At 43.6% G+C, this 115,343-nt stretch carries 91 protein-coding genes and 1 tRNA gene; 42 read left to right on the plus strand and 50 right to left on the minus strand.

The features are described from left to right. Positions 1–55: 55 nt before the first annotated feature. From ACWNM1_RS06505 to ACWNM1_RS06515, 3 genes are all read right to left on the minus strand, one after another. Positions 56–1,072: an AI-2E family transporter gene (locus tag ACWNM1_RS06505; protein WP_449600381.1), complete on the minus strand. Its 1,017-nt coding sequence runs from the start codon at positions 1,070–1,072 to the stop codon at positions 56–58. A 168-nt stretch (positions 1,073–1,240) separates the two neighbouring features. Beyond that, a complete protein-coding gene (locus ACWNM1_RS06510; RefSeq protein WP_449600382.1) occupies positions 1,241–2,425 on the minus strand; it encodes a polysaccharide deacetylase family protein in 1,185 nt (394 codons plus the stop codon). A gap of 221 nt (positions 2,426–2,646) precedes the next feature. Further along, positions 2,647–3,192 (minus strand): GbsR/MarR family transcriptional regulator, encoded by a 546-nt coding sequence (locus tag ACWNM1_RS06515; RefSeq protein WP_449600383.1) that lies wholly within the window; start codon positions 3,190–3,192, stop codon positions 2,647–2,649. A 219-nt stretch (positions 3,193–3,411) separates the two neighbouring features. Here ACWNM1_RS06515 and ACWNM1_RS06520 point away from each other — a divergent pair, with 219 nt between their 5' ends. From ACWNM1_RS06520 to ACWNM1_RS06545, 6 genes are read left to right on the plus strand one after another with little or no spacing between them, the layout of a single operon-like run. Further along, positions 3,412–4,293: a carbohydrate ABC transporter permease gene (locus tag ACWNM1_RS06520; RefSeq protein ID WP_449600384.1), complete on the plus strand. Its 882-nt coding sequence runs from the start codon at positions 3,412–3,414 to the stop codon at positions 4,291–4,293. Positions 4,294–4,316: 23 nt separating this feature from the next. Further along, positions 4,317–5,162 (plus strand): carbohydrate ABC transporter permease, encoded by an 846-nt coding sequence (locus tag ACWNM1_RS06525; RefSeq protein WP_449600385.1) that lies wholly within the window; start codon positions 4,317–4,319, stop codon positions 5,160–5,162. A 34-nt stretch (positions 5,163–5,196) separates the two neighbouring features. After that, entirely contained in the window at positions 5,197–6,543 is a 1,347-nt protein-coding gene (locus ACWNM1_RS06530; protein ID WP_449600451.1) for an ABC transporter substrate-binding protein, read from the plus strand. A gap of 14 nt (positions 6,544–6,557) precedes the next feature. Continuing rightward, the gene (locus ACWNM1_RS06535; protein ID WP_449600386.1) at positions 6,558–7,346 is read left to right on the plus strand and encodes an HAD family hydrolase; all 789 of its coding nucleotides are present in this window, start codon (positions 6,558–6,560) and stop codon (positions 7,344–7,346) included. Beyond that, positions 7,343–7,684 (plus strand): DMT family transporter, encoded by a 342-nt coding sequence (locus ACWNM1_RS06540; protein ID WP_449600387.1) that lies wholly within the window; start codon positions 7,343–7,345, stop codon positions 7,682–7,684. The genes ACWNM1_RS06535 and ACWNM1_RS06540 overlap by 4 nt, the downstream gene beginning before the upstream one ends. A 52-nt stretch (positions 7,685–7,736) precedes the next feature. Beyond that, complete coding sequence (locus ACWNM1_RS06545) at positions 7,737–8,603, plus strand: metallophosphoesterase family protein (RefSeq protein ID WP_449600388.1); 867 nt, start codon at positions 7,737–7,739, stop codon at positions 8,601–8,603. 82 nt (positions 8,604–8,685) lie between these two features. Here the strand turns inward: ACWNM1_RS06545 and ACWNM1_RS06550 are convergent, their stop codons facing one another. Then, positions 8,686–9,282: a TetR/AcrR family transcriptional regulator gene (locus ACWNM1_RS06550; RefSeq protein WP_449600389.1), complete on the minus strand. Its 597-nt coding sequence runs from the start codon at positions 9,280–9,282 to the stop codon at positions 8,686–8,688. Between the two features lie 224 nt (positions 9,283–9,506). On the opposite strand from ACWNM1_RS06550, the gene ACWNM1_RS06555 reads away from it, so the two are divergent. Continuing rightward, positions 9,507–10,340, plus strand: coding sequence for a hypothetical protein (locus tag ACWNM1_RS06555; RefSeq protein ID WP_042184178.1), 834 nt, complete (start codon positions 9,507–9,509; stop codon positions 10,338–10,340). Positions 10,341–10,414: 74 nt separating this feature from the next. Here ACWNM1_RS06555 and ACWNM1_RS06560 read toward each other — a convergent pair whose 3' ends face one another. The 6 genes from ACWNM1_RS06560 to ACWNM1_RS06585 form a co-directional block, all read right to left on the minus strand. Further along, positions 10,415–10,870, minus strand: coding sequence for a hypothetical protein (locus ACWNM1_RS06560; protein ID WP_449600390.1), 456 nt, complete (start codon positions 10,868–10,870; stop codon positions 10,415–10,417). A gap of 34 nt (positions 10,871–10,904) precedes the next feature. Then, entirely contained in the window at positions 10,905–11,825 is a 921-nt protein-coding gene (locus ACWNM1_RS06565; RefSeq protein WP_143759515.1) for an ABC transporter ATP-binding protein, read from the minus strand. Then, a complete protein-coding gene (locus tag ACWNM1_RS06570; RefSeq protein WP_076299926.1) occupies positions 11,815–12,834 on the minus strand; it encodes an ABC transporter ATP-binding protein in 1,020 nt (339 codons plus the stop codon). Before ACWNM1_RS06570 ends, ACWNM1_RS06565 begins: the two co-directional genes overlap by 11 nt. 15 nt (positions 12,835–12,849) lie before the next feature. Then, positions 12,850–13,695, minus strand: coding sequence for an ABC transporter permease (locus tag ACWNM1_RS06575; protein ID WP_042184173.1), 846 nt, complete (start codon positions 13,693–13,695; stop codon positions 12,850–12,852). A gap of 4 nt (positions 13,696–13,699) precedes the next feature. Further along, on the minus strand, positions 13,700–14,650 hold the full coding sequence (locus ACWNM1_RS06580) for an ABC transporter permease (RefSeq protein ID WP_042123467.1): 951 nt from the start codon (positions 14,648–14,650) through the stop codon (positions 13,700–13,702). 69 nt (positions 14,651–14,719) lie between these two features. Continuing rightward, a complete protein-coding gene (locus ACWNM1_RS06585) occupies positions 14,720–16,336 on the minus strand; it encodes an ABC transporter substrate-binding protein (RefSeq protein ID WP_449600391.1) in 1,617 nt (538 codons plus the stop codon). A 334-nt stretch (positions 16,337–16,670) separates the two neighbouring features. Between ACWNM1_RS06585 and ACWNM1_RS06590 the strand changes: the two genes are divergently transcribed. Beyond that, positions 16,671–18,311 carry a glycosyltransferase family 2 protein gene (locus ACWNM1_RS06590; RefSeq protein WP_449600392.1) on the plus strand — a complete coding sequence of 547 codons (1,641 nt, stop codon included), beginning with the start codon at positions 16,671–16,673 and terminating at the stop codon, positions 18,309–18,311. A 91-nt stretch (positions 18,312–18,402) separates the two neighbouring features. Here ACWNM1_RS06590 and clpB read toward each other — a convergent pair whose 3' ends face one another. The 3 genes from clpB to ACWNM1_RS06605 all read right to left on the minus strand — a co-directional run bounded on the left by clpB (position 18,403) and on the right by ACWNM1_RS06605 (position 23,318). Beyond that, a complete protein-coding gene (gene clpB, locus ACWNM1_RS06595) occupies positions 18,403–21,045 on the minus strand; it encodes an ATP-dependent chaperone ClpB (RefSeq protein WP_449600393.1) in 2,643 nt (880 codons plus the stop codon). 622 nt (positions 21,046–21,667) lie between these two features. Then, positions 21,668–22,675, minus strand: coding sequence for a DnaJ C-terminal domain-containing protein (locus ACWNM1_RS06600; protein ID WP_449600394.1), 1,008 nt, complete (start codon positions 22,673–22,675; stop codon positions 21,668–21,670). 175 nt (positions 22,676–22,850) lie between these two features. Continuing rightward, entirely contained in the window at positions 22,851–23,318 is a 468-nt protein-coding gene (locus ACWNM1_RS06605; protein WP_449600395.1) for an Hsp20/alpha crystallin family protein, read from the minus strand. 342 nt (positions 23,319–23,660) lie between these two features. Between ACWNM1_RS06605 and ACWNM1_RS06610 the strand changes: the two genes are divergently transcribed. Continuing rightward, on the plus strand, positions 23,661–25,304 hold the full coding sequence (locus tag ACWNM1_RS06610; protein ID WP_449600396.1) for an SWIM zinc finger family protein: 1,644 nt from the start codon (positions 23,661–23,663) through the stop codon (positions 25,302–25,304). Then, positions 25,301–28,321, plus strand: coding sequence for a DEAD/DEAH box helicase (locus tag ACWNM1_RS06615; protein WP_449600397.1), 3,021 nt, complete (start codon positions 25,301–25,303; stop codon positions 28,319–28,321). The genes ACWNM1_RS06610 and ACWNM1_RS06615 overlap by 4 nt, the downstream gene beginning before the upstream one ends. A 101-nt stretch (positions 28,322–28,422) precedes the next feature. Here the strand turns inward: ACWNM1_RS06615 and ACWNM1_RS06620 are convergent, their stop codons facing one another. Then, positions 28,423–29,226, minus strand: coding sequence for a hypothetical protein (locus ACWNM1_RS06620; RefSeq protein WP_449600398.1), 804 nt, complete (start codon positions 29,224–29,226; stop codon positions 28,423–28,425). A gap of 492 nt (positions 29,227–29,718) precedes the next feature. Here ACWNM1_RS06620 and hflX point away from each other — a divergent pair, with 492 nt between their 5' ends. Continuing rightward, the gene (gene hflX / locus ACWNM1_RS06625; protein ID WP_042184155.1) at positions 29,719–30,984 is read left to right on the plus strand and encodes a GTPase HflX; all 1,266 of its coding nucleotides are present in this window, start codon (positions 29,719–29,721) and stop codon (positions 30,982–30,984) included. A gap of 112 nt (positions 30,985–31,096) precedes the next feature. Here the strand turns inward: hflX and ACWNM1_RS06630 are convergent, their stop codons facing one another. The 3 genes from ACWNM1_RS06630 to ACWNM1_RS06640 form a co-directional block, all read right to left on the minus strand. After that, a complete protein-coding gene (locus ACWNM1_RS06630; RefSeq protein ID WP_449600399.1) occupies positions 31,097–34,873 on the minus strand; it encodes an S-layer homology domain-containing protein in 3,777 nt (1,258 codons plus the stop codon). A gap of 433 nt (positions 34,874–35,306) precedes the next feature. Next, a complete protein-coding gene (locus tag ACWNM1_RS06635) occupies positions 35,307–36,035 on the minus strand; it encodes a protein-glutamine gamma-glutamyltransferase (RefSeq protein ID WP_449600400.1) in 729 nt (242 codons plus the stop codon). Between the two features lie 78 nt (positions 36,036–36,113). Further along, positions 36,114–37,373, minus strand: a complete 1,260-nt coding sequence (locus ACWNM1_RS06640; protein ID WP_449600401.1) for a PucR family transcriptional regulator — start codon at positions 37,371–37,373, stop codon at positions 36,114–36,116. A 105-nt stretch (positions 37,374–37,478) separates the two neighbouring features. On the opposite strand from ACWNM1_RS06640, the gene ACWNM1_RS06645 reads away from it, so the two are divergent. Then, positions 37,479–37,643, plus strand: a complete 165-nt coding sequence (locus ACWNM1_RS06645; protein ID WP_449600402.1) for a hypothetical protein — start codon at positions 37,479–37,481, stop codon at positions 37,641–37,643. Positions 37,644–38,376: 733 nt separating this feature from the next. Here ACWNM1_RS06645 and ald read toward each other — a convergent pair. Next, entirely contained in the window at positions 38,377–39,510 is a 1,134-nt protein-coding gene (gene ald / locus ACWNM1_RS06650) for an alanine dehydrogenase (RefSeq protein WP_449600452.1), read from the minus strand. A gap of 281 nt (positions 39,511–39,791) precedes the next feature. Then, positions 39,792–41,018: an allantoate amidohydrolase gene (locus ACWNM1_RS06655; protein WP_449600453.1), complete on the minus strand. Its 1,227-nt coding sequence runs from the start codon at positions 41,016–41,018 to the stop codon at positions 39,792–39,794. A 227-nt stretch (positions 41,019–41,245) separates the two neighbouring features. Here ACWNM1_RS06655 and ACWNM1_RS06660 point away from each other — a divergent pair, with 227 nt between their 5' ends. The 4 genes from ACWNM1_RS06660 to ACWNM1_RS06675 are packed head-to-tail and all read left to right on the plus strand — an operon-like array spanning position 41,246 to position 46,259. Next, a complete protein-coding gene (locus ACWNM1_RS06660; protein ID WP_449600403.1) occupies positions 41,246–42,277 on the plus strand; it encodes a glycosyltransferase family 2 protein in 1,032 nt (343 codons plus the stop codon). Next, positions 42,274–43,401, plus strand: a complete 1,128-nt coding sequence (locus tag ACWNM1_RS06665; RefSeq protein WP_449600404.1) for a polysaccharide pyruvyl transferase family protein — start codon at positions 42,274–42,276, stop codon at positions 43,399–43,401. The genes ACWNM1_RS06660 and ACWNM1_RS06665 overlap by 4 nt, the downstream gene beginning before the upstream one ends. After that, positions 43,376–44,923 (plus strand): sugar isomerase, encoded by a 1,548-nt coding sequence (locus ACWNM1_RS06670; RefSeq protein ID WP_449600405.1) that lies wholly within the window; start codon positions 43,376–43,378, stop codon positions 44,921–44,923. Before ACWNM1_RS06665 ends, ACWNM1_RS06670 begins: the two co-directional genes overlap by 26 nt. Before the next feature lie 19 nt (positions 44,924–44,942). Continuing rightward, positions 44,943–46,259, plus strand: coding sequence for a glycosyltransferase family A protein (locus tag ACWNM1_RS06675; protein WP_449600406.1), 1,317 nt, complete (start codon positions 44,943–44,945; stop codon positions 46,257–46,259). Here ACWNM1_RS06675 and ACWNM1_RS06680 read toward each other — a convergent pair. After that, positions 46,233–47,345: a threonine aldolase family protein gene (locus tag ACWNM1_RS06680; protein ID WP_449600407.1), complete on the minus strand. Its 1,113-nt coding sequence runs from the start codon at positions 47,343–47,345 to the stop codon at positions 46,233–46,235. The genes ACWNM1_RS06675 and ACWNM1_RS06680 overlap by 27 nt on opposite strands. A gap of 157 nt (positions 47,346–47,502) precedes the next feature. On the opposite strand from ACWNM1_RS06680, the gene udk reads away from it, so the two are divergent. From udk to ACWNM1_RS06710, 6 genes are all read left to right on the plus strand, one after another. After that, entirely contained in the window at positions 47,503–48,129 is a 627-nt protein-coding gene (gene udk, locus ACWNM1_RS06685; RefSeq protein ID WP_449600454.1) for a uridine kinase, read from the plus strand. Between the two features lie 162 nt (positions 48,130–48,291). Further along, positions 48,292–49,884, plus strand: a complete 1,593-nt coding sequence (locus ACWNM1_RS06690; RefSeq protein ID WP_449600408.1) for a spore germination protein — start codon at positions 48,292–48,294, stop codon at positions 49,882–49,884. Positions 49,885–50,045: 161 nt separating this feature from the next. Then, a complete protein-coding gene (locus tag ACWNM1_RS06695; protein WP_449600409.1) occupies positions 50,046–50,390 on the plus strand; it encodes a GerAB/ArcD/ProY family transporter in 345 nt (114 codons plus the stop codon). 24 nt (positions 50,391–50,414) lie between these two features. Then, positions 50,415–50,645 (plus strand): hypothetical protein, encoded by a 231-nt coding sequence (locus ACWNM1_RS06700; protein WP_449600410.1) that lies wholly within the window; start codon positions 50,415–50,417, stop codon positions 50,643–50,645. Between the two features lie 44 nt (positions 50,646–50,689). Beyond that, the gene (locus ACWNM1_RS06705; protein ID WP_449600411.1) at positions 50,690–51,895 is read left to right on the plus strand and encodes a Ger(x)C family spore germination protein; all 1,206 of its coding nucleotides are present in this window, start codon (positions 50,690–50,692) and stop codon (positions 51,893–51,895) included. A gap of 21 nt (positions 51,896–51,916) precedes the next feature. Then, entirely contained in the window at positions 51,917–53,029 is a 1,113-nt protein-coding gene (locus tag ACWNM1_RS06710; protein ID WP_449600412.1) for a GerAB/ArcD/ProY family transporter, read from the plus strand. 163 nt (positions 53,030–53,192) lie between these two features. Here ACWNM1_RS06710 and ACWNM1_RS06715 read toward each other — a convergent pair whose 3' ends face one another. The 4 genes from ACWNM1_RS06715 to ACWNM1_RS06730 form a co-directional block, all read right to left on the minus strand. Then, the gene (locus ACWNM1_RS06715; RefSeq protein ID WP_449600413.1) at positions 53,193–54,224 is read right to left on the minus strand and encodes a LacI family DNA-binding transcriptional regulator; all 1,032 of its coding nucleotides are present in this window, start codon (positions 54,222–54,224) and stop codon (positions 53,193–53,195) included. A gap of 100 nt (positions 54,225–54,324) precedes the next feature. After that, a complete protein-coding gene (locus ACWNM1_RS06720; RefSeq protein ID WP_042184128.1) occupies positions 54,325–55,158 on the minus strand; it encodes a carbohydrate ABC transporter permease in 834 nt (277 codons plus the stop codon). Continuing rightward, entirely contained in the window at positions 55,158–56,000 is an 843-nt protein-coding gene (locus ACWNM1_RS06725; protein WP_060626540.1) for a carbohydrate ABC transporter permease, read from the minus strand. Before ACWNM1_RS06725 ends, ACWNM1_RS06720 begins: the two co-directional genes overlap by 1 nt. A gap of 154 nt (positions 56,001–56,154) precedes the next feature. Further along, positions 56,155–57,537, minus strand: coding sequence for an ABC transporter substrate-binding protein (locus ACWNM1_RS06730; protein WP_449600414.1), 1,383 nt, complete (start codon positions 57,535–57,537; stop codon positions 56,155–56,157). Between the two features lie 286 nt (positions 57,538–57,823). Here ACWNM1_RS06730 and ACWNM1_RS06735 point away from each other — a divergent pair, with 286 nt between their 5' ends. The 3 genes from ACWNM1_RS06735 (at position 57,824) to ACWNM1_RS06745 (ending at position 60,946) form a co-directional block, all read left to right on the plus strand. Then, entirely contained in the window at positions 57,824–58,474 is a 651-nt protein-coding gene (locus tag ACWNM1_RS06735) for a hypothetical protein (RefSeq protein ID WP_449600415.1), read from the plus strand. A gap of 67 nt (positions 58,475–58,541) precedes the next feature. Further along, on the plus strand, positions 58,542–59,588 hold the full coding sequence (locus ACWNM1_RS06740) for a hypothetical protein (RefSeq protein ID WP_449600416.1): 1,047 nt from the start codon (positions 58,542–58,544) through the stop codon (positions 59,586–59,588). 14 nt (positions 59,589–59,602) lie between these two features. Beyond that, on the plus strand, positions 59,603–60,946 hold the full coding sequence (locus ACWNM1_RS06745; protein WP_449600417.1) for a bifunctional folylpolyglutamate synthase/dihydrofolate synthase: 1,344 nt from the start codon (positions 59,603–59,605) through the stop codon (positions 60,944–60,946). On the opposite strand, the gene ACWNM1_RS06750 is transcribed toward ACWNM1_RS06745, so the two are convergent. Continuing rightward, positions 60,941–61,738 (minus strand): ATP-grasp domain-containing protein, encoded by a 798-nt coding sequence (locus ACWNM1_RS06750; RefSeq protein ID WP_449600418.1) that lies wholly within the window; start codon positions 61,736–61,738, stop codon positions 60,941–60,943. The two genes, ACWNM1_RS06745 and ACWNM1_RS06750, sit on opposite strands and share 6 nt — an antisense overlap. A 360-nt stretch (positions 61,739–62,098) precedes the next feature. On the opposite strand from ACWNM1_RS06750, the gene ACWNM1_RS06755 reads away from it, so the two are divergent. From ACWNM1_RS06755 to ACWNM1_RS06785, 7 genes are all read left to right on the plus strand, one after another. Then, on the plus strand, positions 62,099–62,992 hold the full coding sequence (locus tag ACWNM1_RS06755; RefSeq protein WP_042184117.1) for a carbohydrate ABC transporter permease: 894 nt from the start codon (positions 62,099–62,101) through the stop codon (positions 62,990–62,992). Continuing rightward, positions 62,989–63,867, plus strand: coding sequence for a carbohydrate ABC transporter permease (locus ACWNM1_RS06760; RefSeq protein ID WP_042184115.1), 879 nt, complete (start codon positions 62,989–62,991; stop codon positions 63,865–63,867). The genes ACWNM1_RS06755 and ACWNM1_RS06760 overlap by 4 nt, the downstream gene beginning before the upstream one ends. Before the next feature lie 53 nt (positions 63,868–63,920). After that, a complete protein-coding gene (locus tag ACWNM1_RS06765) occupies positions 63,921–65,306 on the plus strand; it encodes an ABC transporter substrate-binding protein (protein ID WP_339244322.1) in 1,386 nt (461 codons plus the stop codon). 133 nt (positions 65,307–65,439) lie between these two features. Continuing rightward, complete coding sequence (locus tag ACWNM1_RS06770; RefSeq protein ID WP_042184112.1) at positions 65,440–66,429, plus strand: LacI family DNA-binding transcriptional regulator; 990 nt, start codon at positions 65,440–65,442, stop codon at positions 66,427–66,429. A 30-nt stretch (positions 66,430–66,459) separates the two neighbouring features. Further along, positions 66,460–67,473 carry an N-acetylglucosamine kinase gene (locus ACWNM1_RS06775; protein ID WP_449600419.1) on the plus strand — a complete coding sequence of 338 codons (1,014 nt, stop codon included), beginning with the start codon at positions 66,460–66,462 and terminating at the stop codon, positions 67,471–67,473. Beyond that, positions 67,463–68,767 (plus strand): 6-phospho-beta-glucosidase, encoded by a 1,305-nt coding sequence (locus ACWNM1_RS06780; protein ID WP_371915750.1) that lies wholly within the window; start codon positions 67,463–67,465, stop codon positions 68,765–68,767. The genes ACWNM1_RS06775 and ACWNM1_RS06780 overlap by 11 nt, the downstream gene beginning before the upstream one ends. Before the next feature lie 21 nt (positions 68,768–68,788). Next, positions 68,789–69,886 carry a polysaccharide deacetylase family protein gene (locus ACWNM1_RS06785; protein WP_449600420.1) on the plus strand — a complete coding sequence of 366 codons (1,098 nt, stop codon included), beginning with the start codon at positions 68,789–68,791 and terminating at the stop codon, positions 69,884–69,886. 86 nt (positions 69,887–69,972) lie between these two features. On the opposite strand, the gene ACWNM1_RS06790 is transcribed toward ACWNM1_RS06785, so the two are convergent. After that, entirely contained in the window at positions 69,973–71,316 is a 1,344-nt protein-coding gene (locus ACWNM1_RS06790) for an aminotransferase-like domain-containing protein (protein ID WP_449600455.1), read from the minus strand. 140 nt (positions 71,317–71,456) lie between these two features. Between ACWNM1_RS06790 and ACWNM1_RS06795 the strand changes: the two genes are divergently transcribed. After that, the gene (locus ACWNM1_RS06795; protein WP_449600421.1) at positions 71,457–72,395 is read left to right on the plus strand and encodes a DMT family transporter; all 939 of its coding nucleotides are present in this window, start codon (positions 71,457–71,459) and stop codon (positions 72,393–72,395) included. Positions 72,396–72,489: 94 nt separating this feature from the next. On the opposite strand, the gene ACWNM1_RS06800 is transcribed toward ACWNM1_RS06795, so the two are convergent. Next, positions 72,490–73,149, minus strand: a complete 660-nt coding sequence (locus tag ACWNM1_RS06800) for a hypothetical protein (RefSeq protein ID WP_449600422.1) — start codon at positions 73,147–73,149, stop codon at positions 72,490–72,492. A gap of 158 nt (positions 73,150–73,307) precedes the next feature. Here ACWNM1_RS06800 and ACWNM1_RS06805 point away from each other — a divergent pair, with 158 nt between their 5' ends. The 3 genes from ACWNM1_RS06805 (at position 73,308) to ACWNM1_RS06815 (ending at position 77,037) form a co-directional block, all read left to right on the plus strand. After that, positions 73,308–74,048, plus strand: coding sequence for a response regulator transcription factor (locus tag ACWNM1_RS06805; protein WP_449600423.1), 741 nt, complete (start codon positions 73,308–73,310; stop codon positions 74,046–74,048). Then, a complete protein-coding gene (locus tag ACWNM1_RS06810) occupies positions 74,026–75,393 on the plus strand; it encodes a sensor histidine kinase (protein WP_449600424.1) in 1,368 nt (455 codons plus the stop codon). Before ACWNM1_RS06805 ends, ACWNM1_RS06810 begins: the two co-directional genes overlap by 23 nt. Positions 75,394–75,696: 303 nt before the next feature. Continuing rightward, positions 75,697–77,037 carry an FAD-dependent oxidoreductase gene (locus ACWNM1_RS06815; protein ID WP_449600425.1) on the plus strand — a complete coding sequence of 447 codons (1,341 nt, stop codon included), beginning with the start codon at positions 75,697–75,699 and terminating at the stop codon, positions 77,035–77,037. Positions 77,038–77,091: 54 nt separating this feature from the next. Here ACWNM1_RS06815 and ACWNM1_RS06820 read toward each other — a convergent pair whose 3' ends face one another. From ACWNM1_RS06820 to ACWNM1_RS06835, 4 genes are all read right to left on the minus strand, one after another. Then, a complete protein-coding gene (locus tag ACWNM1_RS06820; RefSeq protein ID WP_042184093.1) occupies positions 77,092–78,486 on the minus strand; it encodes an MATE family efflux transporter in 1,395 nt (464 codons plus the stop codon). Between the two features lie 120 nt (positions 78,487–78,606). After that, positions 78,607–78,690, minus strand: a tRNA-Leu gene (locus tag ACWNM1_RS06825). 138 nt (positions 78,691–78,828) lie between these two features. After that, a complete protein-coding gene (locus tag ACWNM1_RS06830; RefSeq protein WP_449600426.1) occupies positions 78,829–83,172 on the minus strand; it encodes a bifunctional 2',3'-cyclic-nucleotide 2'-phosphodiesterase/3'-nucleotidase in 4,344 nt (1,447 codons plus the stop codon). A 263-nt stretch (positions 83,173–83,435) separates the two neighbouring features. Then, positions 83,436–83,813, minus strand: coding sequence for a hypothetical protein (locus tag ACWNM1_RS06835; protein ID WP_449600427.1), 378 nt, complete (start codon positions 83,811–83,813; stop codon positions 83,436–83,438). A 228-nt stretch (positions 83,814–84,041) separates the two neighbouring features. On the opposite strand from ACWNM1_RS06835, the gene ACWNM1_RS06840 reads away from it, so the two are divergent. After that, on the plus strand, positions 84,042–84,461 hold the full coding sequence (locus ACWNM1_RS06840) for an LSm family protein (protein ID WP_076286675.1): 420 nt from the start codon (positions 84,042–84,044) through the stop codon (positions 84,459–84,461). Positions 84,462–84,497: 36 nt separating this feature from the next. On the opposite strand, the gene ACWNM1_RS06845 is transcribed toward ACWNM1_RS06840, so the two are convergent. From ACWNM1_RS06845 to ACWNM1_RS06865, 5 genes are all read right to left on the minus strand, one after another. Then, positions 84,498–85,412, minus strand: coding sequence for a polysaccharide deacetylase family protein (locus tag ACWNM1_RS06845; protein WP_449600428.1), 915 nt, complete (start codon positions 85,410–85,412; stop codon positions 84,498–84,500). Further along, on the minus strand, positions 85,384–86,706 hold the full coding sequence (locus ACWNM1_RS06850; RefSeq protein WP_449600429.1) for an MFS transporter: 1,323 nt from the start codon (positions 86,704–86,706) through the stop codon (positions 85,384–85,386). The genes ACWNM1_RS06845 and ACWNM1_RS06850 overlap by 29 nt, the downstream gene beginning before the upstream one ends. A 184-nt stretch (positions 86,707–86,890) precedes the next feature. After that, the gene (locus ACWNM1_RS06855) at positions 86,891–87,436 is read right to left on the minus strand and encodes a DUF1854 domain-containing protein (RefSeq protein WP_339244302.1); all 546 of its coding nucleotides are present in this window, start codon (positions 87,434–87,436) and stop codon (positions 86,891–86,893) included. Beyond that, entirely contained in the window at positions 87,429–89,624 is a 2,196-nt protein-coding gene (locus ACWNM1_RS06860) for an ABC transporter ATP-binding protein (protein ID WP_449600430.1), read from the minus strand. Before ACWNM1_RS06860 ends, ACWNM1_RS06855 begins: the two co-directional genes overlap by 8 nt. A gap of 276 nt (positions 89,625–89,900) precedes the next feature. Continuing rightward, positions 89,901–90,089 (minus strand): hypothetical protein, encoded by a 189-nt coding sequence (locus ACWNM1_RS06865; RefSeq protein WP_449600431.1) that lies wholly within the window; start codon positions 90,087–90,089, stop codon positions 89,901–89,903. Between the two features lie 234 nt (positions 90,090–90,323). On the opposite strand from ACWNM1_RS06865, the gene guaD reads away from it, so the two are divergent. Then, positions 90,324–91,688, plus strand: a complete 1,365-nt coding sequence (gene guaD / locus ACWNM1_RS06870; protein WP_076286681.1) for a guanine deaminase — start codon at positions 90,324–90,326, stop codon at positions 91,686–91,688. A gap of 38 nt (positions 91,689–91,726) precedes the next feature. Beyond that, complete coding sequence (locus ACWNM1_RS06875; RefSeq protein ID WP_449600432.1) at positions 91,727–93,079, plus strand: uracil-xanthine permease family protein; 1,353 nt, start codon at positions 91,727–91,729, stop codon at positions 93,077–93,079. Between the two features lie 52 nt (positions 93,080–93,131). Here the strand turns inward: ACWNM1_RS06875 and ACWNM1_RS06880 are convergent, their stop codons facing one another. Then, positions 93,132–93,473, minus strand: a complete 342-nt coding sequence (locus ACWNM1_RS06880) for a nitrous oxide-stimulated promoter family protein (RefSeq protein WP_449600433.1) — start codon at positions 93,471–93,473, stop codon at positions 93,132–93,134. A gap of 196 nt (positions 93,474–93,669) precedes the next feature. Here ACWNM1_RS06880 and ACWNM1_RS06885 point away from each other — a divergent pair, with 196 nt between their 5' ends. Together ACWNM1_RS06885 and ACWNM1_RS06890 are read left to right on the plus strand one after the other, a co-directional pair. Continuing rightward, positions 93,670–94,152, plus strand: a complete 483-nt coding sequence (locus tag ACWNM1_RS06885; RefSeq protein ID WP_449600434.1) for an RNA polymerase sigma factor — start codon at positions 93,670–93,672, stop codon at positions 94,150–94,152. Next, positions 94,149–94,757 carry a zf-HC2 domain-containing protein gene (locus ACWNM1_RS06890; protein WP_449600435.1) on the plus strand — a complete coding sequence of 203 codons (609 nt, stop codon included), beginning with the start codon at positions 94,149–94,151 and terminating at the stop codon, positions 94,755–94,757. The genes ACWNM1_RS06885 and ACWNM1_RS06890 overlap by 4 nt, the downstream gene beginning before the upstream one ends. Positions 94,758–94,840: 83 nt before the next feature. On the opposite strand, the gene ACWNM1_RS06895 is transcribed toward ACWNM1_RS06890, so the two are convergent. From ACWNM1_RS06895 to ACWNM1_RS06945, 11 genes are all read right to left on the minus strand, one after another. Continuing rightward, the gene (locus tag ACWNM1_RS06895) at positions 94,841–95,497 is read right to left on the minus strand and encodes a 2OG-Fe(II) oxygenase (RefSeq protein ID WP_449600456.1); all 657 of its coding nucleotides are present in this window, start codon (positions 95,495–95,497) and stop codon (positions 94,841–94,843) included. A gap of 207 nt (positions 95,498–95,704) precedes the next feature. Beyond that, complete coding sequence (locus ACWNM1_RS06900) at positions 95,705–99,904, minus strand: S-layer homology domain-containing protein (RefSeq protein ID WP_449600436.1); 4,200 nt, start codon at positions 99,902–99,904, stop codon at positions 95,705–95,707. Positions 99,905–100,537: 633 nt separating this feature from the next. Continuing rightward, positions 100,538–102,358: a cyclic nucleotide-binding domain-containing protein gene (locus ACWNM1_RS06905; RefSeq protein WP_449600437.1), complete on the minus strand. Its 1,821-nt coding sequence runs from the start codon at positions 102,356–102,358 to the stop codon at positions 100,538–100,540. 12 nt (positions 102,359–102,370) lie between these two features. Continuing rightward, entirely contained in the window at positions 102,371–102,997 is a 627-nt protein-coding gene (locus ACWNM1_RS06910) for a hypothetical protein (RefSeq protein WP_449600438.1), read from the minus strand. A 114-nt stretch (positions 102,998–103,111) separates the two neighbouring features. Beyond that, the gene (locus tag ACWNM1_RS06915; protein ID WP_449600439.1) at positions 103,112–103,795 is read right to left on the minus strand and encodes a Crp/Fnr family transcriptional regulator; all 684 of its coding nucleotides are present in this window, start codon (positions 103,793–103,795) and stop codon (positions 103,112–103,114) included. A gap of 350 nt (positions 103,796–104,145) precedes the next feature. Then, on the minus strand, positions 104,146–105,687 hold the full coding sequence (locus ACWNM1_RS06920) for a glycosyltransferase family 39 protein (RefSeq protein WP_449600440.1): 1,542 nt from the start codon (positions 105,685–105,687) through the stop codon (positions 104,146–104,148). Between the two features lie 29 nt (positions 105,688–105,716). Continuing rightward, positions 105,717–107,777 carry a glycosyltransferase family 2 protein gene (locus ACWNM1_RS06925; RefSeq protein ID WP_449600441.1) on the minus strand — a complete coding sequence of 687 codons (2,061 nt, stop codon included), beginning with the start codon at positions 107,775–107,777 and terminating at the stop codon, positions 105,717–105,719. Then, a complete protein-coding gene (locus ACWNM1_RS06930; protein WP_449600442.1) occupies positions 107,774–109,162 on the minus strand; it encodes a sugar phosphate nucleotidyltransferase in 1,389 nt (462 codons plus the stop codon). The genes ACWNM1_RS06925 and ACWNM1_RS06930 overlap by 4 nt, the downstream gene beginning before the upstream one ends. A gap of 426 nt (positions 109,163–109,588) precedes the next feature. Then, a complete protein-coding gene (locus ACWNM1_RS06935) occupies positions 109,589–109,759 on the minus strand; it encodes a hypothetical protein (protein ID WP_449600443.1) in 171 nt (56 codons plus the stop codon). 5 nt (positions 109,760–109,764) lie between these two features. Further along, positions 109,765–110,031: a hypothetical protein gene (locus ACWNM1_RS06940; RefSeq protein ID WP_449600444.1), complete on the minus strand. Its 267-nt coding sequence runs from the start codon at positions 110,029–110,031 to the stop codon at positions 109,765–109,767. 236 nt (positions 110,032–110,267) lie between these two features. After that, positions 110,268–112,409, minus strand: coding sequence for a pectate lyase family protein (locus ACWNM1_RS06945; RefSeq protein WP_449600445.1), 2,142 nt, complete (start codon positions 112,407–112,409; stop codon positions 110,268–110,270). A gap of 335 nt (positions 112,410–112,744) precedes the next feature. Between ACWNM1_RS06945 and ACWNM1_RS06950 the strand changes: the two genes are divergently transcribed. Continuing rightward, entirely contained in the window at positions 112,745–112,945 is a 201-nt protein-coding gene (locus ACWNM1_RS06950; RefSeq protein ID WP_449600446.1) for a hypothetical protein, read from the plus strand. Positions 112,946–113,086: 141 nt separating this feature from the next. On the opposite strand, the gene ACWNM1_RS06955 is transcribed toward ACWNM1_RS06950, so the two are convergent. Together ACWNM1_RS06955 and ACWNM1_RS06960 are read right to left on the minus strand one after the other, a co-directional pair. Beyond that, positions 113,087–114,340, minus strand: a complete 1,254-nt coding sequence (locus ACWNM1_RS06955) for a mechanosensitive ion channel family protein (RefSeq protein ID WP_449600457.1) — start codon at positions 114,338–114,340, stop codon at positions 113,087–113,089. Between the two features lie 87 nt (positions 114,341–114,427). Then, positions 114,428–115,285 (minus strand): LysR family transcriptional regulator, encoded by an 858-nt coding sequence (locus ACWNM1_RS06960; protein ID WP_449600447.1) that lies wholly within the window; start codon positions 115,283–115,285, stop codon positions 114,428–114,430. Positions 115,286–115,343 lie beyond the last annotated feature (58 nt).

Below are 115,343 nucleotides of genomic sequence, written 5' to 3' on the forward strand. Positions count from 1 at the left end.
TTCAATGGCTATCGGATCACCCTCTTCGTATATTCAACGCTATTTAACTGAATTCCTAAGTCTCTATCTTGTTATCTCTATTGATCTCCAGTATATCCAGAAAAAATACAAAAATTGGAATGCCGAGAATTAGACCCCATACGCCCATATAGTGCTCAGAGAAGAGAAGTACGATAAAGGTGTAGAACATAGGCAGGTTCATTTTGGATGACATCAGTTTTGGATTTAAGAAATAACCCTCAACAAAATGTAGTATGGCGATCATAACCAAAACATATATCGTCATTGCTATACCACCAATGTTGTAACCAATAATACAAAGTGGTATTAAGGAGATCACAAAGCCTACAACTGGAATCAAACTAAGCAGGAAGATCATAATCGATAAGGCGAATAGATACGGAAAACCTAAGATCCAGAGTCCAATCACCGTAAAACATGTATTAAACAGCGCGATCAGAATTTGCGCTTCGATCACTTTACCAAACGATGAGATGAATTTTCTACCGAAATACTCAAGCTCAACATAGAACCAAGAAATCTTGCTCTCTTTAAGACGGGCAGTGAAACTGACAATTCTGTTCTTCTCAAGGATAAAGACAAAGCTCAGAATGGTGGATAATACGAAGCTTGTGCCCCAATTACTTATTTTCAGGACGTATTCAAGACCATCTTTCACATAAGACTGGTAGTTCAAATCCTTAAGCTGGGCAAATAAATACTGCACGATTTCGTTCTGCGGAATGTTTGCAGGGGTTAAACTGGTCAGAAAATTAGTTAACTGCTTTATCTGTGTAAAGACCTTCGGTAAATAATTCACTAAGGTGACTACAATCAGAGCAATTAGTGCTAAATACAAAATAATAATAATGACCTTACTGTTGACCGCAACATATTTATTGATCCGCTTCGTGAGCAGCACTTGAAAGCTGTTCATTACATAAGCAATCAGAAATGTTAACAGTACTAAATTGAGCATATCTCTAATACTGAATAGCAGCAGGGCAACCAGCCCCAAAATAAAAAAACGCCGGACCGTTAAATTCGCGTAATAACGCTTAAATACTTCCATCTGTTCTCTCCATTCGCCTACCAATTAGTACTCTATTTATAGTCTACAGTAAGGAATTCACTTATAGCAACTAGTGATTCGCCCAAATTGGCGAAATTTCTCACTTTTTGTAATCTCCTAAGGAACATAGGGAAAGCTGATATCCATTCCATACATTTCCTTAGCCTTCTACGGGCCATCCGTTGTGTGCATTAACTTAACGATTCGACTCTTCTGATCGTAGTTGAGATCAATATGTAGATCTTTGCATAATTGTATAAACGGAACCATTAAGGTCCCTTTCCTCATTTCGGGTGCACTTCCTATTAGAGCTACTCTTTGGTTATTCAGGGTTAATTCCATAGGCGAATCTATATGTTTAACCTGCTCAAGAGTTTGGACTGCAGTTAGACTCTGACTTCCCCCGTTGATCCGGGAGGCATTCCGGTCCGTTCTCGCATTGATCCCATCCTGGATTTTAAATGTTAGCGAAATTCCGAGTGAATCACATGCCGATAGTAATCGGTCATTGTATGATCCATAAGGAAAGGCAATCGCTGAATCGGTATTCCCCAGCTCTTCCTTCAGTCTTTGCTCCGCCTTGGCTAAATCACGAGTAACTCTGCTGTAGTACTCCGTATTCATTTCGTTTCTGTTCTCATCGTCAATATATAACAAAGCACTGGCGGCTGGTCGCTCCCCACCCTCAGCATCCACGATACCATAATGGTGTAGATCGTACGTGTGACTATAGAATCCCATCCCGTCCCGCTTCATTTCCCGCATCTGCTCCCAATTGAGTTTCGGCACACTATTCGGATCTGGGTGATCAATGGTAGATACGATAACAAAATTCACTGCCGTATAGCCATATTTTTTGAGAATAGGAAAAGCCAACTCATAAAAGCTCTCATATCCATCATCAAAAGTCAGCAGCACCGCATTATCTGGAACCGTGCCACCATTCAGCATAAATTCACGATATTGTTCCATCGTAATCACATGAAACCCTTCTTGCTTCAGCAGGTTCATTTGATCATCAAACCGATCGGCAGATAAGATCCAAGGAAACTGCGGCATTGGCTTCTCTGAAAGATGATGGTACATCAGCACAGCTACATGATCTCTATAGTAAATACCTTTCGGAAGTGGTCCCTGCTTCTGCCAGCCGATATGCATATTAAGGGCCTGTTCGGCAGCAGCCTTGGGAATCATTAGCTCATCAAGCGAGCCCGGATATGTAGCTATTGTCTTAATGATTTGACCGTTCACATCTATAGTAACTGCAGAAGACTCACGTTGATTGTTAAAAATAGCAGCAAGACTTATTAGCAGAACGATGACTAAAAGTATCATATATTTTTTCGTATGCAAGCTCTGAATCTCCTTAAAAGATCTTTTATTCACTATGTAACTACATATTCGGTGACAGTTCCACCTACTTTTGGTTACATTTTCTTCTTTTTTGTTTCTTATAATAAAAATAGGAGGCGATCCCTAAGCCTGAACTGACTTAAGGAACACCTCCCTCACATGGAGATCTATATATAATTATGTACATCTATGTGTAATTGTAGACGGTCTAGAACCTACTCTTATCTGCGAAAGTAATTCTCTTCACCAAGCTCGTCCACAAACTGCTGCAGCCAATTATAATATTGAACGGCATGCTCCAGCTTCTCCAGATCCTTCAGACAGAAGTGCCGCTCCTCTTCAGGCGTATCCACGGCTTGAACCAATCCCTCCAGCTCAGGAATAACAACATCCAAGGCTTGTCTCATGACATCAATCTCCCGCTGCAGCTTCATCCCAAAAAAGTTCTTGAAGGTCTGAAAGAAATCCGTTTCCACTGCATACAGATCCTTTCGCTCCCGCTTCTCCTCCAGCTTGGTCACCATCTTGGAAGCCATCAAAGAACGAACCCCATAGCTCATATTACTCTTGCTCATATTCATCACATTCTTCATCTCTTCAAGCGTCATCGGCCGGTCTTCAAAGAACATAATTCCATACAGCTGCCCGAATGAGTAATTGGCACCATATAAGTCCATCGTCTGAGCAATTGCATCAATCATCGGACGCAGCAGCTGCTCGCGTGGAGATAAGTCTCTATTCTCTTCACCAAAGGCTACCTGTTTCATAGCTGCACCTTCATTCTACTTAGAATCTACCCTTCTATTTTACACAAAATAGCAACTACTTTCGCTAATCTCTTAAATTTTTACATAATCTAGCATCGTTCTTTACGTCCGCTTGACCACGCAGCTGCTCGATGAGTGTACAATTTTTTTTGAACGGAGGAGCTTTCCTCAGAATTATACCGCAAAAAACAGAAGATGGAATGGGGTATCGACAGAATAATGAAACGCTCGAGATTTATAGGGGAGTTGAAACCGGTGCTCTTCACCTTGCCGGCAATGATTCCATTCATGGTATTTTGGCTCGCGCCATTACTTTATGTATTTTATCTCAGCTTTACCGAATGGGACTTCATGAGCCCCGAGAAAACCTTTGTCGGACTAACCAACTATCTGGATCTGTTCAGCAATCCCGCCTTCTATAAAGCACTAAGAGTAACCTTGTTATTCTGTGCGGGAAGTGTACTGCCTGTTATTCTGATCGGACTTGGACTAGCACTCCTGATGAATGGGAAACTGAAAGGCTCCACTCTATATCAGGTACTTCTTTTCTCCCCTTGGGTCACGCCGACCGTGGCGGTATCGATTGTCTGGTCCTGGATTTACGAACCTGAAATCGGCCTTGCCAATACTGTACTTGATCTATTCGGTCTAGAAAAAATCGGTTGGCTTCAAGATCCTAAATGGGCACTGCTCGGCGTTTTGCTCGTGACGATATGGAAATCGGTAGGCTGGGCGATGATTTTTTACTTGGTGGCACTACGCAATGTCCCTACCGATCTGTTGGAAGCCGCTGAACTGGATGGAGCAAATGCTGTTCAAAAATTCAGCCGTATTACTTTACCGCTAATCTCGCCAACGACACTGTTTCTGTTCATCGTACAGATCATCGGTGCGTTACAGGCATACGACCAGATTAACGTACTCACACAAGGAGGACCGTCGGGATCAACACGTACCTTGCTCTATATGTATTATCAGTCTGCCTTTGAAGCCTTTCAGATTGGAGAAGCCTCTAGTGTCGCAATGATTCTGGTATTTATATGTATGCTGCTCTCCGTAATCTCACTAGAGGTTAGTAAACGGACAACCCATTATCAATAACTTGCTGTAAAGGAGAACGACTGATGAATGCAACGACAGTACGAGTGGGCAAACTGGCCCGCCATCTATTTTTTGCAGCTATTGCACTGATCATGGCCTTCCCCTTCTATTGGATGGTCACCAGCGCCTTAAAAACCAATGATGAAATCTGGCAGTCTCCGCCGACGATCTGGCCGAAAGAGCCGCTGTGGAGTAACTTTTCAGCCGCCTGGCACGAAGCCCCTTTCTTTAGATATATGGGCAATAGCGTATTTGTCGCCGTCTCTATTGTTATTTTGCAGGTGATAAATTCCGGGATGATGGCCTATGCGCTTACGCATATGAAATTCCGCTTCAGAGGGCTGTTCGCAGGTGTCATTCTTTTCGGCTATATGGTCCCTGCCACCGCCGTTTATCTTCCCGGATATCTGGTATTGTCCCAGCTTCATCTACTGGATTCATATGCTGGGTTGATTCTATCTAACTGTGTAAGTGTCTTCTCCATCTTTCTAATTCGGCAAGCCTTCCTTCAGGTTCCCCATGAGCTGGTAGAGGCTGGAGAAGTGGATGGTTCCTCGCATATGCGAATTCTCTGGACCGTTCTTGTCCCCATTACACGGTCTTCCTTTGCTGTGCTAGCCCTGATCACCTTCATTGATCAGTACAATAACTATTTCTGGCCCATGCTCATCACCAAAGACCCTAATCTACAACTGGTCTCGGCCGGTCTGCGTAGTTTCTTCACTCAAGGAGGTGCTTACGGATTGAAATGGCCGCTGATCATGGCCGCTAGCGCATTCACCATCGCCCCGTTGCTGCTAGTATTTCTACTAGCTCAGAAAACGATCATGCAAAGCGTCAACATGACCGCTGGTTCCAGCAAAGGATAAGCTAACTATTCTATTTAATAAGAGGAGAATGATGATGAACGTATTGAAGAGACTGTCCGCCCTATCTTTGGTTGCCGGATTTACAATGTTAACAGCTTGTGGAGGAAATGCGAGTACAGGTAATGTTACAGCGGCTAATGGAGCTTCTTCCTCCCCCTCCGCAGAGGCTGCGCCTACACAAAATGCACCGGTAACGATTGAGTTCTGGTATGGTCTCGGCGGTAAGCTTGGTGAGAATATGGAGGCACTGATTCAGAAATTTAACGCCTCTCAGCAAGAGGTCATTGTCAAAGGTATCGCGCAGGCAGACTACACTGAAACCGAGCAGAAGCTGCAAGCGGCGATTGCTACAGGAAAAGTGCCTGCTGCTGCTCTCTCCTCAAACGTAGATTGGGCCCGCAAAGGATATTTTGCTCCGATAGATGAGCTTATGGCATTGCAGCCAGATTTTAATAAAGAGGATTTTGTCCAAACCTTTCTAAATCAGGGCCAGGTTGATGGCAAGCAATACTTCCTGCCGATGTATGGAACAACACAGGTTATGTACTATCGCAAAGATGCTTTTGAGAAGAACGGAATTGATGCGAGCACATTGAAGACTTGGGAAGACCTAGCTGCCGCAGCTGCGAAAATGACCGTGAAAGACGGCGGCAAAACCACCTTCTTTGGTTGGGAGCCTATGTGGGGTTCAGGGAACATGATTGATGCCGTGCTCAGCAAAGGAGGCACTATTCTTAGCGAGGATGAGAAACAAGTCATGATCGACTCTAAAGAGTGGATCGAAACCTGGGATTTGTTCCGCAAATGGATCCACGAGGATAAAATCATGCGGATTCATTCAGGGGGTCAAGGCTGGGAATATTGGTACAAAACAATTGATGATGTAATGAAGAATCAATCCGCAGGCTACACCGGCTCCAGTGGCGATCAAGGTGACCTCGACTTTAGCATTGTTTCTGCTATGGAGCAGCCAGGATGGGCAGGGATTGGCGAGGGCAAACCCGTAGCCCAAGCACTGATGGCCGGCATTCTATCTAAAGCTAGCGACAGTGAGAAACAAGCGGCTATGAAATGGCTAACCTACTTCACAAATGCCGAGAATACTGCCTCTTGGTCGATTAATACAGGATATATTTCGGTACGCCAATCCGCATTGCAAGACCCGGCGTTTGTGTCATTCAGCGAAAGCAATCCACAGATTAAGGTTCCATTGATGCAAGCATCTCACGGTTCTGCACCATTCCAAGATCCAACTGGCGGCAAAATCAACGATGCGCTGAAAATCGCCGCTGATAAGGTGCAAATTGAGAATATTCCTGCAGCACAGGCACTTAAGGAAGCACAGGAAACAGCGCAAGCAGCGCTTGATAAATTAAAATAAAGGCGGTGGAGTTCATGTCTGAGCTCATCACGCCACAAGGCAGATACGCTGTAGCAGCTATTCTATTCGACAAGGATGGTACGCTGCTCCAGTTCGTATCCCTCTGGGGCAGCTGGGGCGAATGTTTTTTAGAGCGGTTCACGAAGGATATGAAGCAAAGAGGACTACAGATTCCAGAAGAACAGCTCCCTGCATTAATGGGAACTATACACAATGCCCAAGGAAGTATTACCGATTATGATCGCAACGGACCGCTGGCCATGGGGACTATGAGTGATCTTTATGCCATTCTGTCATGGCAGGGTTATCTGCAAGGTTTATCGTGGGCGGAGTCCATGGAGCTTGTTCATCAGTGCCGTCTGGAAGCGGATGTTATGTTGGAAGAGAAACGCCCAGTTCACTCGCTGCCGGGTATTCATCGTTTTCTCGATGAGTGTGCGAGTGCTGGTATCCCTCTCGCCGTGGTGACCGCAGATGAAACAGATGCTGCAGAGAAACATCTCCAATGGCTCGGCATACGGCACTATTTCTCCGAGGTAATTGGAACAGACCTTGTGGATCAGGGTAAACCTTTCCCCGACATGGTGCAGCTTGCCTGCGAAAGGTTGGCCGTTGAACCCGCGCACACAGCAGTTATCGGTGATACTAATGGGGATATGCGAATGGCTAAAGCAGCGGGTGTGCAGGTAGCTATAGGAATCACTGAAAATGAAGACATTAGTGCTTCCTCGCATCTTCTCCCGGATGCAGATCTCATTGTGCAATCTTACACTGAACTCAGCATCGAGGTTACTTCCCTGTGAAAATAGAAGGAATATGGGCATGGATGTTTCTGATGCTAGCTATTGTGTTCGAACTCTCAGGGACCATCTCAATGAAAATATCTCAGGGGTTCACTCAGCTCTGGCCTTCCGTGCTCATGTTTCTGTTCTATGGAGCCAGCTTCACCTCCCTGAATTATGCCCTCACCTCTATTAAGGTAGGCGTTGCTTATGCGATATGGTCAGGGGCGGGAATCATCCTTATTTCTTTCATAGGAGCCCTATTTTTCGAAGAAAAGCTAACCCCGTCCTCCCTACTATGGATAGCCGTTATCCTAACCGGGATCATAGGACTGAACATTAGCGGGAAGACGCATTAGTGAACAGCCACAGCATTTCATAGATTCATAAGATGAAGGGGGATGCCTAAACATGAGCGCGAACACATTACCTGAAGAGAAGCCTGTTATTACCTTTCAGATCATCACGGATACGCATGTCACCGCTGACCGAAATCATGAGTACAATCTTAACTTTGAGCTGGCGCTCCGTGATATAGCCGCACATGGAAAAGGTAGCAGTGGGATTATGCATATCGGTGATGTCACAAACCATGGTTTTTCTGCTGAATATAAAGAAATGCTTCGTATCATTAATCAACATAAGGCTGACTTGCCCGACATTACTTTCACTTTAGGTAATCATGATGTAGGCCTCGGGATTTGGAAGTCTCGCTTAGGGATGTATACGTCACAGACTGGAATGTCTGGACCCTTTCATGATCACTGGATTAATGGCTATCATTTTATTTTTCTAGGTACAGAAAAAGGATTACCTAAATTCTGTCATCTTTCCTCTAAGCAGCTTGATTGGCTGGAGCATAAGCTTGGGGAGCAAGCTTTACCGGATCAGCCTATCTTTCTTTTCCTGCATCAACCGCTTAAAGATACAGTAGCTGGATCGTTAGAATCACAAGATTGGTATGGTGTCACTCAAGATAAGGAATTAAAAGAGATTCTTTCGAGACACCCCCAGACCTTGTTATTCACTGGTCACACCCATTGGGAGCTAGAGGTAGACAACACTATGCACCCTGGTCATGGAGAGATGGCAACGATGTTTAATGCTGCTTCTGTCGCCTACCTTTGGACAAACGAAGATAAGCATAAGACAGGCAGCCAAGGCTTCTATGTGGAAGTGTATAGAGATAAAGTGCTTGTCCGGGGCAGAGACTTTAAGACAGGAACCTGGATTGAAGCTGCACAATATGAGGTTGCTTATACAGCAGTAAACGTATAATGAAACTCCCCGCAGCTTGCTGCGGGGAGTTTCATTTTGTGAATTACGCGCAGAAGGATTAGCCGTACCGCCATGCTCTGCGTTATTCATCCCATGCTTCTAACAGCTTCGGAATGCCTTCTACAAGAAGCTTGTGGTATACCTCGCAAATATCTTCAATATCATCCGTATTCGCCACACCCAGTAGCGTCTGCATAACGATCCCGTCAATAGCTCCAATCAGCAATGAGGCAATGGCTTTATTGAATTTCCCGGGTTGTTTTTCGTACAAGCGTTGTAACAGCTCCTCGGTATGACCAATCCATTTCTTATACTTAACTTTCAATTGATTGGAGATTTCCTCGTTCCCGAGTATCGCTTCCTGGGCAAGATAGAACTGCATTCGATTGTCATCTATTTTGTTAAAACGATCTTTCACATTCTCGCTGATTTGCTCAATAACTTCCCCGCGGCTATACTTCCCTTGCTGTACCTCCTCAGCAATTCTCGTAGATACGGATAGACTGCGATCCATCGCATCATAAAGAATCTCTTCTTTACTATTGTAATGATGATACAACGCCCCCGTGCTAAGCCCGGCTTCATCGGCAATTCTCCGCATTGTCGTACCCGCAATACCCATTCGATAGATAACACGATTCGTCGCCTCAATAATATGTAATTTTCTATCCTCAGACATAAACTCCCCGCCCAACTGAATCGCTTATTGCGATTTATTTTTATATGAAAAGAGTACTGAATCTACTTTGTTTTTTGTGTGTTAATTAGCACAGACAGAACCAATTAATTCCTAATACAATAAAACCGAACAGTTGTTATGTTTATGAATTAACCAAGCATTGTAGGGTTTAAGCTCAGTACCGGCAAAAATTGATTACGCTTTCACAAAAAAGGAGGTTTATCATGGATATTCCTGCATGGCAGTACGGCGTTAGTATGATCGGCTACATAGTTCTGCTTCTTATTGTTGTCAGTATCATGCGCAAGCATTATAAGTTTGCCCACTGGTTCTGGATTGCTTCTTTACTAACCTTTCCCTTATGGCTTATGGGCGGTGTCGAAGGCTGGTTTCGGTGGGCCAAGATTTTAAGTGTAATTCTTCCTACGATATTTGTTGGATTCATTCGTATTGCTAACTACGAGAAACGAAAAGGACCGTTCTGGAATGGGTTACAGAAGGATTGGGTATTGTGGTTCGTATATGGCGTTCTATTCCTTAATATTATGGAAGCGACCATTAAAGACTTTACGATGGGGAATACGTTCAATGCGCTTACCGGCCTCCTATTATGTATAACCATCCCTTTTGCGCCAAAATATTGGAAGATTTCTACAGAATCACACGGTGATCTCATTGCATATACGACAATCGGCTGGAACTTCCTCTATACAACTTGGAATGCAGCCTTCGTCTATGCCGAGAGTCCGAAGTTCTTTGCAAGCTCGCTATGCATTCTTCTCGCAGCCGAGCTCTATCCCATCATCAAACGCCGCCCAGAACTCTACATCATTGCGCGGGTCTATACATTAGCGGCACATTTACTTCTACGCGCCTGCTTCGTTAGCCTGTTCCCGACACTAATGGATGCTTCATCGTGGTACAATGCAGACGTCATGAACTATTGGGGAATCATCAACTTTATTATGATTGTTCCGTTTGTATTCTGGCATATGTGGCAGCTGCACACCGGCAAAGCAGAAATCAGCTTCCGGCGTGGCCGGATTGAAGTGAACTAACCAAGAACGCCCTTATCCTTTCCATGAGGAAAAGGTAAGGGCGTTCTTTCTTTATTTCTTCTCTCTCGGAGAGGTTATCGTTGAATCGGCTCGATCCGGTAGCTTGCGTTAGCGCTGGCATCGTCTTCCACGCCGGCTCCACCGTGAATCTGCCAGCCGAATGACAGCACAGATTCCAGCCGGTTCTTCTCGACTGTCGTCAATACTATTTCTATGGCTTCTTTACCCTCTTCAAGCTCCAACTCTGCCTCTTTACCAAGAACAACCCATATCCAGCTACGAATGCCACGAATCGTGTTGTACTTGATCTGATAGCCTGTCTTCACCGCTCGCTCGAACAATTCTGGCTGCTCCGCTTGTAAAGTGGTCAACTGCTTATAATCAAATTCGTATTCACTCTCGTCAACGGGCAAATCGCCCTCCGCCACTTTACGAAGAATATCCTCATTGGACCAGCCCAAAGCGCGAAGTGATTCTACCAGTAAAGCATCCCACTGGGATAACTTTACTCGGTTCAAATTGTCTGACATCCTGATTCCCCCCATACCTGTATATAGATTCTACTTATTCCGTGAAATCATAAGCAACATAATGACCCGGACTAACTTCCTGCAATGTAGAGGTCTCAGCCCTGCCGTACTCTGCCGAATATCCATCTAAAATAATTCTCTGATTAGCCCGCTTAGGGTCCGTCTCCAAAATCGAAGATAGCAGCGCCTTCGTATAAGGATGAATAGGGTTCTCGTATAGTTCGTCACTTTCGGCTACTTCTACGAGACGACCGCCATACATCACGCCAATCCGGTCCGAAATATGCCGTACCATCGACAGATCGTGCGCAACAAAGAGGTAGGTCAACCCAAATTCCGACTGCAAATCCTCCAGCATATTCACTACCTGAGCCTGAACAGATACATCCAGCGCTGAGATTGGTTCATCGCACACTACGAATTCAGGTTTCACAGATAATGCTCGAGCGATCGAAATCCGTTGGCGTTGCCCGCCACTGAATTCATGAGGAAAGCGATAAAGATGCTCTCTTTTTAAACCCACCTTATCCAGCAGTGCCGCAACAGCCTCTATACGCTCGTCGCCTTCGTGGATCCCGTGGATTTTCATTGGCTCACTGATCAGATCAAGCACATTCAGGCTTGGATTCAACGAGGAATATGGATCTTGAAAGATCGATTGAATCCGTCTGCGAAAAGGCTTAAGCTGCTTCTCTCCAAGCTTGCTCAGCGGCTGCCCGTCAAAAGACACTTCACCATCTGTATAGTCATACAATCGCAGCAAGCAGCGTCCAACCGTGGACTTGCCGCTCCCCGACTCTCCGACCAGTCCAAAGGTCTCTCCCTGACGAATCTGAAAGCTTACACCATCTACCGCCTTAAGTACAGATGTATTACGTCCCCATATATCCTTGCCTTTGGAGAAATGTTTCTTCAGATTATTTACGTCCACTAGAATCTTATTATCACTCAACAGAACCGCTCCCTTCAACACCAGCTACGGCTGGAGTCTCCTGCACACCGTCTGCCAGCCAGCACATTGAACGATGGCCAGGCGATAATTCGATGACTGGAGGACGTTCGCTGCAACGGGCAAAAGCATTAGGGCAACGTTCCATAAATGGACAGCCCGAAGGAGGATTCAGCAAATCCGGAGGTGTGCCTTCGATAGGGACAAGGCGTTCCCGCGACTTGCCGTCACGTTTTGGAATCGAGCGAAGCAGACCTTTCGTGTAAGGATGCTGTGGGCGATAAAAGATATCCTCTACCGTGCCCTCCTCCATCACAAGTCCACCATACATTACGATAACCCGTGTACATACCTGTGCTACCACACCCAAGTCATGGGTAATGAGCGCTACAGCTGTACTGGTATTATTTTTCAACTCTTTAAAAAGATCGAGAATTTGCGCCTGTATTGTTACATCGAGCGCAGTTGTCGGCTCATCCGCAATCAATAGCTCTGGCTTACAGGAAAGAGCCATGGCGATCATGACCCGCTGGCGCATCCCGCCGCTGAATTCATGCGGATATTGCTGCAGCCGCTGTTCAGGATTATTAATACCTACCTGACGCAAGATGCTTGCTGCCTCTTTAAGCGCTTCTTGCTTATTTAAACCCCGATGCCGACGGATGACTTCCGTAAGCTGCTGGCCGATTTTTTTTACAGGATTAAGAGAGGTCATGGGGTCCTGAAACACCATTGCTATACGATTGCCGCGTAGCTTTCTCCACTCTTTTTCCGAAAGGTTCGATAAATTCTCACCACGAAAATTAATATTTCCACCGATAATTTTACCCGGAGGTGTAATTAACGACATAATCGCCTTGGCAGTTACACTCTTCCCACTACCAGATTCTCCGACGATTCCTACCGTCTCACCAGCATCTATATGAAAGCTAACGCCGCGAACTGCTTGATTCTCTCCGTCCCTTGTATGGAACGAAACCTTCAAATCCTCGACAGACAATAGCCGTTCCGTCATGATGTCTTCACACTCCTATCTTCGGATCAGCTTCGGTTCAAAGCCTACCCGCAAAATATCACCCAAAACATTAAAGCTCAGTACCGTTAATAGTATCAATAATCCAGGGAATAAAGCCAGATATGGCGCTTGAGCGATATATCCCTGCGCATTGTTAAGCATACTGCCCCAAGTCGCATTCGGAGGCTGTACCCCGAACCCGAGGAAGCTTAGGGACGACTCCATCATTATCGCCGAAGCGATATTATTCGTCGCACCTACAATGACAACAGGCACTAGCCCCGGAAGAATATGACGCCAAATAATTCCGAAATTGCTCTGTCCGGAGGCTTTTGCATAGAGTACATATTCGCGTTCCTTAATTGTCATCGTCTCTGCCCGAATGACACGGGCGATATTCATCCACATTAATAGAGCAATAATAATGATGATATTCCCAACACTCGGCTTCAGAAATACGCTAAGCAGCAGCAGAACTAAGAAAGAAGGAATGGACAGCACTACATCAAGCATCCGCATGAGAAGATTATCAACCCATCCGCCAAAGAATCCACTGATTACGCCTACCGTCACACCTATGCCTGTAGCAATGATCATTGATGCAAAGCCAACTAGCAGTGATACCCGGCCACCATATAATGCGCGGGCAAAATAATCCCGGCCATAGTCATCCGTCCCGAACCAGTGATCGGCTCCCGGCGATTTCAGACGTGCCAGAACATCCATCGCATTCGGATCATGTCCAGATAAAAAAGCAAATATAGAGCCCAGTGAGAAGATGATTAAAGTAATGAGGGCTGCGACGCCCAATTTATTCGTAAATAGCTCATCTCCAACACTTTTCCATTTACTGCGATTCATGAGGTCACCTCGTTAATTTAATTCGTGGGTCCACGAAGCTATATAGAATATCCGCGACCAGATTACCGATGATCAGCATTAAAGAGGAGAATAGAGTAATTCCCATAATCACGGGGTAATCCATCCCTTTAACTGCAGTCATCCCCAAAGAGCCAATACCTGGCCATGAAAATACTGTTTCTGTAACAATTGCGCCTGCCACCAGATCACCCATAGACATCCCAAGCAATGTAATTACAGGAAGCAACACATGCTTCATTACATGACGGAACAGAATCGTTGTCTTGTTAGATCCAAAAGCATATTGAATCTGCACGTACTCTTCTTTTAGCTGTCCAATGGTACTAGAGCGAATGTATCGCACATAACCAGCCAAGAATCCAAAAGCAAGCACGGTGCAAGGCAGGATACCATGCTTGAATACATCAAACGCCGATTCCACACCAATCGTTCGCATCCCCATAATAGGAAGCAGATGCAGCTTAATCGCGAATAAGTACATTAGTAAGATGGCAAGCCAAAACAAAGGCACGGATATTCCAACATAGGATAAGAAATTAATCAGCTTATCTACCCAGCGGTTCCGGTTTGCTCCAGCAATAAGACCGAGTGGAATCGCCAGCAAAACAGCGAGACCGATCGCAGAACCCATCAAACCTGCCGTTGCAGGCAGGCGTTCTAGAATTTGATCCAATACTGGCTGATGATTCACTAGGGAATAACCGAAATTCCCCTGCAATATTTCTTTAATCCAGATTAAATATTGAATGTAGGCTGGCTTATCCAGCCCAAGGTTATGCCGGATGCGCTCAATATCATCTGCGTGCATATTCGGCGTAACGAAGGATAATACCGGATCCCCCGGAGCCAGCTTAATCATCGCAAAGCACACAACCGAAACAAAAAACAACATCGGCAGGGTTTGCAGTAATCTTCGGACGATAAGTTGTCTCATACGTTTATTCTCCCAGTTCTGTATCGGTAAAAAAGTAAGCTGGATAATCCAGCTTACTTTTTCCCGTTTTTATTTAAGGTAGATTTTCGATAAATCTTCAAAAATAACGACAGGCTTCAAGACTGCTTCTTCCAGACCGCCGTAGTTCTTGGAGACAGCTACAATAGTCTTAGTATTAGCAATTGGATAAATCGGTGCATCGTCAGCAATGATCTCTTGGATCTTCTTATAGATCTCACCACGTTTAGTCACATCTGCTTCTCCTGCACCATCATTAAACAACTTATCGACTTCAGCATTATTATAATGCGAGTAGTTAGAGTCAGCAGTAGAAGTATACAAAATTCTGTAAGCATCAGGATCGTAACCCATAATGTAACCTGCAATCGCAAGTTCAAAATCTGTTGAATTCATATCACTGAACTTCTGACCATATGCCGAAGCATCCATATTTTGCAGTTCAACTTCAGCGCCAATGGCCTTTAGCTTTTGCTGCACGTATAGTGAAATGGCTTCCTGAGCTTTATTACCGCTCGATACAATCAATCTCAATTTCAGATCGCTAACCCCAGCAGACTTCAGAAGCTCCTTCGCTTTTTCCACATCATTATCGAAAGAAGGTACGTCATTAGTATAGAACAATGCATCCGGAGTCAAGAATGACTTCGCCGGGTCAGCATATTCGCTAGAGGAATAAGCAGCCTGAATGATTTCATCACGGCTTAGTGCTAGAGACAAGGCTTGACGAACTTCTTTTTTAGCAAGAGCACCTCTATCGCTGTTCGCGTTGAACAACAGGTACGACAATCGGCCTTCACTATAAGGAAGAATTTCGAAATTGTTCGAAGCTTCAATCGTTCCAACATCCTGTGGATCTAGATATTTAATGTTGATCTCTCCACTCTGAAGTGCGAGATTCGCAGCATTCGTATCTTTAGCAATCCGGTACGTTACAGAATCAAGATGTGGCTTGCCGCCGAAGTAGTTATCAAATCTCTCGAGTGTAACATATTCGCCCGCTTTATATTCTTTAAATTTAAATGGTCCAGATCCAATAGGATTAGCATTCTTCGTGCTTTTCTCTAGATCCGTCTCATTCTCAAAAATATGCTTTGGAATCGGAAATACTTGCACTAGTGTCGCTTCAAAAGCTGGGCTGACCTGCGGAAGCTTGAACTCTACTGTCAGATCATCCACCTTAACGGCCTTAACGGGTTTATCACCGATGAATAAGTTTGCTCTCAACATGCTGTTTTGCTTCTCATCGAGGATGCTATCAATCGTGAACACGACATCGTCAGCCGTAAGCTTTTCTCCGTCATGCCATGTAAGACCATCTTTAAGCTTCAAAGTATAAGTCAGGTTATCTTCTGACAGTGTCAGGCTGTCTGCCAAGTAGAAGGTCTTCTTACCATCATTTACTTGGAACAGTGGAGCATAGAGCGCTTGGTCAATTGTAAGACTGACACGGTCACCCGCATAGTTCGGATTTAGAATAACAGGATCAGCAGCGACTCCAATAATCAAGTTACCGCCATCTTTTGGTTCAGTGCTTGCCGTCGTTCCTTCAGTAGCCGTAGGCGTCTGATTTGTATTTGTGGAAGCAGCGTTATTCCCTCCGGAGCACGCGCTAATCAAAAATGTTAACAAAACCAAAGTAATAACTCCAGATAATCCTTTACGCATAAGTTTCTCCCCCGTATTCTATGTTCTGTGTGGCTTGTGTTTTTTATATTGTATATCGGAATACTAGGAATTACAATGGATAGCATTTCACATTAATGTAATATTGAGGGAATCGATCGGTGATTTATCCATAGCGCTCATCCTTTGCTGTTCATTTGGTCATCTATATCTAATTATTCGGTTATTGTACAGCAGATCGTTACGAATTAATATATCTAACATTCATTTACTTTACAGAACTTTGAAAAATAAGGATTATTGCCGCTCTCCTGTAAATATATTAAGAACATAAGGATCATCCAAGGAAAGAGGGGCGTTCCCCAAGGAGGCGGCAATGACAGAAAACAAGATTCGCGTATTGATTGGCAGTCCAATCCACCAGAAGCCTATGGTTTTAAAAGAATTTCTAAATTCCCTGCTTCGTCTGAATATTGCCGATATTGAGCTGGATTTCCATCTAGTTGATGATAATGATGATGAGGAGTCAAGTCGGCTGCTCCAGGAATTCAAAAGCATGGGTGATCATATTTATCTTCAGAGCTCCGGCCTTCACGATGCGTATATTCGCAATGATACTACCCACTTTTGGAATACCAACTTAGTCTGGAAAGTAGCCAATTTTAAGAATCTCATGATCAACCGCGCCCAAACCTTGAACTATGATTATTTATTCCTTATTGACTCTGATCTCATTCTCCATCCTGATACCCTCAGACATCTAATAGGTACGAACAAGGATATTATTTCAGAGGTATTCTGGACGCAGTGGCAGCCCGAGACTATGTTTCAGCCGCAGGTATGGATGCACGACGAATACAATCAGTGGGAGCTACTGCCCGGTGAAAAACTGCAACCAGAGGAGATTAATCGCAGATTTCATGAATTCATAGCAAAGATGCGGATTCCCGGAATCTATGAGGTGGGCGGACTCGGGGCTTGTACATTAATTAGTCAGCATGCAATAAAATCCGGAGTTAGCTATAATCAAATTCGCAACATTTCATACTGGGGAGAAGACCGTCATTTTTGCATTCGTGCCGCAGCCCTTGGCATCCCCTTGTTCGTCGATACCCATTATCCGGCGCTACACTTGTATAGAGACAGTGATTTGAGTAAAGTAGAGGATTTCATCAAAGAAACTACGGAGACCAAAGCTGAAGCCACTGATACTGAGAACAGTTCATCTACGGACGAAGTACCTGCATCAGTAATGCCGACACCCACCACAGACAACCCAGACAACGAAAGCTCCAAGGAGACAGTCCCCCCAGCCAGAAAGCGGCCCAAGCTAACCCTCACCATGGTTGTGAAAAATGAAAGCGGACGTTTTCTGCGGCAGGTTCTGGAAGAGCATCGCAAATACATCGACGAGGCCGTCATTATCGATGATGGCAGCACCGATAATTCAGCAGCGATCTGCCTGGAGGTACTTGAAGGCATCCCCGTTCATCTCGTGCACAATACCATATCCAAATTCAGCAATGAAATCGAGCTGCGAAAGCAGCAATGGGAAGAGGTTCTGAAGACGAAGCCCGAGTGGATTCTAAGTCTGGATGCAGACGAAATCTTTGAAGCGAGCTTCGCGGCAAATATCGAGCCCTTACTGTACGCTGACGAGGTCGATCTATTCTGTTTCCGTCTCTACGATTTATGGAACGCCACTCATTACAGAGAAGATATTTACTGGCGCTCTCATATGAACTACCGTCCTTTTCTGCTTCGTTATAAAGAAGACTTCAACTATGTATGGAATGAATCTCCACAGCATTGTGGGAGATTCCCGGAGAATGTCTTCGAGCTTCCCCACCAGCTAAGCAACTTGCGACTCAAGCATCTCGGTTGGTCGAAGGCAGAGTTCCGCTTAGAAAAATATCTGCGTTACATGCTCCTTGATCCCGATGGCCAATACGGCTGGAAGGAGCAATACCTGTCCATTCTGGATGAACACCCTCATTTAATATCTTGGGTGGAGTGAGTGTAATCATAAAAAGGACGTCCACAAAACCCTAATGGCTTTATGGACGCCTTTTATTTTCCATAGTACGATCCGTTTTGCTAACTTCTTCTTATTCAGTACGCTGTGGTTCATCGAGATCTGGTTTCGTAATGCTCACCGTCAGGCCGCCACCGGATTCGTCTACTTGAATCACCGTACCTTCTGCGGCTTCACCAGCAATGATCGCACGTGCTACACGGGTCTCCAAACTACGCTGGATGAAGCGTTTCAGCGGTCTCGCCCCATACACTGGATCAAAACCTTCCTTAGCGATAAAACGTACCGCCGGCTCAGTTAACTCAAGACCAATCTCCCGTTCAGCAAGACGTAAACGTAATCCGTCCACCAGTTTGTCCACGATTTTCTCGATCTCGCCCAGGGTCAACGGCTTGAACATCACAATATCGTCAACCCGGTTCAGGAACTCTGGACGGAAATGACCAGTTAGTTCCTTCATTACGCTATCCTTGGCAGCCTCCGTAAGCTGACCCTTCTCATCGGTGCCTTGAATCAGATGTGGCGAACCGATATTTGAGGTCATGATAATAATCGTGTTCTTGAAGTCGACCATCCGGCCTTGTGAATCGGTCAGCCGTCCATCATCAAGCAGCTGCAGTAAAATATTAAATACATCAGGATGCGCCTTCTCCACTTCATCGAGCAGCACTACTGTATAAGGCTGACGCCGTACAGCTTCTGTAAGTTGGCCGCCCTCCTCATATCCAACGTATCCCGGAGGTGCACCGACTAGGCGAGAAACACTGTGCTTCTCCATATACTCCGACATATCGATACGGATCATGCCATCTTCGCGATCAAAGAGAGAGACCGCGAGCGATTTAGCCAACTCCGTCTTCCCTACCCCAGTCGGACCGAGGAACAGGAAGGAACCGATCGGCCGATTCGGATCTTTGATCCCGGCTCTTGCCCGAAGCACGGCATCGGCCACCAAGCTGACAGCTTCATCTTGGCCCACAACTCGTTCATGCAGCGTTTCTTCCAGACGCAGCAGCTTATCCCGTTCGCCTTCAACCAGTCTGCTAACTGGAACGCCCGTCCAACGCGACACAATATCTGCGATTTCCTCCTCGGTTACAGCTTCACGCAATAATCTTGTATCCTGATCCTGCTGTGCCGCTTCTTCCGCTGCTTTCAATTGCCGCTCTAGATCAGGAATGATGCCATAGCTCAATTCGGCTGATTTATTAAGATCGTATTCCTCCTGTGCATCGACCAAATCCTTACGGGCTTGCTCCAGCCGCTTTTTGAGGTCGCGGATGCCTTGAATCGCTGACTTTTCCTTCTCCCAACGCGCCGTCATCCCAAGCTGCTTCTCCTTGAGATCGGCTAGTTCACGTTGTAAGATTTCCAGACGGCGTTTGCTGGCGTCATCCGTTTCTTTTTTTAGCGCTGCTTCCTCAATCTCCATCTGCATCAGACGGCGGGTCACTTCATCCATCTCACCCGGCATGGAATCAATCTCTGTACGGATCATGGCACAAGCTTCATCCACTAAGTCGATCGCTTTATCCGGCAAAAAACGATCCGTAATGTAGCGGTTAGACAGAACACCTGCAGCGACGAGGGCGCTGTCATGGATTTTGACTCCATGATGGACTTCGAACCGCTCCTTCAGACCGCGTAGAATGGAGATCGTGTCCTCTACATCCGGTTCGCTGACTAGCACCTGTTGGAAACGACGCTCCAGCGCAGGGTCCTTCTCAATATACTTGCGATATTCATCGAGCGTTGTGGCACCAATACAGTGCAGTTCGCCGCGAGCCAGCATCGGCTTCAGCATATTGCCCGCATCCATCGAGCCTTCGGTTTTGCCTGCGCCTACAATCGTGTGCAGCTCATCAATAAAAAGAATAATACGGCCGTTACTTTCACGAACTTCCCTAAGTACCGCCTGCAAGCGTTCCTCGAATTCACCTCGGAACTTCGCGCCTGCTACAAGGGAACTCATATCCAGCGAGAAAATCGTCTTGTCCTTCAGCCCCTCCGGCACGTCTTTGCGTACAATCCGGTGAGCCAAGCCTTCCACAATCGCTGTTTTACCTACACCTGGCTCACCGATCAGCACAGGGTTATTCTTCGTTTTACGGGACAGAATTCGGATCACACGACGTATCTCAGCGTCACGTCCGATGACTGGATCGATCTTACCCGCACGAACCTCTGCTACAAGATCACGTCCGTATTTCTCCAGCACCTCATAAGTAGCCTCCGGCTCCCGACTCGTTACACGCTGATGTCCACGAATCTCAGCAAGTATAGACATCAGCTTCTCGCGTGTTAATCCACGACTGACAAAAAGATCACGCAGCTCACGATTGTCCCTGCTCGAATCCGGCACCATGGCCAGCACGGCATGTTCTACCGAAACAAACTCATCTTGCATCTTCGCTGCTTCTTTCTCCGCCTGTTCCAGCAGATGAATCAGCGATTGCGAGGCATAACGCCGTACTGTGCTTGCTCCTGATCCGCTTATGCTCGGCTTGCGCCCAAGCAGTTCATCCGTGCTGCGCAGCAGCTCAGCTACGGGGACGTTCATCTTTTGCAGCAATCTTGGCAGCAAGCCTTCTTGCTGCTGGAGTAATGCCTTTAAAAGATGGAGATTATCGATCTCCTGATGTCCGCTTTCTGAAGCCAGCGACTGCGCCGCAGCCACTGCTTCCTGCAGCTTTTGAGTATGTTTATTGAAATCCATAGCTCTCTCACCTTTCTATTAGAAATGATATATGGGATCGGCCGTTTTGGCCGGTATAGATTAATTTAGCGGGATTAATACCGCTGAATTGTGGCGGATGAGCCGCATTTGGTGCAGTCTGGGGCATTTTTACCCCTCTTTTCACTCATCTAGCCGAAATCAACGCAGTCTGGGGTACTTTTACCCCTCTTTTCACTCATCGAGCTCAATACGACTCATTCTGGGGTATTTTTACCCCTCTTTTCACTCATCGAGCCGAAATCGGCGCAGTCTGGGGCATTTTTACCCCTCTTTTCGCTCATCTAGCCCAATACGACTCATTCTGGGGTATTTTTACCCCTCTTTTCGCTCATCGAGCCCAATACGACTCATTCTGGGGTATTTTCACCTCTCTTTTCGCTCATCGAGCCGAAATCGGCACCTTTAAAACACTTTTACCCTTCCTTTTCCCGACACTTCTCACAGGTCTCTACTATAGTTAGTTTCTAATCAAGTTACTTTTCTACAATCAGCATTCCATTTCCCCTATTCACCAGCCAGAGTTGACCTCGAACACGCGAAAGCACCTTTACTTCTACTTCTACTTCTACTTCTACTTCTACTTCTACCTCTACCTACCTAATTAATTACCCACTTTTGCCTTCGGGCGCTGCGCACTAGCGCTTTGACGTTTAGCTCTAGCCTCGAAATGGTTGGATTCAGCCAGTTTACGGTACAAATTCTTCTCCGCTTCGCTGGTTGGCTCAGGGACAACAATCTCAATACCAAATAAAATATCACCGTTCGCACCATTCTCACGCTTCAAACCTTTGCCTGGGATGCGCAGCGTTTTACCACTTTGAATTCCTGCAGGAATCTTCAATTTTACAGCACCGCCACCCGGTAATGGAACCTTCACCTCACCGCCCAATACCGCTTGCCATGGAGCAACTTCAACTACACCGTATAAATCGCCACCTCGAAGCTCGTATATATCATGAGGAAGAATATGAAGTGCCAGCAGTACATCGCCACCTGGTGCTATGCCACTCTGAGTGGTTCCTGCGATTTTTAAAATTGTGCCTTCACTAGATCCCGGCGGAACTTGAACGTCCACAGTTTTATCACCGATCTGCACTCTTACAGTTGCTCCCTTATAGGCCTGCTCCAACGTAATATCCAGCTGCGCCTGCGCCCTACTGCTCGCCTCACCCCATGGATTGCCGTTCGACCGCCCACTACCACTGCTAGAAAAGAAATCAAAGCCAGCGCGATCCGCCGATCCCCGATTCCCAAAAAACATTCCGAACAAATCTTCCTCCGAAATGCCAGAACCTCCTGCAGAATAAGTTCCGCCGCCCCAGCTTCCACCAAAGTTTGAATCCCATGTAGAGGCTCCGCTCGACGCACCTCCACCAGCTCTACCACGCTGTGCCCCATAAAGCAGCTCCTCATCGTAAAGCTTGCGCTTCTCCTCATTGCCCAGCACTTCATAGGCTTCAGCCGCTTCTTTGAATTTCGCCTCTGACTCAGGGGCTTTGTTCACATCGGGGTGCCACTTCTTGGCCAGCTTTTGATAAGCCTTTTTTATTTCCTGTTTAGTTGCTGTTTTGCTCACGCCTAAAGCATCATAATAGCTTTTGTTAGCCACTCAGATTCCTCCTTTCAACGCTTTATTAAATACAAATCATCGTACGATTCCGAGAAAAGACGCACCATAGCCGGAATCCTCCACTACAATGCGCCTTTTATTCAAAACACTATATTAAAAGCTCGCTGCCTATCTCTAAGATGCTGAGCGGAAACTATTACCGCCTAAATTATGCTTATTCAGACTGCGATGCGCTAGAATCTCCATCTTGAATCTCAATGCGTTTCCCTTGCGGTTTTTGCTGTTTTGGAACTTCCAGCATCAGCAATCCGTCTTTCAAAGACGCGCGAATCTCTTCCACTGCAATATCCTGAACATAGAATCTGCGAACATATTCACCATATCGACGTTCTCTGCGTACAATTTGATGATCCTTGTTCTCCTCCGCATTCTCTTCCTTCCGCACCGCTTTAATCGTCAAGTAAGGGCTGGCATAATCAATGTCGATTTCTTCTTTTTTAAAGCCAGGAAGTTCAGCTTCAATCAGGTAAGCCTGCTCACTCTCGCGAATATCCGTTCTGAAGGACATCGTGGAGCTCTTGATCGGTGCAAAAAAATCATCATTAAAAACATCATTCAAAGACTTAGCAAGCATACCAAAAGCATCATCTCTACGTTTACCAAAAGGAACCAAATCAAACATTATCCATTCTCCTCTCATTGACTTTGACTTTATTTGACCTATGACCTTATTATAGTCCCCTATCAGAGGAATAACAAAACCGATTTAAGCCAATTTTCGGTCAAATTCAGGCAAATCAGCTGATTTAATGCTACAAATTTTAATGTTTTTAATGTTTTGACCTTTTTTGACCTTTGTTTGATCTATACTTCAAATTTCAGCACGATTAGTATATGTTTAGGCCCCACGTTCCATACAAGCCAGCAATTTCGCTTTCATTACAACGTCAAAACATCCTACTCAAAAAGAAATGATATAATGAAGGTCAAATAACGACCATTTTTCTTACGGGAGACCAATTGTATGCAACCAACCTATACTATGGATGATACGCAGTGGAGTAAGCTCATCCAGAATGTCGCCTATTATTTCGATGACCTCACCCTCAAACGAGGGTTCCAATATTATAAGCAAAGCCGTATTCGTTCGTTCACTATGACCGAGTCATCTAAGATCAATGCCCTTGTTGAAGGTAGAGAGGATTACCGCGTTACTATTGATCTGGACAGCTTCACTCGGTGCCATTGCAACTGCCCTGTTTCAGGTCATTGCAAGCATATGGCCGCTGTGCTGCTCAGTTTTGCTGAACAACAGAATAGGTCTGTACAAGTTCTAGCTAACGCCAAAGCCGCATCTTTTCTCCCAAAAACATCAAGTAGTTCACCTGTCGGAACCGATGGAAAGCACCAGCAGCAGCTAAAAGAACATGCCAGCCGGATCGCTGACGGAGGCATCACGGAGTGGCGCGAGTATTTTTCGTTCTGCATCACGCCTCTGGCACATACCACTCGGAATCCTGAATATGTGGATCGGGCATTATCTTCCATTACTAAATTTAAGCCGAAGTTATCACCGGAAATGGACAAGCTATTTACCCTGCATGCCCATCTTTTTCTTCTAGAAAAGCTGGCTAAGCCTTCCGCCAATCTACCCGGTCAGGTCGCCTTCACCTCATCACTCGGCTATTACACGCAAGTAGCGGTCTCTGAGCTACAGGAAGCAATCACACGTCTGTTAAAAAGCACACTCCCGCTGTCTCCCGAGCAAGAGCAGGAATACGATCTGTGGCCGCATATCGTCGAGACCCTCACCTACTTGCGGCGTGAGATGTTGACGGAGTCGCGCGATCGCTTGCGGGATCAGCCCTCTTTTTCACTGTGCTATGACCTGCTGTGGAGAAACTGGATTTATCCGAATACCGGTGGAACTAAGCTTTATCTGGATGAAATCAAACAGCTTCAGCAGGCAGAAAGTGAATTAGGCGCTTCCCTGTCACGCCATGCGTGGCTGTTAGCCCAGAGCCGCATGTATTTTTATCTGAAGGATGACCCAAAGGCATGGGAATTACTGAATAAGGCTGCCGAGCGCCCAGGTCTCCATCCTGATGAGCTTATGAGCTTCACCTCCCCGCTTCTGGATGCAGGTGAATGGTCACGCTTGGTGGGCTGGCTTGCTCAGATCGGTCCACTGCTGAGCAGCAGACTCTATAATCTGAATAACTATTCGAACAGATGGGAAGAGGCCGTTCGCCACCTTCCTGAAGCTGAGCCGCAGATGTGGAATACATTAGCCACCATGTTACCTATCTCTGGAGAAGTATACGAAGAGAAGTTAATTACCTATGAAAAATGGCAGACATGGATGGATTATCAACTGTCCATCGGTAAGCTGCCTTCCGAATTTCGTGTTACAGACCTCCAGCCTATGGAGAAAAACGCACCCGAAGTTCTACTCCCCTTCTACCATCAGGCCGTCGAAAGATTTGTGCTGGATAAGAATAGACATAGCTACAAGGCGGCTGTGAAACTATTGAAGCGATTATCCAAGCTGTATAAAAAAATGAAACAAGAAGAACGATGGGAAGAGTTCCTCATTGCCTTCACCACAAAGCACAGCAGACTCCGTGCGCTGCAAGAGGAGCTTCGGAAAGGAAAGCTAATACCATGAACATGCATTTGCGCACGCTGACCATCCGGCTTGCATTAAGCCAGTATGGCGACGCTTTAATATACGGAATGAATGAAAGAGAAGATCTCGTGCCCGGTTTGCAGCTTAAACAGCGGTTATTCGCCTGGCATGAGGCGTCTTTTTATGGAACGGAGTTAACGGTTCAACCAGCTGGCGAAGGTGTAGAGCTAGTGATTCTACCTGCGGAGCAGGTCATCCCTTTCTTTGCAGAGCAGAAGCTGCTGGCGCATATCGAATGGAACTGGGAGGGCGATGCGGCTCACCTGACTGAACTGGCGCCACTTCTGACTATATGTCTGGAGAACAAACAGTATATTCCTGATATCTCCGCTTATCGCGCTGGGAGGTTGCAATGGACCTGGGATGAGGGTGCTTTTGCGCAGGTGGCAGTGGAGAATGACACTGCCAAAGGGGCTCTTGAGGCGCTAAATGGCGGCAGCGAATTTAGCCGTGGGTTACGCGCGGCGTTCTCCGCCGCCGTATCGCAGAGGTATTACAGCACGGAGACCGAGGCAGGTGACCTCCGGAGCGAATTCCCGCTTCTATTCGATAGAAGCGGGGCCCTTGCAGCGGGCATGGATACCGCTGCATGGCTTATCGCCATTGGCTGGAAGGCGGATACCGCGCCTTTCCGGCCTGCCCTTCAGCTGCTGGAGCCGGAAGGGGATGAATCCCCTTGGCGGCTGCAGCTGATCCTTCAGGACAAGCGCGATGAATCCGCGCTTGTTCCCATCAGGCTCGCCGACGACGGCGAGCCGCACGGCTTGTGGCCGACAGCATGGTCGGCCCACGTGCACGAACGCGCCGCGGGATGGCTGGAGCGCCTCCGCGGCAGTCTGCCGCCCGAGCGCTTCGCGGCGGGCGGCGACGTGCTGGCCGAACCGCTCAGCGATGCCATCGCTTGGCGGTTCTTGACGGCCGAGAGCCAGCGGCTGCTGGAAGCAGGCTGGCAAGTGCTGTTGCCGGCGTGGTGGGAAGCCGCCAGCCGGAAAAAACCGCGCCTGCGCGCCAAGATCAGCTCCGGCGAGGACAAACGCAGCGGCGGCGAGTCGCTGTTCGGGCTCGATTCGATCATCGATTTCGATTGGCGAATCTCCATCGGCGACGTCGACCTCACCGAAGCTGAATTTGCCGAGCTGGTCGCAAGAGGAGAACGACTCGTCCGCTTCAAGGGCAAATGGGTCTCTCTCGATCCCGCGCTGCTAGCGCAAATCCAAAGAGCCATGGCAGGTATGGACAAGTCTCAGGGCTTGTCTTTCCAAGATGTGCTTCAGCTTCATTTGCTACAAGCGAGTGAGGAAGCTGAGGCCGAGGCTACAGAAGAGCAGCTTCAAGAGGATGCGGCGCGCCTGCGGCTCGAGGTAGAGCTAAACGAGCATTTGATCAGCCTCATTGGTCAGCTCGGCCAGCGCTCACAATGGCCGAAGCCTCCAGTGCCCGCAGGACTCCAGGCAGAGCTACGCACCTATCAGCATGAAGGATATGCTTGGCTGACTTTCCTGCGTCAATTCGGTTTGGGGGCTTGTCTAGCCGATGATATGGGGCTTGGAAAGACCGTCCAACTCATCGCATATTTACTTCATATCAAAGAAAATACCGATCCAAGCGCTTCCCGTCGCCAGACCGACCCTCCGGGTTGGCCTGCTCTGATCATCTGTCCTACCTCTGTGCTGGGCAACTGGCAGAAGGAATTGCAGCGCTTCGCGCCTTCTTTGAATGTGATGCTGCACTACGGGAGTAACCGTCTGGACGCAGGATTCTTCTATGGTGCTGCTTCGCAAGCTGACGTAGTACTCACCTCTTATGCGACTGCGGCGCTTGATCAGGAGTTGCTGAAGGAATTCACTTGGGCGGCGATTTGCCTGGACGAAGCACAGAACATCAAAAATGCTCAAACGAAGCAGTCGGTAGCTGTGCGCAGCTTCCCGGCTTTACACCGGATTGCTCTGACAGGAACGCCTATAGAGAACAGATTATCCGAGCTGTGGTCCATTTATGATTTTATAACCCCAGGTTATCTGGGTAGCGCAAAATCCTTTAACGATCGATTCAGCAATGCCATTGAGAAGGAACGCGACGAGAAGCGTACAGCGGACCTACAGAATCTCGTGAAGCCGTTCATGCTACGCCGTAAGAAAAAGGATCCCAACATTCAGCTCGATCTTCCAGATAAAAATGAGATGAAGACCTATGTCCATCTGACAGCTGAACAAGCTGCGCTCTATGACCAGACCGTAAACGGACTGCTCGACCGTATGCAGAAGTTGGAAGGTATTGAGCGTAAGGGCGCCATTCTTGGGGCTTTGACCGGACTTAAGCAGCTATGTGATCACCCGATGCTTGTGACTAAGGAGGCCCTCCCTGAAACGGATTCGGACAACAAACTGGATACCAGTCTACTCATTAACCGTTCCTCTAAACTTGAAAGACTGCTGGATATGGTTAAGGAGCTGCGTGCAGAGGATGAGCGCTGTCTCATCTTTACGCAATATGTCGGGATGGGAAAAATGCTTCAGGCTGTTCTACAGCAGGAGCTTGGGGAGCCTGTCCTTTATTTGAACGGAAGTACCTCCAAACAGGCGCGTGACCGAATGATTGAGCGATTCCAGACGCCTGCACCTTCCGCGGACGAAGGGTCCAGACGTCCAGATGCACCACCGTCTGATCAGCCGAATGTATTTATCCTTTCTCTCAAAGCCGGAGGTGTCGGTCTGAACTTAACCGCCGCCAATCACGTATTCCACTTCGATCGCTGGTGGAATCCGGCTGTTGAGAATCAGGCGACGGACCGCGCCTATCGAATGGGCCAGACGCGTGATGTACAGGTGCATAAGTTCATCGCTCTCGGGACGCTCGAAGAAAAGATTGATGAGATGCTGGAGAGTAAGCAGCAGCTAAGTGATAATGTCATCTCCAGCTCCGAAGGCTGGATTACCGAGCTGTCTACTGAGGCTTTGAAAGACCTGTTTACATTACGGCGAGGCTTAACAGACTAATCCTACCGCTTACAAGGATCATCAAAAGGAACATGCGCATCTATGCAGATGTTCCTTTTTCAATCACCCGAATTTATCTTCGGAACTGGATTGAAGAACGCTCACCATTGCTCAGACATCTTAAAGGTGACTGCGAGATCATCATCACCTGATAGTGAGTTAACCACCAAAGTAACCGGCTCATTCTCTAGCTCGTAAGAGAGTCGCTCGTTAAGCAAATTAACAGCCAAATTCGCATAAGCACCGGAGATTCCCGATCCTGTACCTTGCATAATCACCTTTCCACCCGTGACCGTAGTGCAGGTGTAATTCACCAGCAGTGCTGTGTCCGTGACAGGAATATCCGTAGTTGGCGTTGGGAAATTTTCGAATGTCCCATCCAGAGTGCCACCTGCGACGACCATATACCGCACAGGTCTTTTGGATAGAATATCTAAAGCCGCCGGTCTAATCTCAGCCGCAAGACCTTGTGGAATAGTAAAGGCAGGGCTCCTCATAAAGCTAATCGCCGCGAAGTCAGTCGATGTAACCGATACATTATCACGGATTTCCGAGGTTATACGGCTTACTTGAAACACTTCCAGATTAACAGCCGTCCAGACACCGTTCACATCCACAAGAAAAACCTGAATCTTCAATTGTTCCTGTGAATACACAAAATTAAATTGGAATAAATCCTCTACAATAGTGTAGGTTTTGCTTGACGTTTCCCGATATTGCAGCTCAAATAATTCTTCAATAAAGACTGTCTGAGGACTTGCACTATTGGCTAAACCCGTTATATAACAAGCCGCGTCAGCTAATCCATTGTTAACCACTTTGATCACAACTTGATCTATTGGACGAATACCGTCGACAGGTAAATTAATGATGGTGTTTGTAGAGAGGACAGGCAATGTCTTCACACCTCCTATTCATATCAAATTATATATATATGGTATGCAATCATTTTTTAGAATTCTTGGATTGATATTAAAATAGAGATGTGCTTCACCGAGCATAAAATACAGATTTGCCACCAAATAAAGGATGTGGTAAACTCGACTTAACTTTTTATGAACGGAGGGTTACGTGTGATAGACTTTATCCGAGTTAGAACTTTGCGCGGCTAATTGAATAGCGCTAAAGCTCTGCCCATGTGCAGAGGACTCAGGATAGGTCTACCCATTTAACTCCATAGAAGCCAATAAACCAACTGCTGCTCGTAAGGGATTAGGTTATCATTTCCCTACGCCCCAGCCGTTGTTTAATTCGATATATCTATGGAAGACCCTAATGTCGTAATGGAGATTTCTCCTTACACATTTGTTCTGACGTCCTCTATCGAACCGTAAGCACAGGCAGATGTCCTGTGTTTTTTTGCGTTTACTATTTACTATTGGAGGATGAATAAATATATGGAACAACTACGAGAAAAAGCTATTATAGTCGGTGTTCAGCTACAAAACGAAACAAACTTCGATTATTCGATGGAAGAACTCACTAATCTGGCAGCTGCCTGTGACCTAGAAGTTGTCGGAGAACTTAGTCAGAAGGCAAGCCGGATCAACCCTTCCCACTATATCGGCACAGGCAAAATCCAAGAACTATCTGCGCTCTTAGAAGCGCATGATGCTCCTATTGTTATTTTTAATGATGAGCTGTCTCCTTCACAGATTCGCAATTTGGAGTCTTCTCTAGGCCGTCAGGTCATTGATCGAACGATTCTGATCTTGAATATTTTCGCAGAACGAGCGAAGACCAAAGAAGCACAGCTGCAAGTAGAAGTAGCCAAGCTGCAGTATATGCTGCCCCGCCTGACAGGTCTCCGAGAATCCCTCGGAAGACAAGGCGGTGGTGCTGGGCTGAAGAACAGAGGCGCTGGTGAAACGAAGCTGGAGCTGGATCGCAGAAGAATTGAAGAACGTATTTCAGCGTTACAAGTTGAGCTTCAACAGCAAGTAGCAAGGCGCCAAATTCAGCGGAAGCAGCGGCATAAGAATGAGGTTCCGGTCGTCTGTCTCGTCGGCTATACGAATACCGGCAAGTCCAGCTTAATGAATGTGATCGTGGAGACGTATCATCCCGGCTCTAATAAGCAAGTGTTCGCCAAGGATATGTTATTCGCTACGCTGGAGACATCCGTTCGGAGCATTGAGCTACCAGATCACAAAACCTTTTTATTAACAGATACCGTCGGATTCGTCAGCCAGCTTCCCCATCATCTGGTCAAAGCCTTCCGCTCCACGCTCGAAGAGGTGACCGAAGCTGACTTATTGATTCACGTAGTCGATATTTCCGATCCGCAGCATCAGCAGCATATGGCCGTTACCGATGAGACGTTAAAAGCCCTCGGCGCGGACCAAATTCCAACGGTTTATGCTTACAACAAAGCTGACCTAACTGACTTGCCTTACCCTCACCTTGAGGGTGACAATGTCTATCTCTCTGCCAAACAAAATAGCGGGATAGCTGAACTTACAGATCTGATTCGCAGCCATGTGTTTACGGATTATGTACAGTGTGAAATTCTGATTCCATTTGATCGCGGCAATGTGGTCTCCTATTTCAACGAGCATGCCCATGTTCAATCCACTAGCTATGAAGAAACAGGCACACGGCTTGCGCTGGAATGTAGAAAATCTGATTTCGAGAAATTCCGCAACGATTTTGTTGAGCTTTAGGCTATTAGACACAGCAAAGGGGCTGTCCCATAAGTCATAAATGACTCAGGGACAGCCCCTTCTTTTTCTTGTTGGTGGAGGTAAATCCAGTTAACTATCCGAAACATTTCACTTATTGTGCAAGTAATTTATCCAACAAACGAATGATCATCGTAACTGACTCCGCACGGGATGCAGCATCATTCGGTTTGAACAATTCGTTGCCTTTACCAGTTACTATGCCAGCAGTTGCAAAAGCATTGATTTGTTCAGAAGCCCAGTTCGTAGCTACATCCAAAAATAGAATGGATGCGTTAGGAACATAGTTTGTCAGACGAGCAAGCATTGCAACGATCTCAGCGCGGGAAATTTCTTGATTCGGATGGAAAGAACCATCACTATAACCCGTGATTACCCCTTTAGCTTGTAATGCTGCAATCGATTCTGAAGCCCAATGTCCTTGTGTGTCAGAGAAGGATGAACCGTTTGAATTCGGTAGACCAAATGCTTTTGCTACCATTGTGGCGAACTCGGCGCGGGTTACCTTTTGATTCGGATGGTAAGAACCATCACTATAACCCGTTACAATCGCCATCTTAGCTGCCCGCTCCACTACAGAGGCACTCCATGATGATGCCGGAACATCCGTAAAGTTTATAGCGGGAGCAGACTTCTCTTTTTCCACGATAGCTTTAACTGCATCTACATTTACCTTGTCGTTGAACACCAACTTCGACGCTGTTGGCTTCGATGTTGGTGTCGATGTTGGCGGTGTTGGCATCGCTGTTGGCTTCGATGTTGGTGTTGGTGGTGTTAGCGTTGCTGTTGGCTTTGGTGTCGATGTTGGTGGCGTTGGCGTTGGTGTCGATGTTGGTGGCGTTGGCGTTGGTGTCGATGTTGGTGGCGTTGGCGTTGGTGTCGGTATTGGTGTTGGTGTCGGCATTGGTGTCTCAGTTACAGTTGTTTTCTTGACAGAAAACTCATCAATTAATGTACCCGCACTTGTACGTGCCTCCACATGAATCGCATCCTCAGTAATTTTAATAGCAGAGTATACAGGAACGTCTTCATCAAAAATATAATTCAAATAATTATATTGGGTGCCATCATAGAATTTCCAGCCTGAAGCACCACCATCAAGGTATACAGTACCCTCATTGGTAGCTTTATTTGGCTTTCCATCCATCATTGGATAGGTGCGGGCATATACATGATCATGACCAACCAGAACCAAATCGACCTTTTTCTTTTCTAATATGGGGGCAAAATAGGTTTGGGTATACTCAACAAGGGATTCTCGACCATTCTCTGTATGATAAGCTGGACGGTGGAACATAACGACAGTCCATTTTTTATCATTCTGTTCCAAATCGTCCTTTAACCATGCTGCTTGATCAACCATCTGTTCCTCTGTGCCTTCTGAGTTCAATACGACAAAATGAGTATCATCGACTTCATAAGAGTAAGCATATTGCAGTTGGGATTCTGGTCCGTTTTCCGGAAAATTCGCACCTTTGGTGAACACATCCTTCCCTTCACTCTTCACATCATGGTTGCCCAGTGTTAGTGCAGCCGGGAGTTTTGTTGCATATACAGAAGAGGCTAGCCAGAACTTTTGCCATTCTTCGAATGCGCCGCCCACATCAACCATATCTCCACCATGCATAATAAACTGTGTTGATGGATATTGTGTCAAAGCGTTAGTCATTAGCTCTTGGTAGATTTGTAATCCTGGTAGTTGATTCGTATGGGAATCCGTAATAAACAAGAATGAGGTTGGTGTTGATTTATCCTGATCGACAGTAGAATATTCATGCCACTCCGACCATTGGTCTTCATAGCCTACACGATATTTGTAAGTGGTATCTGCTTTCAAGCCCTTAACCAGGACATTATGAAACCGGATTTCCCCCTTCGTTCCATTTCCCTTCATACTAAGCACCTGTAGCTCACTCTCAGCTTGCTGCTGCTTTACATTATTGTTGTCTGGGCTTGCACCTGCTCCCCATTCACCAGCTTCGATGTATTGAATATACGTAGAGGTTTGATCTGGTTTTGTTTGCCAGGCAGCACTCAGTTGTGAAGACATATCCTCTGCGACATAGGTTTGAATATATTGCGGTTCATTCATACCATACTGCTCTACAACTTCATAATTGACAACCTTACTGTTCTGATCACCGATGACTGCTTGTACCTGATAGGTTCCAAGTGCCAATGTAGTGAGGTCTGTTATTAACTGTCCTTTGGCATCTGTTTTACCAAGGCTGCCGCTCAATAACTGACTACTAACATCAGCTTCAGAGATATAACCTGTTGTTTGTCCGTCTGCGAGAATAACCTCGTAAAATCCATTCTTAGCTGCTGTTGAAGCATAGTAACGCTCACCAGCATTTGCAACCATGATTACATTAGAAGATGTATCATCATCCTCATATACACTAGACGTAACAGTGTTAACTGTAACGACTGAGCTTTGCTTTAATAATCCAGTGAAAACAATATCCGCACCTTCATACGGCTTGCCTCCATGGTCTAACACTGTAAAGGTAGAAGGTGTACCCAAACCAACTCCCGTCATTTTCAGCTGATAAGGGAAACCGATTGTATAATGAATGGGCGCAGCTAATGGTGTACTCGTCTGAACGCCGCCAGCAGTAAGACTCGCATTACTCATTGTTATGGTTTTGTACGCTTCACCACGTTCTAAGACGGCATGAGAGCTCACTCTGAAGTTAACAGTAACGACATTTTGAGCTGCTGCTATTACGTTATCAAGTGCTACTTGAACCATGCCGTGCTCATTATCAATATCTGAGGTTAGGGAGACTCCAGCCGCCTGAGTAATGCTTTCAACTTGAAGGGTGCTTGCATCATAATTTAAGCTGAATTTTGCCTGCTCTGCTTTCAAGTAATCTTTGATATTAATATGAACAGGATAGATTTCATTACTTATTGCTTCTTCATCTGCAGTCATGAACAAACGCTCTCCTGCATTTATTGTGAAGGTGAGTTTTTGGGCTGCCGGGTTACCATTCTTGTCCTTCACTTCAATCACAAGCTCATGATAACCGCCATCTACATATTCTCCTGGGTAGGTTAATACATTTGTATCTGGAGAATAGTGCACTTCATCCGTAATATCCGTTCCATCTAACTGAACAGATAAGGTACCCAAATCCAGACCTGATCCGTTATCGGTCAGCTCAACCTTCAATTCATCAAGTGGAGTGTTTAAGACTTCATTTTCAACAGGGGCTATAGGTTTAATGGCAGGAACGTCCTTATCCTCATCAACTTCATCATAGATAAAGGTAATATCATCTACCCAAATAGAGCCCTTGTTTTTCTTGCTCATATTCGATTGTTTCAATTGGAAAAACAATTCAAGAACAATCGGACCCGGTTTACCCTGCGGAATATCTGCCTCGATATATTTCCAGCCGGACCAGTTGATACCCACTTGATTTACATCATAAAATTCTGCCTGGAAAGAAGATCCGCCTATATCTCTAAATTTTGTCGTCAGCAAATGTCCTTCATTGTTTGCATAAACCCACATGCCTACTTTAGTAGGGTAACCTGTAACTGGGATATTCCCCGTTTTATACCCGACTTCAATTTGAGAGGGGTTATCTACTATGCCGATCATATCGTAATCAATTCTAGCCGAATATTGCCCATTTCTTACAAGCTTCTTGTTATCTTCCAAATGCAGCGTAGCATTATACATACGTTTAGGATTAAATTTCACATCATTGATTCCATCTTCAAAATCTTCGACCAGGATGGATGGCGTAGTATCATCTGCTGCGTAGACATAATTATTTTGACTAAAGCCTGTATTAAACCCTCCTCCTAGCAACGTTATCGCTGATGCAATCACTATTGTCTTACGTAATGTATTCATTGCGCTTATCCTTCCCCCCGTGAGTAAAGTATTGATCAAGGAGTACTATAACAGCTCAATGTAAAATTAAACCTTGGCTACTATTAAAGATTAAAATTGTATGCACTGAAATTTCTTTCTTGGCACATAAATAGCTAGTATATTTATGACGTAAGATGCAAGAGTCACAAAGAGGTGGCATTCCAGCTACTCAAGCTTCAATGGCTACGAACTAGAACTATTGAATCCACACGAAAAAAAGACACCCTAGATGGTGTCTTTACTGAAACTACGTATGACGGACAAACGGATGGTGAAGTGATCCCAGAACACCACCTCGTTCGAGTTATGGACAACAGAAGAATAACCGGGGCTGTTTCTTTTGTAGAACATCTACTTATGAGACAGCCCCTTTTTTTCAGGAAGATTACTCTTCTTGGTACCCTCTTAGCTGTTAAATCTTATAAATGTAACTTCTAGTCCCAATTCTTGAAAACACAGTGCACTCAGAGCCTCTATTTTCCGCTCCGGTTAAGACAGAACCTGAAGATAATCTCTGTAAATAGTTAAAATCTGGATGAATGGATTCATTCGTAAGAAACGCTGAAATGTTACTTCCAGGCACTCTTTCCCCATTAAGAGAGTCTATAATGATTTCTCCAGTGGTTATCCCAATACCATGGCCATAGAATAGGTCTTCTTCAAGCTTAACAGCGTTCTCACCCTGCCATTCTGGCTTGCTAGGCGCATGATCTGGATTCCTGAAATACACAATATCTCCCCGCAGCATCTGATCCTTATTATAGTTCGTAACTAAGCGTAGGTTCTCGTCGTAGTTCCAATCCCATAAGAACAAATCCTTAAAATACCTATTAAAGGCTTCTTCACCTATAGCTTCAATTGTCGCCCTGTACATAACAATGACCATCGCTGTCGCGCATTCGAAGGCATATAAATGTCCGTTCTGAAAAATGTCTTTAACCCCAACCGAAGGTGCCACACCAGCGTTCAGCTGAAGTCCTCCGATATCTGTACGCGTCCAAAATTGCGGATTACCGCGTGACTCATCAAATGTTGCAAAATCCGCTCCACTATTATTTAAACCTTCGGCCGAATCCACGATGCTTTCTCTCATTTTCCGTTCAAAGTCAAGGGCATCGGGTGAACGAACTTCCTTCACCATGCTTAGTCCCTCCAATGTTATAGGTTCTAAATATAGGTTATTGTACGTGTTCGCTGCCCAGTTGGTGCTTAATTCATTTTATTCCCTTGACTCAACAAACCACTGATTGAGCTGCCTGGTCTCTTCCGTCAAAATATCCAAATATATAGAAGTGCGGTATCCCGTATCCTTTAAGCTTTTGCCCGTGATTTCTGCAATTCGATTTAATCTGTACAGCAATGTGTTGGTATGAATATGTAAAAAAGCGGCGGATTCCTTCAGGTTTCCACTGAGTGATAAATAAACGGCGATCGTTTTTAGAAAATCACTTTTATGCTCGCGATCATGCTCTTTTAGCGGATACAGCAGAGGACTTTTACGGGTTCGACTGCGCTTTTGCTCCATAATAGCCGGAATATACGCCCAAAATCCAATATCCTCATACAATAGTAACTCCCGGCCATGAAAAGGCAGCAGCTTCTTGATCTCCAGAATGGACCCCGCTTCCCAGTACGCAATAGCTGCCGACATATATTCGGTGTAATCCAGGCTACAGCCAGCAGCCAGCATACAGCTCTCACTCTTACGCATATCCTCGATAATTTTGTGCATGAACGAAGACAGGCCACTATTCCCTTCCATGTGAAAGCTGAACGAAAACAATATAATTAACCGATTGTGCTCTGCCGTCAGAAACAATAATTTCAGCCCCGGATAGGAGGTCATAGTTTGACGAAACCGAAGTACGAAGTGGTCATTGATGACCTTGTCACTCTCAAACACGCTAATATAATATTTGTCCGGCAAAAGAATCGACCAAACTTCCGCATCCTGCTTGATATTCGCTTCATTGTCGTAATGGGAGGTGAGCAGCTTCCAGAAAAAATCCTCCTGCGTTTTCTCCTGCTTCGTCTTCCAACCCCGTTGCTTCAATATATAACGACCAACGATGGCCGCCGCTTTCTCTACAATATTCTCTGCGTGTCCTTCAACTAGATTGCCTGCATCCACTACCCATATGTACCCGAGAATTTCCTTCTGATGTTTGATGCAAATAGCGAGTCGGGGGCCAAGACCTACCTCCATGACCGCAGGAATCCGAATCGGACGTGTAGCGCTCTCAAGCTGCTGCATAATCCCCTTCTTGCGCAAGCCAATAATGACAGCGTTAGGCACGCGCTTTCCAATAATGGTCGAAATTCTCGCGGAATCACTCTCAAATTGATGGGAGCTGTATCCGATCACATGGTGATTACTGTCCTCAATCGTAACTTGGGATTGAAGAGATTCACTAATCGCATCCGCCAACGATTCCATACTATCGAAGAAACGATCAAACAATGGATCCTTTTCCGTCACTAGCCCCACCCCTGCCTGAAAAATAGCCGAACCTTGTACTCTAGAGTGATTTTATTATAGTATGCGTGCTCCTAGCTGACTATAAGATATTGGGATGGGGGCGAGATGGCGGGCCTTGAGATCGCCGGGTGGAGGAGTTACGAGGTTATAGAGTTGCGTGGGGGCGTATTTGCTGAGTACAGGTTACGTTGGTTGCGGAATGGCGGGGTTATGGAGTGGCGTGGGATGGATTTACACAATACGTTGATGCGGCTTACGGGAGCGAGGTGACGGAGTGGCGCGACAACACTTAAACCACTACTTGAGAGAGTTCCCTTATAGTTTTTAGGGAATTCCTCCCTGTAATTGTGTCTCTTTAGCTTTACCTGCTACTAATCAGGGAAAACCTCCCTATAATTACTCCAATTGAGGCACAATCAGGGATATTCTTCATATTTATAGGGAGAAATTCCCTAAAAATAGCTATTTAAGCTATATTGGCGTAATTTATAGGGGGGATTTCCCTATAAATCATCTCCAACAAAACTATCACCGTCTTAAAATCCAAGAAAACTAACAAATGCTAGTTAGAACTAGCCAAATCAGGTTGCACATAGTTGGAACTAGCTACTTTTGATCGAATTTAAACCAACTTCTACGTAGTGTCTATCCACATTTAGCGTCGCACTGGCGACATCAACAGTACCTAACCATACCAAATACAACTTAGCTACTTTTAACAATACACCAACAAACATCCACCCGATCCAACGATCTTCATAACGCAGTCCTACAAACCTTTAACACCGAATTAGTAGATTTCTGCTGGATCTAGGCACACTGAAGCCACTCCTAGCTACCTCCTAGATCAAACTAGCAGACTTCTACCGGATCCTCCCCACACCGAACTAAGCTGAAATATTACTCCCAGAAACAACAAACAGCAAACTCCCTTAGCGGGAATTCGCTGTCTATTGGTCTCCAAATATTATAAATCATTTGGAACACATCTATTTAGCTCTAATTAGCTCATCGTGAACGTCTGCTCCATAGCTTGTTCTACCGTAAAATGTTTCTCGCCAAGTGCTTCAGCCACGGCTTGGCAGGTGATTTTACCATTGGCGACATTTACGCCGCTTCTTAGGCCCGCATTCTCCTGAATCGCCTTGATCACGCCTTTATTGGCAATTTGCAGGGCGTATGGAACGGTGACATTGGTTAAAGCGATCGTCGAAGTTTTCGCCACAGCGCCCGGCATATTAGCAACAGAATAATGCAACACGCCGTGCTTAATAAATACAGGATTATCATGTGTTGTCACTCTGTCGATCGTCTCTACGATACCACCTTGGTCAATGGCCACATCAACAATCACCGATCCCGGCTTCATGGTCTTGACCATTTCTTCTGTAACCAGCTTCGGTGCTTTCGCACCAGGAATCAACACCGCACCTACCAACAGGTCTGCCTCAGCTACCACTTTGGCAATATTGTAAGGGTTAGAGATGAGCGTATTGATCTGTGCCCCAAAAATATCATCTAATTGACGCAATCTTTCAGCACTGAGGTCAACAATTGTAACATCAGCACCCAAACCAATAGCCATTTTTGCAGCGTTTGTACCCACTACTCCACCGCCGATGATGCTAACTTTGCCACGACTAACCCCGGGAACACCGGAGAGAAGAATCCCTTGTCCGCCATAGTTTTTTTGTAAAAACTGAGCGCCAAGCTGCACAGACATCCGGCCCGCTACTTCACTCATCGGTGTTAATAACGGCAAGGTACGTTCATGAACAACCGTCTCATACCCGATGGCAAAGACACCCTTGTCTTTGAGCGCAGCTGCCAGAGAAGGTTCAGGCGCAAGATGCAGATACGTGAACAAGATAAGGCCTGGACGGAAATAAGGGTACTCGCTTTCCAGCGGTTCTTTCACTTTCATCACCATTTCGGCAGAGCTCCAGACCGTAGCTGCGTCCTGAATCAGCTTCGCTCCGGCAGAAGCATACTCTTCGTTCGGAAATCCACTTCCCACACCAGCCCCAGCTTCCACCAGCACTTGATGTCCTTCTTTAATAAGGCTAACTACACCCGCAGGCGTTATGGCTACACGATTCTCATTATTTTTATTTTCTTTAGGCACTCCGATAATCATCATTCATCTCTCCCGTCTAATGTAGATCCCTTATGTAAAGAATGATAACATACGTTTAGTATTCCCAATTTGGTAAAAAATTAAAATATTATCTATCATCATTGTGTTTTTACACAAAGGATTCGACTTAAACCGCCCAGTAACTTTATGACATTTGGTACCCAACACAACCCTAATCATTATCTCATAAAAAAAGACACTGCTTAAAGTGTCTTTTTGACGATTTTGTATGAAATTAAAGCACTACTTCCATATTAGAATGTTATATTTAGTGACGCGTATTACTTTGACAGTAATAATAACACCGTTTCTAGGATTACATTTACCCCTTTTTCACAGTCTTCATAGGAGGTAAGCTCCTCTTCACAATGACTTTTTCCCTTCACACTAGGTACAAACACCATCGCGGATGGCAGAAAGCTGGCTACGAACTGAGCATCATGCCCTGCGCCACTTGCGATCTTCCGTTTAGAATAACCCAAGGCTTGTGCCGCTTGCTCCACTAAATCACATATCCCCCGGTCAAACCAAACAGTCTCTCTACCCCAAAGCTTGGTCTTACTTGCTCCGCAGTCCAGTAACATCTCCGGCAAGCTATGAATAATAGCTTCCACCTCACGGACAATCTCCATATCTTTATGTCTAGCCTCAATGGTGAAGATCACTTTATTGGGAATGACGGTATGAATATTAGGAAACACATTCATTCTGCCCATGGTATACACCAGTTCAGAATCGAGCGCACTAAGCTTGCTTCTAAGCTCCGTAATCAAATCCGTGGCAGCGAACAAGGCATCCTTGCGCATTGCCATAGGCGTGGTGCCCGCATGATCCGATTCCCCCATCACCTCAATCTCATAGCAGGCCATGCCAACTACACAGTCCACCAGACCAATCGACAGTTCTTCTTGTTCTAGCACGGGACCTTGCTCGATGTGAAGCTCCAAATAAGCAGTGGCTTCGGTAATTCGATTGCTCGCTTCCCCCTTATATCCGCTCTCCTCCAGTGCTTCGCCAAAGGTAATGCCTTCGGGATCTTTTTTATTCAACATTTCTGCCTTATCGAACTTACCGGCCAGCACACCAGAAGCCATCATCGAAGGCTCAAAGCGAGCCCCTTCTTCATTTGTGAAATTCATAATGGTCACCGATAGCTTCGGTTTTATCCCGTGATCCACGAGTGTGCGAACTACCTCTAGTCCAGCGATTACCCCAAGGATACCATCGAATCTGCCGCCTTTTTTCACAGTATCCATATGCGAACCAATCACAATAGGAGGCCCAGACTCTACACCCGCAAGCGTAGCGTACATCGTGCCCATATCATCCACCTTCACAGACATCCCCAATTCTTCACAACAGGATCGAAAATAATCCCGAACCTTAAGATCCTCTTCCGTCAGCGATAACCGGGTCACGCCGTTATTATCTGTACGCCCATAATCCGCAAATGCCTCAATCGTATTCTTTAATCTCTCACCGTTCACGAATATTTTTTGCAGCTGCATCATAGTCCCTCCGCTTCGAGAATTCATGATTTTATAGACTTTCTATATATGTTATACCAATCGATATGATTGTCATTTTACATACTGTAATAATTATTATTCACGCGATGTTACAACGAATTAGAGGTAGCAATAAGTAAACTAAAGTAGTATATACAATCTTTTGATACGAAGGGTAAGCTTAAGATAGCTATTTATCCAGTTCTACCAAGGAAAGGAGCCAGCACATGAATCTAAGCATTGTGGTCCCTGTATACAATATTGAACATTATATAACCCCTATGTTTGATTCACTCCTTAACCAAAGTGAACCACATTTCGAGGTCATTATCGTGGACGACGGATCTACAGATAACACCTACAACGTGATAGCAAATATTCTCGCACTTCACCCCGATCTTTCTTGCAAAGTCATTCGAACAGAGAATCAGGGAGTTAGTGCGGCTAGAAATAGAGGCTTAACAGAAGCTACAGGGAAATATGTGCTGTTTCTGGATGGTGATGATTATATCTCTACAGACTTAGTACGAACCATTCATACCTATACTCAACCATCTGACCCCGAGATTATTTGCTGGGGATATAGCCATGTCACAGAGGATGGAGTCACTACTTTGAGCTACACCTCCGCTTATAGCAACATAACAGGCAGTGAAGCACTGACGCATATTTTCGTGAACAAAAGCTTGCGGATATGGACAGGGAGCATTGCATACAAACGGGAATTATTACTCCAACATAGGCTCCAATATACGGAACGCTGTGTGAATGGAGAAGATCAGGAATTTATCTACAAAGCCTTATCCAGAGCCGCTACTGTCATCACATTGCCGGATATATTATCATTTTATTTACAAAGAAACACGTCGATTTCCAACAGCTATAATGTAAAAAAATTTGATGTCGTTGGTGTATTCAAACGGGTAGATGCTTATTTCGAGGCCCATCCCTTTGAGAAGCTGGATATGATATCTCCTTATATAAGAAATCGCGAATTGATCGAGAATTACTTTTTCAACCTAAAAACCTGTCTAAATGGGACAGAAGGCGTAAGCATTCATAAGTTACTTCGCGACATCGATCATACCTATCCGGAACTAAACCAAGAAATGTATGAACTCATAAGACGTTATAGAGGGAATGATCGAAGATTAGCCCTTTATATCCGAGCATTCTTAATCTCCCCGCTTCTATATCACAGATTCATTTCTGTGGAGAGAAGCTTATCCAGGTTCAAGCGAAAGGAATCTAGAATATGAAGAAGATGCTGATCTATGCCTATACCGAATTTAATTTGGGCGATGATTTATTCATAAAGGTACTATGTGAAAGGTATCCGGATACCGAATTCAGAATCTGTGCTCCACGCCTATACAAGCTATGCTTCAAAGAGATCAGGAACCTCAAAGTGTATCCTTCCGATTCCATTTTCTTAAGAGGCATTGCCTTTATTTGCAGAAGGTTAAAGATACATAATCTGGCGCAAAAATTTATGGCAAATCACTCCGATGGTGTTGTTCATATCGGCGGCTCGATCTTTATGCAGGCAGAGCATTGGGAGAAGCATTTTAAGAACGCAGAAGCCATCCGGAATAAGAACAAGCCTTACTATTTATTAGGATCGAATTTCGGCCCTTATACAGATAAAGAATATTATGAGGAACATAGGCGGATTTTTAAGAACTATACAGACATCTGCTTTAGAGAAAAGTACTCTTATGATTTATTTGAGGATCTGAATAATGTCCGTTTAGCACCCGATATTATTTTTCAGCTTAACCCGTCAGATCTTCACACCGAACCGGAGGATTATATCGTCTTATCCGTCATTAAGCCTTCTGCTAAAGGTCTGAACGGTTTTGACAACCTCTATTATGAAAAAATGAAAGAACTCGCAATTTATTTCATTGAAAAAGGCTACGCTGTTCATTTCATGTCATTTTGTGAACACGAAGGTGATCAGCTGGCGATTGAGGAAATCCGGAGTCTTATGGGTCCCTCCTATGAGGATGCCACCCAAGTGCATTTATATAAAACGAATATGGAAGAGGTCTTGGCCGTTCTAGCCCATTCCAGCTTTATCGTAGCTTCAAGATTCCATGCGATGATCCTCGGGTGGGTATTGGGTAAACCAGTGTTTCCCGTCGCTTACAGCAAAAAAATGATCAATGTAATGGAAGATGCCCAGTTCAAAGGGTTATATACCGATTTCACTACACTGGAGCAGCTCCAGCCTGCACAGGTTTTTGAAAGTATGACTACTCACTATATGGATGTCACACCGCAAGCCAAACATGCCGAAAGGCATTTCGAGCATCTGGATACGTATTTATCGCTTTACGAAAGGAGGATGCGTTATGAGAGCCAAGCGGAGCATTCTTAACTTATCTTTTGGACTCGGGAGTCAACTCATCACGATCATCCTCGGTTTTTTTATCCCCCGACTGATTATGGTCAACTATGGCTCAGAGGCCAATGGTTTAATCGCTTCTATTGTACAAATTATTAGTTATTTGGCACTGCTGGAAGCCGGCGTAGGCGCCGCTTCGATCCAAGCCCTATACAAGCCAGTAGCTTCGGATGATAAGAACCACATCAACTCTATTTTGGCCGCCACCTCTAGCTATTATAAAAAAACAGGCATTTATTATTTCTTCGCCGTCCTTCTAATCGCCACCGTGTATCCATTAGTGATCACTTCTGACATCGATCGATTATCGATTATGCTCATTATTTTGCTTACAGGGATGGGCGGAGCGATCAATTATTATTTTCAAGGGAAATTCAAAGTGCTTCTCGCTGCAGAGGGAAAAAGCTATGTAGAGACTTCTATAGTCACCGTAGCTAATATTCTGAACAATGTAATTCGGATTCTGTTATTACTTCAAGGCGTTAACATCATTGCTGTGCAAGCTTCCTACTTCATACTGACCATACTTCAAATCGTCGTCTTCTATATTTATATTAATAAGCATTACAAATGGATCAACCTAAATCTTAAACCAGACTATGAAGCCATTGGTCAAAAAAATTCCGTCTTAGTCCATGAGATCTCCTACTTAGTGTTTAGAAATACTGACGTGCTAATCCTGACTATATTTACGAACTTAAAGATCGTCAGCATTTATGTCATGTACAACATGATTTTTACGATTGTAGATAACATCGTCCAAACCATAAACGGAAGCGTGAAGGCTGCTCTCGGTCAGAGCTTTCATGAGAGTAAAGAAGCCTTTATTAAATTTTATGATGCTTACGAAGTGTATTTTATGGGGCTCATTTTCTCGATTCTAACGGTAGCCTACATTCTAATTCTACCTTTTATGAAACTGTATACCGCTGGGGTAAATGACGTGAATTATATCGATATGTGGCTGCCGATCCTGTTCGTAGTCATCAAATTATTAACCAATGCCAGAGCTTCCTCCAATAATGTGATTACGATCGCCGGACATTTCAAGAACACACAGAACCGTTCCATTCTAGAATCCGCTATCAATCTAGTCGCTTCTATTGTCTTCGTTATCTTTATGGGGATTTACGGTGTATTGATGGGGACGATAGCCGCTCTCTTGTATCGCTCCATAGATATCGTGGTCTATGCTAGCAGACATCTGCTGGAGCGGAGCCCTTGGGTCACTTTTAGAAGATGGCTTACGAATGCAGTCGTTTTTGTTGGCATTATTCTAATCTCCAGCACCATCGACATCCCTATCCATTCCTATGCAGGAATTATGTTGTGGGGTGTACTGTTAGGGCTTGTGACCCTGCCCGTATATTTCGTAATTGCCTCCTTAATGGAACGGGAAGTATTCCTGTATACATGGGGACATCTCAAAACGTATCGATATAAACTCAAAAGTAAAATTGCAGCTAGACCTAAGGTAAGTGGTTTATCCAAATAACACAGCAGGAGGCCCCCAAATGGATCATAGCGAGGTTTTGCAGCAAGCCTGTTACGTCTTTCTAAATGACCTTAATCATGAAATCAACCATTCACCATCCATTTCAATGGACGATAAAGAACTATTCCAAAGATGCCGCCTGATCATAGATAAAGAACAAAATCCGCAAATTAGAACCTTTCTGGAAACCTTATCTGAGGTGATCCGTGCTTATCTCACAGGGAGAGCTTCAGAAGATGCATTAAGGTTCTATCTGTCAGAGCAATTCAGTATTGTGAACGAAGAAATTGACGGGTTAATCCATGGGATCGTTGCAATCAAACATCACTCCTCCCATACGGATACTTCACACTCAGCACTCCTTTCCTTTGCCGATTATCCCAAGGTTAGTGTCATTATCACTACTTACAATAGAAAGGCATTTCTATATCAAGCGATCCAAAGCATCTTAAAGCAAGACTATCCTTATATAGAGATCACAGTTATTGATGATTGCTCTACAGATGGCACGGATGAGTTAATGCATCAAAGCTTCGGAAGCGAGTCACGGGTAATCTATATGCGGAACGAAAAAAATAGCGGGCCGGGAAATAATCGCCGTAAGGCTTTTGCTGCTCATGGTGATGGGAAGTACGTTCTTTTTCTCGATGATGATGACTATCTGATTGATATGAATTATTTAAGTAAGGCTGTACACTTTCACAATCACCATCCCGAAATATCATTTGTGGCTGCTAATGTGTTTCTCGAATTTTCAAAGGCCAAACACCTGAAGATCAGTAGCCTACAGCTAAGCAGGATTATTAAGAAGCAGGATTATTTCATGAATTTCGAGAAAAAAGGATATCCGAAGCCCTCCTCCACCTTAACAACTGTCTTTAAGCGTGAGGCTTTAATGGCTATGGATATCCTGAATATGAACATGGTTAACGATGCTTCTATTTATCTGCGTTCCTTGCTCATCGGTGATGCTGGCTTCATAGATACCCTTGCCGGTGTGTACAGATTACACGGAGACAATATTACTTTTAATTTGAGTCAGCGATTCTTAATTGAGAATCTGGAGGAGAAGCTATTAATTAAGAATATCGCCATTCAGAAATATGGCTATCACGAGCAGGAAATGACGGAATGGTTTAACCATAATGCATATGATACGATCTCATACTATTTATTAAATTCTGCGAAAGACGCCACAGACTTTAAATTCATGTATCATTGGGCCCTTAACCATTGCCCGCCGATCTACAATCAATTAAGAAATGAATTCCGTACAAAGCTTATTAAAAAACAATTATTACGGATCTCGTTACTTCGAACGCTGCTCGGAAGATGATTCACGCATTAGCTTATCGAGCAGCAGTAAGAATCCTCTTAACTCTTCTTTAGGGATGTCTGCGTACTTGTCTCCAATACTGATCTCACAATAAGAACTATGTTCTCCCGTTGGTCTTATCGCTGCGCTTAAACCGATTCCTGTTGCCTCATATACAGAAGACAGGATCGGTTCAATGCTCTCCCTAGACATTTGAAAATGCATATGAAACATGTTGGAGACAGGCTCAGCAGGTAACGTAGTCACCGCATGACATTGATTAACTAAAGCAGCAAGCTCTTTAGCCCCTTCAAAATACTGCTGCATCTTATCTACTCTTTGCTGGTAGTAATAATCAGAGGAAATAATGTATGGATACAGACTGATTAGGTCGCCACCATGCCGCCGTTTCCATATCTTCGATTGCTTCGTAAACTCCTCAGCGCCTGCAAGAATCGCGCCTGCAATTCCTCCGATTCCTTTATACAGGGAGATATAGACACTATCAAAGAGGGCGCAGATCTCAGCAGCTGTCTTTCCATAATAGGGAAGCGTCTCAAGCAATCTTGCGCCATCCAAATGCAGCTTAATTCCCCGAGCACGGCAATATGCAGAAATCGCTTCAAGCTCCTGATACTCCGGTAACTGTCCGCCAATCTCACGCTGTGGCAATTCAAGCAGCAGACAAGCAATATCCTCCTTCATTTGTAATACATCATCCAAGGTAATGAGTCTATTCTTATCCGCAAGTAGGACAGGCTCGATATGATGCAATTCCTTCAACCCATCCTGCTCATGGATCTCTAAATGACATAAAGGGTGATAGGCGACGCTCTTGAGTCCTTTTTCATCACACCATATTCTTAAGGCGATTTGCTGTGCCATCGTTCCACTCGGAAAGAAAACTGCTGTTTCTTTTCCCAAGAGCTTCGCCATTTCCGACTGAAAATCCTCAATCACCTTTCCCGATCCATAAATATCAGATGGTGTACTATTCTCTACAGCTTCAAAGGCTTCCTTCAAGACTTGAACATCTCGATTCCCATGTCCTACCATTCGATAAGTCGTTTCATTAAAGGCCTCTTGCACTGATTTTTTTCCGTTCATTGGTAGAATTGCCCCTTCCGTATTTGCCTTGTCCCTAATATAGACGAATTTCAAAAAATCCCATCTTAATTTTACCCGATCTAAGGTGAAAAAACATGAGCGCTGTGCTACAATATTGGAATTGCAACGGCAATCTTAGGGAGGGTTATTGAATCACATGCTCATCATTGGTATCGCCGGCGGCACCGGCTCGGGAAAAACAACCGTAGCCCGCTCCGTCATTGACCGTCTTGGAACGGGAAAGGTAACTTTCATATCTCAAGATAACTACTATAAAGATCATTCACACCTCAGCTTCGCTGAACGTGAATCCATCAATTACGATCATCCTTTCGCTTTCGACAACGAGCTGCTTATTGAGCATCTTAAATGTCTGCGAGAAGATAGGACCGCATATGCACCGGTGTATGACTTCACAGTTCATGCCCGCTCCACTACGGAGACTGTAGAACTGAAACCCAACAATATTGTAATCATCGAGGGACTCCATGTTCTATCCGACGAGAACCTCCGCGATATGCTTGATATCAAAGTCTTTGTTGATGCTGATCCTGATGTACGCATCCTCCGCCGGGTACTCCGTGATATCGAGGAACGCGGTCGGAGCATTCAATCGATCCATCACCAATATTTGAGCACGGTTAAACCGATGCACGAAGCTTTTATTGAGCCATCCAAAAAATACGCCGATTTGATCATCCCTGAAGGTGGCCATAATGAGGTCGGTATCCAGTTGTTGTCCATCTTAACTGAGAAACATTTATATAACGATTGGACGTCCTAAAGTTCTTAAATATCTAGTTCTAACCCTAGCTGTCGAGATTCTCTCGACGGCTTTTTTTTGCATGCTCATCCCCAAATCTGCAGTAGACTATTCAAAGAATAATCCCACCGCATTTTGGTAATAGCTAATTTCACAGCAGCTTGCGGAAGAGGGATAACAACTATGGGATTTCTAAACAGAACAATCACTAAAATATTCAAAAACCCTTCATTAGGGCAGCCCAGCCCCACTAAAGAATTACCTAAAGAACCTCTCAAGGAAAACCTTCAAGATAATATTGAACATATAAAAACAGCACTCGGCAATAGCACAGACCTTGTGGTCAGAGATTTCTTCATTGGCTCCAAGCATCAAATGAAAGCCGCTATTTTCTACACGGATGGACTGGCTGACAGTAAAGCTATTCAGGATTTCATTCTGGAATCTCTAATCTTGGAACTCCCAGATCCTGACCTCGAAGTGCAGAATGACAACTATTTCTTATTAAAAAATCACATGCTTACCGTAGGTGAAATCAAAGATACGAAGGAATTCAATTCTTTATTTACTTCCTTATTATCTGGAGATGTGATTCTCTTACTCGATGGATACGCCAAGGGTTTCACGATTGGCATGCGTGGTTGGAAAGACCGTGGTGTCACGGAAAGTGCTACAGAAACGGTGATCCGTGGTCCCAAGGAAGCTTTCACAGAAAGCATGCGTACCAACACTGCATTAATCCGGCGTAAAATAAAAGACCCTAACTTATGGTTAGAAACACAACCCATTGGGCGTGTCACCCAAACAGATGTAGCCATTATGTATATTAAAGGGATTGTAGATGACGGGGTGGTGCAAGAAGTACATACACGTTTAGACCGGATCGACATCGATGGCATCTTGGAGAGTGGTTATATCGAGGAATTAATCGAGGATGAAACTTATACTCCATTTCCAACCATTCATCATACCGAACGTCCTGATGTTATTGCAGCTGCGCTAATGGAAGGAAAAGTAGCTATTTTAGTAGATGGAACACCTATAGTCATGACGGTTCCTACTACATTCGTTTCCTTCATGCAGACTGCTGAGGATTACTACCAACGTGCAGATGTTGGTACCTTAGTTCGGATGCTCCGTTATTTCTGTATATTCATTTCTCTTCTAGCCCCATCCTTATATGTAGCTATTACTACTTTCCATCAAGAGATGTTGCCTACAACCCTTCTTATTAGCTTAGCTGCTCAACGGGAAGGCGTACCGCTTCCAGCATTTATTGAAGCCCTCTTAATGGAGCTTGCCTTTGAGATTCTGAGGGAAGCCAGTGTACGAATGCCCCAAACCATAGCCCAATCAGTCTCTATAGTAGGAACACTAGTCATTGGAACGGCTGCAGTCGATGCCGGCATTGTTTCTGCCGCCATGCTCATTGTCGTTGCTGTTACAGCGATCTCCAGCTTTGTACTACCAGCCTTTGATCTCGCCTTGACAGTCAGAATGCTTCGTTTCCCAATGATGTTTCTTGCTGCTTCCTTTGGATTGTTCGGAATCATCATTGGTGTTATCGCAATAGTTCTTCATATGTGCAGCTTACGCTCCTTTGGAGTTCCTTATATGAGCCCGTTAGCTCCGTTTAATCTTGTTGATCAAAAGGACACCCTTTTCCGAATGCCTCGTTGGGCTATGTTTACCCGCCCTAAGCTAATCAATCAAAAGAATATGGTTCGGGTGAAGAGTACACCACCGGAAAAACCGGGAGATTTGGTGGAGGAATAACCATGAAACGAAAGGCGCCTCTGATTTTTATACTTATTCTGATGCAAATATTCCTAACAAGTGCTCAAGCATTCGTTAACCTTTATAAAGCAACCGATAGAACTACAAATGAAGCACTTTCTTTGTAAGAAATGGAGTAATCATTAGGAGTGAACGAAACCATGTTAGAAAAGGGAAAACTAAGTGCCCGTCAGCTAACTATTCTTGTCATGCTCCTTACTATTGGCGATTCTATCCTTATAATTCCCTCTTCCACTACAGAATACGCCAGACAAAATGCCTGGATTTCCACTTTAATTGGGATGGCAGCAGGTTTATTAGCAGTTTATATGTACAGCAAGTTCGCAAAGTCATATCCCAATTTAACGCTTATTCAAGTGATTCAAAAGGTTTTTGGAAAATGGATAGGAACTATTATATCCCTTACATTTTTAATGTATTTTCTTATGGTTTCCGTTGGAAGTATGCGAGAAGCACTCAGCAAAGACTTAACATCTCGAAACTAAAGATTGTTTGGGAGGTTGTGAACATTGGGTATAGTAGTGATCCTCATCATTGTAGCCGTTATTATAGCCACCGAAGTGCCTCTTATGCTGAGGAAAAATTTAATCAAGGAATTTTGGTTTTTTTTATTTCTTCTGTTGCTGGGAACTTTTTTTAGTCTGATTTACGTCATGAATCTCTCGATCTCAGACCCGTTAGCCTGGATGGTGTTCATCTATAAACCTGTAGCCGACATGGTAAATGCCTGGTTATCTTAAAAATAATGGGACTAAACCCGAGAGATCTAACGGAGGAATACACCATGAAACGAAGATCACTTCTACTTTGTCTTCTTGTTCTCATACAAATTGGGTTAACTGGTTGCTGGAGTCGACAGGAAATGAATGATCTCGCAATTGCCGTAGGGATCGGCATCGATAAGATCGGAGATCAATATCAAGTTTCTGCACAAGTGGTTTTACCCAGTCAAATCGCTGGCTCAAAAGGGGGAAGTCCTCAATCACCCGTTAACCTTTACAAAGAGACAGGAAATACTGTATATGAAGCCCTTAGGAAAATCACAACCGTAAGTCCACGTAAAATCTATATCTCTCATCTGCGGATCTTAGTCCTTAGCGAGGCTCTGGCTAAAGAGGGAATCAATGACGTTCTTGATTTCATGTCAAGAGATACCGAAGCGCGAAATGATTACTTTATTGTGGTGGCAAAGGATGCCCGGGCAGAAGATACTTTGAAAATATTAACTAGCCTCGAAAAGATTCCTGCTGTGCGATTGTTTTCCAGCCTAGAAACATCGGAGAAAAAATGGGCACCTACATCTACTGTGACATTAGGAACACTGATTACAGAACTTGTGAGTAAGGGTAAGAATCCAGTCTTAACAGGGGTTGTCATCAATGGAAATGTAGATACAGGGGAAACTACGAAGAATGTAGAAACCGTAGATTCTCCAACACAATTGAAATACTCTGGATTGGCCGTATTCAAAGAGGACAAATTGATCGGTTGGCTAAACCAAGAGGAATCAAAAGTGTATAACTATTTAACGAATAAGGTAAAGAGTACGATTTCCTTCATTAATTGTCCCCAAGATAAAGATAAAAAGATATCTCTTGATATATTTAAGGCCGAATCAAAAGTAAAAGGCAGCATGAATGGCAACAATCCAGAAATCAGTATCGAGCAACATATAGAAACAGATGTAGGAGAGGTTCAATGTAGAAATCTAGACCTCACCAATCCAAAGACCATCACCGAATTAGAACAAATCGCTAACGTGAAAGTAGAGCATTTATTCCAGACTACGATTAAAAAAGTGCAACAAGAATACAAATCCGATATTTTTGGATTTGGCGAGGTCATCCATCGCTCTAACCCACAGGCGTGGAAAAAACTGAAGGATAATTGGGATCAAACCTTTGTTAAATTACCAGTAAACGTAAAGATGAACATAGAGATTCGCCAGTTAGGGAAAGTAACTAACTCTTTCTTGGAAGAGACGAAGTGATAAATTGGAGGAAACAAAGCCATGCTCGAAAAGAGTAAATTAAGTATTCGTCAACTTACCATTCTTGTTATACTTCTTACCATTGGGGATTCCATTCTTGTGATCCCCCCTTCCACTACACACTACGCCAAACAAAATGCCTGGATTTCCTCCTTAATTGGAATGATCGTAGGTTTAATAGCCATTTTTTTGTACAGCAAATTCGCAAAGTTATACCCCAACCTAACGCTTATCCAAGTGATTCAAAAGGTTTTTGGAAAATGGATAGGGACTATTATATCTCTTTTGACCTTAATGTATTTTCTCATCGTTACCGTAGGAAGTATGCGGGAAGTCGCTGATTTCGTGACCTCGGAAATGTTGCCCGGAACCCCTATTCCGGCCATTCTAATCTTATTTATACTGATTGTCATTATGGCAACACGACTCGGTATTGAGGTTATCGGACGAACGGGTGAGATCTTTATTCCCATGGTTGTAGTCCTATTTCTAATCCTAACGGTCGCCACTATTCCTCAGATGGAAATAGTCAGAATGCTGCCCATATTGGAGGACGGAATAAAGCCAGTGCTAAGAGGGTCTATCTCCATTTCGGCTTACACCTTCTTAGAACCCGTTGTCTTTCTAATGTTCCTCCCTTATGTAAATCAACAAAAAAAAATAACAAAAGCCTTATTACAGGGCTGTTTCCTAGGTGGGATTATCATCTTCCTGACAGTCACTGTTTCCGTATTAGTACTAGGTCCGGATTTAACGACCAGAGATATATATCCCAGTTATAACATAGCAAGACGCATATCGGTTGGTGGGTTCTTTGAGCGGGTTGAAGCCATGATAGCTCTAATGTGGATGTTAACCTTGTTTATAGAAGTAACATTATACTTCTATGCTTTCGTTCTGGGATTATCCCAATTATTAAACTTAAAAGAGTTCCGGGTGCTAACTCTGCCTACAGGGATGATCCTAATCGCACTAGCACCTCTCATTGCTCCGAATTACACCTATTACAACGCGGTGTTTGATAATTATTGGGTGTACTACATTATAACCTTCGGGCTATTTCTACCCTTGGTATTGTTAAGTGTGGGGATGTTTCGAAGTGCACTGAGCAAAGACTTGAAATTCCGGAGTTAAATAGGAGCGGCCTTTATTACCTAATATCAATCCGAATCCGAGTAGGGTCACCGAATGGGGCGAGAAACCGTGTGATGTTGCTGATTCATTAAGTTCAATCTCTTGCGGCTCTATCTCCCTACCCCGATTCGTAAATAAACATAAACCTATAATTTTTTTGATACTACAATAAAGATCTCGTAGATTCTCTAACGATTAATTCTGCAGGGAAAATCTGATGCGCATGATTGACCTTTTTATTAATGAGATCAAACAAAATCTTAATCGACGCTTCCGCAATTTCTACTACTGGCTGTTTGATGGTAGTGATAGAAGGATTATAATAGAAAGAAATATCCAGTCCGTCATAACCAGCTACAGAGTAATCTTCAGGAACTCGCTTGCCTGCTTCAAATATTGCTTTACAGGCGCCGATGGCCATACTATCTGATAAGGTGAAAATAGCGGTAAACTCTTCCCCTGACTCTAGCAACTCTTTTGTAACCACATACCCATTTTCCATACTATAGCTATCAATATCTTCTTTCATCCGCCGTACTAGCCGTTCATTATAAGCTATTCCATGATCAGAAAGAGCCTTTTTATATCCTTCATATCTTAATTTACCGATACTTACATCATCTTCAGGCGCGGTAATGACTGCGATTTTCTCATGTCCCAGATTACATAAATAGTCTACAATTTTATAGCTCTCATTAAAGTCATCTACAGATACAGAAGAATAGTTACTTAGATCAAACTCTTCCGTCATCCCAATCGTGCTGAGGACAAATGGAACCGTTAATTGCTGTAATTTTTCTTGAGAGTGTGAGAATAATCCCCCAAGGAACACAATTCCCTTCAGACGCTTTTCTTTCTCCAGCTCAATCGCCACTTCGATCTCATCTTGATTCTCATCGACTCGCTGTAGGATAAAGGAATACTTCTTTCGCTGGATCTCTTTTTCAAACACTTTAATCATCGGGCTGAAAAATGGATTTGATATTCCTTTGATCAATACTGCAATCGTTTTCGAATCGGAACGTTTTAAATTTCTGGCACTGTTATTCGGTACATAATGGTTTTCTTTGATGACTTTCATAACCATCGCTTTTGTTTCTTCATTAATATCCGGATGATTATTTATAGCTCTAGATACTGTAGTCACGCCAACCCCACATAATTTGGCGATATCTATGATAGTCAATCTCTCCATTTCTACCTTTCCTTTACACGTTAAATAAGAAAGTAGGGTATTCTTGAAGAGAAGACTCCACAAGAAAAGCACCCTACTCGCTTCTACATACATATTCTATTTAACCCTTAACGGCTCCTGCAACGACACCTTCGATAATATATTTTTGGCAGGTGAGGTAGAAAATGATGATGGGTACAATAGCTAGAACTAGCATCGCCATCATAGCTCCCATATCAATCGAACCGTAGCCACCTTTTAGGTACTGTATCGCAATAGGAATGGTTTTATATTCAGTACCGATCAACAGGTCCGGCAACAGGAAGTCGTTCCATACCCACATTACATTAAGGATAGCCACAGTTACAGCTATAGGCTTAAGGATGGGCAATACCACTTTGAAGAAGGCTTGCGGTGGATTACATCCATCAATCATAACCGCCTCTTCAACCTCCAGTGGGATGGACTTCACAAATCCACTAAACATAAATACCGATAGCCCTGAACCAAATCCCAGATAGATCAAGATAATCCCAATCGGATTGTCGAGATGCAGCACATTGGCTGTCTTAGTCATTGTGAACATCACCATCTGGAAAGGTACGATCATTGAGAACACAAATGCGTAATACATCAAGTTCGTGAATTTTGATTTCACCCGAGTAATATACCATGCGGTCATGGAAGTGAATAACACGATTACAGCAACCGAACACACCGTGATAAACAAGGACATTCCAAAAGCACTGAAGAAATCAATCTTCGCTATACCGCTAGTATAGTTCTTCAGACCAACAAAAGTTGTTCCATTAGGGAATAAGAAAGGTGTATCACTAATGTAGAACTTCCCTTTGAAGGAGTTCATCAGAACAATAAAGATCGGAGATAAGAACGCAATGGCCAAGACCAACAAAATAGTGAATATGGAATAGTCTTTTGCTCTAGTCTGTTGCATTAGTTCTCAACCTCCTTTCTTCTAGTAATGACAAGTTGTACTAAGGCGATTAAGGCAACCAGTGCAAAGAACACGACGGCTTTCGCTTGACCGACACCTTCCCATCCTGTTTTTCCGTAGAAGGTATTGTAGATATCCAGTGCTAACATCGAGGTCTGCTTAGAAGGAGCACCAGCGGTTAACGCTAAGTTCTGGTCAAACAATTTGAATGAATTCGATAACGTTAAGAATAAACAAATGGTAATAGACGGCATTACGAGTGGGATCGTCACATTACGTAAAATCTTAGAACGTGAAGCTCCATCAATTCTTGCGGCTTCTACTATATCCTTAGGCACATTTTGAATACCTGCAACATAGATAATCATCATGTAACCTATCAATTGCCAATTCATAAGGATGATTAATCCCCAAAATCCATAAGTTGCGTCAGAGGTCAAAGTAACTCCAAATTTATACAGGATTCCGTTAAAGATCAGCTGCCAGATGTACCCTAATACGATACCGCCTATCAAGTTAGGCATGAAAAAAATAGTTCTAAATACGTTAGTCCCTTTTAGCTTTCTAGTTAACAACATCGCCAGTATGAAGGCGAATACATTAATCGTAAGAACAGATAGAACTGTAAACTTAACTGTAAAGCCTAGTGCATTTAGAAATTCTTGATTTGAAAATGCTTTAGCGTAATTGCCAAACCCTATCCATGTTGCATCATTGACGGTAGTAAACTCTGTAAAGGATAAATATATACCTAGCAGAAAAGGTACAACAAATGCGATCCCAAAGGCTATTATGGTCGGTAATGCAAAAAGAGCAAAATATTTTCTTATCGATTTTTCCATGGAGTCTTCTCCTATCTCAGTATGGAAAATGATGAAATCGATGAATTCACTCGATTGTTGCTTAGTGCCACTGAAATTCCGAAGGAATCCAGTGGCACTAAGCTTTTATCTTTATGACAACTGAGAGTTATTCAATCATTTATCCATGCATTTATTATTTTGCCTTTTCAGCCTTCCAAGTGTCCTTAAAGATGGTTACAACTTCATCCCAGGTTTTATTGCCTTGAGCGTATTGCAAGAGCGCATCACCAAAGACATTTTTGAACTCTTCACTTGGGAATGCCGCAAATGTCCAAGCTACGGAAGTCAGATCTTTTTCCATCCAAGCGGATACTTCTTTAGCAAGTGGATCTGCTGGTTTTTCGCTGTCTTCAAACGTATTGAATGGAGCGATGAAACCTAAGTCGTTCGTTACATAAGCTTTACCTTTTTCACTGGAGAACAACCATTCCAAAAATGCGATAGAAGCTTGTTGGTTCTCAGCAGAGACTTTGCTGTTGATTGCCAAATAGTTTTCTGTACCTACAGCCAGACCTTGTTTTTCTTCGCCTTTCATACCTGTGTAGATAGGCAAGAATTTGATGTCCTCAGCTTTAACTACGTTACCATCTACATCATTGATTTGTGACCAAGCCCAGTTACCGTTTTGAACCATTGCTGCGTTACCCAGTGCGAATTCAGCCATGGAGTCCGCTACAGATTTACTACCCAAAAGGGATTCTTTAGTCACAGAGTTTTTGATGTAAAGATCAAAGATGTTTTTGAATTTATCGTTATATTTGAATTCAACTTCCTTAGAAGCTAGACCGGCAAGAACTGTGTTATCAAACTCAGTGTTGTCTTTGAATTCATAGTACAGTGGCAAGTTAGCCAAGTGAGTCTGCCATCTCCATTGTTCTCCAGCAGCAAGGGAAGTCGAGGCGAATACACCTTTGATGCCCAGTTGATCTTTTTTAGCGGTCATATCTTCTACTACTGCTTTCAAAGTCTCGAAATTATTGATTTCAGTTGTGGAAGAGATCGAAACAGCTTTGTCAGCTAAAGCAAAGTATTTCTTCATAATGGCGTCGTTGTAGATAATACCGTATCCTTCAACTACGTAAGGGATACCATACACGCCTTCGCCTTCAGTTACAGCCAAGCTTTTGTCGGACAAGTAGCTGTATAGCTTAGTATCTTTCAGATCCAAAGTGTAATCTTTCCACGCTTGGAAACCAACAGGTCCATTAATTTGGAAGATCGTAGGTGCATCGGACTTAGAAATTTCGGATTTCAATTTGGTTTCGTAAGTACCTGCTGCAGCTGTTACGACTTTTACTTTAACGCCTGTCTCCGCTTCGTAATCCTTAGCGATTTTTTCATATATTTCTGCAATTTCAGGCTTGAAGTTTAAAAAGTAAACCGATCCATTTTTGCCAGATGAAGCGTTTCCACCATTGGTTGCTGTATTGTTCTCTTTATTCCCACACCCTGCTGCCAAGACTACAACCATAGACATTACCAACATGAGCCCTAGATATTTTTTGATATTCTTCATTTTTCTTCCCCCTCAAACTTTTTAATTAAATTACTTCTCTTAAAGACGTCTCCGAGCTTGCTTACGGAGAATAATGTCAGCGTTTTCATTTCGCTTAAATATTCTCTGCTTTTTTCCGGTATCCTTATCGGTAACGTTTTCAATTGAAATATTAGCACACCGTTTGGAACATTTCAATAACCATTTTATTGCAGAAACTCGCCATTACAAATCTTCAAACGTTATAATAGACAAGTATAAACGCCTTCGACTTTATTATATTTTTAAAATAAATATGAATAGGTGATTGCATATCTTATCTCTGATCGAAAAGTATGAGTTACAATTCTCTAATAATAATTATTTTGGCGATATCGGGGTAGAGCCCTCTTACTGCATTGTAAAAGGTACTCTCCCTGTCCTTGTGTCCGCTCCGCATACCATTAACCACTTTAGAGAGCATGCAGTAAAACCTGCGGACATGTATACAGGTTCTCTTGCGCTGCTGTTACAAAAGCTCACCAATTGCCACTGCATCTATTCCAATAGCTTCTCCAAAGAAGACCCCAATTACATCCTTGGGGGAGAATATAAAGCTGCACTTGGAACAATTGTCAAAGAACATCAAATTAACTTTGTGATAGACTTGCATGGTGCCTCTAAGGATAGGGAATTTGATATTGATTTAGGTACATTACACGGAACTTCCATACAAGAAAATAATGTAAATAAAGTCGTAAGCATTTTTTTTAATAATGGTATTACCAATGTTCATCAAAACCATACATTTTCTGCGTCTCATCCGGGAACGATCACATCGTATTCCGCCAAAGAGCTGTTAGTTCAAAGTATTCAAATTGAAATTAATCGAAATTATCGTAACCCGAAATCATTTGATTTATTCCAAAAAACCATTCATTCCCTCGAACAAATCATCAAGCAATTGGGAGGTGCCTAACATAAATATCGAGCAGACCTTCACCCTATTGGACAAACAAAGCTATACTGCCCGGGAGGAACTCACGATGAACCCCGATGAGCTGGCTGAATTAGGCTTAGTCCACCATATCTTTGTCGAGCTTAAAGCAGAGAATGATGCTCAGGTTAGCTGTTTGCTTTTATCTAAAAGTGATATCCCTAGAGGCAGTATTCAATTATCTAAAAGAGCAAAGGACAAGCTAGGAGATTGCCCCATAACAGGATTAACCATTACTAAACCTGAGTACAACACGATCCTTCGGGGAATTCCTAAAGTGGACGAGATTGCCAAACCTTATGTCAAAGCTTGTCCAACGCTCGTCCGCAAATATTCGAACCATGTAGAGCTAATTAATCCTAAGAATGGCTTTCGGGTAAACTTAACGTTAAAAGAGGATGACACAGCCAAGCCGAATGCACTATATTTCAACAGATACATCATGTTGTTACTTGAGACTCATGCCACTGAGGATGATCAACTAATTATTACCCGTGCAAGAACAAGTCCTCAGTCCAAGCCAGGGATACATAAACTTATACATCTGGGAATCAAACAGCCCTTAACCGCATTAGGAAATCTTTTTATTGGCAAAAGAGAGCTTACGCTAAGAGTAGGACATCCCTACCCTTTTGATGAGCACCAAAATCTATGCCGAATTCACCCCAATGTTAGAAAGCTGCTGGGCATGGAAGAGACCGATAAAATCGTCATCACCTATAACAACAAGGAAATCACCGTCCCCATCTTAGATATAGACACGGAGCATATTGCCCAGTTGATCAAGCTAAATGAGGAGGATGATCAGCTCAAATTTAACGACAGCCACTTATTTATCGGAATCACCGCATTGTCACGAAATGAACTAGAAATCCCAAGTATCGGCACATCGGTTACCGTAAAGAGAAGCATGAACTCCCTATTCTTAAAACACTTAAATAAGCTGGTCTTGCCTGTAATTGCTCTATTGTTTACAGTGGTACAGCTGTATAAGGATTTGAACTGGAGCATCGCTCTGACCGTTGCTATTTCTCTGGTACTACTTCCGATAATCATCTATACGACGCTATCTGAAGAACGAGCAAAAATTAACTAAATGGAGCGATGATCGTGGAATTCACTTCACAAGCCCAGGTAGAAGATATGATCTACAGCTCTTATCTAAGAGCCATTAATAACATCACAGAAACTTTGGATGAACAAGTTAGAAGACCAGAATTAACCAGAGCATTGCTGGATCTAGTCGGAAGTCCGGATCGAGATCAACAATACATACTAGTCACAGGCAGTAAAGGTAAGGGCTCCACCTCTAGATTTATTTCCTCTTTATTAAGTCACCTTGGCTATAAAGTGGGCTTGTTTACCTCCCCTCATCTGGTGGATTTCAACGAAAGAATACGGATTGACGGGCGGGCCATATCCACAGGGGATTTTATACGATTAGGAAATGTGGTTCGCGAGGGATTTCAAACAATTGAAGATCAGCTTGCCGCTGATGAGTACCAAGGTCCTGTTGGGGTGGGTCTGGCGATTGCGGCGTTGTACTTCAAGGAGAATCATACCGATTTCAATGTAATTGAATGTGGAAGAGGCGGGAGGTTTGATGACACGAATGTCCTGAAGAATGATTGGGCTGTCATTACTCCGATTATGGAGGAACATGTAGCTAATTTGGGACCTGACCTGAACAGCATTACACTACATAAACTGGGCATCGTCAAAAACAAGGCTACTAACGTCTATATCAGCAAACAGAAATCGAGCGTACTTAAGACTATAAAAGCGAACCTCACTTCCAACGCTGTGCAGTATTATGAGGAGCAGTTCTGGGCTGAATCTATTGCAATAACTCCCGTTGGAACTACTTTTAATATTCAGACCAATCAAGCGGTTTATCCGTCCTTAACGATTCCGTTATTGGGGCAATTTCAAGCTCTAAATGCAGCCACTGCAGTCGCACTATGTGAGGATATTACAAGTGGTCCTCTGAATAGGGAACTCGTTCTCAAATGCTTTGCACAATTGCAATGGCCGGGTCGCTGTGAAGTGATCTGCCATGATCCATTAACGATAATTGACGGAGCAATTCATAAAGAATCGGCACGCTATTTGGCAGAGCTTATTCAACTGGTGAATCATGACCGCAGCCGAGCTGTAGCTTCAATTATCGGTGTCCCTAAAGATAAAGATTACCCAGGGGTTATCGAAGTGATGAGTTCGGTCTCGGATCAATTAATCATCACAAAGCCCGATATTAGTCATCTTTCTTTTCCTACAGATGCACTCCATATTGCCAAACGTTTTATGGAACAAAGTTACGAGTTCCCCTATTTAGAGGACGCTCTAACGCACACTCGCTCGTCTTCCGAGATTATTGTAATTGTCGGCACGCAAACCTTTATCGGAAATGCCAAAAGATTATTCGGGCAATCGCTGCTCGATATCGGCTTATAGCTTCTCAAAACGCTGGAGAATGACTTCCTGATAAAGATCAGATAGAGCTGGCACTTCACTTGGATTCTGCTTACAATACTCATCTAGCATAACCTTATGATTCACTTCGATCACCCTGAGGCCTTGATCTGTCTCCAAAATATCCACGGAGCAGAAATCAAGGCCCATCGCTTTAGAGGTCTCGGAAGCAAGCGCCGCAAGTGCCGCTCGTTTGGCCTGATCACTAACCTCAATAGCAACAGCCCCGTTAATCAAATTGTGCTTCCAAGAGCAAATTCTTTTTTTGCCAAGGAATACACGCGCCTGGTGATTAAAAGTTACGATTCTATACTCAATCTCCGCTTCATAATAGGGACCTATTGCCCCATTAAGCTGTAAAGAAAATAATAAATCCAGCTTTTCGTGCAGATCGGCTATCTCATTAATTTTGTACACATGATTTCCCTGTGCCCCGTTATCCTGCTTCATAACTACCTGTTTATTGAACTTATAAAAATAACGCTCAGCTAATTCGTAAGGATTGGAATGATTAAATCTAGCATCAGGATGCGCTAAATAAATATGTTCTACCGTGGGGATATTCGCCTTATGCAAAACGTCATAAGTTAGAGATTTACTCATAGCAATAATCGTAGAAGCACTGTTGTTTAGTCCGATCTCAGCGTCTACCATCACAAATGATTTGAATCCATCCGTAGCTCTATATACGAAATTCGGTGTAACTTCCTCAAAGGTAATCCCTGAGGTTGTAACAGAATGCTGGATCATTTTCAAGTAAGGTCTAGTCGTCATTCAGTTTCCTCATTTCTAACAAAATATGACCAAACCTAATCATAGCATGAGAAATATCAATGGAAAATAACATTCATATGTTATAATTACTATCATAAAAACCTTATAAATCTTGTTTAAGGAACTTTCCAAAAAAAATAACAGGGTTAATGTTATGTTTAATGACTGATAGCGCTCTTATAGTTAAAAATAAGTATTGATTATTTGGTGATCATCCTCTATGATAAGCTTATCAAGCGAACCAAAAAGTTAAAGCGATTAAACTTTAATACCAAGGTATCTATTATTATTGCTACTTAATAGTATTAGCACGACCAAAAGTTAAAGCGCTTATACTTTAAAATGAGAGGTTGGTGTGTCATGATCAATCGCGAGAACAGGCGGCAGACTTTCTACATGTATCTGTTCATTTCTCCTTGGATTATCGGCTTCCTAGTATTCGCCCTTTATCCTATCTTATCATCGCTTTACTTCAGCTTTACTGATTATGACATCATACACCCGCCTAAGTTTATCGGGCTCGCTAACTACACAGAGATGTTTCACAATGACCTATTCTGGAAATCGGTGGTTGTTACGCTGAGATATACCTTCATCGGTGTACCTATCCAGCTTGTACTCGGTCTTGGATTTGCGCTATTGCTTCACCAGACCATTCCCCTGCGCGGCTTTTTCCGAACGGCCATGTATTTCCCAAGCATGGTATCCGGTGTGGCCATGTCCCTCCTATGGTACTGGATCTTCAACCCGCAGATCGGGCTCTTCAATTACATCCTTTCCTGGTTCGGTATTCATGGACCGGCTTGGCTGATGAACCCGGACACTGCACTATATGCCTTGATCATCATGACCTTCTGGACAGCAGGCTCAGGAATGATTTTATTCCTCGCAGGTCTGCAAGGCGTACCGGCTAGCTTGATCGAAGCCGCTAACCTTGACGGTGCCGGACGCTTCAGAATTTTCTTGAACATTACCTTACCGATGATCTCTCCCGTGCTTCTTTTTCAACTAATTATGGGACTGATCGATTCCTTCCAAGTCTTTACCCAAGCTTTTGTTATGACTCAAGGAGGTCCGAATTACTCTACCTGGTTCTATGTCTATAATCTCTACACCAGTGCTTTCAAAGAATATCGTGCCGGTTATTCCTCAGCCTTGGCATGGGTGCTCCTCATCGTAGTTATGCTGTGCACCGCACTAATTATGAAATTGTCTAACCGTTATGTTCACTACGAAGGAGGCGGACGCAAATGAGTACAGTCAGAGCGCTAAGCCCCCAGACTAAAGGAACCAAACGCCGCCGGAAAGTGGAGCCTGTTAAGATTTTTAGCTTTATTACGTTAGTAGTTACAACATTTCTGATGCTGCTTCCTTTGTTCTTCATGGTCTCCACTTCACTTAAGTCCAAGCGTGAGATGCTGAAGTTTCCACCCACCTTTCTTCCAGAGAGCTGGCAGTGGAGCAATTACACAGAAATATTTGATACCCTGCAGTTCGGTACGCTTTACAAAAATAGTTTAATTATCGCCGGTCTCAGCGTTGTAGGCACCTTGATTTCTTCAGCGCTGGTCGCCTATGGATTCGCCAGATTCAGAGGTAGAGGGAATCAGATATGGTTCATCCTATTGTTGAGCACAATGATGTTGCCTTATCCAGCCATTATGATTCCACAATTCGTACTCTTTTCGCAAATGAACTGGATCGACACCTTCCTACCCTTGATTGTGCCTGCTTTTTTCGGCTCAGCTTATAACATTTTCCTGCTGCGACAATTCTTCTCCACGTTACCTGAAGAGCTGTTTGATGCCGGACGCATTGATGGATGCGGCGAAATACGGATGTGGGCTACTATAGCACTCCCACTCTCCAAACCCGCACTTGCAACTGTAGCTATCTTTGCTTTTATCTACAACTGGAACGATCTGCTTACACCGGTGCTTTACCTAAGCTCGTCAGAGAAGTTCACGCTACCCGTCGGGATGGCTTCTCTCACCTCATCGAGATTCCGCATTCCACCTTGGCATTTGCTGATGGTCGCTTCGGTTCTAGCTATGGTTCCTATCGTAACGCTGTTTGCTGTAGCACAGAAACAGTTCGTCGAAGGGATTGTACTTACAGGGATTAAGTAATAATCCGCCACCCGGGCGGCCAAATATACTTGAAATCATGGAGGGTTTAGCTAATGAACAAGAACAGGAAAAGTAGTGCGCTTTTACTTGCAACAACCATGCTTGTTGTTCTGGCATTGTCAGGCTGTAGCGGCGGCAAATCGGCGGGCAACACTCTATCTGAAGGAAATGGTGGCTCGACTAATTCAGGAGGCAAAGCAGAAACGGTGACCATCACCCATTACACAATAGATTCAGAAGACCGGACTTTTGTTGAGAAATTAATTCCTGATTTCGAAAAGCAGCACCCGAACATTAAAGTAAAAGTGGAAAAGGCACCTTATGAGCAGTTCGACAGCAAGCTGCAAACGCTAATTGCCGGTGGCAAATCACCCGATGTGACAAGTCACTGGGGTTATGGAGGTTTCGCAGAATACTACAACAAAGATATGCTGCTCGATTTAACCGACCTTTTAAAAGAGGATGGTTTCAAGGCAGCCGATTACAACATCCCAGAGAACCTGATGAACATTTATAAGGTTAAAGATCACACATATGGTATCCCAGTTAATATGTATGTCACCTTGATGCTCTATAACAAAGACATGTTTGATGCTGCCAAACTGACTTACCCAACAAGCGATTATGAAGATAAGAGCTGGACGTTTGAAAAGATGGTCGACCAGGCTAAACAAATGACTCTCGTCTCCGATGATATTGCCAAAACACAATATGGCGTAGACTTCACCTGGTCTGAACGCGATATGCGGCCATTATATTTTGGAGCGCAGCCTTATTCAGAGGATACATGGACTAATGGCGGCGTGCCTTCAGAGACTTATTTTGATTCCCCTGAAGTGATTGCTGCCTACAACAAACTCTTTGATCTCGTCTTCAAAGATAAAGTCTCTCCTTCCTCCGAGTGGAGTAAAAGCGTAGCTGGACAGAACGGTGATCCCTTTGTTGCAGGCAAAATCGGGATGTCTATCGGTGGCTCATGGAACCTTGCAGGTGCGAATGACTTTCCCTTCAAAATCGGCGTAGCCGCTGTACCATGGGGAGGCAACGATAAGGTCCGCAGCACACTTTACGTCGATCCGCTACTGATCTTGAAGGACTCCAAACATCCGAAGGAAGCTTTGGAATGGATCAAATATTTGATCACTACCGAAGTACAGGAGAAATCCATTGAGCTTAGTGGCGGTAACCCGCCAGTCAACACCGAAGCTGCTGAAGCTTACTATAAACATTTTGATGGCATCGATCCACAAGATATCAAAAATGTCTACGAGGGTGCTGTGAACTATGGCTTCGAATCCTACAACCATTTGATCACCAACTACTCGCAAATTAATGACATGTTCATTAATGAATTGCAGCCAGTAGAAACTGGACATAAGACGGTGGAAGAGGTGATGACGACGATTCAGAAAAAAGTTACGGAGATCATTCATCGTTAATATTTGGCAGATATGCCGTCCCTTTAGGGACGGTATACCTGTTTGAAATCATACGTTTAGCGGACAGTCTGCCAACCCTGTATACTAAAGGTAGAAAACAGGATCGGAAAATCTGCCGCGAGGAGAACTAGAGATGAAAGTGAGTATTTTTGATGTAGCCAAAAAATCAGGATTATCGGTTGTAACCGTATCCCGGGTCTTAAATGGGGCCGAATCGGTACGCGAGAATAATCGCCAGAAGGTGCTGGAGGCCATTAAAGAGCTGGATTATCGCCCTAATGCAGCGGCACGCAGTCTGGCAAGCGGTAAGACGGGAATTATCGGAATTATTGTCACGACCCTGCAGGATTCTTTTTTTGACGCAGTGGTCAAAGAGCTGAATGAAGTCTTAGCGATGCATGGTTATTTTTTGGCCATCTCCATCTCAGCTGGTATCGAATCGGATGATAGCCATTATTTAATCCAGGAGGATCGTGTAGACGGTTTGTTTCTACTCTCTCCGATGGAAGAGGATAACTATATTGTGGAATTAAAACGGCGCGGCATCCCCTATGTGCTGATTGATAACCAAAAGCCCGAGAATGACACCTACTCTATCACGATTGACAACTTCAAAGGTGGCTACATGGCTACCAGTCATCTGTTAGCGCTCGGTCATACGTCAATTGCTCATCTATGTGGACAGGAGATGTTCCGTAGTACGAGGGAGCGGCGTGCCGGATTCCTACAAGCGCTTGAGGAAAAAGGTCTTACTCCATTTGAGATTGTACATGGTGATTTCGAAATTGGAATGGGATACGAAACCTGCAAGCGTTGGCTGAACGAAGGACAGTTACCTACTGCGGTATTCGCTGGCGATGACAATATCGCCCTTGGCGTCATCAACGCGTTAATGGAAGCTGGCATTCGGGTACCCGAACAAGTAGCTGTAATTGGCTATGATGATCATTATATTGCTTCACAGCTTCATCCATATTTAACAACGATCCGTCAGCCTTCGGACAAAATTGGATTAGCAGCTGCCGAAATGCTCTTAAAACGTATCTCTGGAAAGATGAAGCGCGGAGCTGGAGTAAAGATTGACCCAGAGTTAATTGTACGGGAATCTACTACTTCCAATTAATTAAATCATATAAACAAGGAGTGACAACCATTGACTTACTACTTGGGGATCGATGGTGGAGGCACCAAAACCTATGCTCTGCTATGCGATGAACATGGCAATGTTCTCGGTAAGGGCAGGAGCGGTAACGGCAACCACCAGACAGGCGCACTTGAGGCAGCCAACAGCATTCGAGAGGCCACATTCGGGGCACTAGATGAGGCTGGACTCCGATTGGAGGACATCCAACATACCTATCTTGGGCTTGCCGGTGCTGACCGAGAAGCCGATTATCTCATTCTCCATCCAATGATTCGCGAGATCGGATTTATCAATTACACCATTAACTGTGACACCATGATCGGATTACGTGCAGGGACGACTCGCCCTTATGGAGTTGCACTAATCTGCGGCACAGGCACCAATTCGGCAGGCAGAAACATGCAAGGAGAGCACTATCAGTGTGGTGGCTTTGACTACATGTACGGTGACTTCGGTGGTGGCGGTGCTCTCAACATTGAAGTCTTTCGTTCTGTCATAAGAGCTTGGGATGGACGGGAGCAACCTACCCTCTTGACCGGACTTCTACTCAACTTGCTAGGTTATGAGGAAGTTGCAGATATGTTTAATGATTTCCTCAACCATTGGAAAAGGGTCCCTGTTCATGCTGCTCGTTTGCTTTTCGAAGCAGCAGCTGAAGGAGATGCTGTAGCCTTAGAGATTCTAAATCGGCAAGGCGTTGAGTTAGGGAAGTCCGCTGCTGCAGTCATCCACAAGCTTGGGATGGAGCAGGACACCTTCGATGTGGTTCTGGCGGGAAGTCTGCTAACCCGTGGGGATCGCGGCTGGATTCGCGGACCTATTGAGAAAGCTGTACAAGCCGCAGCTCCACAAGCAACTGTGGTGACTCTTGCCACAGAGCCTGTAGTAGGTGCCGTATGGTCCGCGATGGATCAAGATGGTTTGACCCTTAGTAATGAAGCGTATGAGACCATGCGGCAATTTCAAGATTATGAATCGATCCAACAAACAAAAAAGACAGGAGTGGTTGATCTTGGCAACTAATCAAGGATTAAAGATCGCAGTTATCGGTGGGGGTTCTTCGTATACACCCGAATTGGTAGAGGGATTTATTCTTCATTACAAGGAGCTTCCTGTTCGTGAACTATGGCTCGTAGACATCGAACCCGGACTTCGCAAGCTGAATATCGTTGGAAATCTCGCTAAACGCATGGTTGAGAAATCCGGGCTTCCGATTGAAGTTCATCTTACAACAGACCGCCGTAAGGCTATCGAAGGTGCAGACTTCGTCAGCACTCAGATGCGTGTCGGTATGCTTGATGCCCGCGCACGTGATGAATCGATTCCTCTTAAATATGGTGTCATTGGTCAAGAAACCACAGGTCCTGGCGGAATGATGAAAGCACTGCGTACGATCCCTGTCATTCTGGATGTATGCCGGGATATCGAAGAGCTAGCTCCTAACGCATGGCTGCTCAATTTCACCAATCCTGCAGGAATGGTCACTGAGGCTGTTCTGAAATACTCCAAAGTAAAGAGTATCGGTCTCTGTAATGCACCTATCGGTCTAATCAAACAAGTATCCGCCAAATATAACGTAGCTGCCGACCGTGTTTATGCCGAATTCGTTGGTCTGAATCACTTACACTGGATTACTCGAATCGACGTTGAAGGTGAAGATAAGCTGGATGATATGCTCACAGAGGGCTACAGTGCCAAGAACGTGCCAGCCCGAGAGTGGAATCCAGAATTCCTAAAATCTCTTCGCGCCGTGCCTTCCTACTATTTGAAATATTTCTATATGACGGATGCCATGCTCGAAGAACAGATGGAATCGTTTAAGCAAGGTATCAACCGTGCTGAAGTCGTCAAACGCGTAGAAGAAGAGCTATTTGAGCTATACGCCAACTTAGAGCTGAGCGAGAAACCGAAACAGCTAGAACAACGCGGTGGTGCTTTCTATTCAGAAGCAGCAGTTAATCTCATGAGATCGCTCTATAACGGTTCAAACGACATCCAGACCTTGAATGTTGCTAACCGTGGCATACTGGACTTCTTGCCAGATGATGCAAGCATTGAAGTGAACTGTGTTGTCACCAAGAACGGACCACTACCTCTACCACTAACTAAGATTCCACCGATGGCCAAAGGGCTTATTCATGCTGTCAAAACCTACGAGCAGCTAGCCATTGATGCCGCTGTGACCGGTGATCGTGCGCTTGCCCTTCAGGCAATGGTGCATCATCCACTCGTTCCATCTGTAGATGTGGCGGTTCGTATGCTGGATGAAATGCTGGAAGCCAATAAAGAGTTCTTGCCGAACTTTTTTACTAAATAACCATAGAGATGAGGCGTCAATATGTCAGCTAAAGCGGTTTGGAAAGGCGATGTGAACCAAGCCATCTGCGCGTTTACATTTGATGATGGGCCTTCCCAGCTTCCCGTTGAATTATGGCTTGATGTTTTGGAGGAGGAAGGTGCTGTCGGCACCTTTTTCTTCACCGGGGAATGGATGGATCGCTATCCAGAGAAGGCGAGATTGATCCTGTCCCGGGGTCATGTCCTTGCTCCGCATACGTATCATCATCGGCGAATGGCCCAAGTGCCAAAGGCGGTATTCTTAGAGCAGTTGAAGCTGACTGAGCTGGCCTATCAGGATGCAACGGGTCTCCCTTCTCCCAATTTCATGCGTTTTCCATACTGCTCATTCCGGGAAGAAAATCTCGAGTGGCTGACAGAATGGGGCGATTATCTAGATATTGAAGGCGTTGATTGCGGAGATTGGTCTGGTATTTCTGCTGAAGAGATCGTTGCCAGAGTTGAACCAACGCTTGAGAATGGAACCATTGTAGTCATGCATAGTAATGATGTTGCAAAGGGTTCACCAGATGCACTGAGAGCACTTATTCGGATCGCCAAGCAAAGAGGCTTGGAAAGTGTCGGCGTACCTGAGATCCTAGGCTCCATTGGCGTAGAAGTAAACCACAGACCCTGGAAAATAGTCGTAGACGTTCCCGCAGAGTTAGATCATCCCTTGGAAAATTGGATCTCTTTAGAAAATAGTAAGCAGCTTGCCGACCTCGCGACCCAGATAACTGCGTGGAACATTCCGCAATATACACTACATTTCACTTCTGAAAAGGAGTGGCTGGAGCATCTGGAGAGTCCACTAGAAGAGGTTGGAGTGACAGAGGATCGCGAGTTGTTTACCATACGGCAATTTGATGGCAGCGATTGGGGATATGTACGCGCCGGTGTCGTAGACAATACCCTTGTATTATTAGATTATGCAGCTAAAGAAGCGCAGGCTGATACCTTGGTATACTTGCTTCGTTGGGCTGCAGATACTTCAATCAGACTGGGCTTAACCCGGATCGAGGCTAGGCTGAATATTCGCAAAATGAGCGAGATGTGCAAACAGTTAGGCTGGCAGTCAGAGATAGTAGAAGATCTATAAGATATAATGTATTTCCTTAAGCCTGCTAAATTAAGCAGGCTTTTTCTTATTTTCCTCAAGTTAGTTATAGCTTTTATTGCTACTAATCAGCGAATTTCTCGAATGACTCGCTCAATACTAGAGGGAATATCAGGCTCTTTTACACTTGATACGTTGAGCTTTAGAATTCTCTCTTTTTTCGCAAAATAGGGAAGGTAACCGCTATCCGCCATCTCCACTCGAATGAACTTTTTTTGCAGCCGTTTGATCATCTGCTCTGCTCTAAGGTTATCCTCCAATTTCAGATACGTATGCACGCCTAGCTGACTAGCTGGAACATAGGAATAATGCTGTTCAGACGCTGCATTTGCCTCCCTCATAATCGAATCATGGAGGAGCATGGATCTTTTTCCGTAGCAGGAACGCATCTTTTTTCGGTGGCGCTCGAACATTCCACTTTTCAAATACAACTCCAAGGCAGCTTGAGACAGCATAGAACTATCTATATCCATCAGTCTTTTGAATCGGTTAAAGGACTCACAGAGCACCTCAGGAAGTACAGCCACACCAACGCGCAGACCTGGGAATATAATCTTGGAGAAGCTTTTTAAATAGATAACGTGTGATGTATTGTCATAGGCATAAATCGGATCTTGCTTCGTATCCTGCTCCAGATCTGCCATGTAGTCATCCTCAACGATATACACATCGTATTTAGCTGCAAGCTGAGCAATCGCCTTCTTCTGGTTGCGGGTATAGGAAACGCCAAGCGGATTATGAAACCGTGGTACGGTATAGAAGAACTTGAACTGTCCCGTCTTAAATAACCGCTCTAATTCATTCAAGTCCACCCCGTCATCCGAACGCTGTATCCCCTCTGTCTCGATGTCGTACGTCTTCAAATACTCCATAAACAGTGGGTAACTCGGCTGTTCAATCAACACGCGCTCCCTGCCATTTGGAAAAGGAATACGGGTTAGGAGTCCAAGTGCTTGCTGCACACCAGAGGTGATAAAAATCTGTTTGGAATCAGCAAATACCTGATAAGAGGCCAGTTGCCGCTGCATTTCACGGATCAGAGACGGCAGCCCTTGCGGCGTTCCATAGATAAACAAATCCTTACGGTACATATCGATCGCCTTATTAATACAATGTTGAAAATCTAGATACGGAAAAATATCCGGGTCCGGTGCAGATGCTGTAAAATCAATCCAGTGCGCCCCCTCTTCTTTTCGCTCCCCACTGCGTTTCATGACATAATATCCACTCTTTGACGCGGCATAGATTAGATGTTTGTCCTGAAGGTCTTGGAGTGCTCGAATAACCGTGCTCTTATTGCAATCATAACGTAGCGCTAGCTCTCGAATAGAAGGTAACTTGTCTCCCTCACGATATGTATCTTCAGCGATTTGTAATTCCAGATCGTTGATTAACTCCGAATACTTATATATCCCCTTCACCTACCTCCGAATTTATTTTGTACCGGTACAGATGAACAATAATTACATTGTAGCACAGCCGTTCTAGCCTTAGAATAAAGAGCATAACAGGACCGGTCCTAAATGCGCGCAACACTTTGGAGGTCTTATAGATGAATACATCTTCTACTCAAAAAGCGATAGTAGCTGCTGTCTTGAATGCTATTATTGTCGGGTTTTCTTTTATATTTGTTAAAATGGCTTTAACCGTCTCAGACCCATTCGATACGTTAGCCCACCGCTTCACATTATCTTTCCTTGCCGCTTCATTATTTACTTTTCCAGGATGGGAGCGGGTGAAGTTTGGTATTTCCAAGACAGCAGTGGTAATCCCACTTGCTCTACTATACCCGTCGTTGTACTTTACACTTCAAGCTTTTGGACTTCTGCATACAACATCTGCTGTAGCAGGCATTATTCAGGCGACCATGCCCATCTTCACCATCATTTTAGCAGCGATGTTCTTGAAAGAAACTACGAGCGGATTCCAGAAGATCTCCACCTTAATCTCGGTTGCAGGCATCATTCTTATCTTTGCCATTCCGGGCGTGAGTATTTCTTCCTCTAGTCTGTGGGGCGTCTTACTCATCCTAATTTCAGCGCTATCCCTTGCCGGCTATAATGTTGCGGCCCGAAAGCTGACACGAACCTGGAGTCCTAAAGAGCTCACTTATATGATTACTTTATTTGGATTTATATTTTTTAATGGATTGTCGATCATTAAACATGGTTCGGCAGGCACCTTGAATCAGTATTTTACACCTTTTCAGGAGCCAAAATTCATATTCTCCATGATTTATCTCGGTGTGCTATCTTCCCTCGTGACCTCCTTCCTCTCCAACTATGCTTTATCCCGAATGGAGGCTTCACGTGTGAGTATCTTCGGCAGTCTGTCGACGGTTGTCTCTATTCTCGGCGGTGTACTTTTGCTGAATGAACAGCTGGAATGGTATCATTGGACCGGCACGGTGATGATCATCGCCGGGGTAATCGGAGTGAATTGGCGGAAACGAGCAAGGGTTCAAGCAAAAAGCGAGATTGGGTTGGACTAGATACATTTACGTAACAAAAAGACACCCCTCGAGGTGTCTTTTTGCTTTTACCTTTTCAATCTCTCTATTCTGTATCAAGCTGCGATTATCACTGTTACTTCGACGTTTCTAACGCCTTGATCTTCTCTTTATATTGGTCCAATAGTTTAGTTAAAGCTTCCTTAATCACAGTGGAATCTTTGGTTTTAGCCGCACTATTCAGATCCTCTTGGGCTTTGAAGAAGGCTTTATCAGCCTCACTAAGTTCTTGAATTGAAATCGTAGCTTCAGTCGCTTCTACTGCCGCAATTGCCGCTACACCTTTAATTGAAGTAGAGACAAAACTCTCCATCTTCTTATCATTAGGTAATACCTCAACATTGCGACCCGCTTCAATGTAACTCACAGGCAGAGCTTCAGCTGATACAATCACTTTCGATAATTGAACTCCCTCCACTTGCTCAGAAGGTACAAGCTCAGAAGCTGCGGTAATACTAAATCCAGCAGCCTTATAATATTGATCCAAGGTCTTCTTCCAGTCTTCTAGGGTATTAGGTGCATATGTTTTAACCAGTTCCAGGGGATCTACCCAATCAAAGCTTATTAGGCTTGCAGAAAGTGATCCACTATTTGCTGGAGTAACCACGGCTGCTGCTGTTGTCTTCGCACTTTGATCGTTTGCTCCACTAGCTGCGTTCACTGCAGTCGGTGCGGCAACTGCGGACACTAGTAGGGCGGACAACGCTAACTTTTTAAATAACATCTGTTGATTCATAAATACAACACTCCTCGTCGATTTGAATGATCTTACAAGTCCAAGCTTACAAAATCGGTGTGGCATAACATTGGTTAATTTGTGGAAAAACGATGGCAGACCCCTATATTCACCTGTGGATTGATATAATTGCAGAAGAATAATCTGGAGGTAACGAAATGAATACCAACTATCTCATTGCCGTAGTAGACGATGATCAACATATACGTAATCTTGTAGAGGCTTATTTACAAAAAGAAAACTACCGCACAATCGGCCTTGGCAGCGCTGAAGAAGCATGGACCTTATGGCAGACAAGCCCACCCGATATGTGGGTGCTCGACGTAATGTTGCCTGGTATGGACGGGTACGAGTTTTGTCGGCGAATTCGCAATGAAGCCGAGGTACCGATTATTATGATCTCCGCAAGAGATAATGAAGTCGATAAAATATTAGGCTTAGAACTTGGCAGTGATGATTATCTGGTCAAGCCATTTAGCCCCCGGGAGCTAGTTGCTCGCATTAAACGCCAGTTACAACGCTGGTATAAAATGAGTAATCCCGTGGAACCCGCAAGTAGTAGCCCACACCTATCGACGCAAATTGAAGTTAGCTATCTACAGTTATTATTGGAGGAAAGACGTGTGTTTTGGCACGGAAACGAGATTGAACTCACCAGCAAAGAATTCACCCTACTAAAAGTTTTTGCAGCTTCTCCAAACCGCGCATTTACAAGAGATGAGCTGTTAACCTATGTTTGGGGAGATGACTATTTCGGGAGTGACCGCGCCGTGGACCATTTAATTAAACGAATGCGGAAAAAACTAGACCTGCTGCCGATAGAAGCTGTGTGGGGACATGGCTATCGCATGCGTATTGAGGAGGGAGTGGAGATCAATGAAGCTAGCTCATCAGATTAATTTAGCTTTTAGCATTGTATTGGTGTTGCTCCTGTCTATTACCGCTTTCGTGATCCATTTCGTGCTGCTCAATCATTTTGTTGGAACACAAAAGGAAGAATTACGAACTCTTGGCACGGCCATGTCAGCCACTATGATTCAAGGGATTGCACAAAGGGCCGACATAGGGACTGAACTCCGTACGTTGCCAGCGATCATGTCCTCATCTGTAGGCACTGCAAGCGTCGAGGCCATTCTTAGCGATGAGACAGGAAAAGTATTGTCCACCTCATCGAATATGAGTTCGATCACGTTAGACTACACTTCGCAGTTTGTCACAGGTCAGACCTCTGATCTCGAGAACATTTGGAATGGAACAGATACCAGATATATAACAGAAGTGAAAGCCACACCGATAGGCACGCTAACTCTACTTACGCCAATGAGCGCAGTTACAACGATTGAACAAGCGCTGCTCAAAAGACTACTGATCGTTTTCGGTGCAGCAGGCGCGTTTATGTTTCTATTTGCTCTATTTATCACAAAAAAGCTAATCCAACCTCTAATGAAGCTACAGCAAGAGCTGAAAAAGGTAAAGGAACGCCACTTTTCAGACGTTAAGCTAATCAAAGCTGGCGGAGAGATTGGCGCTGTCGCTAAGTCGGTATATGACATGGCTGGCGAATTGAATCGTTTTAACCACGTACAGAAGCAATTTTTCCAGAATGCCTCACATGAATTAAAAACTCCATTGATGTCTATTTCTGGTTATGCTGAAGGGATCAAGGATGGTATCTTCGAGGGGGAAGGCATCGATAAAGGTCTGGATATTATTATGAGTGAGAGTAGTCGTCTGAAGAAACTCGTTACTGAAATGACCCTGCTTGCGAAGCTGGATAGTGAGGAGGATATATTTAGAACTAGCGAGCTTTCTCTGGACGATTTAGTCGTAGAAACAATTGAACGCATGAACCCCCTTTTGATGAAAAAGGGGCTGACCCTACATGTATCCTACGATGACTGCGAGCCACTTACAATCCGTGCCGATAGAGATAAGCTATTACAGGCGCTGCTTAATGTAGTTTCCAATGCCACTCGTTATGCCAACCAGCATATCTACATTCATGCTTCGGTTAAAGATGGCCGGGTTCTGCTCTCCGTTAGTGATGATGGCCCTGGCATATCAGAAGATCTGCTTCCATACCTGTTCCACCGATTTGTAAAAGGAAAAGATGGCGAATCAGGGCTAGGACTAGCCATATCCCGTGCGATCGTTGAGCGCTCCGGAGGTCTGATTTCGGCAGGGAACCGTAAGGATGGCGGTGCAGTGATCACCATGGGATTCCCTACACTCTCCCCTACCTAGACAGTTTTATGTCGAGCGAACAACAAAAAGCGATCCTCCTAAGTACCTCGAACTCAGTTCTTTCATTGTTAAAGAAAGCGCCAAGGTAGCTATTGTCGACCTCAACGAAGAAGCTGGTAACCAAACCATAGTCGATGGCGGATCGATATTGACCATCAAGAGATTTCCTTTAGAGGAGATCTCTTTTTCGTCTTCAAATCTCTTTTTCGTTCGTTTAATGGCTTTCAGATTTAGGGTAATAATAAAGCAACATGCTATTTAATGCATAATATAAAACATCCTGCGTGACCCGGAGGTATTACAATGAACAAGTTCGACGCTATTATTATTGGTTTCGGTAAAGGCGGAAAGACCCTTGCCACAGAACTAGCTAATCGAAAATGGAAAGTAGCCGTGATTGAACGCTCTAAGAAAATGTACGGTGGAACTTGCATTAACATCGCCTGTATCCCTACGAAATCCTTAGCTTATCAAGCCCATCAAGGAGAAGATTATATAGAAGCAGTCCATAATAAGGATCAGCTTATTTCAAGTCTACGCCAAAAAAATTACGATAATCTAAATCAAAACGAGAATATAGAAATTATCAATGGTGAAGCTTCCTTCTTATCGGATCACGAAGTCCAAGTAAAGGATGCCGGTGAGACGAAAATCTTAACCGCCGATAAAATCTTCATTAATACGGGCGCTGAAACCATCATTCCTACTATTGATGGGATACAAGATAGTAAGTTCGTATATACAAGCACATCCATTATGGATCTTAAGGAGCTCCCAACTAAACTAGCCATCATTGGTGGTGGTTATATTGGATTGGAATTCGCTTCGATCTACAGTCAATTCGGCTCACAGGTTACGGTGCTGGAGGGTTCCTCGAAATTCATTCCTAAAGAAGACCGCGATGTCGCGGACGCCGTCCTCCAAACCTTTACCAAGAAGAACATTGAGGTCAAACTGAATGCAAAGGTTATAGGACTGAAGGATGTTAAAGATGGAACAGTAATCTCCTTTTCAATAGATGGTACTATTCAAGAATTGAAAGTCGATGCTGTTCTGATTGCGACAGGTAGAAAACCAAACATTGAGGGATTAAATTTAGAAGCAGCCGGTGTAGAAGTTACAGATCAGGGCGCTATTAAGGTGGACCCTTCCCTAAAAACCACCGTTCCCCATATATGGGCCCTCGGAGATGTCAAAGGCGGATTACAGTTTACCTACATCTCATTAGATGATTATAGAATTGTACGAAATGATCTCTTCGGCGATCATTCCCATACCACAAATAACCGTGACGTTGTTCCATACAGTGTATTTATTGATCCCCCGCTATCCAGAGTAGGAATAAGTGAAGAAGCAGCCGTCGAACAAGGACTTGAAATTATAGTCGCTAAGTTGCCTGCAGCAGCTATTCCACGCGCTCGCTTAATTAACGAAACCGAGGGCTTCCTAAAAGCAATTGTGGATGTAAAAACCAATAAAATCCTAGGAGCTACATTGTTCTGTGCGGAATCTAGCGAAGTGATTAATATCGTGAGCATGGCAATACAAACAGGGCAAGATTTTACCTTTTTGAGAGATCATATCTTTACTCACCCTACAATGAGTGAAGCTTTGAATGATTTGTTCTCGCAGATTAAAGAATAATACTACATGCATGGCAAACAAAAAGACACCCACACGGGGTGTCTTTTACTTTTACTATATAACACGATGCTGAACCCACTTCTTACCCATGAAGCGCCGTAGAAATATGAATCCTCTAATTCCCCACTCACAGTTCATAGCTAACCAAACCCCAAGTAGACCGAAATCGAGAACAATACCTAAGATGTATCCGAGTACTACACGGAACAACCACATACTTAACATAGACACCATGGATGTGAACTTGGAATCACCCGCCGCTCTAAGCGCTGACGGTGTTATGAAGCTAACAGACCACAGCGGTATTTGTACGATTGTATTGATAAGTACAATTATGAAGATATCCCTCACAATCTCTGCAGGTGGATGGAACATCGACACTAGCGGATGGAAGAAAGGCATAACTAACAATCCCATCACTACAAAGGAAAGGGAAGAGGCTACGAGAAACGATTTAATAAATTTCCGAGCATCCTTCACATTATTGCTTCCCATACATTGTCCGACCACTGTAATAATCGTCAAAGACAGCGCATTACCCGGAATTTGCATAATCCCCGCAAAGGAAGAGGCGATAGCGTTTGTAGCAAGCGCGTAAGTACCGAGACTGACAATAAAGACTTGCGTCAGAATCTTACCACCATTAAAGAACATCTGCTCCGCTGCAAATGGCATACCGATGAACATTATTTTTTTGAGCATGGAGAATTGAACTACCAATAAGTCACGAATTCGAATATGCAGTTCATTGTCCATCCGGAACAGATAATACAGAGCGCATATCGCGCCCAAATATCGAGCTATATTTATAGAAATGGTCATCCCTAGAACGCCCATATGCAAAAGGTTAATAAATACGAGATTCAAGAGGACGTAAACTAAATTCATAATGAGCGATAGCGCAAGCGAGGCTCTCGTCCTTCCGATTCCCCGAAGAGCACCACACACTGCCTCTACCACAGCTATTCCAAGATAGGAGATACAGCTCCCAATCAAATAGATTCGGGCGTTGTGCATTACCTCGGGTGAAGCTGCTCCAAATAGTAAGTTCAACAGCGGATTATGAAAAAGAATACCAAACATACCAATAACAAAAGCCATAAGGGAAACCGATGAAGTGGCGCCTGCGGTAGCTTTGGATACCATAAGACTATTACCGCTTCCTTTATACTGCGCTACGACAACCGTACCACCTGTTGATACCGCGATAAACACACTAATGAGAAAAAGATTAAGGGAATCAATCATGTTCACCGCACTGATAGCCGCCACACCGGACGAACTAATCATAGCCGTATTCACTAGATTTAGCCCTACTATAAAGGCCTGATCTACCAGAATAGGGATAAATAAAGCAATCATATGGCGATAATCTAAAGATTCTCCTGAAAAATATTTTTCAAGAAACCGCACACTTCGCTTCGTATTGACATTTACATTAGGTTCCATCTTCGCTTCACTTCTTTTACATTAGAGTTATCCAAATCTGAAATATCCTTATAAATAGAAAAAGGCTCTTCAGGTTGAAGAGCCTTTCAAAAGTACAGCTAATTTATAAGCACTTAGGTATGCGGTCGAGAGGACTCGAACCTCCACGGGGATTAACCCACACGGACCTGAACCGTGCGCGTCTGCCAATTCCGCCACGACCGCACAAAATATAAAAGAATCATGCAGTGCAGAACTAAATTATCATATATTAGCGCAAAGGGCAATACCTAATGCAAAAAGAAAAAGTGTACCGAGTCCCTATTAGGGATCATCGATACACTTTTCAGAAGAACTGTCGGATTATGAAGCTTGTTCAAGCATACGGTAGATAATGACTGCCGCTTGAGCGCGATTAGCTATGCCCTTAGGTGCAAATTTACCGCCCTCAACACCGTTTACAATTCCCAATTGGGTCAGTTGTGCTATAGCGTCCTGTGCGTAAGGAGCAATACTGGACTTGTCTGCAAACTTGCCCAGCGCTGCATTCTTATCAATCGGCTGTAGTTTACCTTTCAATGCATTAGCAATCATAATAGCCATTTCTTCACGAGTCACTTCACGACCCGGTTCGAATTTACCATTTCCAGAGCCTTGTACAAGTCCGGCCTTCACCGCAGCAGCGATAGAATCCGTGTACCAAACTCCTTGTTTAACATCGGTGAATGAACTGGTTGTTGCCGAACCCGTCAGATTCAGTGCGCGTACCAGCATTGTAATAAACTCTGCTCTAGTCACTGTTTTGGTTGGCGCAAAAGTATTTGCATCCAACCCTTTTATGATACCCTTAGCAGCCAAAGCTTGAATAGCTTCTTGCGCCCAAGCTACCTTACCCAGATCTTTGAAGCTTGCTGCTGGAGCAGTAGTTGGCGCTGGTGTTGCTGTTGGTGCTGGTGATGCTGTCGGTTTCACGGTTGGAGTAGGTGTTGGAGTTACAACGTTAGAACCCCCATCGCCACTGCCTGATCCCGTATCATCAGCCTTCTCTTTGTTTGTAATACGACCTTCAATGACCGCCTTGATCTCTTTGCGATCAAACGTCTTCACAATGTAATCGTAGAATACATCCAAATCAATCGGACCAGCTAATGAATTCTTACCTTCAGTCAGAACCTTATAGTTATCCCCACCAGCAGCCATAAAGTTATTCACGACTGCCGTATATTCCTGCTTAGGATTAATTGGTGTTCCGTTAGTCAGCGTAAGATTGGCAACGCGATCCTCTACTGGAAGATACATATTCGCTGTATATTTCAGTCCAGAAATTTGCAGTGTTTTGATATCTGGTGATTTGTCGGCTTTCACGCCCCATTGCTGCTGAAGCAACTTTTTGATCTGATCTCCAGTTAGTGTCAGCTTCACAAGCGTGTTGCCGAACGGCTGAACTTTAGCCAAATCGCCAAAGGTTACATCACCCTTCGGAAGATCCGCACGGATACCACCCGGATTCATAAAGGCAAAATCAGCTGCCTTTGCGCCATCACCAAAATCAGCAGCACGCATAGCGTCAGCAATCAGGTTACCAAGGGCAGCTTCTTTGGTATAAGCATCCGTACGAGTTACGGTTCCATCAGTTGTACCCACTGGTTGGGTTAGTTCAGGATGCTTCTCAAGGTAAGCATTTACCAGTGCCACACTTTCTGGATCTGGTGTTACACCTTCATGGAAGGTGGAAGTTACTACAGCAGACTTGTCCTTCACATCTCCTGTTTTAGGATCAATAATCAGCTTGATATCTTCAAATGCTGTACCGTAAGAGTATGCTTGTACAATCAACTTCCCGTTTACTGTTCCGTTTGCCAGAGCATGGTTATCACCAGCAACGATAACGTCAACCGGGGAATCCGCAGGAAGCGCTTTGGCCAGATCAGCAGCTTCACCTGTAGTTACGCCATCTTTAGTAGAGGCTGGATCATGCGCAAGCACGACAATCGTCTCTACACCTTTAGCTTGGAGCTCCTTGGCATATGTCTCAACAGCCGCTACTTCCTCCTCAGGAGTGAGGAAATATACGCCAACTGTACCGGAAGGTGCAACTTTGCTTGGTGTAGATTTAGTTACAAGACCTATAAACCCAATCTTGACTCCACCCACTTCTTTGATCACATAAGGATTAATAATCGGTGGACCTGGTTTATTATCTGTTTTACCATACACTGCATTAGCATTCACATAATCAAAATCAGAACCAGCATGGATAATTTTTTTGTTCTTTGGATCAGCACCACCATAAAGCTGTGTCATTAGCGCATCAACACCTTGGTCGAACTCATGGTTACCCAAGGAACCTACATCAAATTTCATCATATTCATCCAAGCATGAGTCGGCTCATCGCGCTCAAGCGAGGATACAGGTGCCGATGCTCCTACGGAGTCACCGTTATGGAAGAGCAAGGAGTTCTCATACTTTGCACGAGCCTGTTTCAAGTAAGTCGCGAGGTAAGCTGCTGTGCCTACAGACTTATTGCTCACTGTAGAAACTGTGTCTAGTTGACCATGGAAGTCATTGATTCCAATAAGGTGAACTTCAACATCTGCAGTTGGTGCAGGAGTTTTCACACTTAGATCCAGTTCGAAAATTCCGAAGCCTTTATCATTTTGCTGACCCATATCGTATATGTTCGTTGGAAGTACACTTGCTGCTTTAGGCGTTGTAGTAAATGTTACTTTCACACTACCCTTAATAGGTGCCAAGGACCAGTTGCCATCAGCAGTAGGATCAATCGTTCCAGCTTCACTGATATAATCCATCAAGACCTGACGATTCTCATCTTGAGAGTCTACTACCAACTCTGAGCCTTTAACACCCGGGAAGTTACCGCCACCGCTTGCACGGTAATTGTTAGTGACAACAATAAAATCCTTATCAAGATCTAAAGGCTGATCATTGTAAGTCACTTCCGTCACACGACTCGAAGAAGCATCATTAATGGAGCCATCCGGATTGTACTTCGCGTTTTTCGTTACATCAATTTTATATTGGACCCCATCAATCACATCAAAATTAAAGACTTGGAATTCCGGATTCAACAGAGACTGCGGAGTCGAGATTCCAAGTTTGATGCGGTTAAATGCACCCGCGCTCATTTCCAACCACTCTTTAACAACATAACCCTTAACCTTGATCGCTTTGAGCGTGTTATCGTATAGATAGAGGTCGCTTGCGCTACGGATAGTCAAATTGCCTTCATCAATACTAGTGTATTCTTCTGGGCCGTTACGTCCTGCTTTAAATGGAGCGCCGACACTCAGAATCGGTAGGTCCTTATATTGAGGAACATTGACATCAATATACTTCTGAACATACCACTTCTGTGCATACGTTACGAGCTGAACTGTAGGATCGTCCTGAACCATTGCAAAATAACTGTTCATTGGAGCCGTTGTCACACCCAGCTTCTGTTCAGTATAAACAATAGTAGCGTTATGCGCTGCCGCAGCAGCAGCATCTACAGCTGGATCAGGTTCGACCGTTGGATAATTCACTTTATTCTCTGTCTTATAGATAGAACGAGTTGAAGCTTTTGAGCTTTTCTTATCTACTTCCCAGCCTTTATCACCGTATACAATATCCAGATCAATTAGACCTAAATAAGCACCGCCGTAGCCAGCTTGTACAGCAGGCGTACCATTAATGTGACCATTCACATTATCGATCACAGCCTTATCGTTATCGTAAGGCTTTTTAGTGTCCGGATCTTTGAACAAAGCATCCAGTGTGCTGTCATTTCCCGTTGGGAATACCTTATGGGTATGTGAGAATGTGATCGCATCGATACCCGGAACCTTACTCAAGGCGTTAATGTCATTCTCAGAACCATCACCTATAACAGCGTTGATATCAAACCCAGTATGAGCCATAGCAACAATGACATCTGCTCCTTTAGCTTGCATTTTAGGAACAAATTTCTCTGCCGTTGCAGCAATATCTTCAACGACTACTTTGCCCTCCAGATTAACCTTATCCCACTCCATGATTTGAGGGGTAACAAGGCCAATTAGGCCGACTTGAATCGTTTGATCTTGACCATTACTGTCTTTTATTGTTTTAGGTATGATAACAAAAGGTTCAAAGGCATTCGTGCCATCTGTTTTATATATGTTCGCATTCACATAATCGAAATTTGCACCGGTAGTTAACTCATTACCATCGCTACCATTTATAGTACGATCTAAAAATTGCAAACCATAATTGAATTCATGATTGCCAAAAGTCGCAGCATCATATCCCATAGCATTCATAGCCGCAATCATCGGATGAATCTCATTCGGATCTTTCAGTTCCGATTTCTTCGCCACGTACGTACCCAGCGGAGTTCCTTGAATCAAGTCACCATTATCAAGCAGGAGGTTGTCGGGTTCTTCAGCTCTCGCTTGTTTCACCAGACTTGACGTGCGGTCAAGACCGACGGTTACAGATGGTGCACCCTTAAAATAATCCCAACCATACACATTAGTGTGCACATCCGTTGTACTCATCAAACGGAGCTCAACCTTGGCTCCAGAAGCAGGTGTAGCAGGTGCAGCAGCTACTTTGTCCGGACTCCAAACCGTACCCAAAACGACTCCACCTAGTACCTGTGCAGAAAGCACTGCAGTTGCTAGTACAGAAGCGAGAGGCTTGTTCCATCGTGTCTTCCATCCCATAAAGATTTATTCCCCCTAGTAGTTTTTACATAATTTCGGTGATATTATATCACACAAACATGACGAAAACGTATAGGATTGTAAAATTAATATAATTTCGTGTTAAATATATTAACGTGTGAAGAAAGACCTAGGTCACATTTTTATTTTATTAGATCAAGAGTCTCTAGACATACAAAAAAACACACCTTATAGAGATGCGTCCTAAGAAAGCGCATACATAAAATCAAAACACGTCGAATCTTTATCTGATAATAACTCTCTCAAGACCCACTCATGATGGCAGTAAACCCAAAACAAATTGCCGTGATTAAAGACAAAGGTGTCATCACAAGTCTTTCTTTTCTGCTCTTCGATAATATATTCATTACGGTATTGAGAATTAGATAGACTGTAAAAAAGTAACATACGCCTCTATCAAAAGGTAATCCAATAGAAATCACGTTGCCTGCCTGCAACAAGTACGAGATTGCAATCAGTTGTATAACAACTGAGATCGCACACGCAATCCTCATCTGTGAGGGCATGATTCTATGTTTGCCACCCATTGCGAACTCTCCATAAGGTAATCCTAAAGACAGTAATATGTAAAGAATCGCCGCTCCCGCAAAAGTAATACTCCCAATCCATGCAGATAACATCCTACCACCCCCTTCACTAATTGTTATTCGAATCTTATAAGCGGAAGAACACCTTTATAAATGCAATGGGCTTTCACGAGAGATACTTGGAAATCGATATTTATGTATAACGTCGTTTCCTCATCCAATTTTTTGGACTTTCTTTTCATATTAATGATGAACCCGCACAAGCAACACCGGAATATCTGAGTAATATATAATTAAATAGACCAATGAGGTGATCCACAAATGTCAAACAGAGCAAAAATTCGCAAGCGAGCTGAACAGCTCAAGGGTAGACCTGTGTGCGTTACGCTTCATGATGGACGTACGTATGTAGGATGGATAACTGGCCTCGATAAGGATGGATTGACCCTCTCCAAACCACGTAAAAATAAAAATAAAAACAAAAAATCAAAAAAGCACTCTTCTTCCCGCTCCCGGAAAGCGAACGTATCAGGACTCATGCCGTTATTCGGCTCACTTTTTGGAATGGGAGGAGGAGCTGCAGGGGCTACCGAGGCTGCAAGTTCAGGCGCTTCAGGATTCGGTAGAATTATGGGCTTCGTAGGGATGATCCAAAGAACCATGCCGGTTGTGAAAATGGGCTACAATATGATTAAATCTATTTCCCCATTCTTGAATGGACTGAAGGGTTTAATGGGATAGTCAAAAGACACCCCACAAGGTGTCTTTTATTTTCTTTCATGAACTTATCAATCGCTTTAACAGTCTCCCCGCAGATTTTACCCGTGGGCGCTTTAAATGCTCCTGTACATAGCGATAATCCGTCAATTCAACACTAGCATCACGAATCGCATAGGTAAAATCATCATCAAAGGGTAGGCGATATTCCCAGACTCGCTTCTCCCAATGTGGTATATTTGCAAGCATCCACGGATCGTCGATTCCGGGATGAATATAGGTTTCACTAACACCATCAGGTAGCGAATACATCTTGGTGATAATGGATTGTTTGAAACGATCGTACGTCTCACCCTCTTCTACACCAAAAGGATGCGACAACAAGTAATCAGGAATCGGGACTCCAAGTGTATCGGCCAGCCCGGATCCAAGTGCAACAGGTCGTTCAATATTTTTCAGCGATCCCAGAAGAGGATCCTCTGGATGGATGTATCGAAAGAACCGGGATGGCAATCCCCAGCGCGAAATTCTCCACAACGTCTGCGGGAGCAAGCTGCGTCCCGTTTCCATGCCATATAAACTTCCCATATGGTTGTCTACATGACTAATCACGATTCCGGATTGTTTCACTCTCTCATACTGCGCAACAATCTCCTTCAGCACAGCTTTTGTCTGTGCCCCCTGCTCAAACTCTTTTACCGTCTTATATTGATGCCCGCCATCATCATGTAGTGAAGAATCCCCAGTCAGGCTGCTCCAGCGTAAAGCCTCAAACTCACTAGTCATCGTCAAATGAAGGCCCACATTTCGTTGTTGCCTACGGCTACACCATCTAGCTGCCTCCTCGAATCCAGGGGCCACCGCCATTATCGTCGCTGAAGATACTTTTCCCTCTTCTAATAGATGCATAATCGCCTGATTCATGGCAGGGCTTTGCCCAAAATCATCACAATTGATGATTAATCTTTTGCTCATAGTCAGCATCACCTCTCAATTGCCCCGTAAATGTAAATTTAATAGTAAAAGATATGACAACAGATATCGCTAGCAGACATAACGGCACCACGCTTATTAAATACCGGAAGGTTGCTTCTGGATCAGACCCTGGATCATCGCCACCCTTGTAACCAAAGATCATCCCTACAATGAAAAAAGCCAGCGCCGAAATTAATCCGCTCGAGCGAGTGATGAATCCACTTACCGCGGTATAGATGCCTTCTCTTCTCAGACCTGTCTTCTCCGCATCCTCATCAATAATTTTGCCACCTACGATTGCCGGGGTTACTAGAAATCCTGCTAGTCCGAAACCAACAACAATGCCAGCGGCCACACCACTTACAAGATCATAACCGAACCATAGCGGAATGACAGATAAAGTATATAGGATAAGCGATAGCCGCCATGCCTTGACCCCATCCATTTTACGAATAATCCAATACCACACAAACACTAATGGAATGACCGAGACAAAGACAGCCGCGAGCATAATAGACACCTGTGCTTCTGAGATATGTAGAACATATTTTGCATAAAAGGGAATCATCGAGCTTACAAGTCCATTAACCGTTTGGGCAAAAGAGTTCGAAATATTAAACACCCAGAACTTCTTATTCCGAATCGTCTCCCGAAAAGCCGGGATGAGCTTCAACGGTTCGGTCTTAGTGGTCTCTTTCTTCTCTTGGACATTCATCATACATAAAAACATAAACACGCCGAAGAGACAGGCATACACAATAGCCATATTAGAGAAGTTAATTGCTGCGAAAAGGATTGGCGTTAGAGCCGTACCGATTAACAGAGCAACCACTTGATACCCTTGCTGAATCGCAGAGGCTTTTGCCCGAATACGATCTCCACGGAAGAGCTCCGGAAGCAGTGCGCCATAGTTCACCCACAAGACCGTAGCGACAGCCTCATAGAAAATAAGTGTCACTAGAAACCAAGTGAAGAGTCCATTTTCAGATAATCCGCCGGGTGGAGAGAACACCAGCACAAACGCCAGCATAAATAGCGGAATCGAGCCGAACACCCAGGGTCTACGCCGACCATAGCGGGTATTTGTGCGGTCTGACCAGTATCCAAACAGCGGATTATTCACCGCATCCCAGATCAGAAAGATTGTTCTGGCCAGTGTAGCAAGTCCAATGCCCAAGCCCAATTTCTCCACATAAAAATAACTGTAAAAAGAACTAAAAGCCTGACTGGGAACCATCATCGCAAACATCCCTAAAGCAAAGGTGTACGGCGAGTTCATCCATTTATGCTTCACTCACATACCTCCCATATAATAATCATCTAGTTGTAATATATTACCACATATACTGGGAGTTTAGTGACAAATTTGCTCCAATCCAATGCGTTTCCTCATCCTAAAAGGAGGGATAACAGCGGATGTTTACACAGATCAAAAAAGTACTCAGTAGTATAAACTACCAAGCACTTTGCTTCTTCCACTATAAAACGTCTTTCAGCTTTTTCCGACTCTGAATATCCAAAGTGGAATAATCACGAATTTCGCATCTTTTTCCATTGACGTCAGTAAGAATGATGCGGTAAAGACTCGGGTACTGCATATGCTCATGCAGGTTACGCATAACGATACGGGTCTGCCCCAGATTCGTTTGCAGCTCCCAAATCCACATATCTGCCTTCTGTTTGATGGAATCAATTCGGGTCACAACGGGAAGAAAGTATCGCAGCTGCAATTCTTTGTCCACTTCCCCCCGACTTTCCTCATCCAGCTGATCAATGTCACGAATGACACCAATCTCCTCACTCTTAGAATTTCTCACAGAAATATACTGGGTGTTGTATTGAAAAGGAAATATACGAAAAAGGATTAGTTCTTCATAAACCTTACCTTCTATTACCCCTTGAAACACCCCACCTTGACTACGGCTAAAGGAAATCAGACCCGGTTCAAAAATGTTAATTTCATAGGGATCTTTATCTTTATCTTGAGCTTTCAATTCATCACTGACGCTGATTGGATCACTCATGCACTTCTACCCCCTTGATCTGGGACATTTCTTTCTGCGCTTCGACCAGTTTGAAGTAAGCCCCTTCTACTGCTAGCAATTCTTCATGCGTACCCACCTCAATAATCTTACCGCGTTCCAGCACGACGAGCCGATTGGCATTTCTTAAAGTGGACAATCGATGAGCAATGGCGAATGTCGTTCTACCTTTGACCAGACGCGAGATCGCTTCTTGGATTTGCCGCTCAGTCACTGTATCCACAGAAGCTGTTGCTTCGTCCAGAATTAGAATCCGCGGATCGTGAATTATTGCTCGGGCAATAGACACTCGCTGCTTCTCACCTCCGGATAACTTATGCCCACGTTCTCCTACCCTTGTGTCATAGCCATCAGGTAGCTGAACGATGAAGTCATGTGCATTGGCAATTTTAGCAGCACGCATAATTTCCAGCTCTGTAGCGTCCGGTTTAGAATAAGCGATATTCTCAGCAATCGTGCCGTCGAACAGGAATGTCTCCTGTAGCACTACACCGATCTGACTCCGAAGGTCAAACTGGCTAATATTTCGGATATCCACACCGTCGATGGTGATGGTACCCTCATCTGTGTCATAGAATCGGCAAATCATGTTGATGAAGGTCGACTTCCCAGCACCTGAATGTCCGACCAGACCAATCATCTCTCCTGCACCTACTTTTAAATCCACGTTCTTGAGCACAGGGTGATGCTTTTCGTATCCATAAGTGACCTGTTTAAACTCTACCTCACCATTAACACGACCAATATCAGCTGGGCTCGTAGTATCAGGCACATCGGATGGTGTATCCATAATTTCGAAAACCCGATCTGCAGCTGAAATCGCATGACTGGCCCAATTGATCATTTGACTTACCCACTGCAAAGGTCCGAGGAGCATCCCGAGGTAAGTCACCAAAGCGATTAGTGTACCAATAGATAACTGTCCATCAAGCACCGTTCTGCCGCCATAATACCAAATTAATAGGGTACCAACGCCAGCAACTAACGCAAAGGCGGGAAACATCCCCTGCCACAAGCCTTCAATCCGGATATTGTGCCGCACCAATTCCTTATTAGCGACAGTATAACGTGACATTTCGGTATTTTCCTGACCAAATGCTTTAACCACACGAATCCCCTGCAAAGAATCACCAACCAGAGCGTTTAGTCTAAAAATAGATCTCCACTGCTGGTACCACCGTCTGCCAATCATCGGCCATAATACAGTCGATAGTACGACCATAAGCGGCATAGGCAGCATGGCTAGCAGCGTTAGCTTCCAATCCATACTAAACATAATGGCGAAGATTGCGATCACCCTTAATGATTCACCCGAGACCCATATTACGCCATCTGTCATGAATTGCCGCATCGCCTCAGAGTCATTATTTACCCGTCCAATGAATTGCGAAGACTGTCTTCGATCGAAAAAAGATAACGACAATTTCATCAAGGAATGATACACATCATGACGCAGATCACCCATAATTTTCGAGCCAATCCATACCCCGATAAGTCCACGTACAGTCTGCATTAGAGTAACCACCAGAGAGGTGGCTGCAAGCCCAATTACAATCCATAGCAACGTTGAACCCATGTCCTTTTTTGTTAGCACGTTATCTACAATCATTTTCGTCAAAAAAGGTGGAACAAGCTCTATCAATGTAGTGAAAATCAGCATAATCGCTGCTGCGATCATTTGGATTTTATACGGCTTAGCGTAACTTAACATTCGAAATAGAACCTTGCCGTTACTTTTACACACCGGACAGGTCTGAGAATCGTCTGGTAGCGGATTGCGGCATTTCGGACAATGTCTTGGAAATTCCTTTTCAGAAGCCGTTGGCCGTTCTTCCCCTTTAGCTACAGCAGCAATTAATTTAGACGCATATCCAAATATAGAGGTAAGCGATGCGGTATAACGTATAAGAATGATTGGACCCTCTTTAGTATCTACAAGTAACGAACCGCCTCCTACCCCACCTACTACTCGAGCATCGGTTATGCTCGAAACAAAAAACTTCGAAACCATTCTCCCGTCCGTTCCCCAAACGGACACTTCCTTCTCTGTCAATACAAGCCATTGCTCACCGAATTGTCCATCTTTCATTAAATCAGATCTAAAGTGGAATAACGGTTGTTCCGTAAGCTGCATTTCTATGGACTTGGGAAGTTTATCAACATATGGCATTCTTTCTCTCCCCTTTCTTTACCCACCTATTTACTCACATATATTTACAGCGGTAAAGATGAAAGAATGACTATAATTGTTTTGTATAGTTACTTGAACAACCCAAAAAAGACACCCTTAAGGGCGTCCTTTTCATTATTTTCTATGATACTGGCTATGTCCTAAAAACAAATCCCGATGGATTGATTTTTATGTATAACGGGTCAACAAATGCTCCTGCGCTAATTTCATATCTTATTAATTAACCAAATAGATCGGATTCTAGAGATCTGTTCGTTATTTTCGACGGCGAATGTTCATGCGATTATACATCACTAAACCGGCGATGACCATGCCCAGCGTACCTATACTACTCGCTACTTCAGCCTGCATACCAAACAAAATACATACGTTAGTTACCAGGCTTCTCGTAAGCAACGCGACAATAATTAGCATGATCGGACGCCAAAAGTTATATCTTCTCATCTCAGTAACACTCCTAACCCATTTTTCTTAAGCGCTTAACCTAATTTATCTATATGTATTATAGCATAAGTAAGTAACCGCATACATTTTACCTAATGCTAACAATTATGATCTAATCAGGGCATAATTCAGCACCCACCCTCCTTCTTTGTTCGACTTTAGGTATAGACTTATCATTTTTTACGGATTATAATAACAAACGAACACCAAAAGACGAACATTAAGGCGGAAATCATGACTGAATATATGCAAATATTCCTAGGCACTTCATTTTCAAGCAAATCACCAAAGGAAATTCAAATTTTAAAAGACCATCTCTACTGCATTAATACAGATGGAATGATAGAAAAGATCGTTTCACCAGAAGAACCCGACTATCAAACTTTACTAGCTACTTATCAAGGCCAAGACAACTTCCATCGATTAGCTGAAGGTCAGTATTTTTTGCCTGGCTTTATCGACTTGCATGTTCACGCCCCGCAGTGGGCTCAATCTGGAACTGCATTAGATATTCCACTCTATGATTGGTTAAATACGTACACCTTCCCACTGGAGTCTAAGTTTTCGGACCTGGATTTTGCTAAAAAGGTCTACGATGATGTGGTTGATACTTTACTTGCGAACGGAACTACTACAGCTCTTTATTTTGCAACGGTGCATAAAGAAGCCAGTTTACTATTAGCCCAAATATGTGCGGATAAAGGGCAACGCGGACTCGTTGGAAAAGTGGTAATGGACGATCCTCAAGGAAATCCAGAATACTATCGCGACACTGACACCGACACCGCACTTAAAGATACAGAAGAATTTATACTAGCGGTAAAAGAACTAGCCAAATCTACTAAGCAAGGCGTTTATCCAGTAGTGACACCTAGGTTCATTCCTAGCTGTACGAATGAGGCTTTGCAAGGTTTAGGAGACTTAGCCGCCAAATATGATACTCATATTCAATCGCACTGTAGTGAAAGTGATTGGGCACATGGTTATGTACAAGAACGATTCCAGAAGAACGATGCTTTTGCCTTGCATGATTTCGGTCTACTCCGTGATAAATCTGTAATGGCACATTGTAACTTTTTAGAAGAAGACGATGTAGAACTATTTGCGGAGACAGGAACGGCTATTGCACATTGTCCGATATCAAACGCTTATTTTGCCAATAGTGTCATCCCTATCGCTCATTTCCACTCCAAAGGTGTAGAGATTGGTTTAGGGTCTGATATTTCTGGAGGTTTTTCACCTAGTCTCTTCGATAACATAAGACAAGCTGTAATGTCTTCAAGAATGCTAGAGGACGGCGTTAATCCTTCCCTTCCTGCACAAGAGCGTGGATTACTAGGATCACGGATTAAGATTGATGAAGCTTTCTATCTTGCTACTGCTGGCGGTGGTAAAAGTTTAAGCTTACCTATCGGTCGGATACTAGAAGGCTATACATGGGATGTTCAAATTATTGATACGAAATTACCATCTGCTAGATTGCCTATTTTTGATGGGAATGAAGATTTAGAGGACGTGTTTCAAAAGATGATGTATTTAGCTCGACCTGAGAATATCCGTGAAGTCTGGGTACAGGGTGAAAAGGTTCATTCACGTTAAGGATCGATAAAACTAGAAAATATAAGGTGGGCATCTGAGTGGAAACACAAGCAAACGTACAAGATCAAGCGCCATTGAAGTCACAACTATTAACCGTTCTACCCGATGAAAAAGTTTCCTTAGGTAAATCCATCATCCTAGGCTTTCAACATGTATTGGCAATGGACGTTTATGTAGTTCCTTTCCTGATTGCAATGTTAATCGGCTTACAACCGAATCAGTCAAGCGCGTTGATTCAATCTACCTTTATTGCTGCTGGACTTGCAACGATTGTGCAGACTTATTTCTGTATGAAGCTTCCTATCGCGCAAGGTCCATCTTATGTTCCGCTTGGTGCGATCGTCAGTATTTATGCCGCTAGTGGCGGCGGGGAGCTGGGTTGGAGTTCCGTATTAGGTGCCAGCTTAGTCGGTGCGGTTCTAGTTATTATTTTGGGCTATGTCGGGATCTTTAATAAAATTGTTAAGAACTTTATCCCACCCATTGTAGGTGGTACGATCATATTCATAGTTGGTCTGTCTTTATTACCTGTTGCTATAAGAGACAATATCTATGGAGCTTCAGGCGCTTCAATCAATCAGAACGTTTTGTTAGCCCTTATTTCAGCAGGTACACTCCTTTTATTCGTGATTCTCGGTTCTATGTTCCGTAATAAAGGATCGATCTTCCGAATTATTTCCGTCATGATGGCGTTAGTAGTTGGATGTATCTCTGCTAACATGATGGGTGTGTTAGATTTCTCAGCGATTAGCAAGGCGAACTGGTTTAGCATGCCGCGTATCGCTTTTGTAGATTTCGGATTCTCGTTCAACTTTTCGGCTATTATCACCATGGTTATTATTTATCTCGTACTGCTAGCTGAAACAACAGGTACCTGGTTTGCTGTCAGCAACGTAATCAATAAACCTTTAACCGACGAACATATTAATAAAGGGGTTATCGGTGAGGGGATTGGCTGTCTTATTGCTTCTGCACTCGGTTCAACACCTGTTACAGGCTATTCTACCAATGCGGGAATTATCTCCATCACAGGTGTTGCCTCCCGCCGGGTTTTCCTCGCTGTAGGAGGATGGTTTGTCCTCTTCGGTTGTTCTGGTAAATTAGCTGCTCTGATCTCTTCCATTCCATCCGCTGTAATCGGCGGCGTCTTCGCTATCGTCTGCGGGATCATTGCAATTAATGGTGTGCAGGTGATGAAGAACGTAACGATTGGCGAAAAAGAAATGTACATTATCGCAATCCCGATGATTATCACGTTAGCTTTGGTACTCATTCCTGGCGACTACTTGCATTCCTTACCTTCATTCGCGCAATATTTATTAGGCTCACCTATCCTAGCGGCTTCATTGGCTGCGATCTTATTGAATAAATTATTGCCTAGCGGAAAATAGAACGTAAAATGCTTGATCTTAAAACGGACATCAAATGATGTCCGTTTTTCACTTATTTCCTCAGCTTATTGGGTAATGGAATATGCCTAATTGACTCAATGGGATGATATAGTAACATCCATGGACCTGAAAAACGCATAACCCCTTTTATTCTTTGACGATACTCCGGTTTATAACAATGAATAGGGCATTTAGCACAAGCCGTTTTCACTTCCCCGAACTTACAATAAGCTAACCTCTTCAGAGCATAATCGTTTAGATCCTGACATTCGTTGCAAAGCCCCTTATGGTGATGTTTTTTCTTACAATATATACGAATCATACTCGTGACAATATCTTGTTCTTTTTTTATTTTAGGACCTTCATTTAACTGTCGGTTCACCTTTATTGTCATTTATGAGCCCCCTTGTAACTTGTACAATAAGATCTCATCTAATTATAGAGGAAAAACAGTCCTTCTTTTTTTACATTTCTAAGGATTTTTATCATTCTACACACCCAAGGCGTTATTTCGTTATACTCATAATTATTTTAGAAAGGCTGTAACGTTTATAGCTTTTTACGGATATATAAAGTGAGGAGGTGAACGGATGCAGGACAACGAGCAATTATACAGGGAATATTCAACCCAAGTATATAAATTCGTATTTAGTTTTTGCCATAATCATTTACTGGCAGAAGAAATCACCCAAGAAACCTTTTATAGAGCTATAAAGTCCATACACAAATATGATGGAACCTGCAAAGTATACGTATGGCTTTGTCAAATTGCTAAGCATGTGTGGTATCAGGAACTGGACAAGCAGAATAAAAGGAAGACTTGTGAATTAGAAGACCCTCCTTTTTCTAACGCAAATTCAACAGAAACTGAGTTCATTTTAGCTCAAAATAAAATGGAGTTATTTAAACAGCTTCATTTACTTGATCCAAATACCAAGGAAGTATTGTATCTGCGTTTGACTGGAGAATTCAGCTTTCGGGAAATTGGCGAAATTCTCGGAAGAGATGAAACCTGGGCAAGAGTTACCTTTTACCGTGGAAAACAAAAATTAATGAAAGGAAGATCTTCATGAAATGCGAGATCATTCAGGATTTATTGCCCTCCTATATCGAAAAGCTAACCTCTTTACATAGCAACGAAGAGATTGAAAAACATCTGCAAACCTGCGAAAGCTGCCTTCAGTCCTATCATGAAATGACCGCAACAGCAAATCTAAACGTGCCTATTGTTGATAAAGAAGAGGTTAACAAACTTAATTATTTTAAAAAGGTGAAATCAAAAAACATAAAGGTAATCGTCCTTTCCATCTTATCGGTAATCATACTGGCTGCAGCTCTTATTGGACTTTTTGTGATTGGCTTCCCTGTGTCCTCTAAAGATGTGACTATCGATTATCAGAAGACAAAGACTCATTTGGAGGTTCATCTGACTTTGGAAAACGGCAAGGACTTGGTGTTCTCAGGAAAAACTAAATTTATCCGCGATGAAAATAATAATGTGATCGGTTCCGAAACTAAATATACCCCTAGAGGCTTGATTCATAATCCCTTTGATGATGTAGGAAAAAAAGTTATGTTGGGGACGGAGATTCAAACCGATCTGAATTTTCCAAACAAATTTATCCTTGAATTCAAAGATAAAACTATGACGTTCATTAATGGCGTTTTGGTGGAGTAGACATTGCCGTTAAAATGAAAAAAGACACCTTTTAAGGTGTCTTTACTGATACTCCATGTGGAACTTAGTACATGTTCATACCTCTATGATGAGCGAAGGACTTGTCTTCTCATCCACATTGTTGCAACCCACTTTTCGCCTTTGATCACCGGCGTACCTGCATGCAAGGTGGACTCGTTTAATTCATGATTATCGTAAAAATATTCAAAGTAGACCGCCATACCTTTGTTAGGACTCACTGTTAAATTAAGCATAGGGAAAGCTGTTTCTCCACCTTCCTCCACATCATTCAAATACATCACGAGCGTACTAATTCGATTATTGCTACTTGCTCGACTCGTTTGTGTGAAGAAATCATGATGGGGTAAATACTCTTGGCCAGGGATATACAGCAGAACTTGTAAGCCATCACCATGCTCGATAGGAATATTCATAATTTGAGAGAATCGTTTCTCGATTCTTGTAACCGTCTCATTCTCCTCACAGAACACACCACTGCTCGTTCTAATTGGATTGACCGCATGGTCTTCACCAATTCTTGAACGTTGCAATCGTTGCCTAGAATATTCAATTAACTCATTACACTCCTCATCGCTAAGCACATTTCCTAGCAAGACAACCAGCGGTTCCTCATACTTGGCAAGAATTCGAATCTCTCGGTCTTCTGTCTTAATCGTATTTCCAACATGATCAAATATCGTCCGTTCTTTGTCTGTCGCATTCCCTGTCGTATTCCCTATCATCCTTATGCAGCTCCCAAGTTATAACATCCATCGCAAAAAACATACCATAAAATGGTTTTATTTGCTTGATTAACTTCAGAACATCTAAAGACTCAGAAAATCAGCCTATTGTACGCTTATATAAATCTACAAACTAATCAAATCCCTTTCGATACACAAAAAACCTTCAACCACATGGCTTGCGGTTGAAGGTTTTCGCTGTCGCTAGCTTAGTTTAGCTGCTTCGAGGAAGCGCTGTAGAATCACGGTCATTTCGGCACGTGTAATGACGTTGTCTGGGGTAAGCTGACCTTGATTGCCTTTAATGATTCCGTATTTAATGTTAAGCGCAGCAGCTGCTCTTGCGGACAAGCTAAGCAAGTGGTGATCTTTGAATGCGCTAAGCTGTTGGGTGGCTTCACGATCGGTAATCGTTGTTTCTAAACCGGCAAGCTTCATGGCCTTCGCCAGCAGCACCATCGCTTCTTCCCGACTTAGCTTCTCGTTGGGAATGTACTGACTGCTATTACTTGTCGTTACTAACCCATAGCCCTCCGCAATGGAGACCGTTTCATAATACCACTGACCACTTTTAATATCAGAAAAGCTTGCCGACTGATCGAATTCATGCAATCCGAGAGCCCGAACCAGCATCGCCGTGAACTCTGCTCGGGTAATTTGCTTGTTCGGCTGGAAGCTCGATTCGGAGATGCCTTGGACAATCAGCTTCGACGCCGCTTGCTCGATCTCTTTCTTCGCCCAATGCTTCTGAATATCGGCAAAGGTTTTAGAATTCTCTATTACGGCATAGGCGCTATTCGTCAGGCTGTAAATAACGGCAAATGTCTTGCCGTTCTCCTTCACTATTCGGGTTGGCACCGGCACGATGTTTCCGTCCTTCGTAATCGTTATGCCCGTCATGATTCTACTGTAGGGATCTGCCGAATTTGGGATAGTGATCGTCCGCTCGACATAGCTGAGAAACTTGTTGAGTTCAATCGTGGTACCACCATGCTTTGCCGATAGGTTGAAATTGATCACCGGCGACAAGAGTCGGGCTTCCCCTAACTTATTGGAAACCTGCTCGATATCACTATCTGGCGCATTATTAATCTCGACTTGAATCTCCATGTTGCGCAACGCATCTTCCGATCCGAAGCTCTTCGCGACGAGGCTCCAATCAATCTGATTGGCGGCTAGGATATAGGAAGCAAGCTCCGTTTGAATTTGAATATCCGCGTTTCGGTCATTTAGTGTTTTGATAATTTGACTGTTTAAGAGTAGAAGAACACGATCCGAATCATTGTGAACCGGTATGAAAATGAATGGTTTATTGGATAAGGAATCAAGGTAACGCGATAATTTTGCTTCGTCGAAAGTTACCGTTGTCACTTTCTTTCCGTTAATAACGGCAGTTGTTACTTTTCCTAAATCCTTGTGTTTCACTCCATTGATTTCAATCTCCAGCTCTGAACCTGAACTTAAGCTTGAAACTAAACTTGAAACTGAATCCGAACCGGATTGAGCGGTTGGGACATTCAGCGTAAACGCGACACTCGTCTGATTGCCTGCTGCATCGGTGACGACGAGCACATAGTTGGCGGAAGAAGTAATTGTCGCTCCATTTGTGAACGGCTGGCCGTTTAAGGTTGCAGTACCCTCATTGAATCCAATCGTTAACGGACTCGTATAGTTGCTTATTCCTGCAGTTAGGCCGGTTATCTTCGGGTTTGTTTTATCAATTGTGAAGGATACGATAGTAATGTTGCCCGCCGCATCCGTGACGACGAGCGTATAGTCGCCTTCGGCGCTAACGGTCGCACCACTCGCGAATGGATCTCCGTTCATTGTCGCTGTACCATCGTTAAACGTAGCCGATTGATTCGTATTATAGCTAGATCCTTCAGTCACACCACTAACTACAGGAGCAGTTTTGTCAATGGTGAATTGAATAGTTGTAACGTTGCCCGTCCCGTCCGTTACGATAAGCGTGTAGTCGCCTTCGTCTCTGACTTCAGATCCGCTTACAAATGAATCTCCGTTTAAGGTTGCAGTACCCATGTTAAACGTAATCGTTCTGTCGGTATTGTAGCTCGCTCCGTAAACAACACCGATTACGGATGGGCCAGTTTTATTCATCGTAAAGTTGACTGTCGTAACGTTGCCTGCCGCATCCGTCACAATGAGCTTATAACCGCCTTCTCCGGAAACAGTCGCGCCACTCGTAAACGAGTCTCCATTCATGGTGGCTGTGCCTTCGTTAAACGCGATCATTCTATCCACATTGTAGCTTTCTCCTTCAGCAACGCCGGTAACCGTTGGAGCGGTTTTATCGATAGTAAAGTTAACCGTCGTAACGTTGCCCGCCGCATCCGTGACGACGAGCGTATAGTCACCTTCTGCGGAAACGGTCGCGCCGCTCACGAATGGATCACCGTTCATACTCGCTGTACCTTCGTTAAATGCAGCCGATTGGTTCGTATTATAGCTAGATCCTTCAGTCACACCACTAACCGCAGGAGCAGTTTTGTCGATGGTGAATTGAATGGTTGTAACTTTGCCCGTCCCGTCCGTTACGATAAGCGTGTAGTCGCCTTCGTCTCTGACTTCAGATCCGCTTACAAATGAATCTCCGTTTAAGGTTGCAGTGCCCATGTTAAAGGTGATCGTTCTGTCCACATTGTAGCTCGTCCCGTCAGCAACACCGGTAACCGTTGGGGCGGTTTTGTTGATGCTAAAGTTGACTGTCGTAACGTTGCCTGCCGCATCCGTCACAATGAGCTTGTAACTGCCTTCTGCGGAAACCGTGGCGCCGCTCGTGAATGGGCTTCCGTTCAATGTAGCTGTGCCTTCATTAAAAGTGACCGTTCTGTTCACATTGTAACTCTCTCCGTCAGCAGCGCCGGTTACCGTTGGGGTGGTTTTATCGATAGTAAAGTTAACCGTCGTAATGTTGCCTGCCGCATTGCTGACGACGAGCGTATAGTCGCCTTCTGCGGAAACAGTCGCGCCACTCGTGAATGAGTGGCCATTCATAGTCGCTGTGCCTTCGTTAAACGTGATCGTTCTGTCCACATTGTAGCTCGTCCCGTCAGCAACACCGGTAACCTTTGGGGCGGTTTTGTTGATGCTAAAGTTGACTGTCGTAACGTTGCCTGCCGCATCCGTCACAATGAGCTTGTAACTGCCTTCTGCGGAAACCGTGGCGCCGCTCGTGAATTGTCTTCCGTTCAATGTAGCTGCGCCTTCATTAAATGTGATCGTCATATCTGCTTTATAAATTCCATTATTAATAATGCCATACACGGTAGGCGCGGTTTTGTCGATCTGAAATTCTATTGTCGTTGAGTTGCCAGCAGCATCAACCGCGATGAACGTATATGTTCCTTCCACACTCACGACGGTTCCGCTGGTGAATGGACTGCCGTTCAACATTGCGTAGCCTTCATTAAAGGAAATCGTCCGATTTGAATTATAAAGCCCGTCATTCGTGATGCCGCTCACTACCGGTTTAACGGTATCAAGCTTAATCGTATCACTTAAAGTTATGATATCTTTCCCGTCTGTTATTTGATAATAAACGGTTTGGATTCCTTCTGCATTAAACAACGTCCAATTTTTGCTCGACAAAACGTCTTCCCATTTGCTCCATGTTAGCTGATCGTTCGAAAACCTCACTTGCAACACATCTTCAACATCTGGATCGGAAGCCGTTAAATTCAGCTTCACGCTGCTCGAATTCGTGTACAATGCGCCGTTGTTAATCACTATCGATCCAGTTGGAGGATCGCTTTGTGCATAGGTGACGATGAGTTTAGGATGATAGGCTGCGGTGGGATACTCTTTTGAGCTGACGAATGCGCGTGCGTTCGTTAAACTTTCATTGCCTTGAAGGATGAATGTAGCCTGCCGATCAACCGCACTCGTGATTTCGGCCACAATAGGCGTAACATCAAAGGTTACGAATCCGTCATTGGGTATCTGGTTATTGGATTTCCGAGTATAGTTAATCGAGGATTTTTGGGGAAAGACGGCTCTGTCCGTATTATCCATATCGTTATTGTCCGAACCGTACACGTCTAAATAAAAATTGGCAAGATCGCTTCCTTCTTTGAAGTTCACATAAAGCTGAAGCTCATATTTGATCGCCCTACCTGGATGCGGGAGGCTAGAATCCAGATTGAAGCGTAAGGCTCCTCGGGCCGTATAAGCCCCTCCTTCAATACCTTTGCCAGTATATATCCTGCCTTGCATGTCATTATTAAACACTCCAAATTCGCTGTCCCATAACAAATCACTTTCTGCCGATAACGATTGGGTCGTTATCGGCGGATCCGCCGCCAAAACCGGACCCGCCGCCGGTGCCAGCATTCCGACGAATAAAACGGCGATAATAAAAAAGATTGGTTTTCTTCCTTTCAACATGGTCTTCCCCCTTTAAAATGGACAAAAATCTGAAGTTTTCGTTAGCTTCAGGTCGATAAACGTAAAGGCCCCGTATTTCGTTATTATCGATACGGATATTCTGCGTCAACGTAGATAATGAAGTACATTGGAAAATATAGTTACATATTATTGTGGGGTTGGCTACCTCCGGCTACCTGAAGCACCGCTGGATTGACTTGTAAGTTTCCTGCGGATCAGGGTCATGCCACCTTCAGTGACTATATCCAATCTATATAATAAATCTTTTAAAATGCGATAAGTAGTGACGCCAGTCATCAAATTGTCATATGACACTTTTACATTTTATGGTGTGATAATCCATAACCTCATTCAGTTGTGGATCTATATGGTGGAGGTGAGCTGCAGCGATCCCCTGTCCGAAAATAACACATATCTGTATCCCAAGGTAACTATAAGTATTTTCAGCAGCTTATCTGCATTTTGTGATGATGTATCCGCCATAATCTAAACCTCTTTTCTGATTAAATTCATAATGAACTATAAGTAACAAAGCAATCTTCGGTTTGGCCCTTGGCTGTCGATCTGGGAGCAAGTAAAAAAGCTCCGTTCCTCTAGGAACGGAGCTTTTTGGATCTACGTCAGAGCTAATTATCATTTAGCCCTTAATGCTTGGCCACAGCGTGCACAGTAGCGGGTACCCTGAGGAGACAATGACCCGCAGCCTTCACAGTAAAGCTCCTGCATCATAGGCTTCACTTGATCGTCATGCCTTATCGCCTCATGCGTGGTTGGATTCAACATATTCAATGCATGGAACTCCTCTTTTCTTCCCCTACGAATAAGTGAGAATAATAAATGGAGTCCTATAAACCCGACTACAGCCATAGCTCCCGCCTTAATCAGACCCGATTCAAAGTGATAATTCCATAGTGCATGCATCACGACTGCTGCTAAAAACATCTCCATTGCACGTAGCCCTCTCGTCCACGGCTTACCGTCCCCCAAATTCGATTGCTTATGCATGCTGCTTGCATACCAGATGCCCACAGTTGCAATCGCAGTCCATGTTCCATGACCGAATGGCGATAATAATGCTCTCATCCATAGGACGGCGAGCATCCCAAGTGAAGAGGCTTCGTCTATATGCACCCATCCATAAATAATACTTTCCACTGCAGCGAATCCCATTCCTGCTGCGGCACCAAACACCACTGCATCCATCAGAAAATGGATTTTTCGCGTTCGAACAAGCATCACACAGACTAATAATTTTGCAGTTTCTTCTATTAGAGCTACAGACAAAGGTACGTAAAACTGCGAAAAGTCAAAGGAACTTGCTTTTACTTCAAAAAGCCAAATCCGCTCTAAATACCAAGCCAGAGGGATAGCAACAATTGCGGTAGTCACAAAAACTAAACCAAGCCTCCTCTGACGAAAGCCTATTAACTGTTGATTTCTCACAAAAGCTACGAATGCTATGGGACCCACCACACCTCCAACAATTAAGGCGGCGATCTTCCACCATTGGCTATGAAGGAACAGTGCCAAAAAGGATAAGACAAGGAATCCACCGACCAGCCACAGCAACTGGTTAATCCAATTGTCTTTGGCTTTAGGTAGCGATTCATTATCCTCGATAATAGACTCCTCGCCAAAAGCAATTGTAACTCTCTCCATCAGATGGGGTGTTCGCATATTTAGAAACTCAATGAGTTGTTGACGAACCGGAGCGTAATAATCGAGTATAGTTAAGAATTCTAACTTGCCCATGATTAGCAATTCACTATCTTCTAACGCGATCAAAGTGTGCAAAGAGGCCGTGTCCGTTAGTAACTCTGTCTCACCATAAAAATCCCCTTCACGAAGTACAGTCTCGCGCCGCTTTTGGCCACGAAGTTCGATACTCCCGCTACTAATCATGAGAAATTGATCCATTACTGCACCTTCTACGATAATCTCTTCGCCCTTCGTTACTTTCTTGATCGTTGTAATCTCTGCAAGACCCCGAAGTTCAGCATCAGGGATGACCGACCAAATTGTCGCTTTGCGAAGCATACTATGGATCATTCGGATCCGTATATTCACAAGTACACTCTCATAAAATAACGGACTCAGCTTCGCCAAATATTCGAACGAGGAACGGTCTAGACGCAAAGCTTGTACTGGCCCGATTGCTGTAACACTAGCTGATCTTTGTACGTTCCGAATAAGACCGATCTCTCCGACTAACTCACCCGGTCCAAGTTCAGCCAAGAGCAGTGCCTGCCCAACTAAGTTAACCGAGGTGACTTGCACTTTCCCCTGCCATATAATGAAACAGTCCTTAGAGGTGGACTCTTCCATAAGAAGTCGCTGTCCATCCTCTAAAGACACAAGTTTTATAGCATTAATTACATTTCGTAGCTCATCATCAGGAATACCTCGTAATAACGGATGATCACGTAAAAAATCGACTACAGCATTGGCTATCATAGGTTTAACTCATCACCGCATATTTCCAATAATACTACTTCTGGAATCTTGCATTTTTTTAATAAAATTTGTCATTGTATCAAAAGCTTCGTTACGTTTATTCGTTAGACTTTGTAGGCGCAGCATGTCCATTTGCTGACTACTGCTTGCACTATCAATCTGTGATTTGATTTGTCCCAACAAATTCTCAAGTTCCCCTTTGGTTTGCGGTATAGCCATACTCATAGCAGTAAACATGGCCCCCTTGTCATCTGCCAGATTCACAGCAGCGTCGGCCCCAGCACCTGAAGGAAGCTTCGCTAGCTCTTCATTGATAACTCCCAACAATTGATTCAGTTTTGAGATTGTTTCATTCTTGGCTTGTACGGATTCAATTTGATCTTTCAACTGATCCTCTAACATACTTGCACGACTCGACTGTACAGCCATCATTGCTGTTTCAAGATCCATGCTCTGAATGTTAACCTGTGTCACACCACCAACTCCATTAACACTGCCTACAGAATTTTGCGTGGCATTTCCATTTAGAGCATCCTTAACAGAGTTATAAACCGAATTGTTATATAACAATGCCCCTCCTACAATGATCCCCAGTACAAAAGTACCTGACATAGATAAAACTAATTTTTTCACACTCATTTCATTTCCTCTTTTCATTTATTAATGGTCGGTCATGTTCTTTGTTAATATTGTTATATCATTTTGGGTGATTAATGGTCTGTAACCCCAATTACAATTTCCAAATAGTCAGACTCAAATTACATCAAGTATATTTCTAAGTCTATCTATGTTGCACACGAGTATTTTCCTCTGATCAATACGTATTAACTGCTCATCCTGTAATCCAAGTAATGATTTTGTCACGGTCTCGCGCGCCGTTCCTGTCATATCCGCCAGGTGTTGATGCGTCAGCTTCAAATCGATTAGAACACCCTCATTAGAGGGCACTCCATGCTGTTCTGTTAGACGCAACAACACGCGAGCAATGCGCGTACGCACGTCAATAACGGTCAAGTCTGTTATTAATTTATTGGCATCACGTAGACGATCTAACGCTGTTTCCAAAATGCCGATTAGTATTTCCGGATTACTTTTTAATAAGGGTATGAAATCGCGTTTTTTCAGAATACATAAGGTGGATTTCTCAATGGTTCTTGCAGAAGCAGAACGTGCTCTTTCATTTTGCAATAAAGCCATCTCTCCAAAGAAATCACCTTCTCTAAAAATAGAAAGGATTACATCCCTAGAGTGGTTATCTTGATAGATTTGAACAACTCCAGATATAACCAGATAGAGTTCTTCTCCCTCTTCACCTTCAAAAAAGATGGACTCTCCCTTTATATAAGTACGCTCGTTACATAACTTGGCAATTTCAGCTAAATATTCATCATCAAGATGTTCGAAGAACGGGAAATCTCTTAACAGTTGTGGGTTCATCTTTAAGAGCAGCCTCCAGTGAGTAATAAATTCTTTTATGATTGATTCAACATTTTGTTGTTTTCATCAGGCTTCACTCTAGCAAAATTTAGAACTTTAGGACCATCCTTTATTTTAATACTTTTAAATTAAGATAAATAGTGACTGCAGTCATCAATTTATCATGTGACATTTTTACATTTTATGGATAAATAATCCTGGCAGGATATGCTTTTCTACAAGTCTTTAGACAGGTCATAAAAAGCAAAAAAACCACACCCTCATGCGGATGTGGTTTTGGGTAGAGGCGAGGGAATTTGTTGTTGATTATAGCTTAGGACATAGGAGGTGAAGGATTCATTATTTCAAGCCTACTTCACCTTATATAGTTTCCAATAACCATTAAACTCTTGATACAATGTAGCCCACTCTGCTCCATTTTCAAAGAGATCCGGATACTTTTGGTTCACACCATCTATAGACAGAACAGCTTTAGGGTTTGGAAGCAGGATAAAATCAATGTTGTGCTCTGCAGGACTTTCAAGCGATTCTACAAAATCATCATCACTTGTTATAATGAAATTTTTAGGATTACTGCTGCCCATAATAATTCTGAAGCTGCTGAATGAGTCCGTAAGAATTATCTGATTAGGCACATTTTTATTAATGAATGCTGTTACCGCTGCGCCAGCTTGTTGTTCTTCAAACAGTTTATTTTGACGGAAAGCCTCATATTCATCGGATGCGATTTTCGGATTATTCATCATCATCCCCATGACTACTCCGCTTATAAGCATCCCAATAAGGAGCAGCGTTGATCCTACTTTACGAAATCTCATTTTGCTAATCTCGTAAGGAATCCATGCAACAACGATCGGAAATACATACATATAGTATCGAATCCACGCTGCAGTACCTCCTCTTAGTAAAAGAATAACTTGCATTGAAGGAACTGAGAGTGCAAGAATAAGCAGCATGAGAAAATCCCATCTGAATATTCGCCGCTCTATGATACGCATCACAAATATGATAATGAGCGGTATACTGAAATACCATAAACGCTCTGCAACGAAAATCAAAGTAGGAATAGGGTTATTAACGAGCGAAGTGAATTTCTCATCTTCCATTAATAAGGTAGCTTGTCCTAAATTCCCGTAGTTCGATGTTAGAAAGTAAAATCCATCCCCCATTATTGTATAGTTGAAGAAAATCCATAGCAATCCTGAGAAAACAACCGGCGTTAATAGAAGAATCCACGTTCCCTCGACTTGCTGCAACCGATCCTTCATTAATTCCTTTTTGGTCTGCATTATCCAGATAAAGACCGCTACTGCTAGTGCTGCCCCAAAAAATACGGTTTCGTAACGTGTCCAAAAAGCAAATGCAAGTACAATGGCTGCTATGACCAAAGGTCTTGCACCATCTTTATGCATCCAGAGCAGCAATTGGATCACAGCTATGTTAATGAAATAAATGAAGATGACCTCTGTTAGTCCATTGGCTCCATAATAAAAAATATAAGGATTAAAAGCGTAAAGCAGCGCAAAGACGATGCTTAACCATTTGTTCAGACCGAATTGCTTGCCAGCCTTTACTAATAACGCTGCAGTTAGAGCAGCAAATAAACTGGAAACGATAACAGCAGCTAATCCTTCTGATGCAAGCGCCGGGAATATGGGATAAAAAACAAGTAAAATCATCTCCATAAAACTCGGGAGAGGATTCCATACAAACCCAATATTTGCAAGGCTCGGCTCACGACTGTAAAGGACATAGAAAGCATTAGCTACACGGCTTGAAGCGTCTCCCGACATAAATCCATAAATGGATGCTAAGTAATAGCCTACCCCCAGCTCTAGTAACAAAACTAAAAAAAAGATAATGTATATTGATCGTTTCCAAGTAACTGACATTCAATTCACCTATCCATTAATTTGTTGGCCTACATCGATGTATCCATTTTTGAGTTTGCATGATGTGTATCCATAGTAGCGTGTCCGTGTGTCGTTTTTTCCCAATAAAATGGTTTGGTGACGAGTTGGATTGCCGCCTTAATTGCTGCGATACTCATCAACACCCAATAAATCGGCGTCAACAATGTGTATTTGATAAGTGAAAATGAAAATACTTTATTTCCTTTGTTATGCAAATCCCTAGTTACCCAGTAAATACCAACAGTGAGACTGTATACAAAAATAAAATTGCCAATAAACAATTCAAAGGCGGCGAAATAATAAATTGGACCTGGGAAAAATAGAGGTATGATTTCCACTTTCGCCAAATACCATAACAACAGCATTGTCCAAAATATAGGGTTTAATAAAGGAAGCATGGGAGTGGCGAGCACCATCGCTTGAAAGCCAAAAAAGCCTTTCGCTCCGAGATCACGCCACAGCTGAACCGGATTACGCATATGGACAAGCCATGTTTGCATATAGCCCTTAATCCACCTCGACCGCTGTCTAATCCAGTTGCCTACTCGACTTGTTGCTTCTTCCCATGTTCTGGAATCAACAATAGCCGTCTTGTATCCTTCTTTATATAGTCGAACTCCAAGATCCGCGTCTTCCGTCACGTTGTACGGATCCCACGCATTAATTTTCTTCAATACATCCGTCTTAAAATGGTTTGATGTGCCTCCCAAAGGTATTGGAATATCGAGTTGCATTACTCCTGGCAGAAGCAATTCAAACCACATACTATATTCATGAGTGAACCAGCGGGTTAGCAGATTTTGATTGCTGTTGTAATAATTAAGCTTTGCCTGTATGCAGCAAACATTTTCTTGACTCGCCTGAAAGGCAAGGTATACCTTTTTCAGCTGATCCGGATCCGGACGATCTTCCGCATCATAGATAACTACATATTCTCCTCTTGCCCGTATAAGACCGTAGTTGCAAGCTTTTGGTTTAGTCTTAGGCAGACTGTGCGGCACAACAAGCACCGTAAAGTAAGATGGAGGCTTGAACGTTCTCAGCAATTCCTGGGCTTCGACATCGTCTTCTTCAATTAGCAGCCTGACATCCAATTTCGATCTAGGATAATCTAAGTTTTCAATATTTCGAATAAGCTGTGGAATGATATTGCTTTCCTTATAAATAGGAACCAGTATGCTATATACCGGCAAGGCTCTCTCATCTATAGCTGCAATTTCTGCCTCAGTGTACCTAAGCTGAGCTGATTCCTTTGCCCCGTAGATTAAAATGGAATACTTAAAGACCGACATCACTAAATATCCGATTTGAACAACGATGTTAAATATGATTAATGTCCACAGCCAATCCCATATCAAGCCACCCACAAATAATACTCCGGATAAAAGTAATCCCATAGTTTGTCTTTGCGTAAATGTAATATGTGCGGAATCCTCTGGTTTTTCGGCTATTAGCTTATCCGTACTTTCCAGCATGAGCTCCTCGACGTAAACTTCTTTCCAGAATAATTCCATCTCGTCTCTAGTTGCCATTACTTGTTCAATCGGGCTGTCCAGATATCTTTCAAGTTCCCCCACTTGTTGCTGAGATAGAATACTACTCACCGCTACCAAATACCGGTTGAAATCTCTATTCAAAATAATCGCATTATAAGCACGGGCCATCGTTTCTGGCAATTTATGCTCCTGCTCAAATGAAAACTCCACACCGATACGGCCCATATTATTCTGAGTGGCAATGGCCCGATATAATTGATCAGGTTCAATAAAACGGAACGATAACAAAATATCTCCTAAGATACCTCCACTTTTCTGTTGAAACAAAAGAGCTTGATCCAGTTGTTCTTGTGTAATCTGCCCTGTATTCACCAGCATTTCGCCTAGTCGTCCTTTGCTTGGAAGCTGCTGAGTGAATAATTGAATCGCTTCGCGATCTACACCTTCGAGTTTCATAATAATATCGCCTAGTCGACCGCCAGATCTTGTCTGGTAGTCAATAGCTTCTTGCAGCTGTTTGCTCGTAATTAAGCCTTCTCTCAACAGTGCATCCCCAATGCGTACAGGCTTCATACGAATATTCTTCCTTTCCTTAGTAGCCTGTGCTCTTCCCAATCGTAGTCATATCTTGTTATGTCTTCTTCACTAACTTCAACACCAATTTGAACCTCAATCAGATCAAGGCTATCTATTGCTCTAATTGCATGTTTCGATCCACACTTAATATGAATCACATCCCCTGAACTCACATTAAACCGTTGCTCATCAACAACAACATCCCCATTTCCGCTAATAATCGTCCATATTTCATCGCGCTTCTTATGAATTTGGTAGCTAATATGTTTTCTAGCCCACACATGCACTCGCTTCGTAACTACTTGCTGGTCCATCTCATTTTTCTCTATATCAATCACACGGTACCATCCATAAAGGGTTTCTTCGTACATAGGCCTTGCAGAAATGGGCTTTATTAACTCCTTAAGCTTGGGACTAAGTTTTTTATCCGAGAACAATATCCCGTCTGGACTGGCAGCGATAATTGCATTGGAAATCCCCATCACAACAATTGGAATCTGCAATTCATTGACGATATGTGTATTCACACTATCCTCACTTAGAATACCTTTCCCATTTAAGTAACTCGGCATCGTGGTTGTCCATTCATCCCAAGTTCCCAAATCACTCCATTTTCCTTCATACGGTTTCACGACAACGTTTCTTTCCTTCTCAACCACTTCATAATCAAAACTGATGGCTGGCATCTTATGATATTGAGTAAGAAGCTCCTCGTATTGCGTAGGCCATTGTGCCGCATCCAATAATTGAAGTAAATAGCCTAAGCGGAAAACAAATACCCCGCAATTCCAGAGTGCACCCATAGCAATCAATTGTGATGCTTCGTCTGAAGTAGGCTTTTCAACAAATCGGTCAATTGTTAACAAAGCTGCAGCTTCATCTGATGAATCGGGAAGTATATAACCGAACTTCTCTGAAGGATGCGTCGGTTTCAAGCCAATAAGCCCTATATTAGCTGTCGATGATTCAAATTCAAGCGCAAGCTGCCTAATAGCAACAAAAAAGCCTTCATCTGCTTCAACATCGACAGGCATGACTACAACTACCTCTTCTTCGTTCACATACCATTTCGTATGCAAAAAACTCGATGCCAGACATATTGCTGGGAAAGTGTCCCTCTTAACAGGCTCGAGCACCAGAGTAACATCATCGCCAAGTTGAGATTCGATAACCTCTTGCTGCACCCTGCTTGCTGCAATTACCGCCGAAGAAGCAAGATCATACTTTTTTAAGTTGTTCCATACTCGTTGAATCATTGAAGTTTGACTTTCATTAATGCCATTATCACTATTCATTACCTTTATAAACTGTTTCGAACGATAGTCGTTTGATAACGGCCATAATCGCTTTCCAGATCCGCCAGATAATAGTATTATTTTCATAGTATTCTCCTTCTAGCTATTAATGAAAGATTATAGATCTCAATGAAAGGAACCTAAGGGCAGGGTCACTATTAATCTAGTTTATCTGACGATACTCATCCAATATGGCAATAGCCGTAATCACATCTAGATAATTCATACATAATCTAACATATAAACCTTCCAAATACTAGAATTCTACATTTTTCTTAAAAAAAGGATCCTATTACACAAAAAAATATGATCAAATTGTTACGAGGACCCCTAGAGGTTATAGATAAAGCAAAAACCACACCCTCTTGCTGATGTGGTTTTACATGGTGGACCCGAATAGTAGCTATGCCAAATCACAATTCACCTGAGCTCAGAACCTAGGTAGCCTAATTACGTGTATACGGTTTGTAAAATTGTCTTCCGTTGTGGATCAGTGTCACTCGAGCGTTGACATCACTTGCTACGCTTAATTAATGTGCAAGTCACCTCATGAGATGCTATTTCACCTTGTTCCTGACTGAATGCAGCAGACAGATCACAGCCGAAGCGATAAGCATTACCACCAGCTTGAATCGATGCATCAATCACTGGACCGCACGAAACATAAACATGTTCATTCCGCACGCCTTCTAATACTGCGCCTCACGATTTAAATCATACAACTCTTCCCCATGCGATGTGATTCGACTCAAACCGATCGTCGCCGGAAATTTCAAAAAATGAGTAATCTGCTCACGTATCCTATCAATCACAGGCTTCAGCTTATCGTACCAAACGTCTACCTCTTCATGCTCTGCCCATAGCCGAACCACAACTTGATCATTAAAAGAGTTGATGACCAAGTCCTCCAGTTGCTGATGCTCCAATAATTCTGTAACAAATTGTTCGGTAATCATCTTTAAGCTTCATATTGTAATCCCTCATGCTGATAAACTATGTCCTCAGCGTACAAATCGTTTGATATGAAGTCAATTACCACAAAAAAAATTGCCGATAATAATATAGTCTTAACCAAACACTAACAATCTGCAATGATTAGAGTCTTAAGATCATAAAAAATAGCGACCCTGACCAAAAAAGCTGCTAAGGATATTACAATATCCTCAGCAGCCTATATTTAATAAAAAACTACCTATTCCAACTTCATATAATACAGATTAGCCGTACTATCCTTCGTAATGGTATGTGCACCCGCAGTAAGTGAGATAGTGGCAATGCCATTCGTTATAGGATAACTTGTTCCATCCACTTTTATTTTAGTTCCTTCTGTATTGAACACTAGGGTTAGGGTTGAAGCTTTAGCAGCTGTGAACTGAATACTGGTTACACTCTCGATTTTTAGACATTGAGTTAGGGTTAACCCCTGATATGTCACATTTCCCTTACTTGTTGAGAGATTCCCTTGGACATTGAAGAAGCTGCTCGTTGTTCCATCAGTGGTAAAGTTATGAACGGTTGCTCCTGCTGTCGGCACTGGGGTTGTCGTCGGTGTCGTCGTGGGTACAGGTGTTGCTGTTGGTTCTGGTGTTATTGTTGGAGATGGTGTTGGCACAAGAGTAGCCGTTGGAGTCGGTGTCGGACTTGTTGGGTTAGAATTGCCCCCTACAGAGACAAGCCCCGTTGTGTAGCTTCTGATTGCAGACATCAGTGCAGTATTCAGCGCATACGATGCGTCATCCACGGAATCATTAAATGCCCATATGAAGTCTCCGCCATTCAGGCGTCCGGCTTTTGCCGTAACAACCTGTTCCACATTGCTTACGTTGTCAATATTCGATACGTTCACTCCAGTTTGGACACTCGTATCGAAGTTATTATAAGCTGTTCCGCCCTTTAATGCTTTGTATGAGCTTGGGACGATTTCATTTCTCGACGAGGCTAAATAGGCATCAAATGAGGCTGCATTTGCCGGAGCTGTCCCTGTATTGGAGTTAGCGTAGATAAGACTTGAAGCATCAACAATAAGATTGTTATAAGCTTTAATCACACCTCCATTTTCACCCGAGAACGTACCCTCACCTAAAGTATCTGTACCCTGTAAGGAACTAAGCATTGGATCTTTAGTATTTCTAAAGACATTGGATTCCACAAAAGCCGATGCTCCGGTTGTAACGCCGACACCATATTTCGAGACTCCATCATAGAAGTTATTATAGACGTGAACAGAGGCTACTCTGATCCGCGGATGACGGGAGTCCGAATGATCGAACCAGTTATGGTGGAAGGTAACAAAGAATTCTGCAGACTCACTAAGTCCGACTAGAGCAGCCTTTCCGGAATCAAAGTAGTGGTTGTACGAGATGGTAATGTACGTCGATCCTTTTTTGAGGTCCGTAGATCCGTCACCTTTGGCTTGGTCTGCATCGCCCCCTGCGGATCCATAGAAAATATCATTATTATGCACCCATACATTCGCATTGCCTGTGTCCATTGAAATGCCATCGTCAGGAAATAACATCACACCCAGATTCCTTACTTCCAAATTACCAACATATCTAAGCAGCAATCCCCAGCCGTATGCATAAGCATCTTTTCCGATACCTTCGATTGTAATATTCATTTCCGAATAATTATTTTTACCTTTGACTTCAAGATATCCACTGCTGTTAAGCTGTCCACTCAGGTCAGTAGCTGTAACTTTACCGATCATTCGGATGGCAAGCGGGGTTGTATCATAACCCTTTTGTCTCAGAGCCAAGATGTTACCAAGACCAACGCCTGTTTGTACAGCATCTGAGCTGTTGATTTTCACATCAAGTGTTACGGTATTTGCATTCTGAGATGTTATATACACCACTTGAGCACCATTCTTGAGGGTTCCATTCTCATTATAAGCGCCAGAACCCGTACCAAATGGCGAGCTTGCCGAAAAAGCAAACCCAGATCGATCATATGACGTTACGGATAACGTATTTGATACCGAAGTTGCCGTTCCTCCCCCTGACAGGGTAGCTTCAACCTTCATTACATAACTTCCAGCTGCAAGCCCTACAGCATCCGCTCTCCAATAGGAAGAATATTTGCGGATCAATTCATTATCAATCTGTTGGTACCCCGAATCTGATGCGCTTTCCTGTTTAACATATACGTTATATCCTGTCGCATTACTTACAGGTGACCATTCCACATATGCCGCTTCATTCCAGCCTCCACTGCCTGTTATCGAAAGACCAGCAGCATGCACTACTGTATTTGTCCATCCACCTGCTATCAATGAAAGTGCAAGAGAAAACAACACACCAATACTGATTACCTTGGCAATACTTTTTTTCATTTTTTCCCTCCTGATTCTAATTTGTTGCAGATAGAATTGTAACCGCTTGCAAGAAGATATAAAGTTTCCTTTTCACCTCCTGAAAATATTACATTTTATGGGACTAAAACATCCTCAACATATCAGAACAGAAATCAGTTCCGATACAATCATTTGCTCATATTTTTCACATCTAACAGTATTCTGAGTTAATGATTATAGGACAGAACATTGATACACCCGTACTTTCAGCAATGTATCCTGGGCTCTTGTGAAAATACAACACGAATAGCCACACAGTAGCCAGCACATAATAAAAATCACAACCATTAGATAATCAAGGGAGGAGCTTTCAATTGAGTGCAAATCAACCAGATAAGAATCTAATCAACACAGTAAAAGAACTGGAAGCCACGCCCGTAAACAGCCTGGAAGCCACGCCCGTAAACAGCCTGGAAGCCCAACAGCAGCAGCAAGCCCGTAATGATCGCCGCAAACAAGCTCTACATGACAGCGATGGAAAATTCTCAGAAAATGAATCTGGGAACTTCCATTAGAGTCTTCAGCTATGTCCGAACCCCAATAAATCGTACGTTTTATGAACCTTTCCAAAATGAAAAAAACGTAAAAAAGCGACCACGATGGTCGCTTTTTTACTGATATTAAGAAATGCCTTCTCCTGCAAATCATTTTTATCTTCAGTATCCTGATGAATACTCTTTGCTTTCTTTTAAGCGAGCGATATCATGGCCCGTCGGGTTTTGGAAGACACGAAGCCCAAATATCGGTACAACTGCAAAAATGTGATCAAAGATATCAGCTTGAACCGATTCATACACCACCCAGTTAGTATCATTGCTAAACGCGTAGATTTCTAAGGGCAGCCCATTATCCTCTGGCGCTAGCTGTCTGACGATCAGTGTCATATCCTTATGAATTTTAGGATGATTCCTCAGATATTCATGGATATATTCTCTGAATACACCAACATTCGTGAGATGTCTTCCATTTACTTTACTCTCCGTATTGATTTGATGTTCGATATTATAAATGCTAATTTCATTTAATCTTGCCCTTATATAATCGGAAAGGTAGTGAATCTTCTGGAATTCCTCCATCATTTCTTTTGTACAAAAGCATATGCTGCTTGTATCGATATGAACGCTTCGTTTAATCCTTCTGCCGCCAGATACTTGCATGCCCCTCCAGTTTTTAAACGAGTCTGAAATAAGGGCGTAGCTAGGAATCATGGTGATTGTTTTATCGAAATTCATAACCTTTACCGTATTTAATGTAATGTCAATTACATCACCATCCGCATTATATTTAGGCATTTCGATCCAATCGCCTACACGCACCATATCATTAGATGATAATTGAACACCTGCCACCAAGCCCAATATAGAATCTTTGAAAATCAGCATAAAAACAGCTGATAATGCACCTAACCCACTAAGTATAATCAATGGATTCTGACCAATGAGGTTAGAGATCACCACAATAACACCAATGACAAATAGAATAATCTTTGCAACCTGAATGTACCCCTTGATCGGTCTAATCTTGGAGACCTCAAATGAGCGATAAATAGCATCGATGGCATTAAGCAGTGCATTAAACACCGTGATAGTTACAATAATCATATAAGTTAAGGCGGATTTTTCAATAAAAGCCTGATATAGCGGAAAGATAGACGCAGAAAAATAGATGATGAAGGCTGGCGCAAGATGCGACAGCTTGTGAAACACTTTTTTCTCCAAAACGATATTATCCCATGCATACCGATCCTTACTAATGAAATGAATAATTATCTTCAGCACGATTTTTTTGGCTATTAAATTGGCCAGTACAGAGAGTAGTGCTATAAATAAGACCATGATTATATTCGAAAGATAACCTGTCATTTGTTCGTTTACACCGTATCCTGCTAGTTGATCTTTTATAAAATTCATCATTTCCTCCTGCTGCGTGTTACTTAAATTGTTTGATGAAATGGTCTAGCACTAACATTCGACGTATCGATCGTTGCGGGTGAACTATTATTGTCTAGTTTCAACTAATTGTATTAACCTGGTTAACGCGCTTGAGTAAATTGTGTCATGTCTATGCACAAACCATACCTGCAAATCTCGATACTCTTCAGGCAAACGGTGGGAAGTGATTATGCCCTGTTCTTCCGCCTTGGCAATCGATGACTGTGGCAGCATAGACACACCAAGTCCAGAGGAAACGCCATCTAGAATAACTGCTAATGTGCCAAATTCCATAATCTGATAAGTGGTCAGGCCAATGCCTCTCAGAAAACTCTCTGCTTTTGCCCGATGCGTACATCCAACGTCAAAGAACAACATCGGTTTCATGAGTAGCTCATACATTTCGTTTTGTCCCGGCTCAGAGATCAACACCAACTCCTCTTCAAAGGCCGCGATATGTTCTATATCTGGCTCATCAACAGGACCATAGACGAACGCTCCATCAAGCTCGTAATCCAACACCTTTTGTAAGAGTGCATGTGTCACACCCGTAGTGAGCGATAAATTAACATCCGGATATCGTGATTGATACTCGGCCAATAGAGGAGTCAGGTGAATGACTGCAGTCGCTTCAATGGAGCCTATCCGAAGAGGCCCTGCAGGATGGTCCGAGTATTGTGTAGTTTTCACAGCCTCGTCCATCAGAGTCAGTATTTTATCCGCATATCCCAGTAAATTCTCGCCAGCCAAAGTTAGCGTCATTCCTCGATTGGATCTCCGAAAAAGGGGTGTTTTCAACTGAGCCTCAAGATACTGAATTCGAGTCGTCACATTAGACTGTACATAGTTCAACATTTGCGCAGCCTTGGTTATGCTCCCCTCTCGAGCCACAGCCTGAAATATTCTTAAATCTCCGCTTTCCATTTCTATGTCACCTGCTTGGTATGATCATTTATGATACTCACATTCGGTTTTGTTCATT

The sequence above is a fragment of the Paenibacillus sp. Marseille-Q9583 genome, from assembly GCF_976954365.1.

Excerpts from the sequence above, each read along its gene's own strand:
- ACWNM1_RS06610 (WP_449600396.1), top strand. The coding sequence starts at position 23,661 with ATGCAACCAACCTATACTATGGATGATACGCAGTGGAGTAAGCTCATC.
- ACWNM1_RS06885 (WP_449600434.1), top strand. The coding sequence starts at position 93,670 with ATGCAGGACAACGAGCAATTATACAGGGAATATTCAACCCAAGTATAT.
- ACWNM1_RS06765 (WP_339244322.1), top strand. The coding sequence starts at position 63,921 with ATGAACAAGAACAGGAAAAGTAGTGCGCTTTTACTTGCAACAACCATG.
- ACWNM1_RS06560 (WP_449600390.1), bottom strand. The coding sequence starts at position 10,870 with ATGTCAGACAATTTGAACCGAGTAAAGTTATCCCAGTGGGATGCTTTA.
- ACWNM1_RS06555 (WP_042184178.1), top strand. The coding sequence starts at position 9,507 with ATGGATATTCCTGCATGGCAGTACGGCGTTAGTATGATCGGCTACATA.
- ACWNM1_RS06940 (WP_449600444.1), bottom strand. The coding sequence starts at position 110,031 with ATGATTACCGAACAATTTGTTACAGAATTATTGGAGCATCAGCAACTG.
- ACWNM1_RS06900 (WP_449600436.1), bottom strand. The coding sequence starts at position 99,904 with ATGTTGAAAGGAAGAAAACCAATCTTTTTTATTATCGCCGTTTTATTC.
- ACWNM1_RS06680 (WP_449600407.1), bottom strand. The coding sequence starts at position 47,345 with ATGAACGGAAAAAAATCAGTGCAAGAGGCCTTTAATGAAACGACTTAT.
- ACWNM1_RS06795 (WP_449600421.1), top strand. The coding sequence starts at position 71,457 with ATGAATACATCTTCTACTCAAAAAGCGATAGTAGCTGCTGTCTTGAAT.
- ACWNM1_RS06590 (WP_449600392.1), top strand. The coding sequence starts at position 16,671 with ATGACAGAAAACAAGATTCGCGTATTGATTGGCAGTCCAATCCACCAG.
- ACWNM1_RS06740 (WP_449600416.1), top strand. The coding sequence starts at position 58,542 with ATGAACCCCGATGAGCTGGCTGAATTAGGCTTAGTCCACCATATCTTT.
- ACWNM1_RS06665 (WP_449600404.1), top strand. The coding sequence starts at position 42,274 with ATGAAGAAGATGCTGATCTATGCCTATACCGAATTTAATTTGGGCGAT.
- ACWNM1_RS06615 (WP_449600397.1), top strand. The coding sequence starts at position 25,301 with ATGAACATGCATTTGCGCACGCTGACCATCCGGCTTGCATTAAGCCAG.
- ACWNM1_RS06845 (WP_449600428.1), bottom strand. The coding sequence starts at position 85,412 with ATGAGCAAAAGATTAATCATCAATTGTGATGATTTTGGGCAAAGCCCT.
- ACWNM1_RS06830 (WP_449600426.1), bottom strand. The coding sequence starts at position 83,172 with ATGGGATGGAAGACACGATGGAACAAGCCTCTCGCTTCTGTACTAGCA.
- ACWNM1_RS06505 (WP_449600381.1), bottom strand. The coding sequence starts at position 1,072 with ATGGAAGTATTTAAGCGTTATTACGCGAATTTAACGGTCCGGCGTTTT.
- ACWNM1_RS06835 (WP_449600427.1), bottom strand. The coding sequence starts at position 83,813 with ATGTTATCTGCATGGATTGGGAGTATTACTTTTGCGGGAGCGGCGATT.
- ACWNM1_RS06905 (WP_449600437.1), bottom strand. The coding sequence starts at position 102,358 with ATGATAGCCAATGCTGTAGTCGATTTTTTACGTGATCATCCGTTATTA.
- ACWNM1_RS06915 (WP_449600439.1), bottom strand. The coding sequence starts at position 103,795 with ATGAACCCACAACTGTTAAGAGATTTCCCGTTCTTCGAACATCTTGAT.
- ACWNM1_RS06730 (WP_449600414.1), bottom strand. The coding sequence starts at position 57,537 with ATGAAGAATATCAAAAAATATCTAGGGCTCATGTTGGTAATGTCTATG.
- ACWNM1_RS06530 (WP_449600451.1), top strand. The coding sequence starts at position 5,197 with ATGAACGTATTGAAGAGACTGTCCGCCCTATCTTTGGTTGCCGGATTT.
- ACWNM1_RS06750 (WP_449600418.1), bottom strand. The coding sequence starts at position 61,738 with ATGACGACTAGACCTTACTTGAAAATGATCCAGCATTCTGTTACAACC.
- ACWNM1_RS06930 (WP_449600442.1), bottom strand. The coding sequence starts at position 109,162 with ATGAAAATAATACTATTATCTGGCGGATCTGGAAAGCGATTATGGCCG.
- ACWNM1_RS06960 (WP_449600447.1), bottom strand. The coding sequence starts at position 115,285 with ATGGAAAGCGGAGATTTAAGAATATTTCAGGCTGTGGCTCGAGAGGGG.
- ACWNM1_RS06630 (WP_449600399.1), bottom strand. The coding sequence starts at position 34,873 with ATGAATACATTACGTAAGACAATAGTGATTGCATCAGCGATAACGTTG.
- ACWNM1_RS06520 (WP_449600384.1), top strand. The coding sequence starts at position 3,412 with ATGAAACGCTCGAGATTTATAGGGGAGTTGAAACCGGTGCTCTTCACC.
- ACWNM1_RS06840 (WP_076286675.1), top strand. The coding sequence starts at position 84,042 with ATGTCAAACAGAGCAAAAATTCGCAAGCGAGCTGAACAGCTCAAGGGT.
- ACWNM1_RS06715 (WP_449600413.1), bottom strand. The coding sequence starts at position 54,224 with ATGGAGAGATTGACTATCATAGATATCGCCAAATTATGTGGGGTTGGC.
- ACWNM1_RS06645 (WP_449600402.1), top strand. The coding sequence starts at position 37,479 with ATGGCGGGCCTTGAGATCGCCGGGTGGAGGAGTTACGAGGTTATAGAG.
- ACWNM1_RS06535 (WP_449600386.1), top strand. The coding sequence starts at position 6,558 with ATGTCTGAGCTCATCACGCCACAAGGCAGATACGCTGTAGCAGCTATT.
- guaD (WP_076286681.1), top strand. The coding sequence starts at position 90,324 with ATGACTGAATATATGCAAATATTCCTAGGCACTTCATTTTCAAGCAAA.
- ACWNM1_RS06865 (WP_449600431.1), bottom strand. The coding sequence starts at position 90,089 with ATGAGAAGATATAACTTTTGGCGTCCGATCATGCTAATTATTGTCGCG.
- ACWNM1_RS06755 (WP_042184117.1), top strand. The coding sequence starts at position 62,099 with ATGATCAATCGCGAGAACAGGCGGCAGACTTTCTACATGTATCTGTTC.
- ACWNM1_RS06815 (WP_449600425.1), top strand. The coding sequence starts at position 75,697 with ATGAACAAGTTCGACGCTATTATTATTGGTTTCGGTAAAGGCGGAAAG.
- udk (WP_449600454.1), top strand. The coding sequence starts at position 47,503 with ATGCTCATCATTGGTATCGCCGGCGGCACCGGCTCGGGAAAAACAACC.
- ACWNM1_RS06705 (WP_449600411.1), top strand. The coding sequence starts at position 50,690 with ATGAAACGAAGATCACTTCTACTTTGTCTTCTTGTTCTCATACAAATT.
- ACWNM1_RS06545 (WP_449600388.1), top strand. The coding sequence starts at position 7,737 with ATGAGCGCGAACACATTACCTGAAGAGAAGCCTGTTATTACCTTTCAG.
- ACWNM1_RS06770 (WP_042184112.1), top strand. The coding sequence starts at position 65,440 with ATGAAAGTGAGTATTTTTGATGTAGCCAAAAAATCAGGATTATCGGTT.
- ACWNM1_RS06760 (WP_042184115.1), top strand. The coding sequence starts at position 62,989 with ATGAGTACAGTCAGAGCGCTAAGCCCCCAGACTAAAGGAACCAAACGC.
- ACWNM1_RS06945 (WP_449600445.1), bottom strand. The coding sequence starts at position 112,409 with ATGAAAAAAAGTATTGCCAAGGTAATCAGTATTGGTGTGTTGTTTTCT.
- ACWNM1_RS06675 (WP_449600406.1), top strand. The coding sequence starts at position 44,943 with ATGGATCATAGCGAGGTTTTGCAGCAAGCCTGTTACGTCTTTCTAAAT.
- ACWNM1_RS06880 (WP_449600433.1), bottom strand. The coding sequence starts at position 93,473 with ATGACAATAAAGGTGAACCGACAGTTAAATGAAGGTCCTAAAATAAAA.
- ACWNM1_RS06660 (WP_449600403.1), top strand. The coding sequence starts at position 41,246 with ATGAATCTAAGCATTGTGGTCCCTGTATACAATATTGAACATTATATA.
- ACWNM1_RS06855 (WP_339244302.1), bottom strand. The coding sequence starts at position 87,436 with ATGAGTGATCCAATCAGCGTCAGTGATGAATTGAAAGCTCAAGATAAA.
- ACWNM1_RS06585 (WP_449600391.1), bottom strand. The coding sequence starts at position 16,336 with ATGCGTAAAGGATTATCTGGAGTTATTACTTTGGTTTTGTTAACATTT.
- ACWNM1_RS06800 (WP_449600422.1), bottom strand. The coding sequence starts at position 73,149 with ATGAATCAACAGATGTTATTTAAAAAGTTAGCGTTGTCCGCCCTACTA.
- ACWNM1_RS06805 (WP_449600423.1), top strand. The coding sequence starts at position 73,308 with ATGAATACCAACTATCTCATTGCCGTAGTAGACGATGATCAACATATA.
- ACWNM1_RS06820 (WP_042184093.1), bottom strand. The coding sequence starts at position 78,486 with ATGGAACCTAATGTAAATGTCAATACGAAGCGAAGTGTGCGGTTTCTT.
- ACWNM1_RS06710 (WP_449600412.1), top strand. The coding sequence starts at position 51,917 with ATGCTCGAAAAGAGTAAATTAAGTATTCGTCAACTTACCATTCTTGTT.
- ACWNM1_RS06720 (WP_042184128.1), bottom strand. The coding sequence starts at position 55,158 with ATGCAACAGACTAGAGCAAAAGACTATTCCATATTCACTATTTTGTTG.
- ACWNM1_RS06810 (WP_449600424.1), top strand. The coding sequence starts at position 74,026 with ATGAAGCTAGCTCATCAGATTAATTTAGCTTTTAGCATTGTATTGGTG.
- ACWNM1_RS06605 (WP_449600395.1), bottom strand. The coding sequence starts at position 23,318 with ATGTTTGATTTGGTTCCTTTTGGTAAACGTAGAGATGATGCTTTTGGT.
- ACWNM1_RS06695 (WP_449600409.1), top strand. The coding sequence starts at position 50,046 with ATGTTAGAAAAGGGAAAACTAAGTGCCCGTCAGCTAACTATTCTTGTC.
- ACWNM1_RS06890 (WP_449600435.1), top strand. The coding sequence starts at position 94,149 with ATGAAATGCGAGATCATTCAGGATTTATTGCCCTCCTATATCGAAAAG.
- ACWNM1_RS06910 (WP_449600438.1), bottom strand. The coding sequence starts at position 102,997 with ATGAGTGTGAAAAAATTAGTTTTATCTATGTCAGGTACTTTTGTACTG.
- ACWNM1_RS06655 (WP_449600453.1), bottom strand. The coding sequence starts at position 41,018 with ATGCAGCTGCAAAAAATATTCGTGAACGGTGAGAGATTAAAGAATACG.
- ACWNM1_RS06690 (WP_449600408.1), top strand. The coding sequence starts at position 48,292 with ATGGGATTTCTAAACAGAACAATCACTAAAATATTCAAAAACCCTTCA.
- ACWNM1_RS06785 (WP_449600420.1), top strand. The coding sequence starts at position 68,789 with ATGTCAGCTAAAGCGGTTTGGAAAGGCGATGTGAACCAAGCCATCTGC.
- ACWNM1_RS06725 (WP_060626540.1), bottom strand. The coding sequence starts at position 56,000 with ATGGAAAAATCGATAAGAAAATATTTTGCTCTTTTTGCATTACCGACC.
- ACWNM1_RS06670 (WP_449600405.1), top strand. The coding sequence starts at position 43,376 with ATGAGAGCCAAGCGGAGCATTCTTAACTTATCTTTTGGACTCGGGAGT.
- ACWNM1_RS06635 (WP_449600400.1), bottom strand. The coding sequence starts at position 36,035 with ATGGTGAAGGAAGTTCGTTCACCCGATGCCCTTGACTTTGAACGGAAA.
- ACWNM1_RS06955 (WP_449600457.1), bottom strand. The coding sequence starts at position 114,340 with ATGAATTTTATAAAAGATCAACTAGCAGGATACGGTGTAAACGAACAA.
- ACWNM1_RS06580 (WP_042123467.1), bottom strand. The coding sequence starts at position 14,650 with ATGAGACAACTTATCGTCCGAAGATTACTGCAAACCCTGCCGATGTTG.
- ACWNM1_RS06515 (WP_449600383.1), bottom strand. The coding sequence starts at position 3,192 with ATGAAACAGGTAGCCTTTGGTGAAGAGAATAGAGACTTATCTCCACGC.
- ACWNM1_RS06550 (WP_449600389.1), bottom strand. The coding sequence starts at position 9,282 with ATGTCTGAGGATAGAAAATTACATATTATTGAGGCGACGAATCGTGTT.
- ACWNM1_RS06525 (WP_449600385.1), top strand. The coding sequence starts at position 4,317 with ATGAATGCAACGACAGTACGAGTGGGCAAACTGGCCCGCCATCTATTT.
- ACWNM1_RS06860 (WP_449600430.1), bottom strand. The coding sequence starts at position 89,624 with ATGCCATATGTTGATAAACTTCCCAAGTCCATAGAAATGCAGCTTACG.
- ACWNM1_RS06570 (WP_076299926.1), bottom strand. The coding sequence starts at position 12,834 with ATGACGGAACGGCTATTGTCTGTCGAGGATTTGAAGGTTTCGTTCCAT.
- ACWNM1_RS06575 (WP_042184173.1), bottom strand. The coding sequence starts at position 13,695 with ATGAATCGCAGTAAATGGAAAAGTGTTGGAGATGAGCTATTTACGAAT.
- ald (WP_449600452.1), bottom strand. The coding sequence starts at position 39,510 with ATGATTATCGGAGTGCCTAAAGAAAATAAAAATAATGAGAATCGTGTA.
- ACWNM1_RS06920 (WP_449600440.1), bottom strand. The coding sequence starts at position 105,687 with ATGTCAGTTACTTGGAAACGATCAATATACATTATCTTTTTTTTAGTT.
- ACWNM1_RS06925 (WP_449600441.1), bottom strand. The coding sequence starts at position 107,777 with ATGAAGCCTGTACGCATTGGGGATGCACTGTTGAGAGAAGGCTTAATT.
- clpB (WP_449600393.1), bottom strand. The coding sequence starts at position 21,045 with ATGGATTTCAATAAACATACTCAAAAGCTGCAGGAAGCAGTGGCTGCG.
- hflX (WP_042184155.1), top strand. The coding sequence starts at position 29,719 with ATGGAACAACTACGAGAAAAAGCTATTATAGTCGGTGTTCAGCTACAA.